Origin of the sequence: Flavobacterium ardleyense, assembly GCF_033547075.1 — a bacterium.
In the GTDB taxonomy this organism is placed as follows: domain Bacteria; phylum Bacteroidota; class Bacteroidia; order Flavobacteriales; family Flavobacteriaceae; genus Flavobacterium; species Flavobacterium ardleyense_A.
Map to the genome: position 1 here is coordinate 2,133,845 of NZ_CP137891.1, position 115,343 is coordinate 2,249,187.

Sequence of the window (115,343 nt, forward strand, 5' to 3'; positions counted from 1 at the left end):
TATTGTCTCTTAATCATTTCTTTTTATTTAAGTTTTAAAAATCAGGAGATATTGTACATTAACTCCTAAGTTAAAATTTTCTTCAATTACTTTAAATCCGTTTTCTCTATATTGCTTTAAATTATGATGCAATCAATAATTAAAGTAGAATTTATGATCTCTCGAAAGATTAACGGGTATATGGTACAAACTTACTCTGAATAAATAGAATTCTGTGTAACATTAGTCACAATCAAAATAATATTACTTTAAATTTTAATTTATAAGTTTAGATGATAACTGTCACATTTCTTAAAAATGATAGGACGTAATTTTGTTTATCAATGTGGCGGAGGTAAATCTTTCTGACTTTAATTTTTAAAAATGCACTTATGAATTATATTGTATTCGGAATTATATTGCTACATCTCGTAGTTGGATTTGGTTGGTTGGTTTATAAACTGGAATTTCAGAAAGACAAGCCAAAAAATGATGAGAAAAAACCAGAAGATTCATCAATTTGATTTGTGCACGTAAATTTTAAAATCTTTTTAAATCTTATAAAAAAGCAATCGCCACCCGGAAAACAGATGGCGATTAATCTAGATTCATCAATATTATTAAGAAATTTTTACAGCTTTATAATCCTGAAATTATGCTGTAATTCTCCTGAAGATAATCGTACAATATAATTTCCAGCAGCCAAAGTAGACACATTTATCTGTGAATGCTGATGGTTAAGATTTTTAGACAACACTTGTTGGCCAAGCATATTATAAATCTTCACATTATCAATATCAGATTTATACGAAACATTCAAAATATCTGCTGTCGGAATAGGGTAAGCCATAAAAGCATTTAAATCAAAAGTTTCAGTTCCTAATTCAACGAATGAAATTGTAAAATCGAGCGCTTGTCCAAAACCTGGAAAATTTCCCATTCCAAAAGCATCCATTTCAATAGCGCAAGGATTGATAATTGCTGGAGAATCTTCGTCAGTATATATTTTAGCAATTCTGATTCGCGTTGTTCCAGTAAGTTGCTCTAAAGGCGCATTTATAATCAATGTTGCCATTTGTCCATCATTTCCAGTTGAATTTATCAGTGATCCAACTTCGTAAATTTCACCCGCATCATCAAGAACGTTATTCTGATTCCAATCTATAAATGCAACAATCTTGTTTTCAAAGTTGCCTTTAGTATTTCCCTGCACCGAAAGTGTATAACTAATTCCAGGTACAACAGACGCTGCTTCGGATGTTTTATTAACCAAAATAGAATCGAAATCTGAATTTGTAAAAAACGTCTCTCCAAATGCAACCGAAGTAATTTCCTCGGTAGTGGTGCCACTGCTGCTAATAGCGCAGTAAGGATTCGGAAAAACCTGTGCTTGCATACCAAGTGAAACAAATGCTAGTGCTAAAGTAATTGTTTTCATAATAGTTAATTTTATTAATCTGTAAGTTACTCAATTTTACTAATTAACCGTTCAGAACTCTTCCCAGAATTTAAAAACAGAAATAATTCCTTTTCTCCATTTCAAGTGTCACAATATGTCAGTATTGTATAGTATATTTACTACATAAAATTTCTAACCACTTTTGAGTTTTACTTAATTTTCGCACAAATACTTAATCTATAAATATAAAAACCTTAACAATGAAAATATTATACTTACATGGACTTGAAAGTAAACTGAGCGACGTTAAAAGACAAGTTCTAGAGAATTTTGGACAAGTTACTGCGCCAGATATGGATTATTACAACAACCCGAAAATTTTTGAAATGCTTACTTTATTACAGAATAAGCATAATTTTGATGTCGTTATTGGAAGCAGTATGGGAGGTTTTATGAGCTATTACTTTGCCAATACTGTAAAATGTCCAGCTCTACTTTTCAATCCAGCTTTGCAACAGACTAAAGTAGTTCAAAATATTCCAGCAATAAATCCTACCAACGCATCGCCGATTTTGCATTTTGCACTTGGCGGTCTAGACGATGTCGTTTCTGCAAATGATACTTTAAAATGGTTGTCTCAAAATAGAGCGGCAACTACGGATTATAAAATTTCTCTTCACAAAGATTTAAAACACCAAATAAAATATGACATTTTTAAGTCCGAAATAGAAGAGTTTTTTAGACAATTGAATTTGCGTCCATAATTTTTTTTGGCTTTCGCCGAAAGGCTTCAACTCGATAGATGACATCTGTAAGCAACACATTAGCTAATCATAACGCTTGAAGAAAGAAGCGATTTTGCCTTCGGTTGAAGTGAATTATTAGGTTAGCTATAAAATTTTTTTAAGAAATTTAGTTTTAAGGCAACCATTTCACTGACGTCTATAAAATAGAAAGTTTCTGCCTTACCGAATAAGAAATTTTTAAGTAGGTTTAATTTAATTTAAATGATTTTTTCAGTGCTATTCTTATACAAAAAAGCTTAAGCCAAATAGTGATAAGCTGATATATAAATTTTTTATAATATAACTTTTAACCAACTAGATTAAACTACCTTTCCAACTAATAATTATTAATAAAACAATTAAAATGTCAAATCAAAATAAAAAACAATTCGGTGTTTGGATGGATTCTCATAAAGCAATAATAGTTGGAAGGAAAGATCTCACAGAAGGTGATTTCGTCGTATTAGGTACAGTGAAAAATGCTGGAGGAGCGCCTAATTCAAATGAGAATACAGCAAACAACCACGAAATTACAATGACACAGAAGTTCTTTAAAGAAATCTGTAGTCATATGGAGAATGTTGATCAAATTCACCTTACAGGAACTGGTCAAATTCAAGAAGAATTTACAAAATATCTTGCTGCAACTCCGCAATATAAAAATGTGGAAGCGACAGACAGTACTTCACAAAAAATTGATGATGAAAAACTTATCGAGATGATTTCTGCCCACTTCGAATAGATTTTCAGTATAATATAATTGAAAGACCGTAATTTACTTTGCGGTCTTTTTTTTGCCTAAAAAATAAGAGAAGAGTATTAGTTGAAAACTAATATTGAAAGTAAGGTAAGATGCAATTGCAATATTATAAGTTTTAGAACAATTATAGTTGATAATCAATTATAGGCATAGATTTAATTTTGTATCTTAATCTGCTTTAAAAGAGTAAGTTATGGGGCAATCATTAGTTAAAAATTATATTCATATCGTTTTTAGTACAAAACACCGCGAACCATTAATTAAATCTCCCTATGAGCTGAAACTTCACAGCTATGTTGCTGCAATTTGTAATGATTTCGAATCAACTGCATTAATTGTCGGCGGCTACACAGATCATATACATATTTTATGCATGCTCTCAAAAAAACTAGCACTAATGACTTTGGTTCAGAAGATCAAAGCGAATTCGTCAAAGTGGATGAAAACAAATGATGATAGCTTAGGCACTTTTTTTTGGCAAGATGGTTATGGCGCTTTTTCTGTTAGTCAAAATGACGTGGAGCAGGTAAAGAACTACATTAAAAATCAACACAGTCATCACGATAAACTTTCTTTTCAGAATGAGTTTAAATTATTACTCAAAGAGAATAAGGTGGATTATGATGAGCGATATGTTTGGGATTAGAATCTATAGCACTTCAAGCTATGTTGATTTATATCGCTCTTTCAGGACTTATTACTTTTAAGTCCCGAAGGGACGATATAAATAAGCGGTGGACGCAGTCCATCGGATGCGTAATATGCATTTTTAATCATGTGAACCCTGAAAGGGTGGTATAATATGCCAAAATAATATTCAAATAAATGCCAATGATCATAGCCGCGATTGAAGCGGAAATCCCGCAGGAAGCAGGACTATTTTTTCCTGATATAAAAGAGCGACCAACGGAAGATCCTTTTATGGCATTGGAAAAAAAGTACTGCAACGAGGAATTGCAGTGGAAAGCGCGAATAGCTCCTAATCATTATAATTAAAGCCGTTAAGTATTTTAGAATTTCTCGCAATAATTTGAGTCCCTAAAAATCATTTTAAAAGTTTAATTTAATAATAAGTGCTCCAAAACTCTTTTTGCTTACATTTGTTAACCAAACGGTTAAACCTTTTAATTAAACAAGATGGATAAGGTCAAAACAGAAAATACAGAGCTTGAAATTTTAGAAGCGGCAAAAGATGTTTTCCAGCAAAAAGGAATGGATGGCGCACGTATGCAGGAGATTGCGGATAAGGCCAACATCAATAAAGCGCTGCTTCATTACTATTATAGAAGCAAACAATTACTGTTTGAAGCAGTTTTTAAAAGTGCCTTTTCATTATTAGCGCCTCAACTAAATAAAGTTTTAAATGACGATTCAGCTTTATTTGAAAAAATTGAAAACTTCACTGCAAATTATGTTTCATTCGTAATTAAGCATCCGTATTTGCCAAATTTCGTAATTCAGGAATTGACTCGAAATCCAGAGTTTGTGCAGACACTTCGCGCGCAACCAAATTTTCCTTCGATGGAAAAATTTAGTAATCAGGTTTCTGAATCCATCGCAAAAGGTGAAATACGAGAAATCGAAGCAGAGCAACTTTTGATTAATATTTTGTCGCTAAATATTTTTCCATTCATCGGGCAACCCTTATTGATGGCTTTGATAAATGTTGATAAAGAAAAGTACAGCAAAATTCTACTCGATCGTAAAACCGAAGTATCGTCTTTTATCATTAATTCGATAAAAATTTAGAGCAATGAAAAACAATCTTGTCATATTAATTTTGTTCCTAATTCCCATTCTAGCCACCGCGCAAGAAACTTTGACCTTGGAAGAATGTTACGAATTGGCGCACAAAAACTATCCTTTGGCCAAACAATCTGCGCTGATCGGGCAGAAATCTGTTTTGGAAATCGAATCGGTCAATAAAGCCAAACTTCCAAAAATCGATTTGAATGCGCAAGCTACGTATCAATCTGAAGTAATTGGATTGCCAATTTCGATGCCCGGAATGGAGCCAATAAATAAAGATCAATATCGTGCAACCTTAGATATAAATCAGAATATCTACAATGGCGGAACAATTGACGCTAATGCGAGATTGAAGCAAGCGCAGTCAAAAACGCAGCAACAGCAGGTGGAAGTGAATTTATACCAACTGAAATCACGGATTAATCAGTACTATTTTTCGATTTTACTTTTACAGGAAAAACGCGATTTATTACTTTCTAAAAGTGAATTGCTTTCCGCAAAAATTAAAGAAGTGAAAATTGGAGTGAAATACGGCGCGATTCTGCCGGCATCTGAACTTATTCTTGAAGCCGAAATGCTTAAAATCACTCAGCAATTAACGGAAATCAAGTACGAAAAGAAAATGATGTTTGAGAACCTTTTTCAATTAACTTCTACTCAAATTGATACGGAAACGAAACTTGTTGTGCCAGAAAATTCTGCTAGTACTTCAGAAAATAAACGTCCAGAACTTACATTTTTTGATTTGCAGAGCGAGCAACTAGACATGTCAAAAGAGCTTGTTTCTAAATCGCAACTTCCAAAACTAAATGCTTTCGGACAAGTAGGCTACGGAAACCCAGGATTAAATATGCTTGACAATTCTTTTCAGCCTTTTTATATAGTGGGATTAAAAGCAAATTGGAATATTTTGGATTGGGGAAAAACCAGAAAGGATTTAAGTGCTTTGGAAATTTCTAAAGAAATGATCTTATCTGAAAAAGAAAGTTTTATGCTTAACAACGCAATGGAACTGAATCAAGTCAATAATGATTCGGATAAAATTCAAGAGCTTCTATTGTCAGATCAGAAAATCATAGAAACGCGCGAGAAAATTGTACAGTCGGCGAATGCTCAGATGAAAAATGGAGTGATCACAACTTCCGAATATTTGACCGAAGTCACCAACTTATTTGAAGCAAAAAACACTCTGAAATTGCACGAAGTTCAGTTGTCGTTATCGAAATCTAATTACAAAATAATCAGCGGGAATTAAGAAAACTTGTCTAAAAACTCTTTTAAAATGAAAAAACTAACCTTAACAATTATAGCAAGTATTTTAATAATTTCTTGCACTAAAGACAACGACAGAGCTGACGGTTACGGAAACTTTGAAGCAACTGAAATCACGGTTTCATCAGAATCGAATGGAAAAATCGAATTCCTAAATATTGAGGAAGGAGCTGTTTTGGAAGCGCCAGATCAAGTGGGTTTGATCGATACAATGCAATTATATTATAGTAAACAACAACTTCTTGCGTCAAAGAATACTGTTTCGTCTAAATCTGAAAATGTGCTTTCGCAAAGAAGTGTTTTGAATGAGCAATTGAAATCTGCACAAATCGAAAGAAACCGAGTGAGAAGTATGTTTGACGAAAATGCTGCTACCAAGCGTCAAGTGGACGAAGTTGACGGTCGAGTAAAAGTGATCGAAGCACAAATGAGAAGTGTTGGAACTCAGAATGCACCTATCGTGAGCGATTTAAAATCAATTGATGTGCAAATCGAAAAAATCAATGATCAGATTGCGAAAAGTAAAATTACCAATCCCATCAGAGGAACAGTTTTGACTAAATATGCCGAAGCGGGAGAAATTACTGCTTTCGGCAAACCACTCTATAAAATTGCCGATATGTCCGAAATGACTTTGCGAGTTTATGTAAGCGAAACACAATTATCAAACATCAAAATTGGTCAAGAAGTTACGGTGAAAATTGATGGAGTAGAAGAGATGAAAACCTTCAAAGGGACAATTTCGTGGATTGCATCACAAGCGGAATTCACGCCTAAGATTATTCAAACGAAGGAGGAGAGAGTAAATCTCGTTTATGCGGTGAAAGTCAAAATTAATAATGATGGAAGTTTAAAGATTGGAATGCCGGCGGAGATGTGGGTGAAGGAGGAGATTTAAAGATTTAAAGATTGAAAAATTTAAAGATTCGAGAAAGCTAAAAAATCAAAAAAATCGAAATAATCTAAATTAAAAAAATACTGAAAAGTACAAATAAGTTAAAATTCGAAATTAAAAAAAGCAATGAGTATTTCTGTAAAGAACATATCGAAATCTTACAAAAACTTGAAAGCAGTTAATAATATCAGCTTTGAAGTTGGCGATGGTGAATTGTTTGGTCTAATTGGGCCAGATGGTGCGGGGAAAACGACGCTCTTCAGAATATTGACCACATTGCTTATTGCCGATCAAGGAGTTGCGACGGTCGCGGGATATGATGTAGAAAAGGATTACAAAGCGATTCGGAATTCGGTTGGATATATGCCCGCAAGATTTTCGCTTTATCAAGATTTGACTATTGAAGAAAATTTGGAATTTTTTGCTACAATCTTTGGAACCACCATCGAAGAGAATTACGATTTAATAAAAGATATTTACATTCAGATTGAACCTTTCAAAAATCGGAGAGCTGGAAAATTATCGGGAGGAATGAAACAGAAATTAGCTTTGTGCTGCGCTCTGATTCACAAACCGAAAGTCTTATTTCTCGATGAGCCAACCACTGGAGTCGATCCGGTTTCTCGTAAAGAGTTTTGGGAAATGCTCAAGCGACTAAAACAGAAGGGAATTACCATATTAGTTTCGACTCCTTATATGGACGAGGCGGCATTATGTGACAGAATCGCGCTGATACAAGAAGGGAAAATTTTAGAAATCGACACTCCGCAAAATATCGTTGCGAATCATCAAAAGAATATTTATAATGTTGGCAGTTCTGATACCTATAAGCTTATTCAGGATTTGAAAAGTTATCCGTCCAGTTTTAGTGTTTATGCTTTTGGCGAATTTATTCACTATACCGATTCAGACCTGAATTTTAATCCCGAAGATTTAAAGGATTATTTAAATCAGAATAACCACAGCGATATAATCATTGAGCCAACCGAAGCTACGATTGAAGATGTGTTTATGGATTTGGCAATTTCATCTAAAGTAGACTAAAGTGGAAAAGGAAAAAATCATAGAAGTAAAAAATTTAACCAAGCAGTTTGGTGATTTTACAGCTGTAAAAGAAATATCCTTTGATATTTATAAAGGCGAAATCTTTGGATTTTTAGGAGCTAATGGCGCTGGAAAAACTACGGCTATAAAAATGCTTATTGGTATTTCGACACCGACTTCTGGATCCGCATTGGTAAGCAATCTGGATTTAATCAGCCAAACAGAGCAGGTGAAAAGAAGTATTGGATATATGAGTCAGAAATTCTCGATGTATGATGATTTAACTATCAAAGAAAACATAACATTCTTCGGCGGAATTTATGGCTTAAGTCGAAAACAAATTAAAGAAAAAATAAAGGTTTTGGTTGAAGAATTAACTCTTCAAGAGGTCGTTAATGAACTGGTCGGCTCATTACCATTAGGCTGGAAGCAGAAATTAGCATTCTCGGTAGCATTGTTACACGAACCTAAAATTGTGTTCCTAGATGAACCTACTGGAGGAGTTGATCCAATTACGAGACGTCAGTTTTGGGAGTTAATTTATGCCGAAGCGCACAAAGGCACTACGATTTTTGTCACGACACACTATATGGATGAAGCCGAATACTGCGATAGAGTTTCGATTATGGTTGATGGTAGAATTGAAGCTTTGGACACGCCAAAAAATTTAAAAAAGCAGTTTAATGTGGAATCGATGAATGAGGTGTTTTTGAAATTAGCTCGAAATATAGAGTAGTTCAGAAATATACTTATTCAAAAAGAAAGGAAGTTTTTTAAGAGAATATTAAAATCTATTTCGAAATATAATGAAGCGATTTATCGGATTTGTTAAAAAGGAATTCTACCACATTTTTCGGGATAGACGCTCTATGTTTATTCTTTTCGGAATGCCGATTGCGCAAATTATGCTCTTTGGTTTTGCCATTACCAACGAAATTAATAACGTGGAAATTGCGATTCTTGATAAATCGAAAGATGCGGAAACCACAATGATTATTAATAAGATCAATGCTTCAAAATATTTCAATATTGAAAATGAAATCATCAGCGAAAATCAAATTGAAGAAGTTTTTAAAAAAGGAAAAGTAAAAGCAGTTCTGGTTTTCGAGAAAGATTTTGCCAAGAATTTGCAAGCACAGAAAAAGGGAAGTATTCAAGTAATTTCGGATGCCACCGATCCAAATACGGCCAATACCATTACAAATTATACCCAAGCGATTTTACAAAATTACCAGCAGGAACTTAATCAGGGAATCGAAAGTCCTTACCAAATCAAGACGCAATCTCAAATGTATTACAATCCAGAATTGAAAAGTGTTTTCAACTTTGTGCCTGGAGTAATGACCGTGATATTAATGTTGGTTTCGGCAATGATGACCTCGATTTCGATAACTAGAGAAAAGGAATTGGGAACAATGGAAATTCTATTGGTCTCACCTCTAAAACCTTTTTTGGTAATCATTGGAAAAGTCTTTCCTTACATATTCTTGTCAATCATCAATGCAATTGTAATTATCGTTCTGAGCATTTTCGTTTTTAATGTTCCCGTGGTTGGGAGCTTATTCTTGCTAGGATTTGAAAGTATTTTGTTCATCATAACCTCGCTGACCTTGGGAGTTTTAATCTCTACAATCGCCCAAACTCAGCAAGCTGCTCTGATGATTTCGCTGATGGGATTGATGCTTCCGGTGATCTTACTATCGGGATTTATATTTCCGCTATCAAGTATGCCGCTGCCACTCCAAGTAATTAGCAATATCATTCCTGCCAAGTGGTTTATTATAATCTTAAAAGGAATAATGCTCAAAGGAGTTGGAATTGCACAATTGTGGAAAGAAACTGGAATTCTAATCTTTATGGCTTTGTTTTTTACCGTGCTTAGTATTCGAAATTATAAAATTCGATTAGAGTAAGTTTTCAACCGAAAATTAATTCAAAATCAATATATGACAGAGAAATGAAAACAATAATTTATATAGTTCAAAAGGAATTCAAGCAGATTATGCGCAACAAAGGAATGTTGCCTATAATCCTTGTATTGCCGCTATTACAGCTTTTGATTTTATCAAATGCGGCAACTTTTGAAGTTAAAAACATTCAGTTTTCCTATGTAAATTATGACAAAACTACTTCTTCAAACGCACTGTTAGACAGATTTAGAGCATCGACTTATTTTAATATTGTGGAAGATTTTCCTTCAAAAAAACTCGCTGATGATGCGATGGAAAAAGGAAGGGTAGAAGTGATCTTAGAAATTCCTCGCAACTTTGAAAGCAATTTAGTCAAAAATGAAACCGCTGATTTGGCAGTTTACATTAACGCGATTGATGGCGCAAAAGCGGGCGTACAAAATGTTTATGTCAACCAAATTATTAGAAGTTACAACCAAGAAATTCTCATCAACGCCTACCAACAAAATCAGCAATTAACAAGACCAATTAATATCGAAATTATTCCATCGTTTTGGTACAACAATACGCTGAATTACAAAACCTATATGGTGCCAGGAATTTTGGTGCTTTTGGTCACAATGATCACACTTTTTCTTTCGGGAATGAACATTGTGCGCGAAAAGGAAATGGGAACTTTGGAACAAATTAATGTGACGCCCATCAAAAAATACCAATTTATAATTGGTAAATTATTTCCATTTTGGGTCCTGGGAATGCTGATTTTAACGGTCGGGCTAATCATCGCCAAACTCATCTTTGCAATTCCTATAATCGGAAACATTGCGCTGATTTATTTGTTCTCGTCGGTATATATTTTAGTGATTCTGGGAATGGGATTACTGATTTCCAATTTCACAGATACCCAGCAACAAGCAATGTTTATTGCTTGGTTTTTTGTGGTTATTTTTATCTTAATGAGTGGACTTTTCACCCCAATTGAAAGTATGCCGATCTGGGCTCAAAATATGACATTATTTAATCCAATCCGCTATTTTGTTGAAGTAATTAGAATGGTAATGCTCAAAGGTTCAGGATTTTCGGACATTAGCAGACAGTTTTTCATAATCTGTTTCTACGCGTTTTTGATGAACGGATTGGCGGTTTGGAGTTATAAAAAAACGAATTAATTTACTAAAAGCTATTTGCGACTTATTTCTAATATAATTTTCATTTGGGCGCTTTGTAGCTGTTATTGCGAAGGATATATTATAAAAAATCAAATGAACGTTTTCGCAATAACAGCCACAACCGGGTCATCCACTGTATCTTTGCTGCTCCAAGATGATGACTTTTCTATACATAAATTTTGGGAGCAGCAAAGGATGCCGTTCCTACCCCTAGCGCAACAAGCCGTTCTCAACATCAATTCTCTAAGTCCAATTGATGGACGAATATTAGCGGTAAATTAAAATTAACCCTTAAAGAGACTTTTCAAATAAACTAAACAATTATGCAAGATTTTGATTACTTTTAAAATCTTAAAATTTAAAGTCAAAAGACAAAATAACTCTTTATGCAGCAGATAGATTTAAAAGCACCTAGATGGTTTTGGGCCATAGCTATACTACTTTTCCTATGGAATTTAATAGGATTGTCATCTTTTATAATACACACATTTATTTCGGACGATGAGTTACAGAAATTAGCCGCAGACGAAAGAGCGCTTTATAGCGAATATCCATTTTGGGTGGTGTTATTATTCGCAACTGCAGTTGCGGGTGGTTTGCTAGCGTCTCTAGGGATTCTTTTTAGGAAAAAATGGTCGCAAATTGCAGCGGTAATCTCGCTTATGGCGGTCGTTCCACAAATGATTCACAATGTATGTTTTACCAGTTCTATTCAAGTTTACGGTTTGGCACAGGCAGTAGCTATGCCTATAATTGTGGTGATTTTTGCATTAATATTAGTTTGGTTTGCAGGATTTGCAACTAAGAGAAATTGGCTAAAATAATTGATAATATGGCGAAAAATAAGACAGTAGAAACTGACATTCAAGTAGCAGATTTTATAAATTCTTTTGTTGAAAATGAAGAGAAAAGAAAGGAGAGTTTTCAATTAGTGAGCTTAATGAGTAGATGGAGCGGTTTTGAACCTAAAATGTGGGGAATGTCAATCATTGGATTTGGTAGTTATCATTATACGTATGATAGTGGTCACGAAGGAGATGCACCACTTATCGGTTTTTCGCCACGTAAAACTGCGTTCTCGCTGTATGTTTATTCGCAAACGACCGAAAATGAAAAGCTTTTAGAGCAGCTAGGGAAGTTTAAAATGGGGAAGTCTTGTATATACATCAAAAAATTAGAAGATATAAAAATTCCAATTCTCGAACAAATTAGCCAAACATCCATTGCTTATATTAACGAATATCATGAATGCAGTTGTAGGAAATAGGTGCGTGGTAAAGTGAACATCGTAGAATAGTATGGCTTTGGCCAAAATAAAGTAAAACAATAGTTGATATTGTTGAGCGAAGTAAATGCATTTTAATTACAGCTTCGAAAAATTAAATATTTCGGACGAGAACAAATTAAATTTTCGCTCAACTAATTTTGAGCGATCTGAATGTTTTTGGCAAAAGCCTTTTATTCTATATTAATTAGAATGTTCAAATTAATTTTGCAAGGCAGTGCCGTACTATTATTGCACATTATTAGTGGTATTGATCAATTTTATAAATGAAGCCTAAAATTTTAGAATTTTAAAATTTACTGAAAACACTATATTAGTAAAAAATATTATTATGGAAAAATTTTTCGGTATTACCATAGAAAAAACAGTAGCGATAATTCTAGCAACAATAATCATTTTTATTGTGGTGATAGTTCTAACGAGATTGTCCGGCAAGAGGAGTTTTAGTAAAATGTCTAGCTTCGATTTTGCTTCCACTATTGCCATTGGATCTATAATTGCCAGTGGAATTTTGCTAGATGACATTACACCGGCGGTAACAATAGTATCTTTAGCAGCGATTTTTTTCTTACAAACTGCCATTGCTTACTTTAGAAGGTACGCAATTGTGCACAAAATCATTGACAATCAACCATTGCTTCTAATGGAAGGAAGTACAATATTGTATGAGAATTTAAAGAGTGCTAGGGTGACGGAAGACGATTTACGGTCCAAATTAAGAATGTCAAATGTGGTGCATTTGAGTCAAGTTAAAGCAGTTATTTTAGAAAGCACGGGCGATCTTTCGGTATTACACAATAATGATGCAGATCTGGAAGTAGAAAAATGGATTTTGCAAGGAGTAAAAAAGTAAAGTTTTCAAAAAGAAACTGAAATTCTAGCTTATTTTTCAAAATATTTGAAATTTATTTCGGTACTTTTTATAAAAATCTTGTTATTTACAAAATTGATAAAAATTTCATAAATATTAGTTGCTTACTAACCTGGGTGTCTATCTTCGAAAATTGAAAATTGGCTGGGTTGTATTTCTATATTAATTTGAAACGCTACAATTTTCTCTTTTACTGATCAAAAACAATTCATTCAATTTTTAACTTAAGACCAAGCAACAAAATTTCTATGACACTTTCTATACTTCTAATTATAATTGGGTTTGTTGGATTAATTTATGGCGCAAATTGGCTTGTTGATGGCGCCTCATCATTTGCTAAGAAAAAAAATATCTCAGACCTTGTAATCGGATTTACTATTGTTGCTTTTGGAACGTCGGCACCAGAATTAGTAGTAAACAGCGTGGCGGCAGTAGGCGGTTTTTCTGACATTGTAATGGGAAATATTGTAGGGAGTAATAATTTTAATCTCTTTATTACCTTAGGAATTGCGAGTCTTATTTATCCACTCTACATTCAGCTAAATACTATTCAGAAGGAAATTCCAATATCCTTAATTATCACGGTACTTGTGCTGTTATTCGCCAATAATTTTTGGATGAATGCTAATCCAACAATTTCTAGATGGGAAGCCGGCATTTTACTGCTAATTTTCTTGGGTTTCTTATTTTATATGTTTAAACAATTAAAATCTGATTTACCTGCTGGCGAATTTGTTCCAAAATCCAATGGCAAAATTCTGTTCTTAATTGTAATTGGTTTGGCAGGATTAATTTTGGGCGGTAAATTAGTGGTAGACAATGCAATTGTAATTGCAACTGATATGGGCGTTAGTCAGAAAATCATAGGCCTTACAATTATAGCGGCTGGAACTTCACTTCCCGAACTCGTAACCTCTGTTGTGGCAGCGTTTAAGAAAAACAGCGATATTGCAATTGGAAATATCTTAGGATCAAATATCTTTAATATTCTACTTATTTTACCAATTAGTATATTGATAAGTCCCCTCGAATACAATATCAACTTTAATACAGATCTCTATATTTTGATTGGAGGGACAGCCTTTGTATTGGCTGCAGTTTTAATTGGAAAATCAAAAAAAGTAACAAGATGGCACGGATTTATTCTTCTCGCTTTTTATGTTTCTTATACTTCCTTCCTTGTAGCACAGGAATTATAATTGAAAAAGTTCAGCATCAGACGGCATCTAAAACTTTTAAAACACCTTCAAATATTAATAGGAAGTTGGCTTATAGTTGACGATATATTATAAAATCTGTAGTATATTTATCGAAATGTTATTTAAATTTAATATTATTTATAAATAATAACAATTCTGTAGTATTATGGTCAAACTCACAACTCTTTTCAAGGAATTTTACGAAAGCGAGAAATCGGCAGGGATTATTTTGCTTATTGCAACAGTATTATCCTTGGTATTGGCAAATTCTGCGATGCAAGATCCGTATATCAATTTCTGGCAATATGATGTTGGTGGACATAGTATAACGCACTGGATTAATGATGCTTTGATGGCAATATTTTTCTTGTTGATTGGCCTGGAATTGGAACGGGAGATTTACATTGGTGAGCTTTCTGATTTAAAGAATGCGTCATTTCCAATTATCTCGTCGTTTGGAGGGTTTTTAATTCCAGCAGCAATATTTTTGATATTTAATTACGGAACTCCAACTCAATCTGGAGCTGGAATTCCGATGGCAACAGATATTGCATTTGCAATTGGAATCCTTTCACTGCTAGGAAACCGAGTACCAAACTCTCTCAAAATCTTTCTAACCGCGGTCGCAGTCATTGACGATCTTGTAGCAATTATTGTGATAGCGTTGTTTTACACAAAAACTTTAATTTGGAGTAATTTATTAATATCACTTAGTATTTTCGGCGCTTTATTATTACTTAATCGCTTAAAAGTTCAGAAGCTGTTGCCTTACTTATTAGGAGGAGTTGCAATGTGGTACTTTATGTACAATTCGGGCGTTCATGCAACTATCACTGGAGTTCTGTTGGCCTTTGCAATTCCGTTTGGAAACGGGTCTAGCAATTCTATTTCCTACAAATTACAGCATTTTCTACACAAGCCTGTTGCTTTTATCATTTTACCGCTTTTTGCAATCGCTAATACCGCTATTTCAATTGGAAGTGATTGGCAAAGTGGATTAGGTGAGTCCAATAGTATCGGAATAATGGTCGGATTGGTACTTGGCAAGCCGTTAGGAATTATCATTTTTGCACTTATTGGAGTAGCAGTAGGTGCCTGTTCGTTGCCAAAAGATCTAAAATGGCAAAATATAATTGGTGTTGGGCTTCTAAGCGGAATTGGCTTTACAATGTCAATTTTCATTACAATCTTAGCTTATAGCGATGAATTACTTATTAATAATTCGAAAATCGCCATTATTGTCGCATCTATAATTGCGGGCTTCTCTGGTTTTATCGTACTCCGATTAACGCTCAAGGAAAAAAGGTCTGAGGTATAAAATCAGAAGTTTCAATCCTCTTTAGGTTCGAGTATCTTTTTAGATTGTTTATCAACGTAGAGTTGATTAACTAATTTCATAATTATTGCAACTACAGGAGTAGCGAGTAAAACACCCCAAAATCCAGCCAAAGTTCCCATTCCTATCTGTCCAAAAATTAATAATCCTGGCGGAACACTAACCATTTTTTTTTGAATTAAGGGCTGTGTCACGGCACTTTGTATAATTTGAATAAAAGTGTAAAGAAGTACTACTAGCATTGCCGTATCTGATCCCTGCATTAATCCAAGCAAAACTGCGGGAACAAGGGCGATGATTGGTCCGAAGTTTGGAATGAAATTTAAAAGACCAGCGATTAATGCTAATGTTAGAACCAAAGGCATGCCTAATGCCCAAAGACCTAAACCGCTTAGGACTGCAATAAAAAAGAATCCAAAAATCTGTCCTTTGAGCCAATTGCGCAGTAAGGTATTTATACTGTCCCATAATTCCGCGGCTTTCTCTTTTCCAGCAGGTGGAATTAAATGAATAAAGCCGCGTCTGTAAACGCTGGGACTTGCAGTGAAAAACATTCCCAATAGAATTACAATATATAAATCGCTGATAATTCCGAATGTTGATGAAAAGAATGAACTGATAGTTGCACTTGCCTTTCCAGAATCAACCGAATTTGTGGCATAGTCAATTACCTTTGATCCCATTGGCTGACTATTAATCCATTTCTTAGCGTGTTCCAATGTTTGCGGTAAAGTATTAGAAAGTTGATCTATTTGAGAACTTAGTCGAGCGCCCACAAACCATAAGAATAGACTGATTATAATCAAGTTTAATAGAATGGCTAGCACAAGCGAAAAGGTTTTTCCGATTTTAAATTTATTGTAGATAAGAGAAGAGCATCCGTGAAAGTAAACGCTCATTAATACCCCCGCCAAAACTAAAAGGAGAAGACTAAAAAGTGTTTTGAAAAGTAACAAGATAACCACAATTAGCGTTACTATTCCCGAGGCAATCCATATTTTAGTTGAGTATTTTAGTGGTGATATATTATAATCTTTTCTTGGATCTTGTTGCATAAGTTAATTTTTAAGAATTGATGAGCAATGCACCAACGATGGGTAGTTTTAAAGATACAAATTTTCATAAAAAAAATTAGTGATTCGTAGAATTTATTAGACTGTTTCACGAGAAATCTATATTGCATTTACTTCAAATCTAGTTCTAGTAAGCATGTTTTACTAAATAGTTGCGTTGAATTCTCTTTGTCAGCGATTATGCAAAAAATTTACTGTCTAGTTTTAGTACCGAAAATTAATTTCATTGACAACACATCTAAATGTTGCAGTTATATATACAGCAACAAATTCTCTTCGAAAAATTCTACAAAATAAAAGTTCATCTTTTAAAAAAGACTTTCCCTATATTTGACGTTTTTAAAATTTCGAAAATGAAACAATCTATTAAAGATGCGAAGCCATTATATCTGTATCTTCTCTCAACAGCTTTTATCTTTCTGTCGAAATTCGTAGAATCAGATTATCAAATGCTTTCATATGTTTTTACTGGAATAGCGGTCGCGATATTTATTTTGGCGCTAACACAGCATTTTAAGACTAGGAAATAGTAGAAAGTTTAAATATTTCTTTAGTTGTGTTATTAACTTAAGAGCTAAAAGCTAACAGCTGATAGCTAAAGGCTGATAGATAACAGCTAGCAAACAAACTCCAATCCTAAATTTCGCCTACTTTTAATACTTATCGATTTATCTTCTTTGAGATATTTTCGCAGTCGACTAATAAAAACATCCATACTTCGGCCAGAAAAGAAATCGTCGGTGTTCCAAATTGCCTTTAAGATTACTTCTCGCTTGATCAACTGATTTTTGTTTTCGAATAAGAATAGGAGGAGAGCAGCTTCTTTTTCTGTTAGTTGCTGTTTAGAATCAATACAAGTCAAGGTCAATCTTTCGGCATCAAAAATGAATTTTCCAATCGCAATTTTCTGATTTTGAGAAAGTATTTGAATTGCCTTCTCACTTCTTTTCAAAATATTCTGAATTCGTAAAACAAGTTCGTCCGCTTCAAAAGGTTTTAATATATAATCATCAGCGCCTAATTTAAGTCCGCGAATTTTATCTTCTTTTAATTTCTTAGCAGTCAGAAACAGAAATGGAACTTCAGGATTTTGATTCACGATTTTTTCGGCAAGGGTAAATCCATCCATTTTTGGCATCATCACATCCAATATACAAAAGTCGAATAGTTCTTTTTTAAAAGCATCAAAAGCCATTTCACCATCGGTAACCCAATGTACTCTAAAGTCGAAAAGCTCTAAGTACTGCTTTAAAACTTTTGCAAAATCTGCATCGTCTTCTGCCAAAAGAATTTTTTTCATTTCCTAAATAGTTGAATATTGATAATTTAAAAAAATAGTTACAATAGCAAAGTCAAGTGTCAAGAGGCTGGAATTGATAGATTAAAAGTCGCTCCCTTGCCCAAATCACTTACAATCTGAATACTGCCGTGATGCGCTTTTACAATCTGTTGCACATAATATAATCCAAGCCCCAATCCTTTTGTAGTATGAATATCGCCTTGCTGTACGCGATAAAATTTATCAAATAATACCAACTGATTTTGTTTTGATATCCCAATTCCATCGTCTTGAATCGCAATGCAGAACTTAGAATCGTGCATAGAACAGGAAACCAATATATTATGACAGCCATATTTAACTGCGTTTTCTAATACATTCGTAATTGCCGTGGTAAGATGAAATTTATCCAGATTTAGGGTTGCCGAAAGATTTTTAAAGTCAGTTTTGATTAACACATTTGGAAAAGCAATTTGGAAATCGTCGATTATCTCATTCAGAAAATTCGCCATTAGAACTTTTTCTTTATTTAAATCGATATCATTATAACCCAAAGCATTTGTCATCACTTGATCTATCAGACTTTGTAGACGAGTATTTTGTCTATTGATGGTTTCTAAAAGTCCATCAAAACTTTCGAAATTTTCTTTTATTTGAGGTCGACTGAGCAATTTTGTCGAAACGGATAATGTTGCCAATGGCGTTTTTAACTCGTGGGTAATGTTATTAATAAAATCAGTTTTGATATTACTTATTTTCTTTTGTTGTATCAAAGATTTCAACGTAATTACAAATAGAAGTGTAAGAATTAAAATAAAGCATACCGCCAATGAAAAGATCAATATCATTCTTTTCAAAACAATTATCTCCCAATTTTTTATTGAAACAAACAAAGTGTCTTCGGTCAGTAATTTATAAGAGACATTTCCAACTGTAGATTTAAATACGCCGCTGGTAGTACCAACGTAATTTCGGACCATAAATGCGTCTTCAAGTGATGCTAAATTCCCAAAAACCTTATTTGTAATCAGGGGTTGTTCAGCAAAAATAGTATCTGCTTCAGCATTGTTGTAGAGTACAAATTTATCCAACACAATCGCGAAATCCATTTCCAAATCGGGCATTTCTTTTCGAAATTCCTCTTGAAGCTTTTCAGTTAATTCCTTTTTGAAATTATTCTGTAGAATTGATTGTTTTATTTGCTCTTTTGTAGTTGTGTGATTTAGCAAAAAATGTTCTGCTAGTTCCTTATAATAAATATCTTTTTTGACAAAAATCTTCGAATCAATATCGCTGTAATCGTTGGTGATACTAGCAATACGCTCTTTAATTTCCAATCGAAACTGCTCCACTTTATATTCATATGCAGTCTTTACAAGATAGAATTGCATTGCAATCAGCCCAATTAAAACGGCTGCCGATCCAACGATAAGTAAATTGATCTTCTGCTTCATAAAGTTATAAATACTCTTCAAAAATACATTTTTTATCAATGGAAAAATAGATTAACCCTGTGTTAACCCTGCATTAACCTTCAATTCTACGTCTTTAATGCAAATTTGTAATCGTTGAAAATAGAAAATGTTTTAAAATTATATCTCTATGCTACTAATATCTAAAATTTATGCTGCCGCCCAAAAAGTTCCTGAAGATTTTGGTTTTCGTCATATAAAATTAAAATACCTCGACGATCCAGTGGATGTAATTGTAATTTCAAAAATAGGAGAAGAGCGCATTGCCAAACCACTTTTTCTATATTGTCAAGATAGTTTGCCCAAGCCTGTAATTAAATATTCTGAAAAAGGACTTTACGATATTCTGCCCTTTGATGAGCAATTATTTCTTAGTGATTTCCACATCGCGATTGTCGGAAAACCTTTTATTCCTGTTATCAGTAATGTCGACAAGTTATCTACAGACTTCCTATTTCTAAAAGATTTCGAAAACCGAATTCCGCCAAGAGGATATTCGGATAGAAATTATTTGGATTATTACGTTTTTCGAAATAATTCAATTTTAAAACAATTGTTTAAATACCGCTGGGCAAAAACTTCTAAACTTTTAGTTGTTGGTGAAGGCGAAGGAAGTTCGATTGCCGTAAAAATGGCGACATTAAATAAGAAAATCACGCATCTAATCTATTCACGAGGAAATCCCTACGGAAACTTCGCGAATCAGTTGCAAGAGAATAAATTAAATCAAAATAGCTATCAAACTTCGAAAGAAATTTTGCTTGACTATAGCGGAGTTGTGTCTAAATCAACAGAAATTCAATACAATCAATTAGAAACTTCAAAAGCAATTTTTAGTTTTTCACTTCCGCAACGTGATAATTTGCTGTCTTTAAAAATCCCAATTTTGGTATATTATAAAACTGCTGACTCCAACCGAGTATTTAATGATTTTTTCCAAATTGAAGTTATTCGAGAAAGAAAATTGAGTATTGAATTTGACTGCGACTTAGATAGTAGGCCTGATTTTCTATCAGAGAATGAAAAAAACAATTCTGACCGTATATCCAGAAAATGGCAAAAGTGGTGGGAGAGGTGCATTAACTTAAAATAATTGTTTGCTTAGGATAACAACAATAAAAAGGTGGTAATTTGTAATTACCACCTTTTTTCAAGTTCACAAAATTTGAATTATGCTTCTGCAGCATCAAAATTAATGTCATTATAAGCCGCTTCTGTCAATGTTTTATCTGCTGCTTTTTCTTCTTCTAGAGATTCGTGCAATAATTTTCCTGCTTTAATTTCACCTAGCGTTTTTGCGTAAGCACAAAGAGTACCGTAAGTCGCAATCTCGTAGTGTTCAATTTTTTGAGATGCCGCGATAATTCCAGCGTCACGTACAGCTCCTGGCTCAGTTTCTTCAAGGATTTCTTCCCCTTCTTTAATCAGTCCCGCCATTGCCTCACATTTTTTGGCAACCGCTTTCTCACCAATCATTTCAAATACTTGTTGTAGTCTTTCTATCTGACCTTCCGTTTCGGTTAGATGCGAATTTAACGCTTCAATTAGTTTCTTGCTAGTGGCATTTTTTGACATTTTTGGCAACGCTTTGGTCAATGCTTTTTCTGCCCAATAAATATCTTTTAATGCATCAACAAAGAATTCTCTCAAATCTTCTGCAGCACTTTTCTTTGCTTTCACTTCTTTTCCTCCGCTTTTGGCAGTAGAAGTCGACTTAGAGTCAGATTTTGCTGTAGATTTTTCGGCAGTTTTGCTTGCAGTTTTAGTTGTAGCTGAAGTTGCTTTTTTTTCGGTTTCTTTGGTATCTTTTTTGTCCGTAGTTTTCATAGTACTATTTTTTTTATTGAATTATAAAATTATAAAAGTCATCCTTTTACCATCTTACATAATTTTTGTAAAAATTTATTACTTCCACACTTAAGTAAATAGTAGACATTAAACGGGCATTTTCAAGGATCTTTTTTTTTGGGCGGCTGCGCAGCACCGGGCTGTCTGCTGTATCTTTACTGCTCCAATAAATAAAGTTTCTAAAACAAATAATCGGGGAGCAGTAAAGGATGCCGCGACCATCCCTGCCGCAAAATAGCGGTGTCCAAGATATTATTCAATCATCATAGAAATCCAATTCAAAAAGATTATTAGTAATTAAGAAACCTTAACTTGCTAGTGTAGTTTACAACGGATTTTAAGAATCTTACGGAGCATAAAATGATGGCAACACCTACAGATAATGATTCTCATTTTTCCAAATTGAAGAACGGGAAAAATCTAGCCGTTTTAATTGCTGTGAAATTTGGTCTTAAAGCCTTAAAAAGTCACGAACGTGAAGATGTGAATTATAATTATTTTCATCTTTTATTGAAAGGGTATATAGATCAGAATGGAAAACTTGAAATTACAAATCTTGAAGTAAAGGACAACCTGCCGTATGAAAAGCTAAAAGACTTTATCGAAAATCAAACGTACGATGTGAATTTTTTACCAACTGAATTTGACAAATTCTTTTTTACGACTTTTGATTATAAATTTAGATAGTTCTCGATGATTTCGCTGATTATCGCAGTTTTTTATTTATGCATTTATCTGCGAATATCTGCGGGATCTGCGGGATTGAAAAGTAAAACTGTCGGATTATCATAGAGTTTTTTTATGAGTTAATCCGCGAATATCTGCGAGATGTCCGCCAGTTAAAAATAAAGCTGTCGGATTATTGCAGAGTTTTTTTACGACCTAATCTGCGAATATCTGCGTGATCTGCGGGATTGAAAAATATTGCTGTCGATTATCACAGTTTTTTATTTATGCATTTATCTGCGAATATCTGCGTGATCTGCGGGAGTAAAAAATAATGCTGTCGAATTTTCGCAGAGTTTTTTTATGAGTTAATCTGCGAATATCTGCGGAATCTGAGATAGTAAAAAGTAATGCTGTCGATTATCGCAAAGCTTTTTTATGAGTTAATCTGCAAATATCTGAGGGATCTGCGGGAGTAAAAAATAATGCTGTCGGATTATAGCAGAGTTTTTTTATGAATTAATCCGCGAATATCTGCGAATATCTGCGGGATTGAAAAACAATGCTGTCGGATTATCGCAGTTTTTTATTTATGAGTTAATCTGCGAATATCTCCGGGATCTGCGGGGGTAAAAAATAATGCTGTAGATTATCACAGAGTTTTTTAATGGAGTTAATCCGCGAATATCTGGGAGATCTGCGGGATTGAAAAATAAAACTGTCGGATTATCATAGAGTTTTTTTATGAGTTAATCCGCGAATATCTGCGAGATTGAAAAATATTGCTGTCGGATTATCGCAATTTTTTATTTATGAGTTAATCTGCGAATATCTGCGGGATCTGCGGGAGTAAAAAATAATGCTGTCGGATTATCGCAGCTTTTTATGGAGCTAATCTGCGAATATCTGCGTGATCTGCGGCAGTAAAAAATAATGCTGTCGATTATCGCAGAGTTTTTTTACGACCTAATCTGCGAATATCTGCGAGATCTGCGGCAGTAAAAAATAATGCTGTCGAATTTTCGCAATTTTTTATTTATGAGTTAATCTGCGAATATCTCCGGGATCTGCGGGGGTAAAAAATAATGCTGTAGATTATCACAGAGTTTTTTAATGGAGTTAATCCGCGAATATCTGGGAGATCTGCGGGAGTATAAAATAATACTGTCGGATTATCGCAGCTTTTTATCTATTCATTTATCTGCGAATATCTGCGGGATTGAAAAACAATGCTGTCGGATTATCGCAGTTTTTTATTTATGCATTTTGTCCCGTCCTGAAATAGCGATACACAAAATGTATCATTATGAAAGAAGATCAGGGAAACCGCTACATCAAGCGCACACAGAAAGACTACACTATGTCTTTTAAATTACAAATTGTTCAAGAAATAGAGAAAGGATCTCGGTCTATTTCTGAAGTAACCAAAGAATATGGGATACAAAGTCATAGTACGGTTCTTAATTGGTTGCGAAAATTCGGTAACTTTGATTGGGAGAATCAAATACCAACTACTATGACAAAGTCACCAGAACAGAAGGTAATGGAGCTTGAAGCCAAAGTAAAACTACTGGAGAAGCAGAAGTCGCTTTTGGAACACCAAGCTTTTGTTGCAGATAAAAAAGCAATCATTTTCGATATGATGATTGATCTCGCTGAGAAAGAATATAAAATTGATATACGAAAAAACTCCTCACCCGAACAATCGACAATTTTAAAGAGCAAGAACACCAAACAGTAGTGTTCGCCTGTAATTTGTTCGGGGTAGACAGACAGGTTTATTATCGAAATATTAAAAGAAAGTCCGTAAAAGAGTCTAAAGCAATTGAAGTTGTATCGATGGTTCTATATATTAGGAAATCTATGCCCAGACTTGGTACAAAGAAATCGTACCATCTTTTAAAGGATCAATTGAAACCATTAAAAATAGGCAGGGATAAATTATTTAATATATTAAGGGCTAATCACTTACTAATCCAGCCTAGACGCAGCTATCACATCACAACTAACTCACATCATCACTTTAGAAAACATAAAAATCAAGTCCTTGGTTTAGAAATAAACAGACCTGATCAAGTATGGGTCTCTGATATAACATACATAGGCAGAAGAGAAAATCCTTGTTATTTAAGCATCATTACCGATGCATATTCTAAGAAGATTATGGGACACTACGTTGCCGATAATATGAATACTGAAAGCAGCGCATTAGCATTGAGGATGGCAATTAAACAAAGGAAAAGCAAGCAAGTTCCACTAATTCATCACTCGGATAGAGGCCTACAATATTGCGCAAAGGATTATCAAAAGATCTTAAGAAAAAATGGAATAGTAGCTAGTATGACACAGAACTCAGATCCGTACGAAAACGCCGTGGCCGAAAGAATCAATGGGATATTAAAACAGGAATTTATGATTGACAAATACAATCTAAAATTGAATCTAATGAAGAGCCTGGTTAAGGAATCAATTGACACTTACAATGAACTACGACCACATTATTCTAATTATATGCTAACTCCTAACCAAATGCATTTGCAGAACATAATTAAAATGAGAACCTATAAAACAAAAAAAAACACTTGCGAAAATGATTTTGCAAGTGTTTAATTAAATATTTTTGTCTAATAATCTGTATCGCTTATTTAGGACTAGACATTTATCTGCGAATATCTGCGGGATCTGCGGGAGTAAAAAATAATGCTGTCGGATTATTACAGAGTTTTTTTATGAGTTTATCTGCGGGATCTGCGGGAGTAAAAAATAATGCTGTAGATTATCACAGAGTTTTTTAATGGAGTTAATCCGCGAATAGCTTGGGGAAGTTGTTGCTGATAAAGTTGCTTTAGAGAAAACCCAAAAATTCAGAAAGCAGAGTGAGGATGAAATGAAAAAGAGAAGTATACAGCTAGATTAAGGCAATTATCTTCGTCAGTTTTACTTATATAAACTTACATCATTCTACCGGAAGCTGTCAAAAGCTGTCAAAAGCTATTAAAATAGACTGAAAAATACTGAAAAATACTGAAAATGTAAACTGAAATTCAGTTAATAAAATTACTCCTGATTTCTTCAGTTGATCGTAGAATTCAAAAAATCAACGTTAAAATCACACCGAAAGCATAGTTTTAAATCTTTAAAAAATATATTTGTTCAGCACACTAAATAGACAATTTTGTCTCTTAAAAAAACCGAAAGAGTACTTATATGGATACTGAGAAATTTATTTTCTGCCTAGAAGGAGTTTCAGACATTGACACTGTTACAACCACCGAAGTAGTTAAAACTTTAGAAGAAATCGCTTTGGAACAAGGTATCGCTAGTATTTACAAATCCTGCGACACCATCGAAAGTTTGGAAGAAAGTTTGGGAACTTTGCTTTATGATGATCACGATTTTAAAGATTACGAAATAATTTATCTAGTGATGCCGGGCGAATCGAATACTATTTGCTTGAATGATTATTTCTATAGTTTTGAAGAAATCGCCGAACTATTTGAAGGTAAGATGAAGGGGAAAGTAATTCATTTTGCCAACAGAAAAATATTGGATTTAACCGCCGAAGAATCCCAATACTTTCTAGATGTAACAGGAGCTCGGGCTGTCTCAGGTTACGGATCTTCCTATAATTCCATCGCAAGTACAAATACAATTGACAGAGCATTCTTTTCCTTATATCAAGAAAATGACGACCTGAAAGAAGTGGTTGAAGAGTTGTTTCAAAAGCATTACAATTTGTGTAAACTTCTAGATTTTAGATTGTACTATTAACGCACGCAAATAGCTGAGTTAATAGTGTATATTTCAATATTTTTACTTTCCACCAGTAGATAAATCATTTCCCAAAATTCATACTACTTTCAAAGATTTGTGAAACATCCTCTTGTTTGTGCTAACATCCATTTTCTTTTTCCAAATCTCCAATTCACAAAGTCCTATAGATTTCTTAAATATAAAATTTAATGTCCTCAAGTTTCTAAATTATTTTTTATCTTGAAGTTCCAAGACAAATAATTTTCTAGTGAATTTAATTCAACTTTTTAAACGCCTTCGTTTCTTCGTTAAGCCTTACCAAAAGTGGGTAATGATCACCCTATTTCTGACTCTCATCGGATCATTTATGGCGCAGGTAAATGCGTATGTTTTACGCTACACTGTGGATGAGCTAGCATTGATGACTACCGGAGAGAAATTAATTCAGGATGGTACGAAGCTTTTGATAATGATAAGTGTTGTACTTCTGGTTAAGGAATTGGTGTATGCCCTAGTCCAATATGGGCAAAAGTTCTTTGGTGAAAAATTGCGAATTTATGTTACAAGAGATATTTCGCAGTTAATTGTAGAAAGGATTCTAACCTATAGGATGGCATTCTATACCGCTACCGAAAATGAAAGCGGAAAATTACAAACGCGAATTGATCTCGGCGTTTCCAGCTTAACCAGGCTAGTTCGCAACCTTTTTATTGATATTTTTCCACTGTTTGCAAATGCGATTATTGCACTGATTGCGATGTTTATTGCCAATGTGTATGTCGGATTAGTCAGTGTGATGATAATCCCAATTTACTTTTATGTCAGCGCACGTCAAGCGGACAAACTTGGAGGTTTCCGACGCAGTATGCGTGATTACCGCGAATCCAAGAACAATAGAATTATCGGACTCATCGAATCAATCACTGTAATAAAATCTTTCAATCGAGAAAAATCTGAAGCTGGTAGACATGAAAAGATTCAATTTGATATGACTGAAAATCAAATGAAAACGCGTCAAATAAGTTTTTTGTTTGACGGATTAAAGTCTTTCTTAGAACAATTTGGATTGGTAGCGATTATTATTTTGACTGTCTATTTAGTATTAAACGGAAGTATGACCGTCGGAGCTATTATGTTTCACGTAATGCTTTTCGCCAATGTTTCAGCACCAATCCGACAATTGCAACGAATTTATGACGAGGTAAACGATGCAATAATTTACTCCGAAGGATTTTTTGAAATCCTCGACGCCGAAAATCAAAAAGAACCAAGCGGTACTTATATTCCCGAAAAGGTAGTTGGAAACTTTACGGTCAAAGATGTCGAATTCACTTATCCAAATGGCGTTCATGCGCTTAACAATGTTTCGTTTACAGTTCCGGCAAATACGATCACTGCTTTGGTTGGGCTCAGTGGAGCAGGGAAGAGCACATTGGTGAACCTACTTGATAAATTTTATGAACCCAATTCTGGCGAAATACTCCTTGACGGAATCGATTTACAGAAATTCGACACTCAGTGGTTGCGCGACAATATCGGACTAGTATTACAACGAAATCATATTTTTAATGATACGGTTTCTGAAAATATTAGGTACGGAAATCAAGATGCTACTCACGAAGAAATTGTGGCTGCCGCCAAGAAAGCTTATATACATGAGCAGATCATGAATTTACCAAAAGGTTATAACTCAAAAGCCGATCAGCTCTCCGGAGGTCAACAACAACGTATTTCCATAGCAAGGCTATTCCTAAAAAATCCGCCGATAATTATTCTGGACGAACCAACTGCAAGTTTGGATGCAATTGCCACTCAGGAAATTAAGAAAAGTCTTGACGCCATAAAAAAAGATAGAACTGTGATTATTATCTCGCACAGTATCTCGCAAATTATCGATGCTGAAAATGTGGTCGTATTGAAGCAGGGAACTGTTATAGAACAAGGAACTCACGATGAATTATACAAAAACGAAAGTACTTACTACGAAATTTTCAATGCCCTGGCAAATAGTCTAAATATCGAAAAAATCTCTGAAACGATACGATAATTTTAATATTCATAACCTCTTGTAATTGCGATTATAATAAAAACGAGTTTTATGGCGAGGAACGAATTAATCGCGTCCTTAATTTTTTCGCGTGAATAAAGTAAAGTCAAAAATTTAGTAATAAATTATTCTGCCGATTGCGTACTTGCATCTGTAATGCCAACTGCCGATTAAATTACATTGATCAATTTCTTATTACTGCTTACGAGCTTTCCTATTTCGCTTGCCAAACTTTGCCCCCAATGATATTCGTAAGTCGTATTTCGTATTTCGTAAATCGTACTTCGTAAATGGTACTTCGTAAATGATACTTCGTAAATGGTACTTCGTAAATGGTACTTCGTAAATGGTACTTCGTAAATCGTACTTCGTAAATTAAAAATCCCATTTCGTAAATTTCAACAGTAACTGCGCGAAGGATTGCAGCGGCATCCTTTTCTGGCTTTTTTGCCAGAAAAGATACAGCGGAAAGCCTGACCCAAAGGATCGCGCCCAAAAAAAAATAGTGATATTTAACAATTTAATTTCAATAGAAAAATAACAAAAAAAATGTGCAGACAAAAAGCCTGCACATTTTAAAAACATATCCTTTAAAATTTTTAAACTGGCAAATCACTTGCTCGCTCCATACGATCCCAATTTCTGTGCTTGGCAATAGCATCGACAAATTTCTGTGCATCGGCGTTAATCAAAATCGCTTTGTCATCCTTAAAATCAGACACGAAAGTCTTATTTAGCATGTCTTCACCTTCATTATCGGCAGCAATTGCTTTGCAATGTTTCAAGGCTTCATTGATAAATTTCACATATTTCTTTTCGGCTTTGAGACCATCGATAGATTTCTGTCCACCAGGAATGTAGATGGCGTCAAAAAGCACACTTTCGGTAGTGGCAATTGCAGCATCAACCTTGTGTTCCATCCCAGTATCACAAGTAATTGTGCCACCGTGAGGAGCAATAATTTTTACAACTGCATGCTTCGCTTCAAGTGTTTTTTTCATAGCATCAAAGTCTTTCATACTAAAACCATCAGCCATCAAACACGCAATCTGACGGGTGGCAATCGTATCAAATTTTGACTTATCCTGACTCAATGCTGGCGATTTGTCCAAATAATTTTTGGCTTTTCCAGGTTGGAAATCTTCCACATTACAATCAGCAGAAATCGCCTGATTTATAGGTTGTTCAATGGTATCTGGGACTTTGAGACCTAGTTTCTTTGCAACTTGTGCCGCCAAATCCTCATTAATTTCATTAACCATCCAAAGCATTCGCTCCTGAATATGTTGATGCGTACATTTTCCTAGTTCAAAAGCGTACGCTTCCATAACGTGTTGTTGTTCCCACTTCTGCAAACTGCGGTAAAATAATGCAGGCTGCGAAAAGAAGTCAATAAAACTCTCGGATCTTGTACGAATTTTATTCGAATCAATGCGCTCGGCATACGACTCAAAAGCACCATCCGAAACTTTGGACATGTGCGGACAACCGCCACCCAAGGTATTTGGAAAATATGCCGTATTGCCCTTCGGAATGCTCATCTGCATCTGACCGTCGCGCTGATTATTGTGAACTTCCACAATTGGTTTATTGATTGGAATTTGATGAAAATTAGGGGATCCTAAACGAGACAATTGAGTGTCGCGGTAGGAGAATAATCTACCTTGAAGAAGCGGATCATTAGAAAAATCGATTCCTGGAACAATATTTCCAGGCAAGAAAGCGACCTGCTCGGTTTCGGCAAAGAAGTTTTCAGGATTTCTATTCAAAGTCATTTTCCCAACAATCGTGACAGGCACCATCTCCTCAGGAATTAATTTGGTAGGATCAAGCAAGTCAAATTCATACTTATGCTCGTCGGCTTCGGGAACAATCTGGAAACCAAGTTCCCATTCCGGAAACTGTCCTGAATCAATTGCATCCCATAAATCACGACGGTGAAAATCAGAATCTGCACCGCTAATTTTCACCGCTTCGTCCCAAGTTACTGAGTGAACACCCAAAACTGGTTTCCAGTGAAACTTCACAAAATGTGCTTCACCTTTTTCATTAATAAGTCGGTAGGTATGAATCCCGAAACCTTCCATCATTCGCAAACTTCTCGGGATCGCGCGGTCGCTCATCACCCAAATTTGGTTGTGAAGTGTTTCTGGAGTTAGCGAAACGAAGTCGTAAAAAGTATCGTGAGCCGAAGCTGCTTGTGGAATTTCCTTATTTGGCTCCGGCTTTACCGCATGTACAAGATCTGGAAATTTCATTGCATCTTGAATAAAGAAAATCGGCATATTGTTTCCAATTAAATCCCACGTTCCTTCTTCGGTATAAAATTTCACCGCGAATCCGCGCACATCTCTTGCCAAATCTGTAGATCCTTTTGATCCCGCTACCGTTGAAAACCGAACAAATACAGGAGTTTTTCTTGAGGTATCATTAAAAATTCCCGCTTTAGTAAATTCTCCTTGAGGCTTATAAAGTTCAAAAACGCCATGAGCGCCGCTGCCTCGCGCATGTACAATTCGCTCTGGAATTCGTTCATGGTCGAAACTTGTAATTTTTTCGCGCAATAGAAAATCCTCCAACAATGTCGAGCCTCGAGGTCCTGATTTGAGCGAATTATTGGTGTCATTAACCTTTAATCCTTGTCGCGTAGTTAGTGGTTTTCCAGTTGCATCAGTCATATCATCACGGAGTTGAGTGATTTTTGCTGAATCTTTTGCTTTGTCTGATTTATTGTCCATTCTGTTATGTTTTTGTGGTTGTGATAGTGCTAAATTATTGATTGTAGTGTTTTGTGTGGTTGTTGGTGCAATTTACCGAGCGATTTTACAATTGCATATATTATAGCTATTGTGTTGAGAAATTTACAAATCCAGTTACAGGTTTTGTAAAAAATGCAATTTCAACCCGCGCAACTTATACATAAAAAAACCCGCCATGGCAGGTTTTCTATGTGGTAGCAAGTGGATTATTGTCCAGCTTCGTCGTTGGCATCGCTGCCTTCAACTTTTACTATTTTGTTATAAATTCCTAATAGTAAGAAGGAAGTTGCCCATTGTCCTACAAATAGAGATGTTGTCCCTTTTCCTAAAACTTTCAGAGTAGCAGAGGCTGCCATCGATCCAACCGCCGCCCATAAAAATAAATCTGATGGTAATTTAGCCGTTTGTTGTTCAATTTTCTTTGCAATAGGTCCTTCTGAATGATCGTTTTTGATAATACCCATAATTTTTTAGTTTTTAAGTTATTATTTTCTAATGCTAAAATTATCGAAGACGTTGATATATAGCTTTATACAATTTTTAAGATTAGTATCAAAATTCCTATTTTTTAGTTTTTATCACGTTTTTTATTTTGGGCGGCTTGTGGCTATATTTGCGTTTGAAGACCTCCGTAATATTGAAATTATACGGTAACGCAATTACAGCCACAACCGGGCCATCCACTGTATCTTTGCTGCTAGAAGGACTATTTATATAAGAAATCTTCGTGCTTTACGATAATTTAGTACATTTCGTGAAGCAGCAAAGGATGCCGCTCCTGTCCCTGCCGCGAGACTCGCGTTTGAAACATATTAAAGATCTAAATCAAAATTTAGCACAACTTCTATGAGCTAATTTTACTGCTATTTTTTAAAGATAAAAATCCTATTTTTACAATAATACATTGTCGAAATCAAAATATTTTGTCGAATGGATTTCTATCTAATAAAGAGTGATTGGTAATTTGAAAGTCGATTTATTTTATATTAGGATATAGATCGGGAAGAGGAGCTCAGAAATCATTTTAATACTTATGAAATACGCACAACTCAATGAGCAGAAGTAAATTAATCCTCGCATCAATCCCTTTGATTATTTTAGGCTTATCTGCCTATTACTTTTATCCAGAACAAAAGGTTCCTGACAATATTGAGATTGACAAACTACTTGTATATAAATCCAAAAGGCAATTGTTGGCTTTTTCAAACGGCGAACTTATTAAGACGTACAAAATATCACTTGGCAAAAACCCAGTTGGTCATAAAGAATTTGAAGGGGACAAAAAAACGCCAGAGGGACTTTACACAATAAATGATAAAAATCCCCATAGTGGTTACCATAAAAATCTTGGCGTGTCATATCCTAATAAAGTAGATATTGCAAATTCTAAACGATTGGGAAAACCTACTGGCGGCGACATCAAAATTCACGGACTACGCAATAAAACGGGATATATTGGTAAATTTCACCGTTGGACCGATTGGACTTTGGGCTGTATAGCACTTACGGATCAAGAGATTGACGAACTGTATCGCGCAGTAAAGGTAGGAACACAAATCGAAATTAAACCTAGCAAAATCGGAAGAGAATAAGATCCTAATAAAGCAAAACTGACTTGATAACTATGAACGACTTGAGATACAATATAAAATCGGCATTATTTGGAGTTGCAATTGGCGATGCGCTTGGTGTTCCGGTAGAGTTTAAAAGTAGAGAAGCAATCAGTGAAAATCCCGTTTTAGATATGACTGGCTTTGGTACCTACAATTTACCGCCCGGCACTTTCTCTGACGATAGTTCCTTAACTTTTTGCCTTGCCGAAGCTTTGACTGAAGATTTTGATCTAGATATTATAGCTCGAAATTTCATAAAGTGGTTTTATGAAAATTATTGGACAGCAAGAGGCGACGTTTTTGATATTGGTATTGCCACTAGGCAAGCGATTGACAAACTTGCACGCGGAGTTCAAGCGGAGCACGCTGGGGGAATTGATGTTTCGTCAAATGGCAACGGCTCACTGATGAGAATTCTTCCATTAGTCTTCTATATTATCGATAAACCAATTGCAGAAAGGTTTGAGATCACAAAACAAATTTCTTCGATCACTCACGGCCATATTCGGTCTGTCGTTTCATGCTTCTACTATCTAGAATTTGCAAGGCATATTATTCGAGGAACTGACAAATTTGAAATTTATAAAAAATTGCAAAGTGAAGTTCCCGACTTTCTAAACTCAATATCAACTGAACCAGTCGAAATTAATTTATTTAACCGACTTTTAGAAAATAATATATATGAGTTAGAGTCAAATGTTATTTCTAGTAGCGGTTATGTACTACACACTCTCGAAGCAACCATTTGGTGTTTACTCACAACAGACAATTACCACGAAGCAGTTTTAAAAGCGGTAAATCTTGGTGATGATACTGACACCACAGCCGCAGTTACAGGAGGTGTGGCAGGACTTCTTTATGGCTTTGAATCTATTCCTAAAACCTGGCTAAATCTGCTTGCAAGAAAAGATGACATCGAAGATTTGGCAGAAAGATTTGCTGACAAGATTATATTTGACAGAAATTAGAAAATGCTTTTTTCAATATTTTGTGTTCTAATCCAAAAATACTATAAGCTTTTAACAGTTGGAAGGCGTTTCTGATGGGGAGCCAATTTTTTAATTACTTGTCTATTAGCAGTCTTCTTGTTAAAATTCTATTTTCTGTTTCGAGCAACAAGATATAAATTCCGTTTGCTAATTCTGAAACATCATTCTTCAAAACTTTAGAACTTTTTACTAATTGTCCTAGTAAATTGTAGAATTTGACCGAGTTGATTTCAAGAACTTCAGACTGTATTTCAAATTGATCCTTGGCTGGATTTGGAAACAATAATACATTTTGTGAGTCTTGTTCGAAATTTGCAGTATGCAACGGAATAAAACTGCTATCGAAAAGACTATTATAATCACACTCTTCCGATACCAAAGAATTATAGTGATATATCTCAATATTATACAACTCCGGATTTGCAATTGGAATAAATATTTCTATCGTATAATCACTAGGCATCGCGAGAATAGTCTCATGGTAACAAGCCGTAACTTTTAGAAGATTATCTTCGACTGTGTAGGTGTGTCCTAAATAACTTGTCGCCATCATCGTAAACACATCAATACTTATCTGAATTCCTCCCTCAACCACTTCAGCGGTTGAATATTGACCAATATTTGGTGTTTGCGCTTGCAAATTGTGGTTAAAAACAATAAAAAGTAATAGGAGTAGAGCTTTTTTCATAATCGTTGCGTTTAAAATATCGGCGTAAGAAATTTAATAAATCTAATATATAGCTTTAGATGTCTATAATGACGTAAATTAGAAGATAATATGCCTATCACTATTAGTTTTATTTTAATTGAAAGCTATTTCTATGAGTAGAGAAGCAAATAATTTTTAAGAATTTATCTACCTAAATGGCTTTAAAACAACCACCCCAATGAAAGAAACGATCAATATAGTAAAGCATTCTGGCGAAATAGAGGAATTCGATTTAAACAAGCTAAAAAATTCGCTTAGAAGATCAGCAGTAGATGAGCGATTAATTCTAAAAATAGCAGCGGAAGTAGAAAGTAATCTTCGGGAAGGAATGACCACAAAGCAAGTTTACAAGATGGCATATAAAATGCTAAAAGGTACATCGAGAGTAAGTGCGTCAAAGTATAAACTTAAAAAAGCCTTGATGCAATTAGGTCCTTCAGGATTTCCTTTTGAAAACTTAGTGGGCAAGTTATTATCCTACGAAGGCTTTTTCACAGAAGTGGGAGTAACGGTGCAGGGACATTGCGTACAGCACGAAGTAGATGTGATCGCTCAAAAGGATAAAAATCATTTTATGATAGAGTGCAAGTATCATAGTGATCAAGGTCGATTTTGTGATGTAAAAGTGCCGTTGTATATCCAATCAAGATTTATCGACGTAAAGACCGAATGGAAAAAACAGCCTGATCAGCAGTCAAAACAATATAAAGGTTGGGTTTACACAAATACTAGATTTACCTCCGATGCTATCAGTTACGGGACTTGTGCGGGTTTAGGATTGACAAGTTGGGATTATCCACCAGGAAATGGACTTCGTGAAAGAATAGACCGTTCGGGATTACATCCAATTACCGCAATAACATCTTTGACAAAGAATGAGAAGACCCAATTACTAGACAAAGGCGTTGTGATCTGCAATGAACTCTTGGAAAACCCACTTTTATTAGAGCAAGTAGGCATCGGCCAAGGAAGAGTTCATAATATACTAGAGGATTTAGAAGAATTATGCAAACCAGTTAAACTACTTTATAATGAAAAACGATAAAATACGAATTCACTTTTTAGGTGCTGCAGGCACAGTAACTGGCTCAAAATATTTAATTGATACAGGCGAAAAAAAGATTTTAGTAGACTGTGGACTTTTTCAAGGTCTGAAAGAACTACGACTTAAAAATTGGGAGTATCCGCCAGTAAATGTTGAGAATATTGATATAGTACTATTAACGCATGGCCACATGGATCACACAGGTTATTTGCCACGATTAATCAATCAGGGATTTAAGGGTCCAATCTTAGGAACGAATCCAACTTTGGAGATAGCCAAAATAATTTTGTATGACAGTGCCAAAATTCAGGAGCAAGACGCCGAACGTGCTAATAAGGAGGGGTATTCTAAGCATAGCCCGGCAGAACCTTTATACACGATAGCAGATGTTGACAAGACAATTCCACATTTTAAGACAATTCCTCAAGCGCAATGGATTCCGTTGTTTCTGGGAATAAAAGTGCGATTCCAATACAACGGTCACATATTGGGGGCAACTTTTATCGAACTAGATATTAATGGAAAGCGCTTTGTCTTTTCGGGAGATATTGGAAGAGTAAATGATTTTTTATTGTATACACCTTTGAAACCCAAAAAAGCAGATGTGCTCTTTATCGAATCAACTTACGGAGGCCGATTCCATCAAGAAGAAGAAGATGCTTTACCAGAAATAGAAAAATTGGTGAACGAAACAATTAGTAGAGGTGGAAGTTTATTTGTTCCTAGTTTCTCAGTAGAACGAGCGCAGTTAATGATGTTTATTTTCTGGAAATTAGTAAAAGAAAACAAAATTCCCAAGGTGCAAATGATCATGGATAGTCCAATGGGCGCCGATGTTTTAGAATTATTCCAACGAACAAAAGATTGGCATAAACTAGATTATGACGAATGTAAAGAAATGTGCTCACACTTTACAATTGTAAGTAGCTATCAAGAAACGATGGAATTACGCCAAGATAAAAAACCGAAAATTGTAATTGCAGGCAGCGGCATGCTAACGGGCGGACGTATGCTCAATTACCTAGAAACTCAAGCACAATACGCCGAAAACACATTGCTTTTCGTGGGCTATCAAGCCGAAGGAACTCGCGGGCGTAAATTATTGGAAGGAGCAAAAGAGCTTAAAGTGTACGGAAAGTATGTGCCTTTTGATATGCAGGTGGCCGAAGTTGAAGGTTTGTCAGCACACGCTGATCACGCAGAGTTGATTGGCTGGATGAATAAATTAAAAAAACAGCCGCAACGTATATTTATTATTCACGGTGAAAAAGAAGGAGCAGAGGCTGTGCAAATTGGCATTAAAGAAAAGTATGGCTGGGAGTCGGAAATTCCGCAACTTTATAGCATTGAGGAGGTGTAGCTTATGTGGCTCAACCTTTTTAAATATGGTAGAAATACCGAGAGTCTTTTGATAGTTTTTTAGCTGTTATTTGTCTAAATTATTGTAGAAACCTTGATTGATGAATCGTAACTTTGCTTATAATACTCTTTGTAAACAAAGTACAAAATCTAAGCTAAAAGTAAATGTCTGAAATAGCAAACGATCGCAAAGTCTTCACACTACTCGAAGTCTCGAAAAGTGTGCAGAAAACTATATCCGAAAGATATAAGAGTACTTTTTGGGTAAAGGCGGAGATGAATAAGCTAAACCATTACAGTCATTCGGGGCATTGCTATCCAGAGTTGATAGAAAAGAAAGATGGGAAAATCATTGCACAAATCAGATCGAATCTTTGGCGTGATGATTATCAAAATATTAATAATAACTTTTTAAAAACGTTAAAAGAGCCACTTAAGGACGGCATTAAAATATTATTTCTGGCAAGGTTGGGTTTTGATCCTGTCTATGGGATTTCGTTGCAAATATTGGATATTGATCCGAGTTACACCTTAGGTGATTTGCAAAAGGAGAAACAAAATACAATTATTCAATTACAATCTGAAGCGATTTTTTCTCTCAATAAAACTCGAGAATTACCGTTGCTTCCTCAGAGAATTGCCGTAATTTCGGTAGCAACCAGCAAAGGATTTGTTGATTTTGCCCAAGTATTAGATCACAATCCTTGGGGTTATAAATTTTTCCACTATTTATTTCCGTCAATTCTTCAGGGAGAAAAAGCAGTGATAGGCATTATCTCGCAATTAAAGAGAATCGAAAGAGTTTGTGAGCATTTTGATGTGGTAGCAATAATTCGAGGTGGTGGTGGAGATGTTGGACTATCTTGTTATAATAATTACGAATTGTCAAAAGCGGTTGCATTATTTCCGATTCCAGTAATTACCGGAATTGGTCATGCGACAAATGAGACGGTGTGCGAAATGGTTTCATACCAAAATGCAATTACACCAACAAAGATTGCCGAATTTCTGATTCAGAAATTTCATAATTTTTCGGTGCCGCTGCAAAAAGCACGAGATTTAATTATCGATAAATCAAACCGACTAATTAGCGATGAGAAAACAAAGCTACAATCGGAAGTAAAGTTGTTTAGGTCTGTAAGTGAGACAATCTTACAAAGAAATCGTAATGCAATAGACCAGTCGACAATGGTACTAGTCCAACAGTCGCAATTTATGATTAAATCCAATTTGACCTTGATGAACGGATTTAATGAACAGATTTCCAAACTATCACTCTTACAGATTAGACAAGGTGCGATTTTATTGAAACAGTGGCAAGATAGTCTGTATTATCAGTCGAAACTGCGAGCCAAACAAGAAGTTTTACAGTTAGAAAATTTAGAAAAAAATTTAAAAAATTTAGATCCAATTAATATTTTAAAAAGAGGATTTAGCATTACCAGAATTAATGGAAAGGCAGTTACAGATATTGCGCAAGTAGAGAGAGGACAAGAGATAGAAACCCAAGTATATCAAGGAAAAATAACAAGTACAATAAAAAATTTAGGCGATGCAAAGTAAAACTAATTACGAGGATGCTTTTGAAGAATTAAAGCAAATTGTTTCGGAAATTGAAGAAGGCGAAATTTCGGTAGATTTACTTTCTGATAAAGTAAAAAGAGCTTCAGAATTGATCAAGATTTGCAAAGCTAAACTAACTTCCACTGAAGAAGATGTAAATAAGATACTAAAAGAATTGGAAGCTTAAAAATGCATTTGTATACAGGTATATGTATGCGTAAATATGTTTTTGATTGTTTCATTTCAAAATTATTTTACTTCCGGAGTCATGCGGCAGGGACATGAGTGACCCAAGCAAAACGAATTAGCAAAGCACATCCTTTTCTGCAAATTGATTATTAATTGCAGGTAATTAATGAATAAAATTTCTTACGAAAAGTTGTCGACGTTGCAGCTGAGATACAGTTTATGTATTGGGGCTGTGAAGAATGTAACAGCCACAAGCCGCTCAAAAGATATAATCCCCTAATTATATAATATTTGTTGGTTTTACATAAAGTATTTTAAAGATTTATCGTGGTAGATTTGTTGGAATTATTGTCTTATTCCAATTTTAAACTATATGACAAACTTATCCAACCTTGCCATTGTCGGAAGTGGTCCAACTGCAATTTATCTGCTAAAATATATCTGTGATTCAATCGATATTTTTCGGGATCAAATTGAAAAAGTGACCGTTTTTGAAAAAGAAGAAGTTTTGGGAATGGGCATGCCATACCATCCTAAAACTACAGATATTTACAATCTTGCCAATATTTCTTCAGAAGAAATTCCGATGTTGCAAGAGTCATTTGCCGATTGGCTTCGGAAACAACCTCAAAGTGAATTACAAAAATTTAATACTTACGAAACCGCTATTGACGATTCGGAAGTTTATAGTCGAATTGCGTTGGGACATTACTTTGCTGAGCAGTTTCAGCAGTTGATTTCGTGTTTAGAATCGTACGGTATTAAAGTGATTCAGCAGCTTAAGTGCGAAGTTTTTGATATTTCACAGGAAAAAGAATCGAGCTTGATAATTACAGATTGTAATCATAAATCACATCAATTTTCGACCGTTATAGTTGCCAATGGTCATGAATGGAAGGAAATTGACAAACCGGAATGTGGTTATTATGCGTCGCCATGGCCGATTCATAAGCTAATTCCGGCGGATGATCAAACTTACAATTTTCCAATCGGCACCTTAGGTGCATCGTTAAGTGCTTTTGATGTAGTTACTTCTTTATCGCACCGACATGGAGTTTTTGCCAAGGTTGGTAAAAAATTAACTTATATCAAAAAGGAAAGCAATCCTGATTTTAAAATTGTTTTGCATTCTTCGGCGGGGTGGCTGCCTCATTTGCAGTACGAACAGCTGAAGCCAATTCGGGAGATTTATCGCCATTTTGACCGCGATGAGTTATTAAATCTAATTAACGATCAAGGTTTTTTGTGTATTGAAAATTATTTTGATACGCTCTGCCGTCCAGCCTTACTCAAAGCTTTTGGCCGAGATAAATTGTATGAGGTGGTAGAAAAACTTCAAAAGCCAAATTTTAGTTTTAAAGATTTGGTCAAACTAATGTCTGAAAAACACAAATATGTAGATTCTTTTGAAGGAATGAAATTAGAAATGACGGTGGCAAAAAACTCTGTTTATAATAAAATTCCAATTTATTGGATGGAGACTTTAGACGATTTAATGTACAGTCTAAATTACCACGCCGAATTACTTTCTGCAGAAGACCACTTATTTTTTCATAAAGAAATCACCTCTTTTTTAATGAACGTCATTGCAGCTTTGCCTTTACAGTCTGCAGAAATACTGTTAGCTCTTTATGATGCAGATTGTATAGAGTTGATTTCAGGAAAAGTTACCTTTCCCAAAGACGCTTTTGAGAATGGCAGCACTAAGATTGTTGTAGAAAAACCAGATGGTAGTAGGCAGGACATCGAATATCAATTATTTGTGAACTGCAGCGGATCTACGAAATTAGAAATCAAAGACTATCGTTTTAAATCTTTGGTAGATCAAGGTGTGGTGCGAAGTGCAACCGCTCCGTTTTCGGAACCAGAAACTTTGGACAAATATGCTAAGCAAATCAGAGAGGGCGAAATTCTAGAAACGTCTGACAATATATTATTAAAACTTTCGGGTATAGATATCGACTCAAGTTACCGCACAATAAATAAAAATGGTACTCCAAATAATTTTTTATTTGATATAAACTTCAATCACACCAACGGTTTACGTCCCTATTCCTATGGTTTGCAAGCTTGCAGCGCGACAAGTTTAATTTTGGTCGAATCGTTATTGTTGGAGATTTTAGATGGTAAAAATGTCAGCGCTGATATAGAAGATATTACCAAGCTGTACGAAACCAATGACGAGCTTTAATATTATTATAATAACTTCTAAATGAATTAATTAAATGGTTTTAGGAAATAATCGAGTACCTCTTATTAAATATTTTCCTAAATATAAGTAAATTTTCCAATCGTTTTTTTTGCTCAAAATAATCTAGATATTCTTAAATTTGCCGCGTTTTAAATTTGATTTTTTTTAAAAAGACTTTCTGATAACAGTTTTTTTGAATTTTATATTACATTTTACTTATGTATCAATTAACTTATAGTTCAATTTCCAAAGAAGGATTAATTGTTGAGGATCTTGAAAATATTCTTGAGACTGCAAAATCTATAAACTTCCAGAATGATATATCTGGCTGTTTAGTGTACCACAATGAAAATTTTATTCAAATTCTCGAGGGAGAAGAAGAGGATGTTCTTAAAATTTACGATAAAATAAAAGAAGATGGAAGACATCATTCTATCAAATTACTATGGGAAAATCAGATAAATACCAGATCGTTTCAAGAATGGAACATGGCATTTTACCGGCCATCAGACCAAAATGCTAAATTATTTGTCGAGAATATTCTGCTTTTATCGGATTACTCTGAAAAATCTACAAGCTCTTCATTAAGTTTTTGGGCAGAAATTGGTAAAGTTTTACGTGGAAAAACCTTGAACAGGTAAGTAACTATTCGCGCGAGTCATTTGAAAATAAAATTTTTTTTCATCATCTTTAAATTTTGTAAATACAGCTTAAAATTTCATAATGAAATGTACTTCAATAGTTTATAAATTTATCAGACTAAAGCTTTTAATTAAATAATCAGCGAAGTAATAATTGAATGTAAGTAATTTAAGTTTTTAAGATTTTAATAAATAAAATTGTTCTGATGCTTGTTGCAACGAAGGTCACGGGTAGTCAGGTTGTCGAAGTAGCTGTAACGGCGTATGTCCTTTCCACCCGTTCGGGCATACACAAAAAGCCTACGTCTCCATAGTTAAAGGGGAATCAGTCACACGGCAATAATCCAAGCATCGAACAATTTTTTCTTTCTATCCTCCATATTTTTTTGAATTATACTACTTTTTTTGATTTACAAATAGCCGTTTTTTATGGTTTCAATAGAGTTTTGCTATAAAACCACAATCACCGTGGTAGCTGTGTTGCTAATTATAATAGGTATAAGCTTCCTATTTCGTATACTGAATCGAGAGGAACCTACATTTCAGAAGATATTTACTAGCAATTTTTCTGATTGTAAAGTCCTAGTGCATAATATTTAGACACCAAAAATTTTAGCTTTTAATACTTTAAAAGTTGTATATTAAATTTTGAGGATGCTATAGAGATAATCATTTTAACAACAAATTGCAAAAACTCTAATTTCACTTCATTATTTTTGTTTCATTCTTTATGAACTATGAAACGATTTCATTTACTTATTGTCCTCTTACTCAGTATTTATTTAATGCCGAATACTGTTATGGCATGTGATGATGCAGCAGACAAAATAGTAAATAAAGAACATTCGCATATCCAAAATGAGCAGCATAAAAGTTGCTGTCATAATAAGAGTGTTTCTTCTGGAAATGATAAAGAATGTTCTGGTGACTGTGAAAAATCTTGTTGTACTTGTGCAGCAACATCTCTTTCAAGTGCATTCAATTTAGTATCAGGAGCTATTATAAATGACGCATCATCCAATTATTTTTTGGATAGTAAATCCCAATTTAATTATGTTTCAAGAGCCATTTCTGATGGTTTCTTAGACCTTTGGCTTATTCCAAAAATAGGCTAAAATCTTCTTTTGATAGCCATAGCTCTATCAATTTTCTTCAGCGTAAATGTCTAGTTTTAAGTTATTATTTAGAAAGAATATTATAATTTCTTTCAAATATTACAAACTATTTTTTACAGCAATATTACTTTCAATATTATTATTTACAAGAATCGAAGTTATGACTTTGATTATAAATCCATTCAAGAAAATGAAAACATTATCTATAAAATTAATGATGACTGCGCTATTGGCGTTTACAGTCAGCGCAAATGCACAATTTAAAAATGCAAAAACCGAAGTAGTAACAATCTACGGAAACTGCGGAATGTGCAAGAATACGATAGAAACTGCAGGAAATTTTAAAAAATTAGCCAAGGTAGATTGGGACAAAAACACTAAACTCGCAACGATAACGTACGATAGCGAAAAGACAAGTAAAAATGAGATTCTTAAAAGAATTGCCCTTGCAGGCTATGATAATGAAACTTTTCTGGCGCCGGATGATATCTACGGCAATTTACACGGTTGTTGCCAATATGATCGTACTGCAAAAGTTGCCACAATAAAGGAAGAATTAAAATCTGAACATAGTACGCACGGGCAATCTAAGAAAAAAGCTGTTAATAATTTGTCTGCTTTGGAAGTGGTTTATAATAATTACTTTGAACTTAAAGATGCGCTAGTAAATTCAAATTCTGAATTAGCAACAAATAAAGCTTCAACTTTAGCTAGTTCTATTGAAAAAGTTAAGATGTCACAACTTCAAAAGGATGTCCATACTGTTTGGATGAAAGTTGTGGACAAAATCAAAGCAAATGCAAAAAACATCGCTTCTAACAAAGATCTGGCAAAACAACGTTCGGAATTTAGCTCGCTTTCAGACAATATCTATTCGTTGATGAAAGTATCTAATCTAGACACTGCTGTATATTATCAATTTTGTCCGATGGCAAATGATGGGAAAGGTGCCAATTGGTTGAGTAAAGAAAGCCAAGTAAAAAACCCTTACTACGGATCAAAGATGTTGAGCTGTGGAAAGACTGTGGAAACTATCAAATAATTTTAATTGAATTCCCATTGCCTAGCGCGGTGGGATTTTTTTTAAAGCTTTCTAAAATCAAAAGTATTTCGTCTGAGGAATTTTTTGGAGATTTTAGCGGCATTCAATTGATTTAATAATCACCTAAATGAAATATTATTATGAATAATACACATACAAAAACACAAAGTAGTCTTTACTCCAAGTTCTTTTTGATGTTAGGATGTTCATTTATTGCAATGTATATCACAATGTATCTAAATACCTACTCAATAGATCACGTATATTTCAGTCTCACTAGATTTTATATGACGTGTATGGGTATATCAGCAATGGCAATTATTATGTTGCTGTTTATGTTGGGAATGTATAAAGACAAAAAGAAGAATATTGCAATCGTTATCGGTAGCATTCTGCTTTTTTCTTCGGCTTTGATATTAGTTAGAGCACAGAAACCTATAGTTGGTGATATCCTGTGGTTAAGAGCAATGATTCCTCACCACTCAATTGCAATACTGACCAGTGAGCGAGCTGATATTCAAGATGAAGAAGTTAAAAAGCTAGCAAATACCATTATCGAAGCGCAAAAAAAAGAGATTGAAGAGATGAAACTAATGATAAATAGACTAGAAAATGAAAAGTAAGCTAATAATTTTGTTGTTAATGCTTTTGAGCTTTTTGCAGAGTAGGGCACAAAATAATGTAAAATATGAACTGACTGTCACCGATACTTTGGTCAATTTTTCTGGAAAAGAAAAGAGAGGAATTGCCGTAAATGGGCAGATTCCCATGCCGACTTTAACTTTTACCGAAGGGGATATAGCCGAAATCGTGGTTCACAACAAGTCAAAAGAAAGTACTTCTTTGCACTGGCACGGAATATACCTTCCTAACAAAGAAGATGGGGTCCCACATTTAACACAAATGCCGATTATGCCAGGCGAATCTTTTACCTACAAATTTCCAGTCATTCAAAATGGGACACATTGGTATCATAGTCATAGTGGCTTTCAGGAGCAGATTGGTATGTATGGATCTTTAATAATGCTGAAAAGGAAAGATGATTCCACTTTTAGACAAGGTATTGATGATTTGCCATCTGTTCCAATTATTCTAAGTGAATGGACTGATATTAAACCAGAAAATGTGCAAAGAATGCTTCGCAATGCCAATGATTGGCCTGCCATCAAGAAGGGAACTGTGCAAAGTTACTCAGAAGCAATTGCCGCAGGACATTTTAAAACCAAAGTCGGCAACGAGTGGAAGCGAATGTTGGCGATGGATGTAAGCGATGTTTATTATGATAAATTTTTGATTAATGGAAAAAATGAAATTCATTTTCCACAATTTTCGGCCGGCGATAAAGTACGTTTACGTATTGCCAATGGTGGTGCTTCTTCGTATTTCTGGCTAACTTATGCTGGGGGCAAAATAACCGTCGTAGCCAATGACGGAAATGATGTAGAGCCTATTGAAGTGGATAGACTCATAATAGGAGTTTCTGAAACCTACGATATTGTAATTACGATTCCGGCGGATGGAACAGCTTATGAATTTCTAGCAACTCCCGAAGATCGTACAAGTTCTGCTTCAATGTATTTCGGAAAGGGAATAATTCAGCTTAAATCAAGACTTCCCAAACTCAAATACTTCGAGGGAATGAAAATGATGAATGATATGATGAAAATGGATGGTAGTATGGACGACATGGGAATGGAGATGTCGTATCAAAAGATGGATATGAACACTGTAATGTATCCAGAAGTAAGCGGCAATTCAAAAATTGATCACTCCGACCATAACATCGATATGAAGTCTGAAAAGAAAGATGAAGATCACTCCGGTCATAAGATGGATATGGATTCAAAAATAGATCATTCTGGACATGAAATGGATATGAAGTCTGAAAAGAAAGAGGAAGATCACTCCGATCATAAGATGGATGTGGATTCAATAATGGATCACTCTGGAAATAAAATGGATAAGAAATCTGAAAACAAATATGAAGATCACTCCGGTCATAAGATGGATATGGATTCAAAAATGGATCATTCTGGACATGAACTAAATACGAGTTCAGATTTAGTAACATTAAATTATGGAATGTTAAAATCTCCCACGCCAACAACACTGCCAAAAAATGCAGTAGTACGCGAAATGACATTTGAGCTTACAGGAAATATGAATCGATACGTCTGGAGTATGGATAATAAAGTACTATCTGAAGTGGATAAAATCTTGATTAAAAAAGGAGAAATAGTGCGAATAAGGTTGTACAACAATTCGATGATGCGTCACCCGATGCACTTGCATGGACACGATTTTAGAGTTTTAAATGGGGAAGGGGACTATTCTCCACTTAAGAATGTGTTGGATATCATGCCGATGGAGACAAATACCATTGAATTTCTTGCTAATAATGAAGGTGATTGGTTTTTTCATTGTCATATTCTTTATCACATGATGGCAGGAATGAATCGTGTTTTTGCTTACGATAAACAACAGCCTAATCCTTATTTACCAGACAAAGTAGCATCATACAAAATGCTTCAAACCGAAAGCAATATGATGAATTTGATGGCTGAAAATGATTTTGCCACAAATGGGAATGACGGAAAAATTTTGTTTCAAAATACGCGATGGAGTATAGAAACTGAGTGGCGGTTGGGATATAAAGATGAGCACGGTTACGAAACGGAAACGCACATCGGCCGGTATATAGGCAAGAATCAATGGCTAATGCCGTTTATAGGATTTGATTGGAGATATCGGAAGATGGGAGACGAAATAGAGAAAAATATTTTTGGACAGGAATCTACAAAAGAACGTAGAGCGGTTTTTAGCATTGGAGCCGAATATACACTACCGATGTTAGTAATCTTACAAACAGAAATTTTTACTGATGGCAAGGTGCGTTTTCAATTAAAGCGAGAGGATATACCAGTAACTCCTAGACTGCGTTTGGCCTTTATGGTAAATACAGATAAGGAATATATGACCGGACTTAAATACATTTTAACTCGCAACCTGGGACTTTCTACACATTATGACAGCGATATGGGACTTGGTTTTGGAGCGACAATTAATTACTAATTCAATTGAGGTCTATAAAGCCTAAAATCTTAACTCGACACTTTTGTTATCAAGCGAAAGATAGTTTTATAAGTGGAAAATTTCGCTTAACTTATCTGATCTAATGTCGCCTAACCACACTGGCATACAAATAAAAAGCATTTAAATTAGAAGCCTGACTTTTGTACGTCAGGCTTTTTTATTTTTGTAAATGAAAAATGATTCTCTCATATCGTGATCAAAAGAATTGATGATACGGGAACGCAAATTGCCCAAATTGTCCAAATTGCCCAAATTGACGCTCTTACAAATGCCTTTATCGTAGATAATATTTTGTATTAAACGGCAGAAATAGCTTAATTCAAATTGATATAAATCAGTTGGGTATAAAGTAATAAGTGCAGTTACGTAACTGAAATCTATGGTATTATTACCAAAACAAAAGCCTGATTCAAATTATGAATCAGGCTTTTGTTTCTTAGTATAATCAAGATCTTACTTTTTATTGAGTCCATTAAACTCTTTAAAGAGCTCTAATAAGTTCATAATTGACTTAACTAAATCGTTTGTCTCTAATAGCAAAGCAAAATATAGTTTGCTATTTTTTGGACTTGTTTCTGTAGTTCTAATTCGAGTGATTTGTTTCGAAATTAATTCAGAAACGGTATCCAAAAGTACTTGTTTGTCGTTTAGGATAAGATCAATTTTATGAAAATCTTCCGTTTTAAAACTGTCTTCCATCAACTGTAATAAGTGTTGCACTTGCAGATCTACCTTTTTCAGATCTCTAATCTGATTAAACTTTAATGGCTTGTGATTGTTATTCACGTGAGAATAACTGGTGGCCGTAAGAAAATCAATAGACTGAACCATGTCTTGCAGATAGCCAAGAATTAATATGTAAAATTTACTAGCTTCTACTGAATTATCGTCAAGATTTTTGATGAAATAGAAAACATTGCTTTTAAGTTCATCAATTTCTTTCTCTAATTTCTTCTGATCTTTCTTATTCTGTTTTAGTTTAGGTAGATCGTGCAAGCTAAGATTATCAATCACATTTGAATATAGGGCGCTAGTTTTCTTGAATACTTTTGAAATCTGAGCTGAGCTTTCAGTGATCATTTCGTTGACCGTACCGATATCTTCCTTATTCAAAATTTTCGTTTGTTCCTCGATTGCAACTTTTTCTTTATGCTTGCGCGAACTTCTGTAGAGCATAATTGCGAGCATTAGAAGCAATCCTACGAAAGCAAAAACTTCTCCTACCTTAAGAATGTAGGCGATAATTAATGCAAGTACAAAGGCGACAATCGCAGTAAAAAACCAACCTCCAATAACTTTAAAAACTCCAGCAATTCTGTATACAGCACTTTCTCGATCCCACGCTCTGTCTGCGAATGATGTTCCCATTGCAACCATAAAGGTAACATAGGTTGTAGATAAAGGCAATTTTAGAGATGTTCCAATGGCAATCAATATACTAGCGACCATCAGGTTTACAGAAGCACGAACCATATCAAAAGCGGGTTCATCGACAGATTTTTTTGTAGATTTTACAACGCTTTCAAAGCGGCGGTCAATTTTAATCTGTAACTTTTTAGGCAAGAAGAAATTGATTCCTTCGCCAATATAAACTCCAAATCTAACAATAATCCTCGAGGCGTTGTTTGGCGAAAACTTCTCTACACCATCACCTTGTCTTGATAAATTTACACCAGTTTCGATAACGCTCTTGGCCTTCTTTGAAGTCCAAAGTGTGATAACCATAATAACGCCCGCTAATAATAAAAAGTAGAATGGGGCAACAATATCGTCGTTTGCCAAGGCGCCCATCATAAAGGTATCGCCAGAAACGCCACTTCCATTAAAAATCTCGTAAGAGTTGAATGCTGCAATTGGTACTCCAATAAAATTCACCAAGTCATTACCAGCAAAGGCTAGAGCGAGTGCAAAAGTTCCGATAATTATAATTACTCTAAGTATGTTAATTTTAAAGTAACTTATAAGAATTTGCGAAAGAACTGTAAAAAACACAAAATTACCTCCTAAGAGTAGAAACTGATGTTTGTCAATCCAAACAAATTGCTCCTTAGAAATAAATGAAACACCCTTTAAACCCTTTATTAAAATAAAAAATGTAATTGCCGAAATGGCTACTCCACCGAAAATAGCTCCAAAATATTTCAACTTTTTCTCGTAGTGGAAAGTAAAAATTAATCTTGAAATATATTGCACCAAGCTACCTACTGCAAATGATAAGAGTACCGAAAGCAGAATACTATATACAATTGCCGAGGCTTTTTCTGTATTTATATAGGCTCCCAAGGTACTGAAAGAATCATTTGTTATATAAATGTTATAGAGTGCAAGACATACTGCCGCTCCCAAAAGTTCGAATATAATAGAAACTGTCGTGGAAGTTGGAAGGCCTAGGGAGTTAAAAACATCGAGTAGTAAGATATCGGTAATCATTACTGCTAGAAAGATGATCATCACATCGTTAAAGCTAAACATACTGGGAACAAAAATTCCGCTTCGCGCAATTTCCATCATTCCACTGGAAAACATAGCTCCAATGAGCACTCCGGCGCTTGCTACAATCATTGTAGTTTTAAATGAAATAGCTTTTGATCCTATTGCAGAATTCAAAAAGTTTACGGCGTCATTGCTCACGCCAACCATCAGATCGATGATCGCCAAAATTCCCAGCGCAATCAACATAATCACATAAATCTGCTCCATTTTTTAATGAGGTTTAATTTTGTACAAAAGTCTTATAACAAATTGAGGTTTATGTTACCTTAATGTTATTAAAAGATGTATTTGATGTTTCGAAGAGTAAAATGGTTCTTCGCGATTTTACTTGGGAAGCTGCTTATTTTATGAATTGTTATGTATTGTAGAATTATTTGCAAGAGCGGAAATGGCAGAATATGGTCTAGTGATTGTATATTTTGGCTGATTTACGAGATCTTGCGGCAGCGATGGGAGCGGCATCCTTTGCTGCTAAAAAGTATATGTTATGAAAAATGGATAATCGATACTGTCTTTTGCAAAGGAGAATTGAAGGCAGCAAAGATACAGTGGACAGCGCGGTGCTGCTGGTAGGAACGCTCCAGCAGCAGCTGCCATATTACTAACGAGGATATTCTATAAAAAATCAAATTTTGTCAGGACCGAATTTGCCTTCCACAATTGCTTAATGATGTAAATCACTCTCAAAGATTGTGCGAACAAGGTTTGTAGATAAGGGTTTGCACAGCGATCCACTCACGAGAGGATTAAGGTCGGCCTTCTCTTTATCACGAGAATCAATGGATGAAGTGAGAACATAAATTACAAAATTCTCGATTAAATGTGCCGGGAAATTTTTAAAAATATCCAAAAAATCCCAAGCATTCAAAATTGGCATATTAATATCCAAAAATAACACTGTTGATTTGCAGGTATTTTGATCGGCGTAGGACTGCTCTATAAATTTGAGTGCAGTTTCGGGATTGCTAAAAGTTTTAATTTCGGTGTTTGGCGAAAATCTGCGCAACGCAAATTCGCAAATCATATTGCTCGTTGCATCATCATCAACAACCATAAAACGCTGCGGTATTTTCATAAGATATTGATTTTATACTATTTTTTTTGAACGTTGATCGGAATTGGTGTATGATTATAAATATTTTTAAATCGTGGATTTTGAACCGAGTTGTTTTTACAAAATCATTCTCTAAAACATACAATATTTTCAAACTCGATAGTAAAGGTAGTTCCTAAATCTACTTCACTTTGGATGGAAATTCTACCGCCTAGGGATTCTATCTGAGTTTTAACCATATACAATCCCATACCTTTGCCCTCTGTATCGGTATGAAATCGTTTGTAAAGACCAAAAACTTGGTCACCTTTGGCTTTTAAGTCAATACCTCTTCCATTATCTTTAAAAACTAAGACAAGATAGCCTCGAGAGGTGTCGGCACTTATACTTATTTGCGCATCGCAGTCATTTTGTCGGTATTTAATGCTGTTGGATATCAGATTATAAAATATACTGTGGATATAACTTTTGATTATAATAGCTTCTTCCATCTGCGAGAAATCGGTAGTAATAACGACGCCTCTTTCTTCGATCAAGTCGTTGATACTTAGTTTAATATTATGTACTAAATCATAAAAATTCACCGTTTCTTTTCGCTCATTGATCTCCCGTTTGGTTTGCAGAATAGAATTTAAATCGACAATTACATTTTCTAATCGCTTCACGTCACTACTGAGTGCTTCGGTTAGCATTAATTTTAATTCATCGTTGTGAGTTTCGTCCTTTAATTCTTCGGCAAGTCCGATAATATTTGCAACGGGAGCTCGAAGATTGTGCGAAATAATATAGGAGAATTGTTCCAAATCTTTGTTGCGTTGGGTGATATCAGATATCATTTTTGCCCGCTCATTTTCTGCCTTTTTCTCGTTGGTCAAATCTCGAAGAATTCCGTAAATATTTAAAGGGTTTCCATTACTGTCAAATTCAAACTTCCATTCTGATAAGGCATAGCCCAACTCACCATCTTTTCTGGTAAACCGAAAATCAAATGACGAATCTATTTGATTAGGAAAGGCATCGGCCATAATTTTAATAGCGTGAGCCCGATCATCGCGATGCACGAATCGTAAAAATGCATCAACCGATGGTTTTACACTCTCGTCGATCTCCAAAATTCTATAAAATTCGGCAGACCACGTTTGCTCATTATTTCTTATATTTATTTCCCAACTTCCAACATGAGCCATCAGTTGTGCAATATTTAGTCTTGCCTCACTTCTCATTACTTCTTCGATAGCATTTTTCCTCTCGGTAATGTCCTGAAAACTGCCGTAAATTTTACTGCATTTCCCATTAATAAAAACCGCATTGCCAATAGTTCTAGCCCATTTTAGATTCCCTTTAAAGGTGGTTAATTGCAATTCTTCATCCCAAGGTGTTCCGTCTTTTATACATTGCAAAACACGCTGAGAAATTGTTTTTTTATTCGCACCTTCTTTAAAATAACCAATACCAGTTTTAAGATCGGGAATAAAATCTGGTTCTGCTTCTCTAATTTCTTTGGTAATATCCGACCAAAAAACCGTTCCATTAACAACGTCAATTTCCCAACTTCCAATTCTTGCCAGTCGGTTTGATTTCTCTAATAAATTTTCCAAATGCTTCTTTTCGGTAATATTAGAAAGCATTCCTAGTGAACCCATAAATTTTCCTGCGTGATCAAAAATTGGTGTGGCGGATACATTGGTAAGAATATCTTCTCCTTTCTTAGAGACAAATGTGAGTTGAAAATTTTCGGACTTTCCTTTTTTTCTACTTTCCAAAGCCAATACAGCTCTCTTTTTCGATTCATTACTCATAAAGTGAGTATGTTTTCTGCCAAAAATTTGTTTTTCCGTAAATCCCAAAATTTCGCAGATCTTCTTATTGACAAAAGTTGTGCGGCTATTTTTATCGAGCACCCAAATTCCTTCTTGAGCTGTTTCTAAAATAAGACGGTACTGTTTCTCGCTCGCTTCAATTCGTTTTCTAGATTCAACTTGCTCGGTTACATCATTTATAAAAAACATAATGCCATCTATTTCGCCGCTGCTGTTGCGATAGGCTGTATAAACATAGTTTACGTAATGATCGATTAGTTTACCATCTTTAGCAGTATCAAGATGAACCAGAATTTCTTCGCCAATAAACGGCTTTCCTGTGACAAAAACGGAGTCAAGAATTTTTACAAATCCTTGTTCAATTACTTCAGGTAAAACCTCGAATACTGTTTTCCCTATAATATTTTGTCGCTTTATCAACTTGAGATAAAATGGATTTGCCATTTCAAAAATATGATTTGGCCCTTTCAGAAGTCCAACTGCTGCGGGTGCTTTTTGGAAAATATCGTAGAATTGATTGCGTTCCTTTTCCAAGGCCATCTCCAATCTTTTTCTTTCTGTAACATCTTTTCCCACACAGTACATTAAGTTATGCCCTTCATTGTATCTAATTGACCATAATATAGGAAAAGCATTTCCATTTTTGGCTAAGCATCTATTTTCAAATAGTGTAATTTGCTCTCCATTGATAATTTGGTTAAAAGTGCTTATGGTCAATTCTACATCATCTTTATGTACGAAATCAATAAAACCTACACCTATCAAATCCGACCGTAAATAGCCAAAAATATCTTCGACTGCATAGTTTAATGTCACAAATTTACCTTCTCGGTTTATTGTACAAATTACATCTAAAGATGAATCGACAATCGTGGTTAATTCCGCAAGTTTATTTTCTAATTCAGTAGTCGACTTGTCCCCGAAAGTTTTTTTTGTAATGTTTTGGTGGGTAATTACGAGTTTCGACGCATCTTCAGAAAGTCGAAAAACACAAAGGAGATAGGTTTTATCACCCTGTAAAGAGTGGCAAGTGTATTCTAATTCAAACTTTGGCTGTGAGGTATTAAAGGCGTCGAGAATTTTATCTAATACAGATTCTAGAGTAATATCATTTAAAATGATTGCATTTCTACAAACATCAAAATAATTGCTGCCAATCCAAGAATCGGAGAGGAGCAAAGCACCGTCGCGCTTCTCAAATTCATCCTCAGTTTTATTCACCGAAACTAAAATTCCTTCCTCGTCGACAACTGCTACGTGTAGATTTAGATTTGCAAGGACACTATTGGCAACATTGTACTCATCTGGAAAATTCTTTCTGTAATTTTTATACTGATGCTGGCCTGTTGCAGGTTTAGCCTTACTAGGCTGCTCACTTTTATGATTACTAATATTCAAAGTAGGTCTTTTGTATTATAAATTATTTAATGGCAAGTAACCGAAATTTCATGCTATCAAATTTTCAAAACTTAATTGTCAAATGAGGCAATTTGCACAACCGTCAGAAAGCTAGCAAGATAATAAATTTTTTTCTTACAAAATCCCGGTCCAATCGTGGCATTTTAATATTTAGCGAGGTGGCTTCAACGAAATACTACCAAAACTTATAGCCGATAAAACTCTAATGAATTACAAATTAGTATGTTGTAGGTGTTATTTCCTTTAAAATGCAATCAATTGTAGCCTACATTTAATTGTGTTTACAAATGAGAATTATACAATAAAAGATATAACTTTTCTTATTTTTTTTATTTTGGGCGGCTTGTGGCTGTTTCATTCTTCACAGCCACAACCGGGCCATCCACTGTATCTTTGCTGCTACAACTTGTTCACATTAAAGATAATTGCGTCGCTTCCACCATCTATCCACTTCCAGATTGGCAGCAAAGGATGCCGCTCCTGTCCCTGCCGCATAAAAACCTACTAAATAACAAAATTTAGTTTATATAGAAATAGTTGCAGGTAATGTATTTAATAACACAAAAAGCAATAGAAAATGTAATAAAATAGAAATTAATTTATTAAAATCTAAAGTAAAAAGTACTAGCTTAGCTTCCTGAAAAAAACAGTAATTGCGAGTAAATCCAAATTTATGAAGGAAGGCATCATTAATCAGACTTACGAAGTCATAGTAAGAGAATTTCAAACCATTACAACTATCTTTTACGCCTTAACCGTTGGAATAGGAATGCTGTTTAATTATAAAAAGTTTGCTGAATTTGGAATAAACATATTTGACTATGCCGATGTTTTCGACTTTTTGATTGCGCCTTTTTCAGATTATAGAATTGTTGTCTTTGCTTTGCTGTCAATGGTAGTGCCATATCTTTTGTATATGCTCGACAATTATCTTAAAAAAAATCACGCTGAATTTTATAAAAAGATAAATATTGGATTCGGCGAAAAGATATGGTATCAAAATTTGATGAAATTCTCATATATATTTCTAATCCTATTTTATGTTTATATTTCCGCCAAGATTTATGGAACAGTCTCAAAATATCAAATTGTAAAGCAATCACCAATTGAAGTTCGTTTTTCTGACAACGAAATCAAAAAAGGAATTATGATTGGCAAAACGAAGGATGTTATTTTCTTGCTAAGGAACGACAAAGTAGAGGCGGTACCAATAACTTCTTTGGTCAAGGAAATTCAGGTTATGAAGGGATTTACGGTTAAGAAGAACTGATATTTTTTTGATCTTTTCTAGCATTGTAGAAGCCAAAAAAAATGGTTTAGGAAAATTTGTATATGTTTTTACAAACAAAAATTTATCTTTTTGCTGCTGTTATTTCGAAAATCGGATGAAAAATAAAGAACTAGAATTTAATAAACATTCTACTTTATTTTTGATTTTGAAATATGGGATAAGGTGAGGGAGCTGACTGTACATCATCTGTAAAAGACTCCTATACCTTCTTACTTTCTGTTCCCATCCATCTATCCCAAAAAGTAAAATGCAAGCCATAATTTGTAATGAATTTTTTGTGATGATAGTGATGATGAGTTGCATCGATACAAAGTTTTCCAATCCAACTTTTTCTGAAAAATTCAGGATAAATTTCAATATCCAAGTGGTTGATCACGCTGCTGAATGTCATAAATATCAAATAAAATAGCAGCACGTAAACATTGACCGGTAAAAAGATTAGTATTAAAGGAACAATCACTGCTTCGAGAATACTTTCCCAAGGATGAAACGAGAAGGCGGTCCACGGACTTGGACTGAGACTTTGATGGTGTACTTTGTGGGCTCTCTTGTAGATTTGTGGAATATGCATCGCCCTATGTAGCCAGTAATAATAGGTTTCGTGAATCAGCATCATTATCATGAGACTTGCAGGCAAGTACCAATATCCAATGTGTGAAGGATCAAGGTAAATGGCAGTTAAATTATTTTTCCACAAAAAATATGTGATAGTTCCAACAAAAGCAAATATCACAGAAGAAATGACACTCCAAGCAATTTCTTTTTTGATCTGCTTTCTGTTTGCGGGTCTTCGGCTCATAATTCTAGCCGATTCTGAACTTTTTTGAAGTTTAAAATAGTATACCTAGAAAGTTCCTGCTGTTGCAAAATAGCGAAGGAGTAGAACAGCGAAGAAAATCAAAAAGTATTCTAAAAAAATCAGCATTGTGCGAGAATTGTTAAAAATTAAATATAAGAAATTCTTGCTAGAATAATTGATTTTTAGGCTATTAAAGAAAGGATGTGCTTGTTGGCTGAATTGGTGGATTTACTTATCGGCAATCGAAATCCACCCCGTCCTTCGGGCACACCTCCGGAGGAGGGGAATGGTTTGCGAGTATTATTTAGTAGAGATATTTCCAAATATATTTCTCTAAATCTGCCATAACAGTATATAAGATGTTTTATTCTACCGTCAGATATTCTATATACCCTCAAGCCTAAAAATTCTAAAAAGGGTTGACGATCTTCGACTTTTTTATCGTAGCTGGAGGTATCGATAGAAACGGATAATTATTGTCTATCGCGATCGAAATGCACCCCGCCCTTCGGGCACCCCTCCGGAGGAGTGGAATGTTTGCGGGTATTATTTTGTAGAGAAATTTCCAAATTTATTGCTCTAAATCTGCCATAACAGTATATAATTGATGTTTTATTCTACCGTCAGATATTCTAGATACCTTCAAGCATAAAGATTCTAAAAAGGTTTGACGTTCTAGGTCATCGTATTTTTTCCCTTCGTGGCTGGAGGTAGCGATAAAATTGTTTAATTATTGTCTATCGCGATCGAAATCCACCCCGTCCTTCGGACACCCCTCCGGAGGAGGGGAATGTATTGCGGGTACTATTTTACGGAAAAATTCCCGAATTCCGAAACGATATATTCCTCCAATTCTGCCATAACAGTAAACAAATTATGCTTCACTCTCGAATCAGGAATTCGATAAACTTTTAAACCTAAATCCTTCAAAAAAGTCTCTCTATCTTCATCGAATTCTTCTTTTCCATCGTGACTTGAGCCGTCTATTTCAATCACCAATCCAATTGATTTCACATAGAAATCTACTATAAAATTGCCAATTACTCGCTGTCTATCAAAATCAATTGACCAAAAAGTATTATTCCGAACTTGTAACCAAAAAAGAACTTCTGATAAAACTCCGGCCTTTCTTAACGCTCTTGCACGATTGACAAGTGCTTTATTAGCAGGTAGAATTCCGACAGATCTTCTGTAAATAGGTTTATCGTTAATATAGGTGACTATTTCGCAATTCATAACAAACATTTTTTACAAATTAGAAACGAAATTTACGTGATATTTAACTTTTTTTAAAATTCTATTGGTATAAAATTAATTATAATTTATTGAATAACAATTGATTAACAGCACGTTTTTATTCCCCTCTTTTTAAGAGGGGTGCCCGCAGGGCGGGGTGTTAGCAGAAGCAAATACGAAATTCTCGCTTCAAACTCCAAGCTTACCTTCAGAAACAAACACCTTTACTCAATAATCATGTTAATTAAAAACTTCATTTGTATTCACCGTGTGAGGGATAAAAGCGGCATCCTATTTTATGAGCTTGCGGATGCAAAGCTCATACAATAGATACAGCGGAGAGCCCGACCTATTTCCTGCTCCTTAAAAGCAGGAAATAGGGCACACCCAAAAAAAGAAACGTGAATTTAAAAACCTTAACCTCTAAATAGGAAGAAATCGTCCTTCATATCGTCGATCAAAGAATCATCGTTGGTGATGATGTAATTGATAGCTTTTGTGGTGAATTCATCGCCTTTTTCGGTTAGAGAGACGATGTCGTTATCAATAGTGATAAGATTGTTTTTAAGTGCCAAATTCAGCACGCCTTTGCTACGAATTTTCTGCCAGTTAATGTGTTCGTTTAAGTGATTTACGTGGCGCTCGCGGGTTTCGGTATGATTTTTTAGGTGGAGAATAAATGTAATTAGAGAGATCTCAATTTTCTGCTGTCTTTCACGATATAGAACCGAGATTAATCCTTTGCTAGGTGCAAATAAGTACACAATCAAAAATACAATTCCCAACATTGTTGCGATACTTCCCGCAATTGACGCATCAAAATAGTTCGCCATCCAATAACCTGCAATTGCGCTAAAAACTCCAAAGAAGCAGGCGAGGGCAATCATTTTGATAAGATTTGTAGTCAATAAATACGCCGAAGCAGCGGGAGCAATCATCAACGCCACCACCAAAATCGCACCTACCGCATCAAAAGCGCCAACCGTGGTAACCGACGCCACACTCATCAATCCGTAGTGAATCACTGCGGGCGTGAAGCCTAAAGAGGTGGCAAGTCCAGCGTCAAAAGTACTGATTTTGAGTTCTTTGAAGAAGGCAACTAAGAGTCCTATGGTAATGGTCAAAATAATTCCGATAACCCATAACGATTTGGGACCAAGATCCATATCGTTGTAATAAATTCGATCAAAAGGTGTAAAAGCAAGCTCTCCCAAAAGCACCGCATCGATATCGAGATGGACGTCATTTGCGTATTTTGCAATCATAATTACTCCGATACTAAAGAGAGCAGGGAAGACCAAACCGATGGCAGTATCTTCCTTGACCAGCTTTGTTTGCTGAATTTTTTCAACCAAAACTACGGTCAAAACTCCAGTCAATGCCGCTAATAAAATCAGCAGTGGCGAATTTAGATCTTGGGTGATAAAGAATCCTAAAACTATTCCGGGTAGGATTGAGTGGCTTATGGCATCGCTAATCATCGCCATTTTGCGCAGTACCAAAAAGGTTCCGGGAATCGCGCAGGCAATCGCAACTAAACTTGCTATAAGCTGTATTTCTAATTGTGCGTTAGTCATCCTTGAGGTTTTGATTGTACATATTTTTTGCTGCTTCGACACCTTGAGGCGTCAAACTCCACATATTTCCCTGCAAAGTCACGTAGTTTTTATTAACTAGCTGCTTTAAACCTTTGCGACTGTAACCCTGAAAATCATTCAGCATTTTGATAGCGTGTGGATGCGAAACATCTTCGTGATCTTCGACAATATGGTACATAAATGTCAAGGTTTTTTGAAGCTCTAAATCATTTCGGTTAGTCATCAATCTGATTTGTCTGAATAAAAGTCCACGCTTTGGCGAAAAAATAAAAGAGAATAAAACAAATACCGAAGCCACTAAAACGATTACGGGTCCTGTGGATAAATTATTTTGAGTCGAGCTGATTGCGGTTCCAAAAACTCCGGCACTAGCACCCAAAATAGCCGCTAGAAAAACCATTGTGCTGAGACTATTTGTCCATTGACGTGCTGCTGCGGCTGGAGCCAAAAGCATTGCGCTCATCAATACAACTCCAACAGTTTGCAATCCTAAAACAATTGCAAGCACAATAAAACTGGTAATTAATATGTCGATAAACTTGGTATTGAATCCCAAAGTATGTGCGTACTCTTTATCGAAAAGCAGAATTTTGAATTCCTTCCAGAAGAGTAAGAGCACAACCAGACATAAACCGGTAACGATGCTCATCAACCAAACATCACTTTCGACCAAGGTGGCTGCTTGTCCAAAAAGGTATTTATCCAATCCAGCTTGATTTGCATTGGGTTGCTTCTGAATAAATGTTAGCAACAACATTCCAAAACCAAAAAATACCGAAAGAATTAATCCTAAGGCAGTATCTGATTTTAAATGCGTTTTGGTAGTGATTCCGCGAATCCAAAATGTTCCGAGAAGTCCGCTGATTAAAGCGCCAATCAACAACACATTGGTGTCTTTGGAGCCGGTGATTAGAAATGCAATGGCAATTCCCGGTAAAGCGGCGTGCGAAATAGCATCACCCAGCAAACTCTGCTTGCGCAAAACGGCAAAACTTCCCAACATTCCCGTGACGCCGCCCAAAACGGCAGTTCCCAAAGTAATGGTGCGAAGCGTATAATCGCTAAAAACGAGTTTTATGTATTCAATTATATCCATATTATTTTTGAATACTCACTTTATAATTGATTCCGTAGGTCTTGGTCAGATTTTCGTCGTTGAAGATATCTTTGACGGGGCCGGTCGCGATTTTTTTGACATTTAGAAAAGTCACCCAGTCAAAATATTCAGGAACGGTTTGCAAATCGTGGTGAACCACAATCACTGTCTTGTTGGCTTTGCGGAGTTCTTTCAGGATATTGATAATTGCCACTTCGGTAGTGGCATCAACTCCTTGAAAAGGTTCGTCCATAAAGTATATTTCGGCATCTTGAACTAAAGCTCGAGCTAAGAATATTCGCTGTTGCTGACCTCCAGAAAGTTGAGAAATTTGTCGATCTCGAAAAGAAAGCATTCCAACTTTCTCGAGTGCTTCAAGGGATAATTTCTTTTCTTTTTCGCCCGGACGTTTTATCCAACCCAGACTTCCGTAGGTTCCCATCATCACCACATCTAGCGCGGTAGTTGGGAAATCCCAATCTACAGTGCCCTTTTGAGGAACATAAGCCACTTTCTGTCTTTGTGATTTATACGGCTTTCCAAATATCGAAACACTTCCCGCAATTGGAGTTAGAATTCCCAAAATAGCTTTAATTAAGGTTGATTTTCCCGCACCATTTGGACCAACAATCGCCATCAAGACTCCCTCGGGAATTTGCAAATCAATGTCCCAAAGTACCGGTTTGTAATTGTATGCTACCGTGAGATCGTCTACTTTAACTGCTATTTTTTCCATTATTTTAAGGAGCTAACGATGGTGTGAACATTAAATTTAAACATTCCGATGTATGTTCCTTCTGGAGTTCCAGGATTTCCCAAAGCATCAGAAAACAAGGTTCCGCCAATTACAACATTGTGGTTTTTTGAATTTACCGCGGCTTGCAACGCTTCTACAGTACGTCTAGGAACAGAACTTTCGATAAAAACCGCTTTCACTTTATGGTCAATAATATAGGAAGCCGTTTTCTGAACATCTTGCACTCCAGCTTCGGTAGCGGTCGATAATCCTTGTAATCCAACCACGTCAAACTTATAGGCTTTTCCAAAATAATTAAAGGCATCGTGAGCGGTTACAAGTCGGCGTTTATCTTCAGGTAGAGTTGCTATTTCAGCTTCTATTTCTTCTTTTAGAACTTTTAATTTCTTCAAATATGCGGCAGCATTTGCCTGAAAATATTCTCTATTTTCTGGCATTGCATCTGAGAGTTTGTCCGCTACAAAAACAGTAATTTTCTCCCAATTTGCAACATCAAACCAAATATGTGGGTCATAATTAGAAGCAAATAGGGTGGAACCAATTAAGTCTTTTTTATCCAAAGCATCCGAAACTGCGATCGTATTTACGTTTTGCTTTTGCATCTTCTCAAAAACTTCGACCAGTTTTCCTTCCAAGTGAAGTCCGCTGTAGAGAATCATATCGGCGTTAAAAAGTTTAGAAACATCGCCCTCGCTCGCTTTATAAAGATGCGGATCCACACCAGCACCCATCAGTCCTTGCACAACAACTTTGTCGCCACCGATATTTTCAACAAGATCAGTAATCATTGAAGTGGTGGTCACAATATGGAATTTTCCGTCCGTGGGTTTGTCACTTTTACAACTTAAAAACGTCGCGCAAACTAGAGCAATAAGTATCAATTGTTTCATATTCTAACATTTATGGCGAAGTTATAAAAAAAAGCTGGTTTTGAACTTTTTTTTAGTCATAACTAAAAATTAAAGTTAGTCTCTCGAAATTCCGAGATTATATCACTTTTGTGTGCGTGTTTTTTTAGATTTCTCGACCAGATGTTTGCTAGTCAATTCACAACCTACGACACATATATCTTAAGTATTCGATATCCAAAAATGATCTTCTCTTAACTATTGTAATCTCAAACATCAAGCTTATGCTACTAACCTTTAACTATTAGAAAGTTCTCAATCAAGCCAGTAAAAATTTGACCATTTCCTAATTAGCTATTTATAACTCTCTTAATTTCAGTTAAGAAGTCATGAGACACATGAAATTTCAACACGACGTAAAAAAAAGACTGCTTTGTCTTAATATTTGTATGAATATTATTTTTTCAATCATCTTAAAATTATATCTTTGTGTAAAAATATAATAATATGAAAAATTTTAGAATCAACATTTTAGGTGTAGTAGCTCTAGGTTTATTGTCTTTAACTTCATGTAAAGATGACAAGAAAGTCGAAGGAGAAGATACTATCGTAGTAACAGAAGACGTTGTAACTCCAGCAGAAATGGGGACTATAGAGGTTACTTTAAATTCAGATGACGCTATGAAATTTGATACATCAGAAATCAAAGTTAAGGAAGGCCAAACTGTAATTTTAACATTAAATCATACAGGAAAATTACCAGAAGCAGCAATGGGACATAACTTCGTATTGCTAAAACAGGGAGTTGTAATGGCTGATTTTGCAACTGCAGCAATTGCAGCAAAGGATAATGAGTACATTCCAAATGACGGAAAAGACGTTATCGCACATACTGAAACAATCGGTGGCGGGGAAAGTACAAAAATCACTTTTACTGCTCCAGCAAAAGGAACTTATGATTTCTTATGTACGTTCCCAGGTCATTATTCAATGATGAACGGTAAGTTTATCGTAGAATAAATTTTGATCTAATTTCCTATATTCGCACGAGTTAGGAAGATTTATAATAAATTAAAGAGGACTTTTAGTCCTCTTTTTTTATTTACGCTATTCTCTTAGTAATGTAAAATATTTTTGAGGCTTTCGCCAAAAGACTTCAACTCAATAGATATCTTTTGCAAAATAAGGTCGACATAAATTTGATTCAGATCACGCATGGTGAAAAGTTCCTTTCTGATGATATAGTGCTCGAAGATCAAGGAACGATTCTGTCGAACTAATATTACTCCTGTATTAAAAGAAAATTTAAAAATTTAGAAAAGAATTATTTGAATCATTTCTCACCGTATTTTAATCTTTTTGCTAAATATAAACAGAACATTCGTACATTAGAATCTGAATTTAAAAGTGATATTTAATGAATAAATTCCAAAGCCTTCTCGACGAATACAGCGAGAGCCATCAAAATCAGACCAACAAATTTATCCATTGGATTTGTGTTCCACTAATTTTTTGGTCAATCATAGCTGTTTTTTACTCTGTACCAAATGCGCTTCTAAAAGAGTCGATTGGCAATTACTTCTTAGCAAATTGGGCGGTTATTTTATTAATTCCCGTCGTATTATACTATTTTTCTTTATCGACAACAATCGCTACAGGAATGGTTGTTTTTATAAGTTTTTGCTTATTTATTTCTGAAATAATTTTGATAAATTCCGATTTTCCATTGTGGGGAATCGCAATTATAGTTTTCATTATTTCCTGGATAGGTCAATTTTACGGTCATAAAATAGAAGGGAAGAAACCGTCTTTCTTAAAGGATATTCAATTTCTACTGATTGGTCCAGCTTGGCTGATGCATTTTATTTTCAGACGAATTGGAATTAAGTATTAATTGAAATTTAAGTCTAGTCCACTTTACCTTGGATTGCCAAGTAAATGGTAAGTTAAGTCCAAATTCTAAATTTAAATAAACTCATAATGAGAGATTTAAAAGAGATAGCCAAACTCTTTTTAAAACTTGGCATAATCGGATTTGGTGGCCCTGCCGCGCACATCGCAATGATGCAAGATGAAGTAGTGGTCAAAAGAAAGTGGCTAAGTGAGCAAGAATTTCTAGATATGATAGGAGCCACTAATCTAATTCCAGGTCCCAATAGTACCGAAATGGCAATTCATATTGGTCATGAAAGAGGCGGATGGAGGGGCTTGATCGTTGCAGGTTTATGTTTCATTTTACCAGCTGTTTTGATTACGGGAATCTTTGCTTGGCTTTATAAATTATATGGTCAGCTGCCAGAAGTGCAGCCTTTTGTCTACGGAATCAAGCCCGCAATTATCGCAATTATTCTTGGCGCAATATTTCCATTAGCGAAAAAATCATTAAAATCATTGCAATTAATAATTTTAGGAATTCTGGTTTTAATTGGCGCATTGTTCGGAATAAGCGAAATATATTTGATGTTTGGTGCTGGAATAGTCGCCTTAACTTTGGCTTATGCTCAACAAGGGAATTCGTCGAAATTATCAATTTTTTTCCCTATTTCATTAGCGAGCATCCAAACTACTGCAATCGTTTCGGCAACTAATACCAGCTTGTTTTGGATTTTTCTTAAAATTGGAGCAGTGCTTTATGGTAGTGGGTATGTCCTATTTGCATTTCTTGACACAGAGCTTGTGGTTACCGGCTTACTGAGCAGAAGGGAACTTATCGATGCAATTGCGGTTGGTCAACTAACTCCCGGACCTGTTTTCTCTTCTGTAACTTTTGTGGGCTATCAGATTAACGGACTCGCTGGAGCTGTTGTTTCTACCATTGCCATTTTCATTCCTTCATTTTTATTCGTAGCCTTGTTGAATCCGATGGTGAAAATGATGCGAAATTCTAAAATATTTTCAGCATTTTTAGACGCCGTAAATGTGGCTTCCGTTGCATTAATTGTTGCAGTTTCTTTTGAAATGGGAAAAGATGCAATTACAGATTGGCGCACCATTCTAATTGCTGTAATCAGTGTTGCAATTGCTTTTGGATACAGAAAAGTAAATTCAGCATTTGTAGTTATAGGCGGCTCGTTGATGGGTTATTTATTGACAATGCTTTAAGCATCACTTTTTTAATTTTGCGAAATTTGCCGTGAGTAATGAAATAAAGGCTATGAATGAATAGATAAAAATTAGATTAAATTAAAAATAGGCGTTGTATATTGAACATTCAATTATTATAAATAGTACTTAGATTTCTGTGATATGAAAACTCCCATAATAGACCTCCATTGCGATTTACTTTCCTATCTAAACCGCCCAAACTCCGATATCAATAATACAGATGATATTGGTTGCGCAATTCCCTATCTAAAACAAGGAAATGTAAAGTTGCAAGTGATGGCAATTTTCGCAGCAACCGAAGCACAAAGTCATCAAAAAGGAATTGAACAAAGTAAAATTTTTCAAAGTATATCCTCAAACAATGCCGATTTGTATCACTTTGGAAAAGATCATTTAGAAAATTTTGATCAAAAAGAGAATATCGGAATACTAGCTTCCTTAGAAAATGCTTCAGCTTTTTGTGATGAAGAACAGCCCTTAACAAAAGGCTTCGAAAACTTGGAACGCATAATCGACAACGTTGGAAACTTATTCTACATCGGATTAACTCATCATCTAGAAAATAGATTTGGTGGCGGAAATTTCTCAAAAGCTGGATTAAAAGATGACGGTAAATCTCTGCTCGATTATCTGCATAACAAGCAGATTGCAGTAGATTTTTCGCACACTTCGGATGCGTTGGCTTATGGTATTTTAGATTATATTTCGAAGAAAAACATAAACATTCCCATTCTTGCAAGTCACTCCAACTACCGACAAATCTTTGACCATCCTCGAAATCTCCCAGATGATATTGCCAAAGAAATTATTAGCCGTCAGGGGTTAATTGGACTAAATTTGTTCGTGCGTTTGTAAATAGTGAGCATCCTGAGACATTATTAGAACATATAAACCACGGATTAGAAATTGGTGGCCAAAAGTCTGTCGCGTATGGTGCCGACTTTTTCTATACCAAAAGCCATCCAGACAAAACTAGAATTCCGTTTTATCACAAAGAACACGAAAATTCTGCTTCTTACCCCGCAATAAACGCCCAAATCGAAAGAAATTTTGGAGTTGACATTTGCAATAAAGAAAGTTATAAAAATGCAATAGATTTCTTGACTAGACTTTGGACATAGTTGTTTTCTGATCGATACTATTGAATATGTGAAAACTTATCACATAAAAGTTTACTTTAGTTACAATTACACTTCCACTCTTAAAATTAAGATTACATCTAAGAAGTAAAATAAGAAAATATGAAATACTTACTGTTCCTGCTCACCATCTGGGTCACAAATGCAACGGCTCAAAACGGTCTAAAGTTCGAGAAACGCTTTGTACAAAGTGAAGATGCATGGGTTGCCTTTCCCGTCGATAGTACTGGCGCATTTCCATTTGGTTTCATATATATTGATGCGGAAGCTGGATTGACGCTCGATTATGGTGGAACTTTTAAGATCGATAAAAACGGAAAATTTCTAAAAGAGAAAGTGGAAGAGGAGCACTCGATCAAATACAGGCTGCAACCGAATAATGTTTTAGTGGCATTGATTCCAGAAACTAATTTTGGAGATTTAAATATCCAAGCGGTACCAGAGTGGTTGAAGTTTTACAAAAAAGACCAAGGATCTGTAGAGCACTTATATCGTAGGGGGTTTCTCTATAATGGCTATGGCGAATGCGAGAAAGCTTTAGAATATCTAGAGAAGGCAAACAAGTTGAACCCTAATTTTAAAGGTCTTGCAGTAGAACTTGCGTACTCCTACAATTGCCTAGCGCGTTATGAGAGTGCTATTAAAATTTTGCAAACAGCCCTAAAAACGACGCCCGAAGATGCCTATACAAACAAAGAACTAATATTTGCACAAGCAAAATTGGAAAAACTCGAAGATGCGGCAAACATCTTCAGGAAGACTTCAAAATTTCCAGATAAGACTTACAATGCTGAAAATGCTTATAATATTTTGCAAGGCTATTATCTCCTAAAAGACAAAAAGAACTTTTCTAAATGGTGGGAAGAGACAAAAGATTATATTTCTAGTAATCAGCAATTTTTAACAAATGCCGAATTTATGAAAAAAGACTTGCTATAAACTTTCTGGTAGAACAGAATTATAGATACTCTATAAATAATCTCTTCTGTTCTCAAATACTTAAAAAAAAAATGCAAGAGAAGCCCTCTTGCATTTTCATTTAGAATTGATTCTCCTAATAATTTATCTTTTCCAATCGTATGGTCGACTTTTTATCAGAAACTTCCCTTAGTAAAATATAGCCATTCTTAGCTTTCACAGGATAAATCTGTCCTTTTTCAGTAGTCATCGGAATCTTTTCATAGCTGTACTTCCCGTCAACTTGAGTAATAACGCCCAAAATCCACTTAGGATTGCGTGTGCTATTTTTCTCATTATCTGTATAAAAATAAGCATAATTGTCACCTTCCAATTTCTGAGAATATAAATAGTCAAATGCGCCGCTATTTTGCAAAATCGGTCCCCACGCAGCTATGTTGGACATGTTTTTGGTTTTGTCAACTTTTTTATAATAAACCAATTTCATATTTTGGTCAAATTCCATTACAAACATGTCTAGAATGCGAGAATTGTTGGATGGATTGTATCCTTCGGCGATTGCAGTTGTATGTCCATTATTTAACAGTCGGAAATTTAGAAACTGAAGATACCCGTACGATTTTATTTCACCCTCTTCACTTATTTTTAAATGTTCATCAAGGTATCGCCAGAAGAATTTTTCCTCGGATAATTTCTCCCCAGTAGATCTGTCGTAAGTAATTTGAACCACTCCCAAAACTTTCGAATTATCATAAACTTGCTTTTTGGTCATGTAGTTCATCAAGGAATAAACAATCAGTTTATCTTTTTCATATTTGATGGTTTGCACTTGATTTAGAGTTGAGCCATCTGATTGTTTGATGGAAAATTTCTTTAGCCCAGAAGTTAAATCAAAAACATCGTAGTAGGTTTCAAGGTATTTTCCAATTTTCTCAAAATTGTATCGTACCATTATCATATCGTTGCCGTTACTGCTGTAATATTCAAACATATCAAAAGCCTTCGTCCCGTCATCGTTGAACTTATAATTCCATATTTCATTAAATTCTTTGTCAAAAACTTTAAAGCTTTTAGTGTCCCTAGCTACTTTTTGAGCAAAACTCTCACCAGCATAAGCTCCCGATACTGTGCTTAAATCAAATAGTAAAAAATTGCTTCTACCTACGGGCTGCAATGCGTTATTTTTTTGAACATCGTCGTATGTAACTTTAGAATCAGCGGTTTCACTCTCTACAGTTTTGCGATTGTCCTTCATCGTGAATTGATTTGAAAGCTTAAAAGTTTCCAAATCTAATTCTCTAAAACGATGGTTGAAGGCTGAGATAGGCCCCATCATACTATTATTAGAGCTATCTTGAATTCCTATTACTAATTTATTTCCAATCTTGCGAACAAAAGAAAATCCAATATTAAGTTTTACAATAAACGAAAATCTATTTTGCACAAATGTACCTGAGGTCAATTTATTTAAGTTTTTGTCTAGTAACACATATTCCAATTCATAAACAGCTTTGCTTTTTCGATCATTTTCATAAAGTAAAAGGTAACCGTAAACATCGTCGCCATCGTCATTGTAGACAATTCTGGAATCTAAATATTTACCAGACGAAAGTTCCGCAAGATCTTTTACTTGACCTTGTACGGAGATAAAAAACAATAAGAATAAGGGTAATAGTTTTTTCATATAGATTTGTAATAAGTAATTATTTCATTCAGTTCACTTTTACGCATTTCTCTAATTAAGTGTAAAAATGTATTATAACTAGTCGAGTACTGCGGATCTGGCGTTTCTAACGCTTCATTGAGACGATATAAATTTTGCAATTCTTGCAGTTTTTCTAAGTTTTGCCCAGTCATTTGCCGCAGCCATTTATCCTCAGGATTAGTTTGCAGCTGTAATAAACAGTGGTACAACGACAATCCGTACGATTTTAAATAATGCAGCGAATAGATATAATCAAAGGGTGCGGACTTTTTTAGCTCGGCAAATCCAGCGTTTGCAGGTCTTGGAATATTCTCTTCTACTTTAAATAATTCAGTCATACGCTCAGCCCTCAATTCGCAATCAGGATGGGTTTTTAGAGAATCTATTGTCCAAAATTTTGGCGTTTTGTCGTATGTATAATCAGAAATCTCATCCTTTTCTAGCCACTTCATATTAAATGGTTGATTGGGAGTGCTAAATACTTTCTGATAATGTAAAATGCTGATCGAGTCCTTATCTTTATCAATATCACTTAGCCAAAGAAGCGAATTTACAGCCTCAGATTTTGCTTCTGGAAAAGCTTTCGCAAATAATACATAACCCAAAGAATCGGCTTGAAACTCAACACTTCTGCTTGTTTTTCTGTCCTCGTAAACAATTTGTCTAAAAAGCTCAGAAGCCATCTTTCCTTTGTTATATTTATTTTTTTTAATACTTGAAGTTTTCGCTTTGATATCGCTAGAAGTATTTAATTCAGCCGAAGCAACCACACTTGTATAAGAATGATTGAGCAATCGATGCGCTATTTCGTGACACAAAACGTATGCAATTGTAAACTGGTTTCTTGCTCTCAAAAACATTGGAAGATTAAAAACTACGTATCCTTCGGCAGAGGCAGACGCATTTGGATTTTCGGCGGCAGCAACCAGAATAGTCACTTGATTAATCTCTTTCCAATTTGGATTAGCTTTCTCGATGACATCAAGTTGAGATTTAAGAAATGTTGTATATGAATTATCTCCAAAAAATAATCCCTTATTTATCTGCTCTTCAACGTCTTTCTTGCGAGATTTATAAACTTTTAAGGTCTGATTTCGTACACTTCTATCGGTCAAGGATGCAAATTCACTCTCTACCTTGGCGGCTCTCAATCCATAGTCGATAATAAGCGATTTTCGGTACTGCAAATTTAAGGTATCAATGGATACTGCATGTTGCGCTTGCAAATCTGTCAAAATAAATACCGCTGCTAAAGCCAAAAAGAATCTCGTCGGAGCCATCATTATATTTAAGTTCAATGGTGCCAAATATAACTCAAAACGCCGACGGTTGGTCAAAATATAAAATTATTTTTAATTTATCTTTAACATAAATTATACTATGATTGAGCATAATTTTTTTTTGGCTTTCGCCGAAAGAACTTTAGTAACAAGATCCCGTTTAGAGTAGAAGTTTATCTTAATTAGATATCTAGCAGGGCAATAAACTTCGGCTGAAGTTATAAGGAAAACTAGGGAAAATCGACTTTTGTAGGGGTATTTACTAGATTTAAAATGTACTAGAATCGAACCACCGCACCTAATCCATATTCTTTACCATTGTAAAACGGAACAACCAATCCATTGGTATCCTTTCTATCTTTGAAAAGTGTTTTTTTAATTAGAGGATGCACCCAATAAGCAATTTTTGTACTCAGTATTCCTATTCCGGCGCCCGCGGCGACGTCGGTAAGCCAATGCCGATTGTTGTACATTCTAAAAAATCCTGTCCCTGTTGCAACTGCATATCCAGAAATTCCATACCAAACAGATACATCTTTATATTCCTGATATAAAAATTCTGCACCCATAAAGGCCGTGGCGGTATGACCCGAAGGAAATGAATTAAAAGATGAGCCATCTGGTCTCTCAACGCTTGAAGTAGATTTTAAAATCCCAACCGTTCCGCCCATTATCAAGTAAGCTGTTGTTAAGATTATAGTTCGATCTTTAAAATTGTTTTTTCCTTTTATACCAAAAGCATTTAATGCATAGACCGAGGCAAAAGGTGCATATTGCGAAAAGTCGTCTATCGATAAATTCTCATCAATATGCTCCTTAATTTCATCTCGGGTGTTAGTATTCATGTTTTTAATACTTGCACTCTCTAACCCAATTACGCCAAATCCTACTAATGTCGCAGGAATTATCAATGCTTCGTACTTAAACTTTAAATCTTTATTTAATACAGGAGTTACTACTATTGTAGTGTCTTGAGAGAAAATTTGAAAAGTTTGTAGAAAAATAATTAAAAATATAGCTATTTTGGTCATCATATAATATAATAAGTTAAGGGTAGCTTTTTTTTGAAGAAAAAACAATTACAATACTATTGCAGAATTAGTTTTAGATGCTGTTGATCTAAGATTTAGTCCTGAATTATGATACAATTCATCGGCGACCTGAAAATTGGAAATACTTTGCTTTTCAAAATTTTTGTCAGCAGGCAAGGGGCTTAAACTGTTGTCTGCAGGATTCCATAAATAGAGATTGGCATTTTTTTGTTCGTCAAGAATCATCACTTTGTTGTCCTTTAGCGTACCCAATTTTCGGTAGTTTCCAATATAAGCACGTTCGTCTTCGGGCTTCACGGCAAAGACATCCTTGCCGAAAAAGTTGGAGGTATAATCCCATTTTAATAATGAGAAAAGTGTTGGAAAAAGATCTATCTGAGAAGACAATTTCGCCACCTTTGCCGATTTGCTTTTTGGAAGATTGGCGATAAAAGCGGGAATATGGTAGTTCTTGACGTCCAATTCCCAACGTCCTGCCGAATTTGCGCAGTGATCGCTCATAATTACGAAAACGGTATTCTTAAACCAAGGCTTTTGTTTTGCTTTTTTAATGAATTCGCCAATGGCATAATCGGTATATTTTACAGCTCCATTTCGGCCACTACCAGACGGAATATCAATTGCTCCTTCGGGATATGTGTATGGTTTATGATTGGAGGTAGTCATAATAAAATCGAAAAAAGGTTTTCCGTTTCCGTGTGCTTTATCAGCTTCTTTGAGTACTTTATTGTAAATATCCATATCGCAAACGCCCCAAGCATTCTCAAAAGTTACTTCGTTGTCATCAATATTTGTACGAGTTGTCGTGATGCTTTTGTCTAACAAAAATCCACGACCTCTGTCTATAATATTAAAGCCGTTTCCGCCAAAATAAGTATTCATATTGTCAAAGTAACCGTCGCCACCGTAAAAGAAATTGCGATCGTATCCTTGCTGTTTGAAGACTTCTCCAATAGTGTATAAATTTTGATTATTTTTTCGTTTTACAATACTGCGGCCGGGAGTTGGCGGAATAGAAAGTGTAATGGCTTCCATACCTCGCACGGTGCGTGTCCCTGTAGCATAGAGATTTTCGAAAAAGATACTGTTGTTGGCGATTGAATCTAATGTCGGCGTAATTTTATCTTGATTGCCAAAAGCGGTTAGAAACTCGCCACTTAGACTTTCAATACATATAAAAATGACATTTGGTTTTTCAGCCTTTTGATTATCAGATTTACTAATATTTCTGAAAATAGAATTTGCTTCCGGATTTTGAAAAGTAGTTGTAGAATCTGAGAGTGATGCCTTAACAAGCGCATAGGCTTCATTGAGCGGAATTACTTTGTAAAATTCATTATATGGAAGCTCATTATTTCTGAAAGCTGAGAAGAAAGAATATATTCCCGCCTTGGCTACTTCGTTATTATAGCGGTTTTCAGAAAAATCTGCATTGCTACTTGAGATAAATATTCCAGAGAGTACTGCAATTGCAAACCAAGGAAGAGCCGCCACTAGTTTGGTTTTGAATGTTGATTGACTGTCAAAAGTTTTGCTGAAATATCCTAATTTATAAATTATATAAATGCTCACCACAACCAGTAAAATCATACTGCTAAGTAGAATAGGAAGCGGATAAGATTCGTTGATATTTTTTACCACTTCGTAGGAATATACCAAGTAATCTACGGCGACAAAATTGAAACGTCTATGAAACTCATCCCAGAAAGTAAACTCTCCAAAAAATGAGAAGAAGATTATTAGTACAGAAACAAAAAATCCAAAGTAGGTAAATATCTTGTCTGCTAGAGATCCATAAAAACGGGGAGAAAGTGCTAAGAGGTAAATAAGAAATGGAACTGTAAAAAACGATATTGTAGCTATATCAAACAAAAACCCAATCACAAAAGTAGAAAAGATTGAAATTACTCCTTTATCAATTTCTGAGAAATTCCAAATTAGAAACGATAATCTGGTAATTAATGACAAGAGAAGGAATAGACCAATAAAAGCTTTAAGCAAGGAAAATCTGGAAGGGAATAGTTTTGACAGCATCTTGGGGTAATTTATACTTCAAATGTAATGCTCAATTCTAAAGCAATATTAAAGACGAATTATCTTGCAAAAAAAAATCCTGCGGTTGTTGATTACCACAGGACTTCTAACTTTACTAACACAAAACCAAGCAATTGATTATTTCATATTTTCACTTTTTATTATTTTACCATTCATATTAATTGCAACTTCTATATTGGATTTTCCTTTTTTAATTTCAAATTCATAAACTACAGTTTCTTTTGTTTCAGAAATTTCTGCTTCCTCAATGCTGTAACCTGGATATGATTTGTTTAGATTAGCCTGCATTTCCGATGGCACTTTATTAATTTCGATAGAATGTTCTGTCTCCTTCCACATTCCATTTTCAAGGAAGTTGGCCGAATATTTAATTTTGTCCATTTTGAACTCAGCTTCCCACTCTTGATTTTTCTCCTGTGACCATTTCACGTTTTTGGCGGTTGGAAACTTATGAGAAAATGCTTCTTTCACAAGCTTTGGCGCCTCTTGCAGCGCAGTAAGAGAAAGGATAGTGAACACTAAGAACGGACCTAAAAAAATCTTTAATGTTTTCATAATTAGATACTTTAAATTAATTGTACTGTAAAGCTATTAATCAAATCTAAAGCTACTTTTAAGGAACTCTAAAGGAATAATCAAGTAACATTTAATTATGATTTAGCTGGAAAAAAAAGCACTGAAAAGATATGCTGCTTATTTTCGAATCTATAAGTTAAGGTGTAGCCGTATAAATCGCAAATCTTCTGAACAATGGATAACCCTAGTCCGGTGGACTTAAAGTTATTCTGTTCACGATAGAAACGCAAATGTAATTTGTCAGGATTATTTATCGCTATTTCACCAGGATTTGAAACCAGAAGAGACGAGCTGTTTGTGAAGATTACAATATTTTCGTTTTGTAAACTATGTTTTATAGCATTCGAAATTAGATTATTGACTAGTATTTCTGCTAAGTAGGGATCAATTTCCACTTGCAGATTTTCATTGGCAAGATGAACGATATTTTTTATCTCAAGTTCTTTATAATCTTCAACTTTTTCGTTTACAAGTTGAGAAATTGACACTTCTTCAATATTTACAAACTGATTATTATCAATTTTTGTCAAAATCGTAATTTTTTTGTTGAGTTGCTTTAATCTCTGAATGTCTTTTTGGATAGAACTTACTTGCTCAAATTGCCTATCATTGATGGCGTGTTCATTAATAATATTGTCAATTTTTGCCTGTATGATTGCCAAAGGTGTTTGAAGTTCGTGAGAGATATTCTCCGTATATTGTTTTAAATTCTCATAATCAGTTCGAACCTTAGTCGTGAGTTGCTGTATGTGAGTCTTTAACTCCGAAAATTCGACAATATCACTATCAACTAAAACTATTGGGTGGCTTGAAGTTAATGAAAATTCCTTCATCTGATTTAGATTATCAAAAAACGGTTGCCAAATTCGCAAATTCTGCGCTTTATTAAAATAAAAAAGAAATAGAAAAGCAAGTAGGAAGATTGCAATATTTGACAAAACAATTGCCATCACTATTTCATCGGTTTCAACAACTAATGTTCTAATTACAATGTGATAATTAATATTATTGATCCTTTTATAAGTAGATAATTCTCGAAATAGTTCCCGTTCATTCTGTGATGGATCAAATAAAACAGTGTCTTTTAAACTTTCAGCCTTTAAAGAATCTACAATCGTGACTTCGGTGATTGGCGAAAGCGAGTAAATCTCTTTGTGATCTCTAATGGCATCCGTAATTCGACCTTCGGTAGAGTGCAACTCTTCTTCAATTTCCTTTTGGAGTAAATTATGAGTATAAAAATACAAGGCAATGCAACTTAAAAAAGCGAGAATAAGTCCCGTAATTAAAAAAGTTTTAGTTGTTTTTTTTATAAGTGTCGTTTTCTTACTCACGTGGAAAGTTTTAGTCTTCTGCAAATCGATATCCGGTTCCATAAGCGGTTTTTAGGTATTTGGATCCTTCGATGGTCAACTTTTTACGAAGATTATTAATATGGACATAAATGAAATCAAAATTGTCGAGTAGGTCGCTATCATCGCCCCAAAGATGTTCGGCAATTATTTCTTTGGAGAGGACTCTACCTTTATTAGAAACAAAAAATAGCAACAAGTCATACTCTTTTCGCGTAAGCGTAATCGGCTTGTCATTAATAAAAGCTGTGCGCGATTTGGTATCAATTTTTATTTCGTGAAAAACGATTATCTCGTCGCCACCAAATTTACCTCTTCTTAAAACTGCGGTGATTCGTGCGTTGAGTTCGGCAAGATGAAAAGGTTTTGTAATATAATCGTCTGCGCCCAAATCGAGACCTAGAAGTTTATCATCTAAAGAATTATTTGCAGAGATTATAATCACGCCGGCAGTTTTCTTTTCTTTTTTTAACAATTTTAATACATCCAATCCTGATCCAGAAATAAGATTAATATCCAAAATAATAATATCGTAATCGTAAATACTTATTTTGTCTATTGCTTCGTAATAATCTGATGCTACCTCGCAGATATTTCCATCACGATGGAGGTAATTTGCGATTGCTTCTTGCAAATCTTTCTCATCTTCGGCAATTAGATACTTCATTTAGCTGAAATTTTAGAGATAAAAGTACTATTCGATTCTAAATATATTCTAAAGTAAAGCATTTTATTGCAATTTAAGTTTAATAGATTCCATCGCTTCCATGGTCGTATCTTACCCAATTTTGTATAAATCTTCTGATTTTTTAAGGTCGAACATACCATATTTAAAAGAATCTTCAATTTCCAGGGCTACATCGCATTTGCACAATCGAGATTTCACAGTATTCCAGATGGCTAGCTGCACACATCTAATAGCCACATTTCGCCATCCTACGATTTCACATCGCACCTCATGCGGGCAGAGATTAACGCCAATAATTTTACGAGTAGATGTTAGCAAAGCTTCTACGGGAAGATTATTGAGTAGCCCTCCATCTACATATTTATTGTTATTTATCGTAATTGAGTTGTACAACAAAGGCAATGCACAAGAGGCGAGAAGTACTTCTACCAAATTATTTCCTTCGGAAACAATCTCATATTTTCCAGTGCTAATATTTGAAATACAAATGTGTAAGGGTAGTTTGAGACAGCTAAAATTATTCGTACTAAAATGATTGACCAGGAAATCTCTAAGGTACATCTGCTCGGACATTGTGGGATGAAAAATTCGCAATTTAAAAACTTTCAAAAATCCACTCTGATGTGTGAGATACAAGATTTCGTCTGGGGTATAACCAGCGCAATACAAGCCCCCGACCACACTTCCAGCGCTAACTCCCGAAATTATATCAGGAAAAATTCCGTTTTCATTTAGTGCTTTGAGCACCCCAATATGTGCGGCACCACGAGCGCCGCCACCCGAAAGTACGATTCCAATATTAGCTATCACTTTTGAGTTCTTTAAGTTGCTCCATTATATCTTCCATCATTTCGAGTTGTATTTGCTGAATTTTCATCAGCTCCTCTTGTTGTTGAATAACAAGGTGATCCATTTTTTCGTGCAACGTTCTAATCTCCAATTCTGCTTTCATATTAATCATATAATCCTGCTTGGAACGTTCGCGATCTTTATCTTCCTGTCTATTTTGACTCATCATAATTACGGGCGCTTGAAGAGCTGCAAGACACGACAAAATCAAATTTAGAAGTATAAAAGGATATGGATCAAATCCTTTCTCACTCAGAAAAATGATGTTGATAATCATCCATATAATAATAAATACGCCAAAAATAATTATGAATTTCCAGCTTCCGCCAAAGGATGCAACCTTATCAGCAAGGTTTTCTCCAAAAGTATAGGTATTTGTGTCGAGCTCATCTGGCTCTTTGGAAATCAACTCGTGGTTGGTCATACTTTTGAGAACGTCCTTTTCGAGTTCTGAAAGTTCAGCAGCGTCTCTGAGTAGGTAATTTTCTAAATATTTTTGTCGATATCGGTTTAATTCTGATATTGCAATTGTGCTTTCTCTAACAAAAGTAGGATGTTCTTCTTGGATAAGTCTAAAAATTGAATCTCGGATATTAGTTCCCAAAACGATTTCAGCTTTATTGAAATCCAAATTAGAAATTGAACTTTTATAATTTTCCATAATCCAAACCTTTTAGTCTTTAATAGCTTTCAAAATCGTCGGTAACACAATCAGCAATAGCGGTAGGGCGAAAACCAACCCTCCAATTACCGCGATTGCAAGCGGCTGATGTAGCTGAGCGCCGGTACCAATACCCAAAGCCAGCGGACTAAGAGCCAATATAGCGGCAAATGCAGTCATTAATTTGGGGCGTAAACGTGCAGCAATAGCATATTCTATTCTCTCAATATGTGCTAGTGACTCGTCGCTTTCTAAATATTGCCTGTAGGTGAAGATAGAATTCTCTCCAATAATACCCACAATCATAATAATTCCAATATAGCTGCCCACATTTAATGCTGTTCCAGTGAGGTATAAACTCAGTAAACATCCAGCGACTCCTAAAACTGCGATGACAATAATCGCCAAGGCAATTTTGATTCTTTTGAACAAGAATAAAATTACTACAAAAACCAATAGGATAGCTGAAATAAGTATCATCATTAATTCCTTAAAAGCTTTTTGCTGATCGTGGTAAGCACCTCCATACTCAATTGAGTATCCTGCGGGAAGCGAAATGTTTTTTGATAGATGAGTTTGCACATCTTTTAATGTAGATCCAAGATCTCTATTATTAAGCCGCGCGGTTATTACACCCATAGATTTCTGATTTTCTCTATTGATTTCAGAAACACCTTTACCGATGCTTATGGAGGCAACACTACTTATCGGAATACTTGATCCTGTTGGTAATAATATTGAAGTGTTTTTTAGATTTTCAACGGTTGTCTTTTGTGCATCTGGATAGAGTAGTCTAATATTTACTAATTGTTCTTTGTCGATGATAGTACTCACAACTACTCCTTCAATCTGTGTTTGTAGCTGAAGTTGAAAGTCACTCACCGTAAGTCCTAACTGCGAAAGAACTGGAACATTTGGAATTATCGATAGAGTAGGACCAGCGGCAATCAAGCCATCATTTACGTCAGCAGTTCCGGGAACTTTTTCCAATTCGGCGGCAATTTTTCTGGATAGCGATTCTAATGTTTTCACATCTTCACCAAAAACTTTCACTTCAATCGGTTGAACAGAACTCATCAAATCTCCTAGCATATCTCCGATAACCTGCCCAAAATCGACAGTTAGTTGCGGAACACTTTTTTCTATTCGAGTTCGTATTTCGTCAGAAACTACAGTAGTTGTATTGCTGCGACTATCTTTCAGCTTAATGAGGTAATCCCCGCGATTGGGTTCTGTAATAAAAAATCCCATCTGAGTTCCCAATCTTGAGCTATAGGCTTCGACTTCAGGTTGAGTATCAAGAATAGTATTTACCAATTGCAACATTCGATCTGTTTCCTCTAATGTCGTTCCCGGCGGACTATTAAAGTCTAATACGATACTTCCTTCGTCCATTTCTGGCAAAAAACCTGATGATAAGCGAGACGGAATGACAATGATAATCACCACACAAATAGCCATAAATACAAACCCGATTAGAGGTTTTCCTAATATACTGTGGATCCATTTTGTCTTAATCGCGGGTTTCGCTTTAAGTGGAGTATTTCGTGTAAATACAATTGATAATACCGGAACTAACAGCCACGTAACAAGAAATGAAGAGGCGAGAGCGATAATCATACTAAAAGCCATCACCTTAAAATAAGCTCCTGCAACTCCTGTCATTAATATAAATGGAATAAAGATCACAATTGTACTCAGTGACGACCCGAGCATCGCAGGAAATAAATGAGAGATAGCTTCGTGTGATGCCCAACTCACAGACTCTTTGTGATTCTCTTCTCGAATTTTATGAATTTGTTCTATGATAATGACCACATCGTCTATCATCAGACCTATTGCCGCAGCTATGGCACCAAGCGTCATAATATTAAAAGTAAACCCCACAAGATCTAGTACTATTAATGTCAGCGATAATGACAACGGAATAGTGAAAAGCACCACCAAACTAGCCGAAAAGGATCGCAAGAAAACAATCACAACAATTAGTGCCAATGCTAGACCAATCCATAAAACATCCTTGATACTAGCAATACTTGTATTTACAAAGTCGGCTTGTTTGTAATATGGTTTTAACAAGACACCTTTCGGGAGCGTTTTCTGCAATTCAATAACCTTACTTTCTATGCTATTGTTAACATCAATAAGATTGGCATTTGGCTGTTTTATAATGGCGATAAGTGGAACATTTTTTCCATTTGCACGAATTTTTTGATATTCTTTGACCTCATTTACTTCAATATCGGCAATGTCCCTTAGCTTGATAAGTCTAGTAGGACTGTTGATGATTACCAAGTTTTGCAAATCGCTAATATCATCCACAGCATTATCGGTGAGTGTAAGATACATCCGATTGTAGTCGCTGATATAACCATTGGATTGTAGCAGATTCGAATTTACAATCGCATTCTGAACCGTGGTAACCGAAATTCCCAAGGATTTCAAAATATCAGGTCTGAGCACAACTTGAAATTCCTTGTCTTTTCCGCCAATTATGCTCACATCAGATACTCCCGTTGTAGCCGCAAGAAATGGTTTTATACGATATTTTGCGATTTTTTTCAAATCGACCTGCGACAATTTATCACCTTCTAGAGAATAACCCATCACCGGCAAGATTGAAGGATTCATTTTCTCGACAGAAAATACTGTATTAGGCAGCAAACTTCCTTGTGATTGATTAATAAAGGACTCAATCTGACTTTTCGAAGTGTTGATATCGACATTCCAATCTAGGTAAACAGATATTTCGCAACTTCCACGAGAAGTGGTGCTGCGGATATATTGCAGTCCTTCGGTGCGTCTGAGGATATTTTCTAGCGGAACAGTTACGGTGCTCATCATCTTATCTACAGGCTGCTGCCCGGCATCTGCGATTACTTTAATTTTCGGAAAAGTGATATCAGGGAAAAGTCCCGTTTTGAGATTTGAATAAGCAAAAAAACCACCCAGCAAAAGCAGTACTGCAATTGCCAACAAAGGAAATTTCAATGATTGTGGTACATTTTTCATTTCCTTCTTATTGAGATTATTGTCGAATCCTGCATTTGATACCCACCTTCAAGCACGATGCGGTCGTTTAATTTTATTCCGCTTCCGCTAATTTGAATAATCGAGTCATTTTCCAATAACGGAGTAACATTTTGCTTTACTGCGATCGAATCCTTTTCAACTTTAAAAATCCAATATTCTGTCAGTAACTCGTTTGTTTGCAAAGCTTTCTTGGGTATCGTCATCGTATTTTTTGCTTCTTTGTATAAAATGCGAACCTGCACGTTTAAGTTCTCAGGAAGATTTCCTTGTGGCAATGCGATCAGATAAACCTGAGACTGCGCCAAAGCATCTATAGAAGGTAGAGATCCCGTAATCTTCGCAGTCATTTTCTCGCCATTTTGCAAAATTATTTCACAATCAGATCCAATCTGCAGCACATTGTTATACTCAAACGGCACATTTACTTGGATCACTAATGAATTTGGCTGTACAACAGTTGCCAGAATATCACCTTCTGCAACGTAATCATTATCAGTAATACTCAAAACCGAAATTACGCCCGAAGCGTTACTTCGTATTCCGATTGGATTTATAAATTTCCGCAGCGAACTATCAATTTTAACAGCAGCTTTTAAAGCATCCTGCTCTTTCGTTCGGACAGTTGCAAAGCTTTGACCTGTACCAATTTTATCACCAATTTTGAAGTTCATACGCGAAATATATCCCGTAACATTACTTCTGATATTCTCTTTACGCTGATACACAGTAACTCCGTTAAAACTTAGAAATTGCTGCACATCACCTTCAGCAATCAAAGTTGTTGTCACTTCTACTGCGGCCTTGTGATTATTTCCTACCGCTACATCTTTCTTGCAGGCAGCCATAGATAGCAGGAAAAATCCACTCATAAGAGTTTTCGCAATTGTCAATTTAAGATTTACCATTGTAAGTAATTTAGCTGACTTTGCAAAAGCCAATGATTAGTTTGAGCCTGTAGTTTTGTATAAACACTCATTTTGTAATTTTGCATAAGGCTGAGATAATCAATAATAGAAACTTGGCCTTGCACCAGTTTCCCTTTGTAGATATCGAGAATTTGCACATATTTTTTTTCTTGCTTTTCTAACAATACCACTGCTTTATCATTTTCGGAAATCTGACGATTCAGCTCTTCCAAGTTGTTTTTGCGCTGCAGTCCAGAATTAAGTTTGTAAGCTGTCAAATTTTCGGTTCTCAGACGGTTTTGTTCCGCATTTAGCTTTCGCTGATGCCCATCATAAATCGGAAGACTCAATCGCACACCAGCGCTACCTCCAAATTTTCTGTACATATCTGTAATTTCCACCGCATTAATTCCGGCATTTCCATATAAACTAACTTGCGGTTTATATTGATTTTCAAAAATTTTCTGATTAGCAGCAACTTGCAAACTATCATTTTTAAATTTCTTTTCATAGAATGCTAATTCACTTATTACTAACTTGTTAATTAACGGTATCTCAACTCTATTTTGAGGTTCATTTGCTAGTCCGCTCATAGTCTGCAAAGCATTAATTGAAGTCTGAAAACTATTTTGCACCTGCTGCAGCTCGATATTTTTATTCTCAATATCGAGCTGCAATAACAGATAATCACTCTGCAATAAAATCCCTCTTTTCACCAGTAGTTCCACCACTTTAAGGCGGTTTTTAAAGTCCAATAGTGTCTTTTTTATAAAGTCTTCTTGCAGCTGAAGTTGGTAAACTGCAATATAGGAAGCAGTGATATTCCGAATAAGATTGTGCTTAAATTCTTCCGAATTTAGCGCGATGCCATTGTTCAGAAGCTGGTTTTGCAGTAGCAAATTGTCTGTTGCAGCGCGGTTAAAAAGGTTTTTTGTAATATTAATTTGTGCCGAATATAGTCCGCCGTTTGTCAGTCCTGCATCATATCCGTACGCATTTGCAGAAGGTGTCGTTGTAATTTCGATCGCTTTGCCATTACTGTCAAAAAATGGTGCAAATAGCACATCAGAAGTTGCATTTACCAGAAATCCGCTGTTCTGTGCTTTGATAATTCGACTCTGCAAATCTCCAAGTAGAACTAAATTTGCCGATTCCTTAATTGCCGCTGAATTATTTTGAGCCTGACTCAAAAAATAAGGCAAGTCGTGTGTCTGCGCAAGAATTGTCACAGTGCATAACAATGCAAGAAACGTAAAAAGTCTAGTTTTAGGCATATCTTCAATTTTATAGAAGCTTTTCAACAGAATTAGTTGAAAAATGCTGGTATTTTAATGTAAAACTAGGACTGAATTCTAAAGTTATTTTAAAGTAGGATATCTCCGTTGCATTAGAATATTCTATTTTTTTTGGGCGGCTTGTTGCTGTCATTGCGAAAGGAGTAAGGACTTTCATCGACTTTAACATTATCGCAATGACAGCAACAACCGGGCTCTCCGCTGTATCTTTGCTGCAAGAAATAACATTTTCATTTTTTCAAATTAAGTTTAGCAGCAAAGGATGCCGCTATGATCCCTGCCGCAAAAGGGTGGGTAGAGATAAACGTTATAATTTATTATACTTCTTAAAAATTGTTTCTCAGCTTCAATCATTTAATTTTGACCTTTAAGTAGTAGACTAAAATGTTCAATTTGCTAAACATGAGGCTGATAAGTACAGCAGTTAATAAATATTTATACTCTCAGATAGACTTATAATCTTATGCATAAGGTGAAATTTCCTTTATTCTATTGATATGTGTAAATTTGCCTAACGTGGCCACGAGGCAGGTCCCAAAAACCAATAGTTATGAGTCAAAAATCCTATATAAAATGTCTAGAATGCGGCACCTTGAATCTAAATCGAGACTATTGTAAAAATTGTGGGGCGATTGTGAATATCAACCTAAAACGGCAGCTGTTAAGAGAGAAGAAAATTTTAGAGCAAAATGAGGTGGAGCGAATAAAAGGACCGAGTAAAATCGATAAATTTTTTAATGACGCTTCCGAGCATCCCAATACAATTGTAAGAGGTTTTTCGAAATTCATTTATTCGGTTTGGTTGTTTTTAGGAATGGTGGTTGGTGCACTTATTGCTGGATTTATCAGCATTGTCACTGGATAAAACGGTAATTACCTTAATATATGAGAAATAGAATATACCTGGTGATGACTGTAGTTGCTTGTGGAATATTTGCTCTTCAAAAAAGCGGAATATACTTACCCGGAATTTTGAATAATTATGCGAATGATTTACTTTGTCTCCCGCTAGTTTTGGGATTTATTACTTTTGTGATTAGGCAATTAAAAAAGGACACTGATTTTCAATTGCCGCTATTTTTCGTTGTGTTAATGGCTTTGTATTACTCTATTTACTTTGAATATTATCTACCAATACATAATCCTCGTTATACCGCAGATTGGATTGATGCCTTATTGTATTTTGTGGGAGCTTTCGCGTTCTATGGCTATCAAAGAGTTAACTTTTTGCGATCTACTGTGCATCAGGACTAATTGATGATAACTTCAAAACTTTTCAAAAAACTCTTATTAGACGAAAATTGTTTCAATTGTAGATTCAACTCACATCTTACAACAAAACAGATGCGTGGAAAAGTCATGATGTACGTTGCGAAATGATTGATGCTAAGTGGAACTTGTGTTACTACTCGGTCTCAAATATTTTGGAATAGTCAATCTAATGTTTTTCTAAAAGCAATTCATTCTATAGATTGACGATTTTTTAAAATTTACACATATATATGGTGATTGCCACATTTTTGCTCAAGTAAACTGTCCGTGGTGGTGCCAAATAAAATTTCTATAATAGATCTTAAACAGCAATCCGAATTGAGATGGGGTAGTAGCATGCAAATTTTACGATGCCGCTATGTAATAAAGTTTGCAGAATTATTTCTTAGTAGCCCCAAGGAGCAGTGGGAGTTTTGACCGTTTTTGTAAGATCAAAAACAACCGTAAATACGCGTTCACTGCCAACTCTTCGAAGATTATATGACAAAGAGTTTTCGTCAATGGTAAACCACCATACATTTGCTGCAGCGGCGGGCAAAATTGCAGTCGTATGTGCATCGGCAGGAAACATTTGTAAATTTGCCATTCCAATATTAGAACTTATCCCACCATATTGTGTAAGCTTCTCTTCGCTACCGTCAGGATTTCTGTGATCGTGCTTCAAACTGATAACCTTCTCGGAATTCATCTTTAATACCCAAGTTCTAGATTTATCTTCGCCGACAAAAAACGGAATTCGAATTTCATTTTTCTGACAGGAACGGACATGCATAATTAATTTCTTGCCAGTAAATCCATCGCCTTCAACGGCGCCCGCAGTAATAGTTCCTTCATACGATTTTCCGCAATGCGCTTCTAGTTGTTTCCAAAAAATTTCGGAAGTTGTTTGATTTTGCGCAATTAGATTTAGTGGGAATAGAATTAAAAAATATAAAAGTGTTTTCATTTGTAATTAGGTAATAGATCCCATAAACATACACAATATTATTTGAAGATTATATATGAAGTGTGGCTGAATGATAAAAGATAGCTGTCAATCTTTCGTATGAAAAGACTTTTACTTATTTTGATAAAATAAAGCTGCAATAATGAAAAAACCGACTCCTGTAAGCGTTGGTGGTAATATTTTGGATGAGACGCCAATAAATATCATTCCAATTGCAATTAAAAGTAAGGATATTATTAAAATTTTCTTCATAGGGATGGTTTTTATTTATTTTGTAAATAGACCAATTTTATATTTTATGCAAATTATACTAAAATTTCGTTTCGGTAATGCATTTCCTTGATTGATTTTGAAATTCTTATTTGTTGAAAATCATTTGCTCGGTCGTCAATACTAAAGAAATTAAAGATTTCAAATAGAATAAGGAAGTTTTAATAAATAATTTCTTACGATTTAAGCATGCTTTATATTTTCGACAGTGATAACAGATTGAATTCAATATTTGCCGCAAAATTTAATAAGGAACTTTAGTTATTTGCAACTAATATTCAATAATAATTATTATAATCTACATCTTTAACACTTCTTATATTAATTATAATTTGACCACAAAAAGGACATAGTAAACTTCTGCAGCATCAATTAATATTTATCTACACGAAGTTCAAGTATTTACATATTTTAAAAACGTATTTATTCTTCCTTTCATATCTAAGGGTAATTATCGCAGTATAAATGAAAATCATTGTGTATGTTGTTTTTCCTACAACGGCTCCTTACATTTGCGTTTAGTCGACAAAATTAGTTTTTTATCGATTGGTGATATATTTAGTACTGGAAATCTATCCATTTGTTTAACACTAACAGTCTTTAAAAATAAGTACGACTGCAAGACGAATCATTAAAATTATGAAGAAGAAAATTTTATTATTGTTGCTTATCGTTGCACAAATGAATGCATTTGCTTTCGACAAAACAGCTAGAACGGAGTACGACGATTATTCAAATGATGATTATGAAACTGAAATGGTCGGTTATTCCACAAATGAAGTAGCTGCGCCAATTGACAGCTGGACACCATTTTTACTTCTAGCTGGTGTGCTTTACTCGGTATATTACTTTGAGAAAAAACGCAAGTCTTCGGCAGTTACAAAATAATATATCTACACATAGCATATAGGGACAAATCAAAATTTGTCCCTATTCCTTTTTATAGCTAATGCGACTATTCGCAATTTTCTCTACACAAACATTTAACCGAACCATTTCTTGGCAATAGTTTAAGAATTAGCTTTTTTCTTTAAAATTATTTGCATCTTTTTCAGATTGAATTTGTACAATTGAATTGTATTAATTACTGAAATATTCGAAATACATAAGCAACAATTTTTCTATTGAAATACTCTTCTGCGCAAAGCTGATACCAACCCAAGCGCAGCGAATTGGCGAAGGACATCCTTTGCTGCTAAACAAAGATTTGATATTGCTACGAAAATTTCTGGCAGCAAAGATTTAGTGGACGACCCTATCCGAGCCACATATCATTTCTATGGTATGATAGTCGTTCTGGCGACGGGATGTGCGCAAGTAAGATTATGGATGTTATGGTACTAAATCTTATTTGAAGATTTGGCCACTTCACGCCGCTTTATTGAGTATTTTTGCCACGCCTAAACAATTATCAGCCATTATGCGACATTTACAAGAAAAACCTAAAAATACTGCCAATTCTGAACCCCGAGTAACGATGAAAACTGCTTTTAAAACTATAATTTGGCCGCGGCGAAATTTGGTTTTCATAGGATTACTATTAATTGTAATCAAAAGCTTATCAGGTTTAGTTTTGCCCTGGCAAAGTAAGGTATTGCTGGACGATGTGGTGCCAAACAAAGATTTTACATTACTCTATCAGTTAATTGCCATCGTAATCGCGGCCATCACCGTGCAGGCAGTCACTTCCTATTTATTGACGAGAATTTTAAGTGTGCAATCACAATTTCTGATTAGTGAGCTGAGATCTCAGGTACAGAAAAAAGTGCTTTCGTTGCCAATCAGCTTCTTTGATAATACCAAATCCGGTGCCTTAGTGGCTCGAATCATGAGCGATGTGGAAGGTGTTCGAAATCTGATTGGAACAGGATTGGTGCAACTTGTCGGCGGATCATTTACCGCAATTGTGTCACTAGTTATTTTGATAAAACTAAATGCTTGGATGACACTTTTTGTGTTTGTACCACTTTCTGTTTTTGGATTTATCGCGTTGAAAGCTTTCAAATTTATTCGTCCAATCTTTAGAGCCCGCGGGAAAATTAACGCCGAAGTTACGGGAAGATTGACCGAAACTCTTGCGGGAGTCCGCGTTATCAAAGCGTTTAATGCCGAAGAACAAGAGAATATTGTGTTTGAACAGGGGGTTGATAAACTTTACCAAAACGTCAAAAAAAGTTTGACCGCTACGGCTTTGATGACCAGTTCGTCGACATTTTTGATTGGTGTTGCCACCACCGGAATTATGGGAATGGGTGGATATTATATGATGATTGGCGAAATGACTACCGGAGACTTCTTGTTTTTTACGCTTATTCTTGGATTTATGATTGCGCCAATTGTTCAGATGAGTAATATCGGAAGTCAGCTGACCGAAGCACTTGCGGGTCTTGACCGAACCGAAGAATTGATGAATATGACTGCCGAAGAAGATGATAAAAATAGAGATATTGAACTATCAACTATCAAAGGAGATATTGAATTCAGCGATGTTTCGTTTTCGTACGAAGAAGGAAAGGATGTTCTGCATAATATTAATTTCAAAGCTCCTGCCGGTTCTGTGACTGCTCTTGTAGGAAGTTCTGGATCTGGAAAATCGACCATTGCGGGATTATCGGCTACTTTCTTGACGCCAATTTCGGGTAAAGTTACGATTGATAATCAAGATCTATCCAAGGTTAAATTGAGTAGTTACCGTCAATATTTGGGCGTGGTTCTGCAGGACGAATTTCTTTTTGAAGGTACGATTCGCGCCAATATTATGTTTCCACGACCAAATGCTACCGAAGCGGAACTTCAAAATGCTGTAAACGCGGCTTATGTAAATGAGTTCACCGACCGTTTTGACGAGGGCCTCGAAACCCTAATCGGTGAGCGTGGAGTGAAGCTCTCTGGCGGTCAACGTCAGCGATTGGCGATTGCGCGTGCGATTCTTGCCAATCCGAAAATCATCATTTTGGACGAGGCGACTTCAAGTCTGGACACTGAAAGTGAAGCGTTAATTCAGAAGAGTTTAAATGAATTGATCAAGGATAGAACCACGATTGTCATTGCCCACCGTTTGAGCACAATTCGCAAGGCAGATCAGATTTTGGTCATCGAAGCTGGACATATTGTCGAGCGCGGCACCCACGACGAGTTGATTGCCAAGGAAGGTAGGTATTTTGAATTATATACCTATCAGTCGAAAATATAAGTTGGGAAGGAGTTAAATTTAAATTGAAAATTTGTGCTTTTTTGGAGCTTTATTGCTTCGCCCGTTCGCTTTGCTCGGGTCTGCTGTCCACTGTATCTCTCCTGCCCAAAAGAAGTGGCAGGAAAGGATGTGCTTCGCCAGTTCGCTGCGCTCGGGTCGTTCCGATCAGGGCTAGGGGAGTTGTAGTAGATTGAAGTGAGGTTAAACAAAACTCGCTTGCGACATCAATTCGTTGACATTTTAGTATATTTGTACTTATAATATTAAATATTATGACAACCTTAAAAGTAAATACTAAAAGCAAACAGGCTAAAGCATTTATAGAACTCGTAAAAACTTTTGATTTCGTTACTATTATAGAAACTGAGTCAGAAGATTCTTGTGTTGTCGAAGAACCCGCTGAAATGGAATATAATCAAAAATTTGTTGAAACCGTTTTACATTCTTTTAAAGACGATAAAAGAACAACAATTGAATCTTCTAAATTATGGGAAAGTATATAATCGAATATACTGAAACAGCAATTAGAGGATTGCAGAAACATAAAAATGCTGGAAATCAAGCCACGATAAAAAAAATTAACGCCATAATTTCTGATTTAGAAAGTATGCCATACAATGGTGTTGGCAAGCCAGAAGCGTTAAAAAACAATTTATTAGGTTTCTGGTCAAGAAGAATCAATCTTAAAGATAGAATTATCTACTCAATAGATGACAATCTAGTAACCGTAACGGTCGTTTCTGTGCTTGGCCATTATTACGATAAATAGTTTTAGTGGTAGTTTTTAAATTGATGAGTTATACGTTTGATTAGGAAATTTAAAATCACCAATAAACATATTCGTGCACGTAAACGCCCTTTAAATTACCTTCAATTACATTTTTTGAAGCAATCTTTCCTCTCTCATTATACTCATATTTGTTACGCCACTTACTTCCACTTTTGACATCTTCATAAATCTTTTCAATTAGCAAATCGTCACTATAAATATAATGGACTTTTATTCTAGGTTTTCCATTATCAAATTCTATTTTTTCAACTAACCTTTTCCCATTATATTTATAAGAGACATTGTGGAAATTTCCGCTTTCAGAGAGGATTTTTCCTGAATCATCATACACCTTTGTAATAACATCATTTATTCCAAAGGATTTGTCAAAAAAAGTGGTTTGAGTTTTATTCTTACTATATATTGTGGTCGATTCGCTGTCTACTTTGCGCTTGTGAGTAAATGTTTTATGGCCAATCTCTCTCAGTTTGCTGTTTAAAAGTATAGTTTTACTCAGATATTTTTTTCGACCTAGCAATTCTAGATAACCTATTGATTTTAATAACGAAGTCGTATCTCTAATAATGTGCAGCTGTTTGAAATGTTCTGAATCCTTTTCTCCGACACTGGCGAAAGAATCACTTTTTTTTCTAATTTTCTTTTCCCATTCTTCCTCATATTTGCTGTAGTAACTAAAGACATCCACAACAGTATCGGTTCTTCTGTATAAATGTCTCTCAAATCCGATATTTGAATGTGCGAACACTGTTTTATCAATCTGATTGTTTGAATCATAATGAAAATACCAAACTGCAATTATACCTTTACCATTAAATTCGGAGTTTTTAATATAGTAAGGTTGTCCAAGTTTGTTAAAACGTTGCACAATTCCTATCCTACTATTTTTAGAAATTGTAATTTGCTTGATTCCGTCGTTATTATCTTCCAGCCACATAAAATCTTTGTCCAGAACTTGCGAATTACAAAGATTAAAGGCTACCAGCATAACTAGCAACGAGAACTTTCTAAACTTAATCTTTCTGGACTTGTGAGAAATTGGTAAAATATCAAGAAGTTTTTTGATTTTAATTTATTTTATAAAGTTTATGACTTAATTTTTTTGGAGCTTTCTCCTGCTGTCCACTGTATCTTTCCTGCCCAAAACAAGGGGCAGGAAAGGATGTGCTTCGCCAGTTCGCTACGCTCGGGTCGTTCCCATCAGGGCTAGGGGAGATGTGGTAGATTGAAGTGAGGGTTATATATAATGTATAACTAATTTCTTAGTTGAAGTACGACCAATTAAAGAGCGTTAAACATTAAATTCGTTTAGTGTTTAGAGGATTTTGTCTCATATCAAAGACATCATATATTTCTATCCAGTTTTGCTCTTTATTGAACCAGTAAATAATTTTGTAATTTTTATAAAGAATATATCTAAAATCTTCATTACGATCCATTAGGAAATGTTCAATCTGGCCCATTTCAGGCTGCTGGGTCAGTATCAGAGTCGCGTTAAAAATACCATCTGTTACTTTCTCTGCGATGCGCAAGTTTGCGGTATCAAGGTAAAATTGAAATATTTTTGCTAATTCTTTCAGAAGATTTCGTCCAAAAGATTTTTAGCTCCATTTCTGCATTTTGGCTTTTAAATCATCGGCACCAATTAGACGTCCATTTTGTGAATCATCCATCGAATTATCTATACGATTGTTAAGCTCCTCAATTGACATTGGTTTAAAACGGCCATCGTCAATGCTTGATTTTTCTTTCTTTAAGATGCTTTCGAGCTTGGCTATTATCTCTTCACTTTGAATTTGCAAAAATTCCTGAACAAATTCAATTTTTCTAGTAGGTAAATCCTGGATGTGCTAATTTAGCTGACAGTAGAAGTTAAGCATAAAGTCTTACATTTAGCTTATGATACAAGAACGAAAATTATATGATGCAGCTTTTAAACGACAAGCTGTAGAATTAAGTAAAGACAGAAAGAACCTATCTGAACTTGCAAGAGAACTTGGTATACAGGTCACTTTACTTTACAAATGGCGTAAAGAGTTTGATGCTTTTCAATCAGGAAGCTTTCCAGGTAATGGTAATTTAAAATTAACTCCGGAACAGGAACGTATACGGGAACTAGAGAAGAAATTACATGATGTTGAGTTAGAACATAGTATATTAAAAAAAGCAATCGCCATTTTCTCCAAGACCGATCGATGAAATACTGGTTCATTAAAAGTAATGAAAAGGTTTTTCCGATTGATAAAATGTGCAAGGTTCTAGAAGTAAGCTTTAGTAGCTACTATAGATGGAAGCGGTCTTCTGTTAGTAATAAAGTCATTAAGAAAGAACATTTAAAAGTAGTAATAAATGACACCTACTTTCATTATAAGCAGCGCTATGGTAGTCCAAGGCTTTGTGTTGATCTACAGAAGAGAGGGATTGAAATATCACGAATTACAGTAGCTAAGTATATGAGAGAAATGGGGTTACGAAGTAAATTAAGTAAAAAATTCCGAATAACTACAGATTCCAACCATGATTATTTAATTGTAGAGAACCACTTAAATCGGCAGTTTAAACAAACTGAACCTTCCAAAGCATGGGTATCTGATATTACCTATATACCTGTAAAAGAAGGGTTTCTTTATTTAACGACTATCTTAGATTTATATGATAGAAAACTGATAGGCTGGAGTTTAAGTGATGGCATGTCTACTGATCAAACAAGCTTACCAGCGTGGAGAATGGCTCTTAAAAACCGAAAAATAAGTAAAGGTCTTATCTTTCATTCTGATCGTGGTGTTCAATATGCCAATAAGAAATTTGCTAATACTCTTGAGTCCTATAAGGTCAAAAGGAGTATGAGCAGAAAAGGGAACTGCTGGGATAATGCAGTCGCTGAAAGCTTCTTTAAATCACTCAAATCAGAGCTGATTTACGGTAATAAGCTTATATCGAGAAAGGATATGGAGAAGGAAGTATTTGAGTACATAGAACTATGGTATAATAAAATGAGAAGGCATTCTTCTCTTAATTATCTAACAATTCAGGAGTTTAATAATTTAAAAATTAATAGCAAATATGCGGCTTAACTAATACTGTCATTATTGTTTGCATATCCATCCATTTGGTTTTCTTTTAATCAAATATACAAAATTTTATATTTGACTGATATCCATCACTTGTTATTTATCCATACTTCACTTATCTGATTTAAGAGAAGTTAAGAGACCTATATCTACATTTCATATTGTTAATTGAATGCACTTTTAAAAATCTTGCTGCTCCTCAAAAATGGTTACACAAATCCCGATATGATCGCTTAACTTTTTGTCCAAATTAAAAATTTCAACTGCAGTTTTCTTCTCATTTAAAAATTCATTGCTAATTACAATATGATCAACATTCTCAGAAATTTCGCTAGTTAGGTTTTTCATTTATAATTTTTCAAAAGCTTCATTAAGTGTATTTCTAGCTTTATGACTAGGATACGCATAGCCAGAAAAGGAAATATTTAGATCACCAATGATGAAATTTGATATTTAGAAATCAAATTTTTTCTAATCGTAAAGTTATATATGTAGAAAGTGTTATATTTTAGAATGGAGAATCAGCATCTGTTCGAAAACAGTTATTCTTGTATTTATTGTTAATGTACTCTATAAAACTATTTGTTAGTTCAATGAGGTTTAAAATTTGCTGTTTTGAGGTTAATACTAGATTATCTTCTTTATCTATACCACTTCTATGCACAAAATCATGCCGCAACTTTATCTGTGAAACCAACTTAGGTATTTCTTTAAAACTTCTCAAATCGTAGTTGTAAATATCAAATATTCTAATCATTTTAGGAATGTTGTGATATAGGAGATTATTTAGATCTTCCTTAATTTTATTATTAATCGACTTTCTCATCGAAATAATTTGATTAAGTGGAACCACTTCTTTCTTATATGGTTCGTAATTTTCAATAAAAGTATTAATAGTATCCTCTGAATAAAAAACCGTATAGATTAAAATCTCGTTTAAGTAAGTTTCTACTGCGGTTACAACTCCAGAAAAAACTAAACGATTTAAGGACTGCTCTATAATAAATTCGCCAAATTCCTGGTCTATTAGCTGCTGAAATCTATTAATTTGTGAATAGTAAAATACTTTTGATTTATATGGAGAAGATTTTTCATACAGTTCGAGATTGTCTTGATCAGAGTATTCTAAGAAATGTATTGTTTCTTCATCTCGCATTTCTGTTGAAAAAGTTTTTGAAGTACAGGAGGTCGTGTAATTCATCACACTTCCACACTCATAGCACATAACACTTTCTTCATTTATAATTGGTATGTCTGGATTATCAAATACTAAATCCAACTCAATTGAAGATTTATATTTACACTTTCCGCATATAATTTCTAAATTTATCGCTCTATTTAAGACAACTGGAATTTGAATAATATTCATTAAGTTCTTTTCAAGTTATAGCTTTGCTGTTGTAGACATTCAAATGTATCAATTTAAAAAGTTATTTTAAAGAAATCGTACTACAAATCCCAATTTGTTTACTTTGATTTTTATTTTATTTAAACTCCTAATTTCCGTTTTCTTCCCTCTTAATAAATCTTTATAAAGTTCAATATGGTCCAAATTTTCGACAATCTTAACAATCATGTCTAGCATTTCTAATTTTGTGAAAGGTGCATTCAAGGCATTTGGAACTTTATGACTTGGTTACGTATAACTATAAAAGAAATCAATGTGAAGATTTCCGCGATCTGATCAAAATGACGGCCCGAATTTAGTCTAATAAAGTTGCGCCTAAAAAAAATCTTAAAAAATAAAAGAGACCACAATTTTCCTTTCAAAAAACTGTAATCTCTTTATATATTTAATTGCGAATATTTACATACTTTTCACAAAATCCAAGAAGACTTTTTTGTGCAATTCTAAATCTAAATCTGGCGAGAGTGATGCGCGAACGATATAATCTTTGTCGCCTTCCTTGGTGGTTCCTTGTGTGGATGTTGCGGGAATAGTCCAGTAACAACCTTTTAATTGGCCATAACTAACGCAAAATTTGCTCTCATTTGGAATTTCGCTAATCATTAAATTGATTAATTTGAGATTCAACTCACGCTTATGAGCTTCTTTCTCTTCGGGCGTATTCCCTTTTGTAGGAAGGTCTAACGAGAAAACCGAAGGTGTAAAATCGTGATTGGCAAGTTCGTCGGACACAAAATTAATTTTGGCAGCCGGTAAAACTTCGTGAATGAAATTCACAAATTCGCGGGTATTTCTGTAAGCATTTTTAATACGCTGATTCATCGACGGCAATTGCTTGGCCAAAATCGAATATTGAAGATCAGTAGCCTCGTTGTCGCAAAGATTGAGATGAAGCTCGATTTTGCCCATCAAATCATTGGTTTTTGCATTTCCAACTACGTATCCTGCAGTACATTTCCCGCCGCTTGGAAACTTGGATCCGCTGGCATACGAAATAGCTCGAACGGTTGAAAGAATTTCGCCTTCGCCCAGAAAATGAACGTTTGGACAGAAAGTCTGGTCTAAAATAAATATTGAATCAACAGCGTCCTCGCCATTGGCAGTTTTGCGTTTTTTGCTCAAAACAGCTTTCAGATCTTCAAGATTCGGAACTTCGACACGTGGATTGGTCGGAATTTCGGCGATAATATATGGAACTGCATCGTCGTGGGCAATTTTCTCCAGAATACTGTCGATACTGCGCACCATTTCGTTGTCGCCATCGACTGGTAAATCTACAACTTCAACATTTTCAAGGCAATCTGCCACGCGTCGCGCTTGGTCGTTTGTCCCGCCGTAGCAGTTTGGGGGGACGATAAATTTGATCGCTTTTTCAGGATGATTCTGAATCGCATCGTGTACAGCGCCAATCATAATCGCGTATTGCATCGAAAGGCCGCTAGAGGCAACTAATGCTTTGCTAGTAGTTCCAGTAATTTTATTAAGTAAATCTTTGACGCTCTTTTTGTCCGCTTTAAGATTACTTTCTAGTGTTGGCAAAGTTGAATTTTCGGTGAGCATTTTCAGCGCAGTCAAAGTATCTGCCGGGGTCATCGCAATGGTTTCGCGACGTCTAAAATGCTGAATATCTGAAATATATTTTTCGTTCTCTTTTCCATTTATCAGCAGAATACTTCCAAGCGTTGGAAGAATACTCACTAGAAAGTCAATATTGGAATTCAGTTGATAATTACCAACTGTCTCATCTTGGTGAATGAAGATCGTGCTTCCATCAAAAGCTGCAATATCTTCTTGGTTATCAATTTTATTTAAATCGAATTTGAATCCGTAGACTTTCTTAATAATTTCAGCATCAAAGAAGTCTGGAAGTTTGTCGGTATAAAGAATCTGAGTGTTTTTATTTTCTAATAAATTCGTACGTAAAACCGCCAAAATAGGAGTAGTCTGCGAAGAGAAAATAATGATGTTATCGGGGTTTAAATTCTGCAATTTGGCAATTCCCCATTCGAGAATACAAGAAAGTGGATGTCCTAATCTAATATAGTCGTAAGCGGTTGGAAGTGCTGCTAATGCTGAAGTCTCGAAATTATTTATTTCAAAAAGACTCTGAAATTTCTGTAAGAATTCAGTTTTTGCCAACTCTTCATCGTAAATATCTAGTCGATGTGTGGTTAGTTTTAGCCAATCGCTTGGCATATTTTGAAGGACATTTTTTATATAAGGAAGTAGATTATTTTCTTTCATAATTTGCTAGGTAATTGAGGTGGCAAAGGTAGGGAAAAATGGAATAAGATAGGAAGGGAGGAAGATAGGAAGGGAGAATGATAAGAAGATAGGAAGGAAGGAAGATAGGAAGACAGGAAGGGAGGAAGATAGGAAGACGGGAAGATAGGAAGATAGGAAGAGAGAATGATAAGAAGATAGGAAGATAGGAAGAGAGAATGATAAGAAGATAGGAAGGGAGGAAGGGAGGAAGATAGGAGGAGAAGAAGATAGGAAAATATGAGAAGAGAGATAGAATGATAAGAGGATAGGATGATAAGAAGATAGGTAATGAGTGCTCAGTGTTTGATGTATATAACTTAATTCTTCGATTATAGAAACTCTAAAATACAACTTATCAATGCGACGTGCTTTGGCCGATTTTAGTCAAGACAATGAGAAATTTGAGAGAAAATGCGCTCGTGTTGTATGGTTTATGCTACTAATTTCGCTTTCCAATTCGGAAGTGTAAATTATAATATCGACCATTTAAAATTCGAAAATTTCCACTATAAACTTATCAATACGATTGAGCTTCAACTGATTTTTTGAAATATAAAAAAACAAATTCGTCAAATTATTTACTGTGTAAACGCCAGTGTGCTACCTACCTCTCCTCGGTTGCTGAGCTTGTCGAAGTATTGGAGAGGGCGGGGGGAGGATCCTATCCCACCAAATTCACCCCGGCATATTTCCCATCTTTATCCACACTTATCTGTATCTGATGACCCCAAAAAATATCATCGTCGTGACAGTAAATTTGTGAAGAAAAGTTATCATTAAAAATAATGGTGTCTATTGACACTCTTTTTCGAAAATTTTCGGGAGTAATTTCCGTTTCAGTTTCTTTTGTAATCTCATTTACTTCGAGCCACGTGTCATTTTTTAATTTTACCATTTCATCTTCAATAGCCGATAACATGTTTTTATAAAAAGCATTTTCTATTTGATGATCAACAAATGCCATCAAATAATTTAACTTCTCTGCAGTTGTGTTGTAAACATTTACATCAAATGCAATTTCATCAGATGTAAATATTCCTTCGTACCATTCAAAGTCCTCATTGTAAATTAACGGGCCAATTGAGGGAATTGTAAGTAAAAGATTTTTGACCTCTGACTTACTATCTTCGTTGTCTTGATATTTTTTGTTTGATAATGACGAAAATGCATCGTCAAGGTCACGATCAGTAAAAGAATTAAAAAATTGCAGTTTATCTAGAACTTCAGCTATATTGGTTGTTATAGGCTCTGCATCTTCCCTGAAAATTTCAATTTGGTTGTCAAGAATTTTTAATCCTACATATTTATTATTTTTGGGTAAGATGATATTATTCTGAGAATTCCCTTGATCTGATACCCTAGTGATGGTTACGCCATATTGAAAATTCTCTCCTGCCGGTGGACAGTTGCGTACTGTTTGTTTTCCATCTAAATTTTGCGAATCAAATTTTCTTAAGGTCAATAAAACAGAGTTTGTCGTATTTACAGCTACTAGAGGAGCGAATTCGTTAAGGTACTCATTAAGATTACTTGGATTACCGTTTCGAGCTTGCTCTAACATCTCCATTAAATTATAATTCCAAGTTTTTTCTATTTTTTCAGGAAGAAGGTTTTGAGAATTCATGAGAAAGGAATTTTAAATTTCAAGTTTAAATTAGTAATAAGGAAGCAGAAAATACGCGTCTGTCGAATAATTTAAGTTTTGTTTATTATAATTTAAATTCTGCCTTTAGCACGAAATCAAAAAAATTGGTAAAAAAGTTGTTTATCTATTTTCTGATTTAACTATTGGGAATTCATCTGCTGCTTTACTATAAATGGCACTTGCAGTTGCAGGATCCGAAAAGCTGCATTCAAAATTTAACCGTAATTTAAATTACTGTGTGATGGTTTTTTAAAACTTCGCAACGTTCTGAAACACTTTAGTTGCTATTGGAGACGTCTCCCCGCGCAAGGGGTGGGAGCGGCATCCTTTGCTGCCAACTAAAAATTTGAAATTTGAAAACAATTGCTGTGGCAGCAAAGATACAGTGGACGACCCGACCTTCGCCAAACGAAAATTTCAACGGTAGCAACATTCGTTGTGGCGAAGGATGCGCCCAAAAAAAAGCGGAAAACGTAAAAATTCTTTAATTATTGATAAATTTTATCGCTTCTTGAATATTCTTGTCATGCATCAAATCTTCAAAATTATCTTGCTTTACCACGGTGACATCCGGAATCATCTGCTCATAAAATTTTCCATTTCGATCACAGTCATAGCCAACAGTTAAAGTCATATATGCGCTGAAAGCTAAATCGGCAATTCGATTGGTAGTAGTTTTTCCAAAAGTTTTATCGCCAATAAAAATGGTATTTTCGCGACCTTTAAAAGACATAGCAGTGACTTCGCCCGAACTAGCTGTGACCATATTCGTGATAACTGTGACTTTTACTTTATCCATAAGTGCTCCTTTTGGATTAATATAGTGCGTTGTTTTGCCATTTTCTTGATACTTTCCTTTTGATAATTTGACCGTAAGAACTTGTTGTTTATCAATGTCAAGGGCGCCCCAAACATCATTGTCGCCAAGAAAATCATAAAGCGCCAAAATCATTGGCATGCAGTCGCCGCCCGTATTAAATCTCAAATCAATGATCCATCCTTTTAAGTTTGTTGAAGTCTTAATTGCATTAATCGCATCATACATCGGCTGTGATTGCTTGTGAATATTCTTTTTGCTTCGATCTTCAAAAGTCATTCCCGGCATTAAAATATAGCCATATTTATTGTCTAAAACCTTTATTTCAAATTTTGGATTGCTTGCAAATTTCTTTTGCCATTCCGCGCTGAAATCTTTTGCTTTTGGTCCTGAAAAATTTCCAGCATAATTAGAATTATTATAATATACTCTCGAATGATCTGCTTTCGCAAAATCAAAGATGGTTGAAACTTCCTTCAAAGAAGTCTGAAAGTCATTATGTTCCCTGATATTTTGATTTACTTCTGACTTGATTTTGGGCCAATCTACTTTGTCTTTATATAGATAGCCGCTTTCCATAACCGAAAATAGTTTGTTGTAGAAAATATGAATACTATCTTGAGAAGTTTTCGCTTTTTGAGCATTTAAAGTAGAAGTAAAGCACAGAATACAGAGGATTGACAGGATTTTATACATAGAAGATTTTAAAATTTGTATATTTTGAAGATAGAAATATAGTGGCAGTATGCTTATTCCTTTAGAAATTTCTTTATAATTTTCCCTTGCGTAGAAAACACCTCAATAATATACAGTCCTTTCGAAAGTTTTTCAACATCAACTTCTCTAGAATTACTCGTTTGTATAGTAATTACTTTCCCAGAAATATCCGAAATTATTACCTTTTCGATTTGCAGTTCGGTTTCTAAAGTCAAAATATTATTGGCCGGATTCGGGTAAAGGGAAAGATTTAGGTTTGAATACGTACTAAAGTTATTTACCGACAATGAATTAATAAAATCGAAAATTAACTCAGGACATGCAGGAGATGCTACCATTGTCCAATCACTGATTCCGTTTTCGATGCAAATAGAGCGAACGAAAAACACAATGCATCCGGGTGGTAAACCTGTAATAACGTATGGCCTACTAACGGTAACACTTATCGGAACTGCGGGAGCCTCATCTCCAATTTGGTAATTTGGAATAGCTCCAATTTCCCACGCAATGGCAGTACCATTTTCAGTCCAATCTAATGTAACTGTATTGTTACTATATTCTATAATAGAGAAATTTGTTGGAGCTAGACACTGTGCATTCGCAGTAAGAAAGCTTGAACAAAAAACTAAAAGTAGAAGTTTTTTCATAGTTAGGAATATTGTAAAATAAAGGAAAATAATTTTACTTGCTAAAATATTAAAAAAGACTTCACTTTTACAATTAGTTACAAAATTCTCTAAATATCCCCTCAAATCAATTCTTCCCCACAAAATCAGCTATCTTTGCAAAAAAATTATTATGTCCAAACTTTTATCCGATTTAGGAATTAATCCTCAACTTCAACAAGCTTTAACCAATTTAGAAATCAGCGTTGCTACCGATATTCAGGAGCAAGTGATCCCGATTATTCTAAATAAAACCGAAGATATTGTTGCGCTTGCCAAAACTGGAACGGGTAAAACTGCGGCTTTTGGATTGCCACTTTTGCAGCTGGTAAATCTAAAAGCTGAGACTATTCAAACGGTAATTTTGTCGCCAACGCGCGAGTTAAGTCAGCAGATTTATAACAATTTGGTCGGCTTTGCAAAGCATCTTCCAGGAGTGTCAATCGCTTTGCTTACAGGAGGAAGTCCAATCAAATCGCAGATCGAAGAACTGAAATCTACGACTCATATTGTGGTGGCAACTCCAGGTCGTTTCTTAGATTTATTGGAGAAAAATGCTTTGGATATAAAGTCGCTAAAAAATCTAGTTTTAGATGAAGCAGACGAAATGTTTCAAGCGTTAAAAGAAGATTTAATGCCGATTTTGAAAGCGATGCCCAAAAATCGCCGCACGCTTTTGTTTAGTGCGACAATGCCGGGTGAGCTCAAAGAAATCGTTCATAACTATATGTCCAAAAATGTAATTTCTGTTAGTTCAGAAATGGCAACTTTGGGCCACGAAGGCATTAATCACCAATATATGGTGGTCGATCCGATTGAGAAATTGGATGTGCTTTTACACTTTTTGAGCACTCAAGAAGGCGGAAGAGGAATTATTTTCTGTAAAACCAAAGCGGCGGTCAATAAACTGGCGAAAAATCTGGCGATGCGCAAAATCTCTTCAGGAGCTTTGCACGGCAGTTTAAGTCAGGGAATTCGGGATCGTATTATGGAGCAATTTCGCGCTGGATATATTGATATTCTGGTTGCTACCGACTTGGTTGCGAGGGGAATCGACGTAAAAGAATTGGCTTATGTAGTCAATTATCACCTGCCAGACACCTACGAAGCTTATGTGCACCGTTCTGGTCGTACCGGTCGTGCGGGTGCAAAGGGACTTTCGATGACCATTTTGCAGCCTGAGGAAGTGGGTGAGATTGCTGATTTTGAAAAAGAATTGGGTATCAAATTCATCGCTGCCAACAAAGCTACTCAAGAAGATATCGAGTGGAATAACACCTTGGTCTGGGCCAAGAAAGTTTTTAAAACCAAGCCTAATCGCGAGGTTCCAGAAGATATCAAGCATCAGATAAAGACAATTTTTCACCATCTTACCAAAGAGGAATTGGTGGACAAAGTTCTGGCGAATTATCTAGCAGAGAAGGGTACTTCGACAAGCTCAGCAACCGCAGCTCGACAGGCTTAGTAACCGCAGCTCGGCAAGGTCAATTACCTGTGAGAGAGTAGAGATTGGGTAGATGGAGTTAGTTATTTTTAAGGCTATTTGTGGACTTATTTGTTTTGACAATCTGTCGTGAATAGGTCAATCATCATTGTCAATTAGTGACTAAATTGAGCTAAGTATCTGCATCAGAATTACTAAAATTGAAAATCGTCTTTAGCTACATAAGAATTTTATTATTTTATATGATAAATTTTTTAAAGCTTTTTTAAATAGGGCAGAAAATAAACTTTTTGGCTGATACTCGTTTTTAATATACTCGTGCTACTCTTAAAAACTTTCATCAGGAAGATTTTAAGTAAAATATAGTACCGCTGATAATTTATTTTGTGATTTTTTATGATCTTTAAATGAAATAATCTATTTCAAAAAAAGCATTATTTTGGAATACTTCTCTTTTATTAATTTAGAAAATTTATTTCCTTATATAGACATATGATACATCAAAATATGACTCTGAGTACTATTCATCAGATTTAAATTCTTTAAATGAAGTACGATTTTTGAATATTTGTTTATTTAATAATTCAATATCAATCGTAGTATTCATATGCAGAAAACTTCTTGATTTCAGAAATTTAACCAACAATTTTTACCGTAAATAAAGTAAATATTCACGTTTTCAAAATTTAGAAAACGTGAAATTTCTATTCTAATAATTTGCGGTTTGAGAAGTAGGAAAGTATGGAATACTTGGCCATCACGATCAGTATTTAAGCTGTAGCTATTGCTAAATTGCAAATTTCTTTTTATTGCTAAAACTCTTATGCTGACTGTATTTCCCTCTTTATAACTTTTTTATCTTATACAATTTTGTCGCCAACATTTTTATTTTAAATTGAAGTTCGATTTTCAATAACATTTATACCCTTACCATTAGGTCAGTTCCTTTTAACGCCTAACCAGTATTATCGCTATTTTAAATTGCATTGGCGGCATCGTAGCCCGCTTTGATAGCGTTCGAAATATTGGAAACCTTTGAACAGTCGCCTACTTCTACGACAGAAATGCCGAGGTCACTTAAAGCTGCCGTGTCAAATTTCACGGGATGCGATCCACTCGCCATCACAACATGGTCGCACGCAACTTTCACAACATTACCTTTAGAATCTTCGCAAATTAATTCACCCACAGTAATGTTAGTGACTTTGTGTTCTGTAAATTGCGCCACTCCATGCTTATTAAATAGTTCAAGCATTGTAGGTAAAACAGTGGAGCCGATCTCGCTAGCAATTTTTTCGCGCATTTCCACTATAGAGACTTTACAGCCTTGCTCCGCAAGATATTCAGCTGTTTCACAACCTACCATACCACCTCCTATAATTGCCACACGTCCAGATACGTTTTGCTCACCTGCGAGCACCTTCCAAGCATCATATACATTAGGACCATTCACACCAGCGATTGGAGGAATAAAATTAGTTGCGCCAACTGCTACAATCACAGCTTCTGGTTTCAATGCCAGAATACTCTCCGTGGTGGCATTTTCGCCCATCCGTACTATGACGCCATTGGAGTGTATAGCGTACTCGAGGTCTTCCACAGTACGAAGTATTTCACTCTTCCGTGGAGGTTTGTCTGCGATGTTCAATTGCCCACCCAATTTGGTGTCTTTTTCAATTAGCGTTACATGATGTCCTTTAATTGCAGCAACCCGTGCGGCTTCAAGCCCAGCAGGACCGCCTCCGATGACCACCACTTTTTTCTTTAGATTGGTCTGAGTGATGATACGCGTTTCTTCAAAGCCGTTTTCCGCATTTACGACACAGGCGATAAACCCACCTTTCATTACCGCATCTACGCAGCCCTCGTTGCAACAGATACATCGAATAATACTTTGTGCCTTTCCAGCGGCAGCCTTATTTATCCAATCAGGATCTGCCAAGAGTGCACGCCCAATTCCCACCATATCAACCTTGCCAGCTTCAAGTAATTCTTCTGCCATCTCAGGATCGATGATTCGCCCGGAAGTGCTGACAGGAATTGTTACCGCTTGCTTAACTGTACTTGCGATATCTGCAAAGAAACAATAGGGTTGTACACCCATCGGAGGAATTGTATCTGCCAAATTTCCTGTATGGTTCGCCTGAGCAACATGCAGCATGTGTACACCAGCTTCTTCAAGCAACTTTGCAAACTGCGCAGCATCAGCCTGATCTATGCCGCCTCTTCCTAGTGTTGGCGTAACTACAGGCAATTTATATTCGATTATCATATCAGGCACAGCCTCTCTTAGCGCTTTTACCAACATTAGTGCAAAACGGATTCTGTTTTCTAGACTTCCTCCAAACTTGTCAGTTCGATAATTCATTTTCGTGCTGCATAGTGATCCCACAAGTCTGTCCCCATGTACCTGGATGGCATCAATCCCCGCTTTTTGAGCGCGTATAGCACAGTTGCACATCTTTTTAAGGATTTCCATCAACGCTTCTTCTGTCACTTCGTTAACAAAATTTTCCATGTCGTGGTGTAATCGAGCACGTACTTTGTCCTGTTGACCATTGGCAAACATTAGGTTGAGAGCATCTACATCATATTCTGGATGAAAAATTTGTACACCGATTTTTGCACCATATGCATGTACATTGTCTGCGAGCAATTTAAAACTTTCAATTTGGCTATCTTCATAAAGCTTTGGCGTTGGAGCAAAACTTCGGATAGGTGCTACATCACCAAGAACGATATAACCCACACCGCCCTTAGCAAGTCGGGTATAAAAAGCACGACTTTGTGCACTTATACTTCCGTCCTTAGCTTCGTAGCCCGTGGTGAGCGGAGGAAGCAATAGCCGATTCTTAAATGTAACTCCACCAATGGTAATAGGTTCTAATATTTTCATCATGATTTGAATTAATTATAAAAGTCAAGTAATTCGCTGACCTTTATCTAATTATTTTAATTTCTAAATTGACTATTTAATTCTATTGACTTTCCCTAATTTAGATATATCAGTTTTTACGTCTGCCGGGTTGCCATAGTAATTTATATTACCTATCCCTTTCATTGAAATATCGATGCTTTCTTCAGCATAAACAGATAAATTCTCTACCCCTTCGCTAACTACTTGTACCTTTTTCGACTTAAATTCTGAAGCATCAATCTCTCCTAATCCTATCGAATTAATTGAGGTCATATCTGAAGTTCCTTTTATTTTTATAGAGCCAATTGATTTAGAGATTAAGTTGAATTTCTCCACTTGGATATCGTCTATAATAATTTCTCCAACTCCTTTGTTATCAATGCTCAATTCATCACCAATAAATTTATTCTTAAAGTGTAGGATGCCTATACTTTCAAAATTTACTTTCGCTAAATGAGGTGAACCAACTTTTACAACAAGTTTCTTTTTTCCGCTAAACTTTTGCTTATTTCTCAGTTTTAAATCAAGGGTTCCGTGATCATTTGATACTTTTAGAGCTTCAATTAAAGAAGAATTACCCGAAACATTTAAATAAGCACTATCGGATTGTTCATAAAATACTTCACCGATTAGTTCTAAATTCAAACTTGTAAATTCGGAAATATCGTAAGTCTTTAAAGTGTTGGAATCGGACTTTACATCTTTGCAGGATACCAGAGGTGCTAGTGCAAAAACCGCGGTAAATATAATAATTGCTTTTTTCATGATTTCTAGTTATAGTTTTATTAATATAATTTTTTTCTACCTAGATTATTTTATCTAGAGCATATATTAGTATTATTTAGTTTCGAACTTTTAGAACCAACCGAATAAAAAAATTAAGATTTATTCCATTTATCTATTGTTTTCCTAATTTCATTTGACAAATGGGTTTGAAATTCATGTAGTTGTCTTAAGTCATCATTGAACTCTTTGCTGTTTGACTGCACTCTAAATTCTAATACATCTTCAAGAAGCAGATTGAAGGAGCTCATGCTTCTTTCAAATCCTTTTTTCCAACCATCAACATCTATCATAAAATAGCGTTTCCTATCACCACTAAAAGTTCGGTAAGTGAGCGTACCTTCTTTCAAATACATATTCACAGCATTACTAATCGAGCTTTTACCAGCACTTAAAAACTCTACAATGTCATCAAAGCTACGATAGGGTGGGTCTGATAATAGCAAATAAGCGAATACTCTCCCCTCGATAGGTGTTCTACCATATTTTTCTATGGATACACCTAACTTTTCTACTTTATCTTTTAATATTGCCTGATCACTCATAATACAAATATAGCACTTTATTTTAGTTCTATAGACACAGAACTAAAAAGTCATTTCAAGGATATAGATTTTAGGTGGTGCAATGCGAAGACTCTGTAACTTTTGTAAAACTACTTAAAAATTCGCCTATGGTATCTTGGCAGTCGCCAAAAAACGGCAACTCAACAAAGTCAATTTGGTACAGGTAAGGGCAGGTAATGCAAAAAAGTGATGGAAAACACTCAAAAACTCTCGATTATTTTACTCCATAAAAAAAGAGGACTTTAAATCCTCTCGATCCCGATCGCTATCGGGACTCATAACTCTTTTACGACAACTCCATAGGGATGGAATCTCAACCGGTTCTCTCGATAATAATCGGGACAAGCTGTTCAATAAAGGCTTCATTGCTTCGCCAGGTCGGATACGGCCTCGGGTGTTGGCTTTTCAAGCCAAACGAAGCCTTTGCTGTTAGTGGTTGTCGCTTATTTCAATCTTAGGGTTTAGAATGTGTCTTCGGTCTGGATTGTTTCCCGTTTCTTTAAATAATATATCGGTAACGTTTTCCAATAGTAGTGCTTCTTTTAATCTTGGAGAAATATATGTTCTGCTAGAAAATATTGGTAAAGAGAATAAATCCAAATCTTTGTCAAAATTATCTTTTAAAACAATTTTTTCTGCTCGCCAACTTACTCCAAATAAATCTTTTTCTTGAATAGTTTGATTGATAAATAATTTGTCATTTGGGTGGTTTTTATAAAGATTATTTATTTCTGCCGAGATTAAATGATTAAATTTTTTAACGGCGTATAAATTTGAAATAGATTTGATTTTTAAATCAATAACTTTTTCATTTTTCGTATATGTTATTTCACTTTTGGAAAAATCGATGAAATCGTGATAATCTGAAATGTCTTTGCAATCGAAATTGAACCAATGATAATTATATCTAACAAGCTTTTTGGAAAACAGAGTTTTTTCCTTTCGATAGACTTCTGCTTGAATAAACTCGTGACTTGGTAGTTTATGTTTTTGAAGTATAGTTTTGACTCTGTCATTAACAATAAAATCTTGTAAAGAATGAACGAAATCATTTATTGAGTTAAACTCTTTTTCATCGTACAGTTTAATCCAAACTGGTGGCTTCTCAGAAGGAAATTTTTTATGTTCAGTTATGTAATCTCTATAACTATGAATATTATAAGAAAGATCATAACATTCATCCATAATTTCTCCGGAAGATGAATCATTTACAATTAGGATTTCATATTTCATAAGATGTTTCGTTTTCTGCGTTGCGATAACCACTAACGGTCTCATGCTTTGCCAGGTTTGGGACTGAATTAAGATTAATTATGCGATTAAACACGAATTTTCCAAGCACAAGACCCACTTTAAATTTAAGCCTAGAACCCAAATCTCGCAAAACATCGTGTTAGGCGAAGATTTATTCTTCAGCAAAACCGTAATTTTCTGTAGTTTTTAATATCCATTTAATTTTAGAATATTTTTTCCGAAGAGTTTTTTCTAAACATTCGTTTTTATCTTTACGATAATTGGTTAAGTCAACAAAAATTGTTTTTGAATATGGAAGTTTGCCAATTTCATTTTCGATATTATCACAATGACTGTCTAAAAATTTCACATATAAAGGTTTTGTCGATTTTACTATATAAATTTCATCATTAAAATATCTTTGAGAATTTTCTATTGCATCTTCAAGTTTGGTTTCATCTTTAAATATTTTCGCAATTATTTCATAAGTTTTAATAATTAGTTTTCCTTCTTCTGACTTTTCATTTGGAGAATAAAATACCTTTTTTGACTTTATCTTCTGTGAATTTTCAGTTTCTAAATATATGTTTATTCCATCTTCTGGAGGGAATTCAGAAGTTCTTAGTTTAGATAATCGCACCAAAATACTTTCAAGTTCTTGGAATTTAGAATATTCAGGTTTAACTTCAAATTTGATTTCTTTGGGTAAAAATTTTCTAATACTTTCTAAATCAGTTGAGTCAATAAATTTCCAAGTGTTTTTCGAAATGGAATCTGCTAATGAATATTCGTATGGAATTGAAGCAATAATTTTTTTTGATTTATTGTCCAACTCTATTTTAAAACTATTGTAAAAAGAAGGAGAAGAAATAAATATAATCTTTTCTGTTTCAAATTTTTTTTTATCCGCACAACTAATAATTATAAATAACAATAAAATAATAAATGCTAATTTTTTCATTAAGTTTCTGATTTTATGCGGTTTCCAAAATTTTCGCCTAACATTTTACGGCTTTGCGAGGTTGCGAACTTCGTGACCGAGATTTTTCGGCTAAAATAAAATTTCTTGCGAGAGATAAACGTGAATTTACCACATAATTCGCCATTTATGCAAACCGCTGTTGAACTAAACCTACGGTAGTGTATTGCGGAAAATTGCAGTCCTTTGTAAAACTAATTAAAATTTATTTATAATGATAAAAAAAAGAAGATGAGTTAGTTGGGTCACCAACAATCATCAATCGAGCAGTTGCAGAAGTACCTGGATTTGGGGAATTACTTCACCGATACAAACGGTCTATGTCAATTTTAGGCAGGAGCGAAAGCACGTATCGAAATTATGCCCAGCACGTTGCCGCTATGGCATTGCATTTCGGAAAAATCCCCACCGAACTTGATGTAGAGCAAGTACAAGAATACTTATACATCTTGCAAAAGCGTTCCAAAACGCCTTCCTTAACCTACTTCAAGCACACCGTTTACGGACTTCGATTTATGCTAAAATCGGAAGGTTTGCCTTATGAGTTTTTGCATTTACCATCGATTAAACACGACAAAAAACTTCCAACTGTTCTGAGCAAAGAGGAAGTGTGGCGGTTGCTTAAAAGCTGTCATCTGCTCAAACACAAAGTCCTTATTGGATTGCTGTATGGTTGTGGACTGCGTTGTATGGAAGTTCGAAGTCTGCGCTTGCAAGATCTTGATTTTGATCGAATGCAACTCAAAGTCGTTCAAGGCAAAGGCAAAAAAGATCGATATGTTCCCTTATCCATCCATTTAATTCGAGGTTTAAAATCCTATATCCAAGCCGAAAAACCAAAGATATATTTGTTCAACGGACAACCGGCAGGCCGTGCCGGTGGTGATTTTGACTCTCGATATTCGCAGCGCGGTGTGCAACCTGCCCCGTTACAAATTAAATATGAGTAAAAAATTGAATTCAAAAATTTATAACGGGGTGCGGCGGTCAAGCAAGCTTGCAAAGTTGCTGGAATTACCAAGGATGTTTGTGTGCACACACTGCGCCACACTTTTGCCACGCATTTGCTAGAAGATGGACTCGATATTATCAGTTTAAAGAATCTTTTGGGACACGAGAATATTGAGACGACGATGGAATATTTGCACATTGCACAACTCGATACTCAGAAAGCCTTTAGTCCTCTCGATACTTTATTTGCAAAATACAGTTCCAATGGAAGTGCAGATTGATCGCAGCCGATGTGAAGTTGCCGATGTGCTCGAAAAATTAGGTACTGGTATTGAAAATTTAGGATTAAATACTTGGCAGTTGCGAACGCTATCAGCGCTGAAAATGTGCAGAACCGCCGCTTTGGGCGGACATATCGATGCGTGTGAAGATTGTGGAACAGTCAAAATAAGTTACAACTCCTGCCGCAACCGACATCGCCTTCACCCCGTTACAAATTAATAAACAAGAATAACAAAAAATTTGTAACGGGGCAGGGTGTCAAGGCAAAAATCGAGACGATTGGATACAAGCTCGGATGAGTGAACTTTTGCCTGTACCGTATTTTCACGTGGTGTTTACATTGCCTGACAGTATTAATTCCTTGGCGATACAGCAACCGAAATTAGTTTATGATATTCTTTTTGAATCGGCTTGGGCAACTTTAAAAACCTTTGGCAAAAAGAATGCGTTGCAGACTGGTATGATTGCAGTTTTGCACACGCTTGCCCCGTTAGAAATCTAACTGATTTTTTAATCTATTTTTTAAATATCTTCTTCCCATTCCACTTTTTAGATACTTTTCTCTAGCAATAGCATCTTGTTTATTAAATGAAACTTCATAATACAAAATTTTCCACGGCATCTTTTTGCTCGTCGTTAGTGTCCTACCAGAATTATGCTGTATAATTCTTTCATCTAAGTTTGAAGTATATCCTATATACCAAGAATTATCCATTTGTGAAATTAATACATAAACATAATATTTTTCCATTTTGTAAAAGTATAAAAATTTCTAACGGGGTGCGGGACAGAATTTATCCTTGCATCCGCACCTGCATTGTATTGTTCCGGGTGGAGGCGTCGATAAAAATGGTTCTTGGGTTAATATTCGAAATGATGGTAAATTTCTTTTCCCTGTAAAGGCATTATCGAAAGTGTACCGAGCCAAATTTTGCGAGGCATTAAAAGCTAAAAATCCTGATGATTATACCCAAGTTAAAAAGGGATTATGGGCAAAACCTTGGGTTTGCTAGAGAAACCAAAGCAGTAGCAATCAGAAAATGCCAATGTTGTAAAGTGGGAAATTTGCATACCATTCTGATTTTTGACACCCGCGGTCCGCCTTTATGGTATCTTGGCAGTAGCCAAAAAACGGCAACTCAACAAAGTTAATTTGGTACGGGTAAGGGCAGGTATGCAACAAAGTGAAGAGAAACACTCAAAAACTCTCGATTATATTACCCCATAAAAAAAGAGGACTTCTAATCCTCTTGATATCCTCATAACTCTTTTACGATAACTCCATAGGGATGGAATCTCAACCGGTTCCGTTCAACAAAGGCTTCATTGTTGGCTTTTCAAGCCCAACGAAGCCTTAGCTGTTAGGCACAGGCTTTTATTTTTCCAGTATCTTTAATTTCCATTAATATCTTTTCAAGTTCAGCAGTTATTGTTTTTTGAGATTTTGAGCTCTTTGTTCGCAATGGTTTCTCCCAATTTTTATTTTCAACCACTTTGATTATAAATTCTCCGTCATTATTCGAAGCATCTCCATACCAACCTAAATCAATTACCAAGTTTGAATATTTAAATACAATTTGAAGTAAATCCTCTAATAAATATAAGTCACTTTTCTCTTCGGAATATTCGGTTGCAGGATCGTAAGTGAAAAATTCATTTTTATTAATCTTGCAGCCACTTGGGATTTTTAATCTCTGCAATTCTACTTTCATATTTTTTTCGTTTAATGAACCTGTTAATTTTGATATCTATCATTCTTCCAACAGCGTGTATTCAGCTTGTGCCTAACGTCTCGTGGCTTGCAGAAGTGGCGAACTTCGTAACCGAGATTTTTCCGCTAAGATAAAAATCTCTTGCGAAAGATAAACGTCAATTTACCACATATTTCGCCATTTTTGCAAACCGCTGTTGAACTAAACCTTCGGTAGTGTATTGCGGAAAATTTGAGTCCTTTGTAAGACTAATTAAAATTTATTTATAATGATAAAAAAAAGAAGATGAGTTAGTTGGGTCACCAACAATCATCAATCGAGCAGTTGCAGAAGTACCTGGATTTGGGGAATTACTTCACCGATACAAACGGTCTATGTCAATTTTAGGCAGGAGCGAAAGTACGTATCGGAATTATGCGCAACATGTTGCCGCTATGGCATTGCATTTCGGAAAAATCCCCACCGAACTTGATGTAGAGCAAGTACAAGAATACTTATACATCCTGCAAAAGCGTTCCAAAACGCCTTCCTTAACCTACTTCAAGCACACCGTTTACGGACTTCGATTTATGCTAAAATCGGAAGGTTTGCCTTATGAGTTTTTGCATTTACCATCGATTAAACACGACAAAAAACTTCCAACTGTTCTGAGCAAAGAGGAAGTGTGGCGGTTGCTTAAAAGCTGTCATCTGCTCAAACACAAAGTCCTTATTGGATTGCTGTATGGTTGTGGACTGCGTTGTATGGAAGTTCGAAGTCTGCGCTTGCAACCCCGATAGCTATCGGGGTTGATTTTGATCGAATGCAACTCAAAGTCGTTCAAGGCAAAGGCAAAAAAGATCGATATGTTCCCTTATCCATCCATTTAATTCGAGGTTTAAAATCCTATATCCAAGCCGAAAAACCAAAGATATATTTGTTCAACGGACAACCGGCAGGCCGTGCCGGTGGTGATTTTGACTCTCGATATTCGCAGCGCGGTGTGCAACCTGCCCCGTTACAAATTAAATATGAGTAAAAAATTGAATTCAAAAATTTGTAACGGGGTGCGGCGGTCAAGCAAGCTTGCAAAGTTGCTGGAATTACCAAGGATGTTTGTGTGCACACACTGCGCCACACTTTTGCCACGCATTTGCTAGAAGATGGACTCGATATTATCAGTTTAAAGAATCTTTTGGGACACGAGAATATTGAGACGACGATGGAATATTTGCACATTGCACAACTCGATACTCAGAAAGCCTTTAGTCCTCTCGATACTTTATTTGCAAAATACAGTTCCAATGGAAGTGCAGATTGATCGCAGCCGATGTGAAGTTGCCGATGTGCTCGAAAAATTAGGTACTGGTATTGAAAATTTAGGATTAAATACTTGGCAGTTGCGAACGCTATCAGCGCTGAAAATGTGCAGAACCGCCGCTTTGGGCGGACATATCGATGCGTGTGAAGATTGTGGAACAGTCAAAATAAGTTACAACTCCTGCCGCAACCGACATTGCCTTCACCCCGTTACAAATTAATAAACAAGAATAACAAAAAATTTGTAACGGGGCAGGGTGCCAAGGCAAAAATCGAGACGATTGGATACAAGCTCGGATGAGTGAACTTTTGCCTGTACCGTATTTTCACGTGGTGTTTACATTGCCTGACAGTATTAATTCCTTGGCGATACAGCAACCGAAATTAGTTTATGATATTCTTTTTGAATCTGCTTGGGCAACTTTAAAAACCTTTGGCAAAAAGAATGCGTTGCAGACTGGTATGATTGCAGTTTTGCATACTTGGGGACAAAATTTATCCTTGCATCCACACCTTCATTGTATTGTGCCCGGTGGAGGCGTGGATAAAGATGGTGGTTGGGTTAATATTAGAAGTGATGGTAAATTTCTTTTTCATGTAAAGGCACTTTCAAAAGTGTATCGAGCAAAGTTTTGCGATGTATTAAAAGCTAAAAATCCTGATGATTATACCCAAGTTAAAAAGGGATTATGGGCAAAACCTTGGGTAGTATATGCAAAGAAACCTTTTGGCAGCGCACATTCTGTAGTAGAATATCTTGGACGATACACTCACAAAGTAGCCATTAGCAACAACCGAATCCAAGAAGTTGATGACAAGAATGTGACTTTTAAGTACAAGGATTATCGGCAAAATGGAACTAAGAAAAAGATGGTATTATCTCACGGTGAATTTATCCGACGTTTTGCACTGCATATTCTACCAAAACGATTTGTGAAAATCAGACATTATGGTTTTTTGAGTAGCAATTGGAAACGCCAAAAGCTTCAGGATCTGCAGAAGAAAATGAACTTTACACCAATTGCTAGAGAAACCAAAGTAGCACCAATCAGAAAATGCCAATGCTGTAAAGTGGGAAACTTGCATACCATTCTGATTTTTGACAAGAGAGGTCCGCCTGCTTGGTATCTTGGCAGTAGCCAAAAAACGGCAACCCAACAAAGTTAATTTGGTACGGGTAAGGGCAGGTATGCAACAAAGTGAAGGGAAACACTCAAAAACTCTCGATTATTTTACTCCATAAAAAAAGAGGACTTCTAATCCTCTTGATCCCGATCGCTATCGGGACTGATAACTCTTTTACGATAACTCCATAGGGATGGAATCTCAACCGGTTCCGTTCAACAAAGGCTTCATTGTTGGCTTTTCAAGCCCAACGAATCCTTAGCTGTTGGCAGATCGGTTTTCTTTCCTTTTCAATTTTATTTTTATAGAAATTCTAAATTTTTACAGGTATTTTAAGTTCAAAGGTTTTAAATCCATTACTACTTTTATACGAAAGGAATATTTTTAATTTTCCATCTTCTAAATCTTCTTTTTTAGGTGACATTTCTATCAACAATTCATTTTCATTATTCCCTTTCAAAAATCGAATAGTTTTTCCAGATAAATTTACATTTTTTGGATTAATATTCTCAAATTTAAATTTAGTTTGCGTTTGAATATTCGCTTCCAAATATTTATTACCCGTCAAGATTTCAAAAGTTATTTTTTCTTTTCCGTTAATAAATTCAAAATTTTCATTTGTTAATTTATTTATTTTAGTTGCGCAACTTGCTAAAATTAAAACGACAATAAAAGTTGTAATTATCTTAATCTTCAATATTTTCATTTTTTATAAATTAATTTAATATTCTGTTTTTCTGCGGTTTACTAAACTGTCTGCCAACGTTCCCGCGCTTGGCGTCAGTTGCGAACTTCGGAACTGATTATTTTCTATTAAAGATAATATTTCTTGCGAAACGTGAACGTGAATTTACCACAAAATTCGCAATTGCGCCAAACGTGTGTTGAACTAAACCTTCGGTAGTGTATTGCGGAAAATTTGAGTCCTTTGTAAAACTAATTAAAATTTATTTACAATGATAAAAAAAAGAAGATGAGTTAGTTGGATCACCAACAATCATCAATCGAGCAGTTGCAGAAGTACCTGGATTTGGGGAATTACTTCACCGATTCAAACGGTCTATGTCAATTTTAGGCAGGAGCGAAAGCACGTATCGAAATTATGCCCAGCACGTTGCCGCTATGGCATTGCATTTCGGAAAAATCCCCACCGAACTTGATGTAGAGCAAGTACAAGAATACTTATACATCCTGCAAAAGCGTTCCAAAACGCCTTCCTTAACCTATTTTAAGCATACCGTTTACGGACTTCGATTTATGCTAAAATCGGAAGGTTTACCTTATGAGTTTTTGCATTTACCATCGATTAAACACGACAAAAAACTTCCCACCGTTCTGAGCAAAGAGGAAGTGTGGCGGTTGCTTAAAAGCTGTCATCTGCTCAAACACAAAGTTCTTATTGGACTGCTGTATGGCTGTGGACTGCGCTGTATGGAAGTTCGAAGTCTGCGCTTGCAGGATCTTGATTTTGATCGAATGCAACTCAAAGTCGTTCAAGGCAAAGGCAAAAAAGATCGATATGTTCCCTTATCCATCCATTTAATTCGAGGTTTAAAATCCTATATCCAAGCTGAAAAACCAAAGATATATTTGTTCAACGGACAACCTGCAGGTCGTGCCGGTGGTGATTTTGACTCCCGCTATTCGCAGCGCGGTGTGCAATGGGCGGTCAAGCAAGCTTGTAAAGTTGCTGGAATTACCAAAGATGTTTGTGTCCACACACTGCGCCACACTTTTGCTACACATTTGCTAGAAGATGGACTCGATATTATCAGTTTAAAGAATCTTTTGGGGCACGAGAATATTGAGACGACGATGGAATATTTGCACATTGCGCAGCTCGATACTCAGAAAGCCTTTAGTCCTCTCGATACTTTATTTGCTAAATGCAGTTCCAATGGAAGTGCAGATTGATCGCAGTCGAAGTGAAGTTGCCGATGTGCTCGAAAAGTTAGGTGCTGGTATAGAAAATTTAGGATTAAATACCTGGCAGTTGCGAACGCTCTCAGCGGTGAGAAGGTGCAGAACCGCCGCTTTGGGCGGACATATCGATGCGTGTGAAGATTGTGGAACAGTCAAAATAAGTTACAACTCCTGTCGCAACCGACATTGTCCGAAGTGTCAAGGCAAAAATCGAGACGATTGGATACAAGCTCGGATGAGTGAACTTTTGCCAGTACCGTATTTTCACGTGGTGTTTACATTACCAGACAGTATTAATTCTTTGGCAATGCAGCACCCGAAATTGGTTTACGATATTCTTTTTGAATCGGCTTGGGCGACTTTAAAAACCTTTGGCAAAAAAAATACGTTGCAGACCGGTATGATTGCAGTTTTGCACACCTGGGGACAGAATTTATCCTTGCATCCGCACCTGCATTGTATTGTTCCGGGCGGTGGCGTGGATAAAAATGGTGCTTGGGTTAACATCCGAAATGACGGTAAATTTCTTTTTCCTGTAAAGGCATTATCGAAAGTGTACCGAGCCAAATTTTGCGACGCATTAAAGGCTCGAAATCCTGATGGCTATACCAAAGTGAAAAAGGATCTATGGGCAAAACCCTGGGTAGTATTTGCCAAGAAACCTTTTGGTAGCGCGCATTCTGTGGTAGAATATCTTGGGAGATATACTCACAAAATAGCCATTAGCAACAACCGAATCCAAGGAATTGATGACAAGAATGTGACTTTTAAGTACAAGGATTATCGGCAAAATGGAACTAAGAAACAGATGGTATTGTCTCACGGTGAATTTATCCGACGTTTTGCAATGCATATTCTACCAAAACGATTTGTAAAGATCAGACATTATGGTTTTTTGAGTAGCAATTGGAAACGCCAAAAGCTTCAGGATCTGCAGAAGAAAATGAACTTTACACCAATTGCTAGAGAAACCAAAGCAGTAGCAATCAGAAAATGCCAATGTTGTAAAGTGGGAAACTTGCATACCATTCTGATTTTTGACAAGAGAGGTCCGCCTGCTTGGTATCTTGGCAGTGGCCAAAAAACGGCAGCCCAACAAAGTTAATTTGGTACGGGTAAGGGCAGGTATGCACCAAAGTGAAGAGAAACACTCCAAAACTCTCGATTATTTTACTCCATAAAAAAAGAGGACTACTAATCCTCTCGATATCCTCATAACTCTTTTACGATAACTCCATAGGGATGGAATCTCAACCGGTTCCGTTCAACAAAGGCTTCATTGTTGGCTTTTCAAGCCCAACGAAGCCTTAGCTGTTGTGCGTTCGGTTTTTTATTTAGTTAATTTTCCCAAGGATTTACAAATTCTTTCCAATTCAGCCATTGCGCTTTTATTTCATTAATTAGTTTTTCTCCTGCAAAAGCAATTGTCTTTTCGTGAGTTTGATAAATTACCCAATCTGTATTTTCATTTGTGAAAAATATATCCGGTGAATCGTATTCTTTTATTTGGATTTCATTATAAATCTTTTCTTCTTTCGCTTCATTAAATGAATAAATTTTACCATTATTTAAACTTGACAATATTTTATTTAGATTCTCATAACCAAAATTTTTTTCAAAATCTTCAGTTTCAAAGTATATAGTATTTTCTTTAATTATTCCGCTTAATGGAATCCAAAAATTGTATGGATTAATATTCCACTTTTTTTTAAGATAAGTTTTTACATTTTCAATCTCCATTTCTGCTATTAAATTTTACTTTCAATTTTTATGATTATATTCTCTAATTGGACTTTTTTTTCTACGTTCCGCTAAACTGACGCACAACGGTTTCGCGCTTGGCGAGGTTGGGAACTAAATTAAACTAATTTCTCAATACAACACTATCATTCCAAAAACAAAATAATTTTCAACTCCAGCACAAACTCCCAATCTCGCCAAACGCGTGTT

General features: G+C 35.3%; 107 protein-coding genes and 4 pseudogenes (1 of these 111 cut by a window edge). 61 read left to right on the forward strand and 50 right to left on the reverse strand.

All coding sequences use genetic code 11. From position 1 onward, the window contains the following. On the reverse strand, positions 1–17 hold the beginning of the coding sequence (locus tag SBO79_RS09155) for a DUF6132 family protein (RefSeq protein ID WP_318640116.1). It extends 193 nt beyond the left edge of the window; 17 of the gene's 210 nt are visible here — the first part of the coding sequence; the start codon lies at positions 15–17; the stop codon falls past the left edge of the window. A 354-nt stretch (positions 18–371) separates the two neighbouring features. Between SBO79_RS09155 and SBO79_RS09160 the strand changes: the two genes are divergently transcribed. Then, positions 372–503 carry a hypothetical protein gene (locus SBO79_RS09160; RefSeq protein WP_318640117.1) on the forward strand — a complete coding sequence of 44 codons (132 nt, stop codon included), beginning with the start codon at positions 372–374 and terminating at the stop codon, positions 501–503. A gap of 107 nt (positions 504–610) precedes the next feature. On the opposite strand, the gene SBO79_RS09165 is transcribed toward SBO79_RS09160, so the two are convergent. Beyond that, a complete protein-coding gene (locus SBO79_RS09165; RefSeq protein ID WP_318640118.1) occupies positions 611–1,417 on the reverse strand; it encodes a T9SS type A sorting domain-containing protein in 807 nt (268 codons plus the stop codon). Positions 1,418–1,638: 221 nt separating this feature from the next. Between SBO79_RS09165 and SBO79_RS09170 the strand changes: the two genes are divergently transcribed. The 16 genes from SBO79_RS09170 (at position 1,639) to nhaA (ending at position 15,635) form a co-directional block, all read left to right on the forward strand. Further along, positions 1,639–2,142 carry a YqiA/YcfP family alpha/beta fold hydrolase gene (locus SBO79_RS09170; RefSeq protein ID WP_318640119.1) on the forward strand — a complete coding sequence of 168 codons (504 nt, stop codon included), beginning with the start codon at positions 1,639–1,641 and terminating at the stop codon, positions 2,140–2,142. A gap of 385 nt (positions 2,143–2,527) precedes the next feature. Continuing rightward, positions 2,528–2,905 (forward strand): hypothetical protein, encoded by a 378-nt coding sequence (locus SBO79_RS09175; protein WP_318640120.1) that lies wholly within the window; start codon positions 2,528–2,530, stop codon positions 2,903–2,905. 211 nt (positions 2,906–3,116) lie between these two features. Further along, positions 3,117–3,569 (forward strand): IS200/IS605 family transposase, encoded by a 453-nt coding sequence (gene tnpA, locus SBO79_RS09180; protein WP_318640121.1) that lies wholly within the window; start codon positions 3,117–3,119, stop codon positions 3,567–3,569. Positions 3,570–3,748: 179 nt separating this feature from the next. Beyond that, a complete protein-coding gene (locus tag SBO79_RS09185) occupies positions 3,749–3,919 on the forward strand; it encodes a hypothetical protein (protein WP_318640122.1) in 171 nt (56 codons plus the stop codon). 141 nt (positions 3,920–4,060) lie between these two features. Continuing rightward, entirely contained in the window at positions 4,061–4,672 is a 612-nt protein-coding gene (locus SBO79_RS09190; protein ID WP_318640123.1) for a TetR/AcrR family transcriptional regulator, read from the forward strand. Positions 4,673–4,676: 4 nt separating this feature from the next. Further along, positions 4,677–5,927: a TolC family protein gene (locus SBO79_RS09195; RefSeq protein WP_318640124.1), complete on the forward strand. Its 1,251-nt coding sequence runs from the start codon at positions 4,677–4,679 to the stop codon at positions 5,925–5,927. Positions 5,928–5,954: 27 nt separating this feature from the next. Continuing rightward, a complete protein-coding gene (locus tag SBO79_RS09200) occupies positions 5,955–6,842 on the forward strand; it encodes an HlyD family secretion protein (RefSeq protein WP_318640125.1) in 888 nt (295 codons plus the stop codon). Positions 6,843–6,965: 123 nt separating this feature from the next. Then, a complete protein-coding gene (locus SBO79_RS09205; protein WP_318640126.1) occupies positions 6,966–7,883 on the forward strand; it encodes an ABC transporter ATP-binding protein in 918 nt (305 codons plus the stop codon). A 1-nt stretch (position 7,884) separates the two neighbouring features. Next, positions 7,885–8,619, forward strand: coding sequence for an ABC transporter ATP-binding protein (locus tag SBO79_RS09210; protein ID WP_318640127.1), 735 nt, complete (start codon positions 7,885–7,887; stop codon positions 8,617–8,619). A 70-nt stretch (positions 8,620–8,689) separates the two neighbouring features. After that, complete coding sequence (locus tag SBO79_RS09215) at positions 8,690–9,796, forward strand: ABC transporter permease (protein ID WP_318640128.1); 1,107 nt, start codon at positions 8,690–8,692, stop codon at positions 9,794–9,796. A 44-nt stretch (positions 9,797–9,840) separates the two neighbouring features. Further along, the gene (locus SBO79_RS09220) at positions 9,841–10,962 is read left to right on the forward strand and encodes an ABC transporter permease (RefSeq protein WP_318640129.1); all 1,122 of its coding nucleotides are present in this window, start codon (positions 9,841–9,843) and stop codon (positions 10,960–10,962) included. Positions 10,963–11,348: 386 nt separating this feature from the next. Continuing rightward, positions 11,349–11,786 (forward strand): hypothetical protein, encoded by a 438-nt coding sequence (locus SBO79_RS09225; RefSeq protein WP_318640130.1) that lies wholly within the window; start codon positions 11,349–11,351, stop codon positions 11,784–11,786. Between the two features lie 8 nt (positions 11,787–11,794). Next, positions 11,795–12,229, forward strand: a complete 435-nt coding sequence (locus SBO79_RS09230) for a DUF1801 domain-containing protein (RefSeq protein ID WP_318640131.1) — start codon at positions 11,795–11,797, stop codon at positions 12,227–12,229. Positions 12,230–12,578: 349 nt separating this feature from the next. After that, positions 12,579–13,100 (forward strand): DUF421 domain-containing protein, encoded by a 522-nt coding sequence (locus tag SBO79_RS09235; RefSeq protein WP_318640132.1) that lies wholly within the window; start codon positions 12,579–12,581, stop codon positions 13,098–13,100. 266 nt (positions 13,101–13,366) lie between these two features. Continuing rightward, the gene (locus SBO79_RS09240; protein WP_318640133.1) at positions 13,367–14,317 is read left to right on the forward strand and encodes a calcium/sodium antiporter; all 951 of its coding nucleotides are present in this window, start codon (positions 13,367–13,369) and stop codon (positions 14,315–14,317) included. A gap of 166 nt (positions 14,318–14,483) precedes the next feature. Further along, positions 14,484–15,635, forward strand: coding sequence for a Na+/H+ antiporter NhaA (gene nhaA / locus SBO79_RS09245; protein ID WP_318640134.1), 1,152 nt, complete (start codon positions 14,484–14,486; stop codon positions 15,633–15,635). Positions 15,636–15,646: 11 nt separating this feature from the next. On the opposite strand, the gene SBO79_RS09250 is transcribed toward nhaA, so the two are convergent. Beyond that, complete coding sequence (locus tag SBO79_RS09250; protein WP_318640135.1) at positions 15,647–16,708, reverse strand: AI-2E family transporter; 1,062 nt, start codon at positions 16,706–16,708, stop codon at positions 15,647–15,649. 371 nt (positions 16,709–17,079) lie between these two features. Here SBO79_RS09250 and SBO79_RS09255 point away from each other — a divergent pair, with 371 nt between their 5' ends. Beyond that, positions 17,080–17,256, forward strand: a complete 177-nt coding sequence (locus tag SBO79_RS09255; protein ID WP_318640136.1) for a hypothetical protein — start codon at positions 17,080–17,082, stop codon at positions 17,254–17,256. Positions 17,257–17,342: 86 nt separating this feature from the next. Here SBO79_RS09255 and SBO79_RS09260 read toward each other — a convergent pair whose 3' ends face one another. Beyond that, the gene (locus SBO79_RS09260) at positions 17,343–18,026 is read right to left on the reverse strand and encodes a response regulator transcription factor (protein WP_318640137.1); all 684 of its coding nucleotides are present in this window, start codon (positions 18,024–18,026) and stop codon (positions 17,343–17,345) included. 59 nt (positions 18,027–18,085) lie between these two features. After that, a complete protein-coding gene (locus tag SBO79_RS09265; RefSeq protein WP_318640138.1) occupies positions 18,086–19,480 on the reverse strand; it encodes a sensor histidine kinase in 1,395 nt (464 codons plus the stop codon). A gap of 127 nt (positions 19,481–19,607) precedes the next feature. On the opposite strand from SBO79_RS09265, the gene SBO79_RS09270 reads away from it, so the two are divergent. Next, the gene (locus SBO79_RS09270) at positions 19,608–20,570 is read left to right on the forward strand and encodes a hypothetical protein (RefSeq protein ID WP_318640139.1); all 963 of its coding nucleotides are present in this window, start codon (positions 19,608–19,610) and stop codon (positions 20,568–20,570) included. Positions 20,571–20,647: 77 nt separating this feature from the next. Here SBO79_RS09270 and SBO79_RS09275 read toward each other — a convergent pair whose 3' ends face one another. After that, a complete protein-coding gene (locus SBO79_RS09275; protein ID WP_318640140.1) occupies positions 20,648–21,304 on the reverse strand; it encodes a YciE/YciF ferroxidase family protein in 657 nt (218 codons plus the stop codon). A 384-nt stretch (positions 21,305–21,688) separates the two neighbouring features. Between SBO79_RS09275 and SBO79_RS09280 the strand changes: the two genes are divergently transcribed. The 5 genes from SBO79_RS09280 to SBO79_RS09300 all read left to right on the forward strand — a co-directional run bounded on the left by SBO79_RS09280 (position 21,689) and on the right by SBO79_RS09300 (position 27,791). Then, on the forward strand, positions 21,689–22,012 hold the full coding sequence (locus SBO79_RS09280) for a hypothetical protein (protein WP_318640141.1): 324 nt from the start codon (positions 21,689–21,691) through the stop codon (positions 22,010–22,012). A 1,285-nt stretch (positions 22,013–23,297) separates the two neighbouring features. Next, positions 23,298–23,732, forward strand: coding sequence for a transposase (locus SBO79_RS09285; RefSeq protein ID WP_318640142.1), 435 nt, complete (start codon positions 23,298–23,300; stop codon positions 23,730–23,732). After that, complete coding sequence (locus SBO79_RS09290) at positions 23,732–24,601, forward strand: IS3 family transposase (RefSeq protein ID WP_318640143.1); 870 nt, start codon at positions 23,732–23,734, stop codon at positions 24,599–24,601. Before SBO79_RS09285 ends, SBO79_RS09290 begins: the two co-directional genes overlap by 1 nt. Positions 24,602–25,198: 597 nt before the next feature. Then, positions 25,199–25,762 (forward strand): DUF6642 family protein, encoded by a 564-nt coding sequence (locus tag SBO79_RS09295; RefSeq protein WP_318640144.1) that lies wholly within the window; start codon positions 25,199–25,201, stop codon positions 25,760–25,762. 250 nt (positions 25,763–26,012) lie between these two features. Then, a complete protein-coding gene (locus SBO79_RS09300) occupies positions 26,013–27,791 on the forward strand; it encodes an ABC transporter ATP-binding protein (RefSeq protein WP_318640145.1) in 1,779 nt (592 codons plus the stop codon). 599 nt (positions 27,792–28,390) lie between these two features. On the opposite strand, the gene SBO79_RS09305 is transcribed toward SBO79_RS09300, so the two are convergent. Next, the gene (locus SBO79_RS09305; RefSeq protein ID WP_406600231.1) at positions 28,391–30,529 is read right to left on the reverse strand and encodes a catalase; all 2,139 of its coding nucleotides are present in this window, start codon (positions 30,527–30,529) and stop codon (positions 28,391–28,393) included. Positions 30,530–30,756: 227 nt separating this feature from the next. Then, positions 30,757–31,014, reverse strand: coding sequence for a hypothetical protein (locus SBO79_RS09310; protein ID WP_318640146.1), 258 nt, complete (start codon positions 31,012–31,014; stop codon positions 30,757–30,759). Positions 31,015–31,602: 588 nt separating this feature from the next. Between SBO79_RS09310 and SBO79_RS09315 the strand changes: the two genes are divergently transcribed. Next, a complete protein-coding gene (locus tag SBO79_RS09315) occupies positions 31,603–32,142 on the forward strand; it encodes a L,D-transpeptidase family protein (protein ID WP_318640147.1) in 540 nt (179 codons plus the stop codon). A gap of 32 nt (positions 32,143–32,174) precedes the next feature. Next, entirely contained in the window at positions 32,175–33,131 is a 957-nt protein-coding gene (locus tag SBO79_RS09320) for an ADP-ribosylglycohydrolase family protein (protein WP_318640148.1), read from the forward strand. A 94-nt stretch (positions 33,132–33,225) separates the two neighbouring features. Here SBO79_RS09320 and SBO79_RS09325 read toward each other — a convergent pair whose 3' ends face one another. Further along, a complete protein-coding gene (locus tag SBO79_RS09325; RefSeq protein ID WP_318640149.1) occupies positions 33,226–33,840 on the reverse strand; it encodes a T9SS type A sorting domain-containing protein in 615 nt (204 codons plus the stop codon). A gap of 199 nt (positions 33,841–34,039) precedes the next feature. Here SBO79_RS09325 and SBO79_RS09330 point away from each other — a divergent pair, with 199 nt between their 5' ends. From SBO79_RS09330 to SBO79_RS09375, 10 genes are all read left to right on the forward strand, one after another. Further along, entirely contained in the window at positions 34,040–34,906 is an 867-nt protein-coding gene (locus tag SBO79_RS09330) for an ATP cone domain-containing protein (protein WP_318640150.1), read from the forward strand. After that, positions 34,893–36,266, forward strand: a complete 1,374-nt coding sequence (locus tag SBO79_RS09335; protein ID WP_318640151.1) for an MBL fold metallo-hydrolase RNA specificity domain-containing protein — start codon at positions 34,893–34,895, stop codon at positions 36,264–36,266. Before SBO79_RS09330 ends, SBO79_RS09335 begins: the two co-directional genes overlap by 14 nt. A gap of 164 nt (positions 36,267–36,430) precedes the next feature. Next, positions 36,431–37,828, forward strand: a complete 1,398-nt coding sequence (xseA, locus tag SBO79_RS09340; RefSeq protein WP_318640152.1) for an exodeoxyribonuclease VII large subunit — start codon at positions 36,431–36,433, stop codon at positions 37,826–37,828. After that, positions 37,818–38,015, forward strand: a complete 198-nt coding sequence (xseB, locus tag SBO79_RS09345; protein ID WP_318640153.1) for an exodeoxyribonuclease VII small subunit — start codon at positions 37,818–37,820, stop codon at positions 38,013–38,015. Before xseA ends, xseB begins: the two co-directional genes overlap by 11 nt. A 375-nt stretch (positions 38,016–38,390) precedes the next feature. Beyond that, complete coding sequence (locus SBO79_RS09350) at positions 38,391–40,208, forward strand: FAD/NAD(P)-binding protein (protein WP_318640154.1); 1,818 nt, start codon at positions 38,391–38,393, stop codon at positions 40,206–40,208. 218 nt (positions 40,209–40,426) lie between these two features. After that, positions 40,427–40,849, forward strand: a complete 423-nt coding sequence (locus SBO79_RS09355; protein ID WP_318640155.1) for a BLUF domain-containing protein — start codon at positions 40,427–40,429, stop codon at positions 40,847–40,849. Positions 40,850–41,634: 785 nt separating this feature from the next. Next, entirely contained in the window at positions 41,635–41,964 is a 330-nt protein-coding gene (locus SBO79_RS09360) for a hypothetical protein (RefSeq protein ID WP_318640156.1), read from the forward strand. Positions 41,965–42,154: 190 nt separating this feature from the next. Continuing rightward, entirely contained in the window at positions 42,155–43,006 is an 852-nt protein-coding gene (locus tag SBO79_RS09365) for a DUF3347 domain-containing protein (protein WP_318640157.1), read from the forward strand. A 140-nt stretch (positions 43,007–43,146) separates the two neighbouring features. After that, the gene (locus tag SBO79_RS09370) at positions 43,147–43,629 is read left to right on the forward strand and encodes a DUF305 domain-containing protein (RefSeq protein ID WP_318640158.1); all 483 of its coding nucleotides are present in this window, start codon (positions 43,147–43,149) and stop codon (positions 43,627–43,629) included. Next, a complete protein-coding gene (locus SBO79_RS09375) occupies positions 43,619–46,078 on the forward strand; it encodes a multicopper oxidase domain-containing protein (RefSeq protein WP_318640159.1) in 2,460 nt (819 codons plus the stop codon). Before SBO79_RS09370 ends, SBO79_RS09375 begins: the two co-directional genes overlap by 11 nt. Positions 46,079–46,552: 474 nt before the next feature. Here SBO79_RS09375 and SBO79_RS09380 read toward each other — a convergent pair whose 3' ends face one another. The 3 genes from SBO79_RS09380 to SBO79_RS09390 all read right to left on the reverse strand — a co-directional run bounded on the left by SBO79_RS09380 (position 46,553) and on the right by SBO79_RS09390 (position 52,864). Continuing rightward, a complete protein-coding gene (locus SBO79_RS09380) occupies positions 46,553–48,799 on the reverse strand; it encodes an inorganic phosphate transporter (protein WP_318640160.1) in 2,247 nt (748 codons plus the stop codon). 457 nt (positions 48,800–49,256) lie between these two features. After that, entirely contained in the window at positions 49,257–49,667 is a 411-nt protein-coding gene (locus SBO79_RS09385) for a response regulator (RefSeq protein WP_318640161.1), read from the reverse strand. 104 nt (positions 49,668–49,771) lie between these two features. After that, complete coding sequence (locus SBO79_RS09390; RefSeq protein WP_318640162.1) at positions 49,772–52,864, reverse strand: PAS domain-containing sensor histidine kinase; 3,093 nt, start codon at positions 52,862–52,864, stop codon at positions 49,772–49,774. Between the two features lie 694 nt (positions 52,865–53,558). Here SBO79_RS09390 and SBO79_RS09395 point away from each other — a divergent pair. Further along, a complete protein-coding gene (locus SBO79_RS09395; RefSeq protein WP_318640163.1) occupies positions 53,559–54,155 on the forward strand; it encodes a hypothetical protein in 597 nt (198 codons plus the stop codon). A 220-nt stretch (positions 54,156–54,375) separates the two neighbouring features. On the opposite strand, the gene SBO79_RS09400 is transcribed toward SBO79_RS09395, so the two are convergent. The 6 genes from SBO79_RS09400 to SBO79_RS09425 all read right to left on the reverse strand — a co-directional run bounded on the left by SBO79_RS09400 (position 54,376) and on the right by SBO79_RS09425 (position 60,552). Beyond that, on the reverse strand, positions 54,376–54,975 hold the full coding sequence (locus SBO79_RS09400; RefSeq protein ID WP_318640164.1) for a sterol desaturase family protein: 600 nt from the start codon (positions 54,973–54,975) through the stop codon (positions 54,376–54,378). Positions 54,976–55,779: 804 nt separating this feature from the next. Beyond that, entirely contained in the window at positions 55,780–56,211 is a 432-nt protein-coding gene (locus tag SBO79_RS09405) for an endonuclease domain-containing protein (protein ID WP_318640165.1), read from the reverse strand. A gap of 416 nt (positions 56,212–56,627) precedes the next feature. Then, on the reverse strand, positions 56,628–57,788 hold the full coding sequence (locus SBO79_RS09410; protein WP_318640166.1) for a metal ABC transporter permease: 1,161 nt from the start codon (positions 57,786–57,788) through the stop codon (positions 56,628–56,630). Continuing rightward, positions 57,781–58,905, reverse strand: a complete 1,125-nt coding sequence (locus SBO79_RS09415) for a metal ABC transporter permease (protein ID WP_318640167.1) — start codon at positions 58,903–58,905, stop codon at positions 57,781–57,783. The genes SBO79_RS09410 and SBO79_RS09415 overlap by 8 nt, the downstream gene beginning before the upstream one ends. Before the next feature lies 1 nt (position 58,906). Next, complete coding sequence (locus SBO79_RS09420) at positions 58,907–59,641, reverse strand: metal ABC transporter ATP-binding protein (RefSeq protein ID WP_318640168.1); 735 nt, start codon at positions 59,639–59,641, stop codon at positions 58,907–58,909. Beyond that, on the reverse strand, positions 59,641–60,552 hold the full coding sequence (locus SBO79_RS09425; protein ID WP_318640169.1) for a metal ABC transporter solute-binding protein, Zn/Mn family: 912 nt from the start codon (positions 60,550–60,552) through the stop codon (positions 59,641–59,643). Before SBO79_RS09425 ends, SBO79_RS09420 begins: the two co-directional genes overlap by 1 nt. A gap of 465 nt (positions 60,553–61,017) precedes the next feature. Here SBO79_RS09425 and azu point away from each other — a divergent pair, with 465 nt between their 5' ends. The 5 genes from azu (at position 61,018) to SBO79_RS09450 (ending at position 65,693) form a co-directional block, all read left to right on the forward strand. Continuing rightward, positions 61,018–61,530 carry an azurin gene (gene azu / locus SBO79_RS09430; RefSeq protein WP_318640170.1) on the forward strand — a complete coding sequence of 171 codons (513 nt, stop codon included), beginning with the start codon at positions 61,018–61,020 and terminating at the stop codon, positions 61,528–61,530. 397 nt (positions 61,531–61,927) lie between these two features. Continuing rightward, positions 61,928–62,404: an Mpo1 family 2-hydroxy fatty acid dioxygenase gene (locus tag SBO79_RS09435; RefSeq protein WP_318640171.1), complete on the forward strand. Its 477-nt coding sequence runs from the start codon at positions 61,928–61,930 to the stop codon at positions 62,402–62,404. 86 nt (positions 62,405–62,490) lie between these two features. Next, entirely contained in the window at positions 62,491–63,612 is a 1,122-nt protein-coding gene (gene chrA, locus SBO79_RS09440; protein ID WP_318640172.1) for a chromate efflux transporter, read from the forward strand. Between the two features lie 144 nt (positions 63,613–63,756). After that, a complete protein-coding gene (locus SBO79_RS09445) occupies positions 63,757–64,470 on the forward strand; it encodes a dipeptidase (RefSeq protein WP_318640173.1) in 714 nt (237 codons plus the stop codon). Positions 64,471–64,856: 386 nt separating this feature from the next. Continuing rightward, positions 64,857–65,693, forward strand: a complete 837-nt coding sequence (locus tag SBO79_RS09450) for a tetratricopeptide repeat protein (RefSeq protein WP_318640174.1) — start codon at positions 64,857–64,859, stop codon at positions 65,691–65,693. 115 nt (positions 65,694–65,808) lie between these two features. Here the strand turns inward: SBO79_RS09450 and SBO79_RS09455 are convergent, their stop codons facing one another. The 12 genes from SBO79_RS09455 to SBO79_RS09510 form a co-directional block, all read right to left on the reverse strand. Continuing rightward, positions 65,809–67,356, reverse strand: a complete 1,548-nt coding sequence (locus SBO79_RS09455; RefSeq protein ID WP_318640175.1) for a DUF6770 family protein — start codon at positions 67,354–67,356, stop codon at positions 65,809–65,811. Continuing rightward, the gene (locus SBO79_RS09460; RefSeq protein WP_318640176.1) at positions 67,353–68,675 is read right to left on the reverse strand and encodes a M48 family metalloprotease; all 1,323 of its coding nucleotides are present in this window, start codon (positions 68,673–68,675) and stop codon (positions 67,353–67,355) included. The genes SBO79_RS09455 and SBO79_RS09460 overlap by 4 nt, the downstream gene beginning before the upstream one ends. 260 nt (positions 68,676–68,935) lie before the next feature. Continuing rightward, on the reverse strand, positions 68,936–69,691 hold the full coding sequence (locus SBO79_RS09465) for a phosphatase PAP2 family protein (RefSeq protein ID WP_318640177.1): 756 nt from the start codon (positions 69,689–69,691) through the stop codon (positions 68,936–68,938). 45 nt (positions 69,692–69,736) lie between these two features. Next, a complete protein-coding gene (locus SBO79_RS09470; protein WP_318640178.1) occupies positions 69,737–71,743 on the reverse strand; it encodes an LTA synthase family protein in 2,007 nt (668 codons plus the stop codon). Positions 71,744–71,881: 138 nt separating this feature from the next. Continuing rightward, positions 71,882–72,319 (reverse strand): PepSY domain-containing protein, encoded by a 438-nt coding sequence (locus SBO79_RS09475; RefSeq protein WP_318640179.1) that lies wholly within the window; start codon positions 72,317–72,319, stop codon positions 71,882–71,884. Between the two features lie 95 nt (positions 72,320–72,414). After that, positions 72,415–73,716: a sensor histidine kinase gene (locus tag SBO79_RS09480; protein ID WP_318640180.1), complete on the reverse strand. Its 1,302-nt coding sequence runs from the start codon at positions 73,714–73,716 to the stop codon at positions 72,415–72,417. Continuing rightward, entirely contained in the window at positions 73,685–74,359 is a 675-nt protein-coding gene (locus SBO79_RS09485) for a response regulator transcription factor (RefSeq protein WP_318640181.1), read from the reverse strand. The genes SBO79_RS09480 and SBO79_RS09485 overlap by 32 nt, the downstream gene beginning before the upstream one ends. 111 nt (positions 74,360–74,470) lie before the next feature. Next, complete coding sequence (locus SBO79_RS09490; protein ID WP_318640182.1) at positions 74,471–75,190, reverse strand: patatin-like phospholipase family protein; 720 nt, start codon at positions 75,188–75,190, stop codon at positions 74,471–74,473. Further along, the gene (locus tag SBO79_RS09495) at positions 75,180–75,890 is read right to left on the reverse strand and encodes a DUF1003 domain-containing protein (RefSeq protein ID WP_318640183.1); all 711 of its coding nucleotides are present in this window, start codon (positions 75,888–75,890) and stop codon (positions 75,180–75,182) included. Before SBO79_RS09495 ends, SBO79_RS09490 begins: the two co-directional genes overlap by 11 nt. Before the next feature lie 12 nt (positions 75,891–75,902). Next, positions 75,903–78,902, reverse strand: coding sequence for an efflux RND transporter permease subunit (locus SBO79_RS09500; protein ID WP_318640184.1), 3,000 nt, complete (start codon positions 78,900–78,902; stop codon positions 75,903–75,905). Beyond that, positions 78,899–79,828 (reverse strand): efflux RND transporter periplasmic adaptor subunit, encoded by a 930-nt coding sequence (locus SBO79_RS09505; RefSeq protein ID WP_318640185.1) that lies wholly within the window; start codon positions 79,826–79,828, stop codon positions 78,899–78,901. The genes SBO79_RS09500 and SBO79_RS09505 overlap by 4 nt, the downstream gene beginning before the upstream one ends. Next, positions 79,822–81,102: a TolC family protein gene (locus SBO79_RS09510; protein ID WP_318640186.1), complete on the reverse strand. Its 1,281-nt coding sequence runs from the start codon at positions 81,100–81,102 to the stop codon at positions 79,822–79,824. Before SBO79_RS09510 ends, SBO79_RS09505 begins: the two co-directional genes overlap by 7 nt. A gap of 197 nt (positions 81,103–81,299) precedes the next feature. On the opposite strand from SBO79_RS09510, the gene SBO79_RS09515 reads away from it, so the two are divergent. From SBO79_RS09515 to SBO79_RS09525, 3 genes are all read left to right on the forward strand, one after another. Beyond that, entirely contained in the window at positions 81,300–81,494 is a 195-nt protein-coding gene (locus SBO79_RS09515; protein ID WP_318640187.1) for a hypothetical protein, read from the forward strand. 263 nt (positions 81,495–81,757) lie between these two features. Continuing rightward, on the forward strand, positions 81,758–81,988 hold the full coding sequence (locus SBO79_RS09520) for a hypothetical protein (protein ID WP_318640188.1): 231 nt from the start codon (positions 81,758–81,760) through the stop codon (positions 81,986–81,988). 20 nt (positions 81,989–82,008) lie between these two features. Then, complete coding sequence (locus SBO79_RS09525; RefSeq protein WP_318640189.1) at positions 82,009–82,377, forward strand: hypothetical protein; 369 nt, start codon at positions 82,009–82,011, stop codon at positions 82,375–82,377. Between the two features lie 403 nt (positions 82,378–82,780). Here the strand turns inward: SBO79_RS09525 and SBO79_RS09530 are convergent, their stop codons facing one another. Next, positions 82,781–83,341: a hypothetical protein gene (locus SBO79_RS09530; protein ID WP_318640190.1), complete on the reverse strand. Its 561-nt coding sequence runs from the start codon at positions 83,339–83,341 to the stop codon at positions 82,781–82,783. Between the two features lie 111 nt (positions 83,342–83,452). Next, the gene (locus SBO79_RS09535; RefSeq protein ID WP_318640191.1) at positions 83,453–83,593 is read right to left on the reverse strand and encodes a hypothetical protein; all 141 of its coding nucleotides are present in this window, start codon (positions 83,591–83,593) and stop codon (positions 83,453–83,455) included. Positions 83,594–84,250: 657 nt separating this feature from the next. Between SBO79_RS09535 and SBO79_RS09540 the strand changes: the two genes are divergently transcribed. The 4 genes from SBO79_RS09540 (at position 84,251) to SBO79_RS09555 (ending at position 87,573) form a co-directional block, all read left to right on the forward strand. Then, positions 84,251–84,499 carry a hypothetical protein gene (locus SBO79_RS09540; RefSeq protein ID WP_318640192.1) on the forward strand — a complete coding sequence of 83 codons (249 nt, stop codon included), beginning with the start codon at positions 84,251–84,253 and terminating at the stop codon, positions 84,497–84,499. Positions 84,500–85,031: 532 nt separating this feature from the next. Beyond that, on the forward strand, positions 85,032–86,804 hold the full coding sequence (locus tag SBO79_RS09545) for an ABC transporter ATP-binding protein (RefSeq protein WP_318643499.1): 1,773 nt from the start codon (positions 85,032–85,034) through the stop codon (positions 86,802–86,804). Between the two features lie 272 nt (positions 86,805–87,076). Then, positions 87,077–87,307 (forward strand): hypothetical protein, encoded by a 231-nt coding sequence (locus tag SBO79_RS09550; RefSeq protein WP_318640193.1) that lies wholly within the window; start codon positions 87,077–87,079, stop codon positions 87,305–87,307. Then, the gene (locus SBO79_RS09555) at positions 87,292–87,573 is read left to right on the forward strand and encodes a Txe/YoeB family addiction module toxin (protein WP_318640194.1); all 282 of its coding nucleotides are present in this window, start codon (positions 87,292–87,294) and stop codon (positions 87,571–87,573) included. The genes SBO79_RS09550 and SBO79_RS09555 overlap by 16 nt, the downstream gene beginning before the upstream one ends. A 55-nt stretch (positions 87,574–87,628) precedes the next feature. Here SBO79_RS09555 and SBO79_RS09560 read toward each other — a convergent pair whose 3' ends face one another. From SBO79_RS09560 to SBO79_RS09565, 3 genes are all read right to left on the reverse strand, one after another. Then, the gene (locus SBO79_RS09560; RefSeq protein ID WP_318640195.1) at positions 87,629–88,579 is read right to left on the reverse strand and encodes a hypothetical protein; all 951 of its coding nucleotides are present in this window, start codon (positions 88,577–88,579) and stop codon (positions 87,629–87,631) included. A 310-nt stretch (positions 88,580–88,889) separates the two neighbouring features. Continuing rightward, positions 88,890–89,171 (reverse strand): type II toxin-antitoxin system RelE/ParE family toxin, encoded by a 282-nt coding sequence (locus tag SBO79_RS13965; RefSeq protein WP_406600261.1) that lies wholly within the window; start codon positions 89,169–89,171, stop codon positions 88,890–88,892. Between the two features lie 21 nt (positions 89,172–89,192). Then, positions 89,193–89,393, reverse strand: a complete 201-nt coding sequence (locus SBO79_RS09565; RefSeq protein ID WP_318640196.1) for a hypothetical protein — start codon at positions 89,391–89,393, stop codon at positions 89,193–89,195. A 97-nt stretch (positions 89,394–89,490) separates the two neighbouring features. Between SBO79_RS09565 and SBO79_RS09570 the strand changes: the two genes are divergently transcribed. Continuing rightward, positions 89,491–89,790, forward strand: coding sequence for a transposase (locus SBO79_RS09570; protein WP_318640197.1), 300 nt, complete (start codon positions 89,491–89,493; stop codon positions 89,788–89,790). After that, positions 89,787–90,665, forward strand: coding sequence for an IS3 family transposase (locus SBO79_RS09575; protein ID WP_318640198.1), 879 nt, complete (start codon positions 89,787–89,789; stop codon positions 90,663–90,665). Before SBO79_RS09570 ends, SBO79_RS09575 begins: the two co-directional genes overlap by 4 nt. A gap of 177 nt (positions 90,666–90,842) precedes the next feature. Here SBO79_RS09575 and SBO79_RS09580 read toward each other — a convergent pair whose 3' ends face one another. The 6 genes from SBO79_RS09580 to SBO79_RS09605 form a co-directional block, all read right to left on the reverse strand. Further along, positions 90,843–91,010 carry a hypothetical protein gene (locus SBO79_RS09580; protein ID WP_318640199.1) on the reverse strand — a complete coding sequence of 56 codons (168 nt, stop codon included), beginning with the start codon at positions 91,008–91,010 and terminating at the stop codon, positions 90,843–90,845. A 160-nt stretch (positions 91,011–91,170) separates the two neighbouring features. Further along, entirely contained in the window at positions 91,171–91,941 is a 771-nt protein-coding gene (locus SBO79_RS09585; RefSeq protein ID WP_318640200.1) for a hypothetical protein, read from the reverse strand. 528 nt (positions 91,942–92,469) lie between these two features. Continuing rightward, complete coding sequence (locus SBO79_RS09590; RefSeq protein ID WP_318640201.1) at positions 92,470–94,314, reverse strand: PLP-dependent aminotransferase family protein; 1,845 nt, start codon at positions 94,312–94,314, stop codon at positions 92,470–92,472. 682 nt (positions 94,315–94,996) lie between these two features. Then, positions 94,997–95,959 (reverse strand): DUF2262 domain-containing protein, encoded by a 963-nt coding sequence (locus SBO79_RS09595; protein ID WP_318640202.1) that lies wholly within the window; start codon positions 95,957–95,959, stop codon positions 94,997–94,999. Positions 95,960–96,464: 505 nt separating this feature from the next. Next, entirely contained in the window at positions 96,465–97,493 is a 1,029-nt protein-coding gene (locus tag SBO79_RS09600; RefSeq protein ID WP_318640203.1) for a S41 family peptidase, read from the reverse strand. A 53-nt stretch (positions 97,494–97,546) separates the two neighbouring features. Next, positions 97,547–98,161, reverse strand: coding sequence for a T9SS type A sorting domain-containing protein (locus SBO79_RS09605; RefSeq protein ID WP_318640204.1), 615 nt, complete (start codon positions 98,159–98,161; stop codon positions 97,547–97,549). A gap of 151 nt (positions 98,162–98,312) precedes the next feature. Between SBO79_RS09605 and SBO79_RS09610 the strand changes: the two genes are divergently transcribed. Beyond that, positions 98,313–99,644 carry a DEAD/DEAH box helicase gene (locus SBO79_RS09610; RefSeq protein ID WP_318640205.1) on the forward strand — a complete coding sequence of 444 codons (1,332 nt, stop codon included), beginning with the start codon at positions 98,313–98,315 and terminating at the stop codon, positions 99,642–99,644. Between the two features lie 955 nt (positions 99,645–100,599). Here the strand turns inward: SBO79_RS09610 and bilR are convergent. The 5 genes from bilR to SBO79_RS09635 form a co-directional block, all read right to left on the reverse strand. After that, on the reverse strand, positions 100,600–102,522 hold the full coding sequence (bilR, locus tag SBO79_RS09615; RefSeq protein ID WP_318640206.1) for a bilirubin reductase, long form: 1,923 nt from the start codon (positions 102,520–102,522) through the stop codon (positions 100,600–100,602). A 69-nt stretch (positions 102,523–102,591) separates the two neighbouring features. Continuing rightward, entirely contained in the window at positions 102,592–103,305 is a 714-nt protein-coding gene (locus SBO79_RS09620) for a head GIN domain-containing protein (RefSeq protein WP_318640207.1), read from the reverse strand. 113 nt (positions 103,306–103,418) lie between these two features. Further along, on the reverse strand, positions 103,419–103,868 hold the full coding sequence (locus tag SBO79_RS09625) for a GbsR/MarR family transcriptional regulator (protein ID WP_318640208.1): 450 nt from the start codon (positions 103,866–103,868) through the stop codon (positions 103,419–103,421). Between the two features lie 450 nt (positions 103,869–104,318). Next, a complete protein-coding gene (locus SBO79_RS09630) occupies positions 104,319–105,122 on the reverse strand; it encodes a hypothetical protein (protein ID WP_318640209.1) in 804 nt (267 codons plus the stop codon). A gap of 172 nt (positions 105,123–105,294) precedes the next feature. After that, positions 105,295–106,083 carry a hypothetical protein gene (locus tag SBO79_RS09635; protein ID WP_318640210.1) on the reverse strand — a complete coding sequence of 263 codons (789 nt, stop codon included), beginning with the start codon at positions 106,081–106,083 and terminating at the stop codon, positions 105,295–105,297. Between the two features lie 533 nt (positions 106,084–106,616). On the opposite strand from SBO79_RS09635, the pseudogene SBO79_RS09640 reads away from it, so the two are divergent. Together SBO79_RS09640 and SBO79_RS09645 are read left to right on the forward strand one after the other, a co-directional pair. Beyond that, a pseudogene (locus SBO79_RS09640) lies at positions 106,617–107,333 on the forward strand (tyrosine-type recombinase/integrase). Beyond that, positions 107,317–107,815 (forward strand): annotated as a pseudogene (locus tag SBO79_RS09645) (IS91 family transposase); the annotation flags it as partial. The pseudogenes SBO79_RS09640 and SBO79_RS09645, both read left to right, overlap by 17 nt. Before the next feature lie 9 nt (positions 107,816–107,824). On the opposite strand, the gene SBO79_RS09650 reads toward SBO79_RS09645, so the two are convergent. Further along, entirely contained in the window at positions 107,825–108,085 is a 261-nt protein-coding gene (locus SBO79_RS09650) for a GIY-YIG nuclease family protein (RefSeq protein WP_318640211.1), read from the reverse strand. A gap of 34 nt (positions 108,086–108,119) precedes the next feature. Between SBO79_RS09650 and SBO79_RS13980 the strand changes: the two are divergent. Next, positions 108,120–108,486 (forward strand): annotated as a pseudogene (locus SBO79_RS13980) (transposase); the annotation flags it as partial. A 209-nt stretch (positions 108,487–108,695) separates the two neighbouring features. Here the strand turns inward: SBO79_RS13980 and SBO79_RS09660 are convergent. Further along, the gene (locus SBO79_RS09660) at positions 108,696–109,046 is read right to left on the reverse strand and encodes a hypothetical protein (protein WP_318640212.1); all 351 of its coding nucleotides are present in this window, start codon (positions 109,044–109,046) and stop codon (positions 108,696–108,698) included. 374 nt (positions 109,047–109,420) lie between these two features. On the opposite strand from SBO79_RS09660, the gene SBO79_RS09665 reads away from it, so the two are divergent. From SBO79_RS09665 to SBO79_RS09680, 4 genes and pseudogenes are all read left to right on the forward strand, one after another. Beyond that, entirely contained in the window at positions 109,421–109,825 is a 405-nt protein-coding gene (locus SBO79_RS09665; RefSeq protein WP_318640213.1) for a site-specific integrase, read from the forward strand. A 23-nt stretch (positions 109,826–109,848) separates the two neighbouring features. Further along, on the forward strand, positions 109,849–110,064 hold the full coding sequence (locus tag SBO79_RS09670) for a site-specific integrase (protein WP_318640214.1): 216 nt from the start codon (positions 109,849–109,851) through the stop codon (positions 110,062–110,064). Positions 110,065–110,145: 81 nt separating this feature from the next. Further along, on the forward strand, positions 110,146–110,346 hold the full coding sequence (locus SBO79_RS09675) for a tyrosine-type recombinase/integrase (protein ID WP_318640215.1): 201 nt from the start codon (positions 110,146–110,148) through the stop codon (positions 110,344–110,346). Beyond that, positions 110,330–111,512 (forward strand): annotated as a pseudogene (locus SBO79_RS09680) (IS91 family transposase). The gene SBO79_RS09675 and the pseudogene SBO79_RS09680 overlap by 17 nt, the downstream one beginning before the upstream one ends. A 271-nt stretch (positions 111,513–111,783) precedes the next feature. Here the strand turns inward: SBO79_RS09680 and SBO79_RS09685 are convergent. After that, entirely contained in the window at positions 111,784–112,167 is a 384-nt protein-coding gene (locus SBO79_RS09685) for a hypothetical protein (RefSeq protein ID WP_318640216.1), read from the reverse strand. A gap of 365 nt (positions 112,168–112,532) precedes the next feature. On the opposite strand from SBO79_RS09685, the gene SBO79_RS09690 reads away from it, so the two are divergent. Together SBO79_RS09690 and SBO79_RS09695 are read left to right on the forward strand one after the other, a co-directional pair. Then, on the forward strand, positions 112,533–113,384 hold the full coding sequence (locus SBO79_RS09690) for a tyrosine-type recombinase/integrase (protein WP_318640217.1): 852 nt from the start codon (positions 112,533–112,535) through the stop codon (positions 113,382–113,384). Continuing rightward, complete coding sequence (locus SBO79_RS09695; protein WP_318640218.1) at positions 113,368–114,498, forward strand: IS91 family transposase; 1,131 nt, start codon at positions 113,368–113,370, stop codon at positions 114,496–114,498. Before SBO79_RS09690 ends, SBO79_RS09695 begins: the two co-directional genes overlap by 17 nt. Before the next feature lie 233 nt (positions 114,499–114,731). On the opposite strand, the gene SBO79_RS09700 is transcribed toward SBO79_RS09695, so the two are convergent. Continuing rightward, complete coding sequence (locus SBO79_RS09700; protein ID WP_318640219.1) at positions 114,732–115,133, reverse strand: hypothetical protein; 402 nt, start codon at positions 115,131–115,133, stop codon at positions 114,732–114,734. Between the last annotated feature and the right edge of the window lie 210 nt (positions 115,134–115,343).

What these genes read in the sequence shown, in the direction of transcription:
- SBO79_RS09160 (WP_318640117.1), top strand. Translation starts at nt 372, where the DNA reads ATGAATTATATTGTATTCGGAATTATATTGCTACATCTCGTAGTTGGA.
- SBO79_RS09165 (WP_318640118.1), bottom strand. Translation starts at nt 1,417, where the DNA reads ATGAAAACAATTACTTTAGCACTAGCATTTGTTTCACTTGGTATGCAA.
- SBO79_RS09170 (WP_318640119.1), top strand. Translation starts at nt 1,639, where the DNA reads ATGAAAATATTATACTTACATGGACTTGAAAGTAAACTGAGCGACGTT.
- SBO79_RS09175 (WP_318640120.1), top strand. Translation starts at nt 2,528, where the DNA reads ATGTCAAATCAAAATAAAAAACAATTCGGTGTTTGGATGGATTCTCAT.
- tnpA (WP_318640121.1), top strand. Translation starts at nt 3,117, where the DNA reads ATGGGGCAATCATTAGTTAAAAATTATATTCATATCGTTTTTAGTACA.
- SBO79_RS09185 (WP_318640122.1), top strand. Translation starts at nt 3,749, where the DNA reads ATGCCAATGATCATAGCCGCGATTGAAGCGGAAATCCCGCAGGAAGCA.
- SBO79_RS09190 (WP_318640123.1), top strand. Translation starts at nt 4,061, where the DNA reads ATGGATAAGGTCAAAACAGAAAATACAGAGCTTGAAATTTTAGAAGCG.
- SBO79_RS09195 (WP_318640124.1), top strand. Translation starts at nt 4,677, where the DNA reads ATGAAAAACAATCTTGTCATATTAATTTTGTTCCTAATTCCCATTCTA.
- SBO79_RS09200 (WP_318640125.1), top strand. Translation starts at nt 5,955, where the DNA reads ATGAAAAAACTAACCTTAACAATTATAGCAAGTATTTTAATAATTTCT.
- SBO79_RS09205 (WP_318640126.1), top strand. Translation starts at nt 6,966, where the DNA reads ATGAGTATTTCTGTAAAGAACATATCGAAATCTTACAAAAACTTGAAA.
- SBO79_RS09215 (WP_318640128.1), top strand. Translation starts at nt 8,690, where the DNA reads ATGAAGCGATTTATCGGATTTGTTAAAAAGGAATTCTACCACATTTTT.
- SBO79_RS09220 (WP_318640129.1), top strand. Translation starts at nt 9,841, where the DNA reads ATGAAAACAATAATTTATATAGTTCAAAAGGAATTCAAGCAGATTATG.
- SBO79_RS09225 (WP_318640130.1), top strand. Translation starts at nt 11,349, where the DNA reads ATGCAGCAGATAGATTTAAAAGCACCTAGATGGTTTTGGGCCATAGCT.
- SBO79_RS09230 (WP_318640131.1), top strand. Translation starts at nt 11,795, where the DNA reads ATGGCGAAAAATAAGACAGTAGAAACTGACATTCAAGTAGCAGATTTT.
- SBO79_RS09235 (WP_318640132.1), top strand. Translation starts at nt 12,579, where the DNA reads ATGGAAAAATTTTTCGGTATTACCATAGAAAAAACAGTAGCGATAATT.
- SBO79_RS09240 (WP_318640133.1), top strand. Translation starts at nt 13,367, where the DNA reads ATGACACTTTCTATACTTCTAATTATAATTGGGTTTGTTGGATTAATT.
- nhaA (WP_318640134.1), top strand. Translation starts at nt 14,484, where the DNA reads ATGGTCAAACTCACAACTCTTTTCAAGGAATTTTACGAAAGCGAGAAA.
- SBO79_RS09250 (WP_318640135.1), bottom strand. Translation starts at nt 16,708, where the DNA reads ATGCAACAAGATCCAAGAAAAGATTATAATATATCACCACTAAAATAC.
- SBO79_RS09255 (WP_318640136.1), top strand. Translation starts at nt 17,080, where the DNA reads ATGAAACAATCTATTAAAGATGCGAAGCCATTATATCTGTATCTTCTC.
- SBO79_RS09260 (WP_318640137.1), bottom strand. Translation starts at nt 18,026, where the DNA reads ATGAAAAAAATTCTTTTGGCAGAAGACGATGCAGATTTTGCAAAAGTT.
- SBO79_RS09270 (WP_318640139.1), top strand. Translation starts at nt 19,608, where the DNA reads ATGCTACTAATATCTAAAATTTATGCTGCCGCCCAAAAAGTTCCTGAA.
- SBO79_RS09275 (WP_318640140.1), bottom strand. Translation starts at nt 21,304, where the DNA reads ATGAAAACTACGGACAAAAAAGATACCAAAGAAACCGAAAAAAAAGCA.
- SBO79_RS09280 (WP_318640141.1), top strand. Translation starts at nt 21,689, where the DNA reads ATGGCAACACCTACAGATAATGATTCTCATTTTTCCAAATTGAAGAAC.
- SBO79_RS09285 (WP_318640142.1), top strand. Translation starts at nt 23,298, where the DNA reads ATGAAAGAAGATCAGGGAAACCGCTACATCAAGCGCACACAGAAAGAC.
- SBO79_RS09295 (WP_318640144.1), top strand. Translation starts at nt 25,199, where the DNA reads ATGGATACTGAGAAATTTATTTTCTGCCTAGAAGGAGTTTCAGACATT.
- SBO79_RS09305 (WP_406600231.1), bottom strand. Translation starts at nt 30,529, where the DNA reads ATGGACAATAAATCAGACAAAGCAAAAGATTCAGCAAAAATCACTCAA.
- SBO79_RS09310 (WP_318640146.1), bottom strand. Translation starts at nt 31,014, where the DNA reads ATGGGTATTATCAAAAACGATCATTCAGAAGGACCTATTGCAAAGAAA.
- SBO79_RS09315 (WP_318640147.1), top strand. Translation starts at nt 31,603, where the DNA reads ATGAGCAGAAGTAAATTAATCCTCGCATCAATCCCTTTGATTATTTTA.
- SBO79_RS09320 (WP_318640148.1), top strand. Translation starts at nt 32,175, where the DNA reads ATGAACGACTTGAGATACAATATAAAATCGGCATTATTTGGAGTTGCA.
- SBO79_RS09325 (WP_318640149.1), bottom strand. Translation starts at nt 33,840, where the DNA reads ATGAAAAAAGCTCTACTCCTATTACTTTTTATTGTTTTTAACCACAAT.
- SBO79_RS09330 (WP_318640150.1), top strand. Translation starts at nt 34,040, where the DNA reads ATGAAAGAAACGATCAATATAGTAAAGCATTCTGGCGAAATAGAGGAA.
- SBO79_RS09335 (WP_318640151.1), top strand. Translation starts at nt 34,893, where the DNA reads ATGAAAAACGATAAAATACGAATTCACTTTTTAGGTGCTGCAGGCACA.
- xseA (WP_318640152.1), top strand. Translation starts at nt 36,431, where the DNA reads ATGTCTGAAATAGCAAACGATCGCAAAGTCTTCACACTACTCGAAGTC.
- xseB (WP_318640153.1), top strand. Translation starts at nt 37,818, where the DNA reads ATGCAAAGTAAAACTAATTACGAGGATGCTTTTGAAGAATTAAAGCAA.
- SBO79_RS09350 (WP_318640154.1), top strand. Translation starts at nt 38,391, where the DNA reads ATGACAAACTTATCCAACCTTGCCATTGTCGGAAGTGGTCCAACTGCA.
- SBO79_RS09355 (WP_318640155.1), top strand. Translation starts at nt 40,427, where the DNA reads ATGTATCAATTAACTTATAGTTCAATTTCCAAAGAAGGATTAATTGTT.
- SBO79_RS09360 (WP_318640156.1), top strand. Translation starts at nt 41,635, where the DNA reads ATGCCGAATACTGTTATGGCATGTGATGATGCAGCAGACAAAATAGTA.
- SBO79_RS09365 (WP_318640157.1), top strand. Translation starts at nt 42,155, where the DNA reads ATGAAAACATTATCTATAAAATTAATGATGACTGCGCTATTGGCGTTT.
- SBO79_RS09370 (WP_318640158.1), top strand. Translation starts at nt 43,147, where the DNA reads ATGAATAATACACATACAAAAACACAAAGTAGTCTTTACTCCAAGTTC.
- SBO79_RS09375 (WP_318640159.1), top strand. Translation starts at nt 43,619, where the DNA reads ATGAAAAGTAAGCTAATAATTTTGTTGTTAATGCTTTTGAGCTTTTTG.
- SBO79_RS09380 (WP_318640160.1), bottom strand. Translation starts at nt 48,799, where the DNA reads ATGGAGCAGATTTATGTGATTATGTTGATTGCGCTGGGAATTTTGGCG.
- SBO79_RS09385 (WP_318640161.1), bottom strand. Translation starts at nt 49,667, where the DNA reads ATGAAAATACCGCAGCGTTTTATGGTTGTTGATGATGATGCAACGAGC.
- SBO79_RS09395 (WP_318640163.1), top strand. Translation starts at nt 53,559, where the DNA reads ATGAAGGAAGGCATCATTAATCAGACTTACGAAGTCATAGTAAGAGAA.
- SBO79_RS09400 (WP_318640164.1), bottom strand. Translation starts at nt 54,975, where the DNA reads ATGAGCCGAAGACCCGCAAACAGAAAGCAGATCAAAAAAGAAATTGCT.
- SBO79_RS09405 (WP_318640165.1), bottom strand. Translation starts at nt 56,211, where the DNA reads ATGAATTGCGAAATAGTCACCTATATTAACGATAAACCTATTTACAGA.
- SBO79_RS09410 (WP_318640166.1), bottom strand. Translation starts at nt 57,788, where the DNA reads ATGACTAACGCACAATTAGAAATACAGCTTATAGCAAGTTTAGTTGCG.
- SBO79_RS09415 (WP_318640167.1), bottom strand. Translation starts at nt 58,905, where the DNA reads ATGGATATAATTGAATACATAAAACTCGTTTTTAGCGATTATACGCTT.
- SBO79_RS09420 (WP_318640168.1), bottom strand. Translation starts at nt 59,641, where the DNA reads ATGGAAAAAATAGCAGTTAAAGTAGACGATCTCACGGTAGCATACAAT.
- SBO79_RS09425 (WP_318640169.1), bottom strand. Translation starts at nt 60,552, where the DNA reads ATGAAACAATTGATACTTATTGCTCTAGTTTGCGCGACGTTTTTAAGT.
- azu (WP_318640170.1), top strand. Translation starts at nt 61,018, where the DNA reads ATGAAAAATTTTAGAATCAACATTTTAGGTGTAGTAGCTCTAGGTTTA.
- SBO79_RS09435 (WP_318640171.1), top strand. Translation starts at nt 61,928, where the DNA reads ATGAATAAATTCCAAAGCCTTCTCGACGAATACAGCGAGAGCCATCAA.
- chrA (WP_318640172.1), top strand. Translation starts at nt 62,491, where the DNA reads ATGAGAGATTTAAAAGAGATAGCCAAACTCTTTTTAAAACTTGGCATA.
- SBO79_RS09445 (WP_318640173.1), top strand. Translation starts at nt 63,757, where the DNA reads ATGAAAACTCCCATAATAGACCTCCATTGCGATTTACTTTCCTATCTA.
- SBO79_RS09450 (WP_318640174.1), top strand. Translation starts at nt 64,857, where the DNA reads ATGAAATACTTACTGTTCCTGCTCACCATCTGGGTCACAAATGCAACG.
- SBO79_RS09455 (WP_318640175.1), bottom strand. Translation starts at nt 67,356, where the DNA reads ATGAAAAAACTATTACCCTTATTCTTATTGTTTTTTATCTCCGTACAA.
- SBO79_RS09465 (WP_318640177.1), bottom strand. Translation starts at nt 69,691, where the DNA reads ATGATGACCAAAATAGCTATATTTTTAATTATTTTTCTACAAACTTTT.
- SBO79_RS09470 (WP_318640178.1), bottom strand. Translation starts at nt 71,743, where the DNA reads ATGCTGTCAAAACTATTCCCTTCCAGATTTTCCTTGCTTAAAGCTTTT.
- SBO79_RS09475 (WP_318640179.1), bottom strand. Translation starts at nt 72,319, where the DNA reads ATGAAAACATTAAAGATTTTTTTAGGTCCGTTCTTAGTGTTCACTATC.
- SBO79_RS09480 (WP_318640180.1), bottom strand. Translation starts at nt 73,716, where the DNA reads ATGGAACCGGATATCGATTTGCAGAAGACTAAAACTTTCCACGTGAGT.
- SBO79_RS09485 (WP_318640181.1), bottom strand. Translation starts at nt 74,359, where the DNA reads ATGAAGTATCTAATTGCCGAAGATGAGAAAGATTTGCAAGAAGCAATC.
- SBO79_RS09495 (WP_318640183.1), bottom strand. Translation starts at nt 75,890, where the DNA reads ATGGAAAATTATAAAAGTTCAATTTCTAATTTGGATTTCAATAAAGCT.
- SBO79_RS09500 (WP_318640184.1), bottom strand. Translation starts at nt 78,902, where the DNA reads ATGAAAAATGTACCACAATCATTGAAATTTCCTTTGTTGGCAATTGCA.
- SBO79_RS09505 (WP_318640185.1), bottom strand. Translation starts at nt 79,828, where the DNA reads ATGGTAAATCTTAAATTGACAATTGCGAAAACTCTTATGAGTGGATTT.
- SBO79_RS09510 (WP_318640186.1), bottom strand. Translation starts at nt 81,102, where the DNA reads ATGCCTAAAACTAGACTTTTTACGTTTCTTGCATTGTTATGCACTGTG.
- SBO79_RS09515 (WP_318640187.1), top strand. Translation starts at nt 81,300, where the DNA reads ATGACAGCAACAACCGGGCTCTCCGCTGTATCTTTGCTGCAAGAAATA.
- SBO79_RS09525 (WP_318640189.1), top strand. Translation starts at nt 82,009, where the DNA reads ATGAGAAATAGAATATACCTGGTGATGACTGTAGTTGCTTGTGGAATA.
- SBO79_RS09530 (WP_318640190.1), bottom strand. Translation starts at nt 83,341, where the DNA reads ATGAAAACACTTTTATATTTTTTAATTCTATTCCCACTAAATCTAATT.
- SBO79_RS09535 (WP_318640191.1), bottom strand. Translation starts at nt 83,593, where the DNA reads ATGAAGAAAATTTTAATAATATCCTTACTTTTAATTGCAATTGGAATG.
- SBO79_RS09540 (WP_318640192.1), top strand. Translation starts at nt 84,251, where the DNA reads ATGAAGAAGAAAATTTTATTATTGTTGCTTATCGTTGCACAAATGAAT.
- SBO79_RS09545 (WP_318643499.1), top strand. Translation starts at nt 85,032, where the DNA reads ATGCGACATTTACAAGAAAAACCTAAAAATACTGCCAATTCTGAACCC.
- SBO79_RS09550 (WP_318640193.1), top strand. Translation starts at nt 87,077, where the DNA reads ATGACAACCTTAAAAGTAAATACTAAAAGCAAACAGGCTAAAGCATTT.
- SBO79_RS09555 (WP_318640194.1), top strand. Translation starts at nt 87,292, where the DNA reads ATGGGAAAGTATATAATCGAATATACTGAAACAGCAATTAGAGGATTG.
- SBO79_RS09560 (WP_318640195.1), bottom strand. Translation starts at nt 88,579, where the DNA reads ATGCTGGTAGCCTTTAATCTTTGTAATTCGCAAGTTCTGGACAAAGAT.
- SBO79_RS09570 (WP_318640197.1), top strand. Translation starts at nt 89,491, where the DNA reads ATGATACAAGAACGAAAATTATATGATGCAGCTTTTAAACGACAAGCT.
- SBO79_RS09575 (WP_318640198.1), top strand. Translation starts at nt 89,787, where the DNA reads ATGAAATACTGGTTCATTAAAAGTAATGAAAAGGTTTTTCCGATTGAT.
- SBO79_RS09580 (WP_318640199.1), bottom strand. Translation starts at nt 91,010, where the DNA reads ATGAAAAACCTAACTAGCGAAATTTCTGAGAATGTTGATCATATTGTA.
- SBO79_RS09590 (WP_318640201.1), bottom strand. Translation starts at nt 94,314, where the DNA reads ATGAAAGAAAATAATCTACTTCCTTATATAAAAAATGTCCTTCAAAAT.
- SBO79_RS09595 (WP_318640202.1), bottom strand. Translation starts at nt 95,959, where the DNA reads ATGAATTCTCAAAACCTTCTTCCTGAAAAAATAGAAAAAACTTGGAAT.
- SBO79_RS09600 (WP_318640203.1), bottom strand. Translation starts at nt 97,493, where the DNA reads ATGTATAAAATCCTGTCAATCCTCTGTATTCTGTGCTTTACTTCTACT.
- SBO79_RS09605 (WP_318640204.1), bottom strand. Translation starts at nt 98,161, where the DNA reads ATGAAAAAACTTCTACTTTTAGTTTTTTGTTCAAGCTTTCTTACTGCG.
- SBO79_RS09610 (WP_318640205.1), top strand. Translation starts at nt 98,313, where the DNA reads ATGTCCAAACTTTTATCCGATTTAGGAATTAATCCTCAACTTCAACAA.
- bilR (WP_318640206.1), bottom strand. Translation starts at nt 102,522, where the DNA reads ATGATGAAAATATTAGAACCTATTACCATTGGTGGAGTTACATTTAAG.
- SBO79_RS09620 (WP_318640207.1), bottom strand. Translation starts at nt 103,305, where the DNA reads ATGAAAAAAGCAATTATTATATTTACCGCGGTTTTTGCACTAGCACCT.
- SBO79_RS09625 (WP_318640208.1), bottom strand. Translation starts at nt 103,868, where the DNA reads ATGAGTGATCAGGCAATATTAAAAGATAAAGTAGAAAAGTTAGGTGTA.
- SBO79_RS09630 (WP_318640209.1), bottom strand. Translation starts at nt 105,122, where the DNA reads ATGAAATATGAAATCCTAATTGTAAATGATTCATCTTCCGGAGAAATT.
- SBO79_RS09635 (WP_318640210.1), bottom strand. Translation starts at nt 106,083, where the DNA reads ATGAAAAAATTAGCATTTATTATTTTATTGTTATTTATAATTATTAGT.
- SBO79_RS09650 (WP_318640211.1), bottom strand. Translation starts at nt 108,085, where the DNA reads ATGGAAAAATATTATGTTTATGTATTAATTTCACAAATGGATAATTCT.
- SBO79_RS09660 (WP_318640212.1), bottom strand. Translation starts at nt 109,046, where the DNA reads ATGAAAGTAGAATTGCAGAGATTAAAAATCCCAAGTGGCTGCAAGATT.
- SBO79_RS09665 (WP_318640213.1), top strand. Translation starts at nt 109,421, where the DNA reads ATGTCAATTTTAGGCAGGAGCGAAAGTACGTATCGGAATTATGCGCAA.
- SBO79_RS09670 (WP_318640214.1), top strand. Translation starts at nt 109,849, where the DNA reads ATGCAACTCAAAGTCGTTCAAGGCAAAGGCAAAAAAGATCGATATGTT.
- SBO79_RS09690 (WP_318640217.1), top strand. Translation starts at nt 112,533, where the DNA reads ATGTCAATTTTAGGCAGGAGCGAAAGCACGTATCGAAATTATGCCCAG.
- SBO79_RS09695 (WP_318640218.1), top strand. Translation starts at nt 113,368, where the DNA reads ATGGAAGTGCAGATTGATCGCAGTCGAAGTGAAGTTGCCGATGTGCTC.
- SBO79_RS09700 (WP_318640219.1), bottom strand. Translation starts at nt 115,133, where the DNA reads ATGGAGATTGAAAATGTAAAAACTTATCTTAAAAAAAAGTGGAATATT.